This window comes from Brachybacterium sp. FME24, from assembly GCF_014897705.1.
In the GTDB taxonomy this organism is placed as follows: domain Bacteria; phylum Actinomycetota; class Actinomycetes; order Actinomycetales; family Dermabacteraceae; genus Brachybacterium.
Genome location: NZ_JABUXV010000006.1, coordinates 1 through 112,056 on the forward strand (window position 1 = coordinate 1; position 112,056 = coordinate 112,056).

Consider the following 112,056-nt stretch of genomic DNA (forward strand, 5'->3'; position numbering starts at 1 on the left):
CTCGTCAGAGACGATCACGGGGCCACCGCGCTACACCACTATGCGGGACTCAACTCGGCGGATACGTCCTCGGCCGAGGGAAGAAAGCACGACTCGCGACAATGATTCTCGGATACACCCTTGTGAAGCAGGGCGGGAAGCAGTTGAACTCCGCGAAGACGACCGTCCTGGAGTCGGACGAGGCCAAGACGTTCTTCGGGCAGCTCACGGGCGGAGTGACGGAGGCAGCCAAGGGTGCCGCCACGGCAGCCGCAGCCAAAGGCGTCAGCTCGGTGACCTCGAACCTGAAGGAGCGCACTGCACAGTTGCAGGGCGCGGCAGGTTCCGGCTCGGACGACGGCGATGAGGACGACACCACCGATTCCGAGGACACCACGGGCTCTGACGAGGCCACGGACGCCGAGGAAACCCCTGCGGAGACCAAGAGCTCCGAAGAGAAGACCGAGGAGACGCCGACGCGAACCTCATCCGGCAGCTCGACGCCCCGGACCGCACGGAAATCCCCGGCGACGTCCAGTTCTTCTTCAGCATCACGGAAGCCTGCCTCCACCGCGAAGACGATCAGAAGCAAGGCCAAGGATGGAGAGGGTGGTTCGAATGGTTGAGAACACCAGCGAAGACACCGCGACGGACACTGCGGAAGACACCAACGAACAGCCCTGGTGGAAGGCCGCATTGTCCAATCTCCCCCTCGGCGACCTGAAGTCCGAAGCCACCAACTATGCGAAGGCGTATGCCGAGAAGGGCGCCTCCTCATTGACCGACACGTTGAATGGTCTGACGGAGACATTCTCGCCGGACGGCGGCGGCGCATCGCAAGAAGGCCTCAAGAAGGGCGCGGAAAAGCTCGCGGAGGGCAAGAACCCCGCATCCGCAGGAGCATCTGCTCTCGCCGCCGGGGCCAAGGAGAAGCTGACCGGCGGGTCAACGAGCGGCGGATCCGGTGGGTCCGCCAACCTCAAGAAGTTCTCCAACATCGTCGGTTCGATCGACGTGGGAGTCCCGATCACGGTCGCCTACAACCAGTGGACGCAGTACGAGGACTGGCCCGACTTCATGAAGAAGGTCGAGAACGCCGAGCAGGAGGAGCCCGAGCAGGAGGAGAAGGCGGAGGTGGAGATCAAGGGCAAGGTCCTGTTCTCCCACCGCACCTGGACCTCCACCGTCATCCAGCAGGTCCCCGACGAGCAGATCATCTGGGAGTCGAAGGGCGAGAAGGGCCATCTCGACGGTGCGGTCACCTTCCACGAGCTCGGTCCACGCCTGACCCGGATCCTCGTCATCGTCAACTATTACCCGCAGGGCTTCGTCGAGAAGTTCGGGAACGCGTGGCGGCCCGTCGGTCGCCGCATCCATCTGAACATGAAGCAGTTCGCACGTCATGTCATGACCACGACCATCCTCGACGAGGATGCCGTCGAAGGCTGGCGCGGCGAAGTCCGCGATAAAGAGGTGGTTCGCACGCACGAGGAAGTCGTGGAGGCCGAGGCGGAGGAGCCGGAGGAGCCGGAGGAGCCGGAGGAGCCGGAGGAGCCGGAGGAGCCGGAGGAGCCGGAGGAGCCGGAGGAGCCGGAGGAGCCGGAGGAGTCAGCGTCGCAGGACGTCGCCTCCGGGGCCGACTCCCAGGACGATCCGGGCAGCGATGCCGAGGATGAGGCCTCGGTCGCCGACCCCGATGCCGAGCAGGACGACGACTCCGAGGACGATCCGAAGACCGCGGGCGAGGCGGAGTATGACGAGGAGAACCTCGAAGAGGACACCGAGCCCACGGGCGAGGACTCCGAGGAGGCCCCCGAGTCCACGGACGAGGGCGCCGTAGAAGACACCGAGCCCTCGGACGAGGACTCAGATGAACCTGAAGATGATGAGGACTTCGTGTACGTCGACGAAGATTCCGACACGACGAAAGGCACATCATGACCAGCACCGCTACGACCCAGCAGCGCTCACGGGGTGGATACGTCGATCGCCCCTCGTCCAGCTCATTGGCCGATGTCGTGGAGATCATCCTCGACAAGGGACTCGTCATCGATGCGTTCGTGCGCGTGTCTCTGGTCGGCATCGAGATCCTCACCATCGATGCCCGCATCGTGATCGCCAGCGTCGACACCTACCTGCGATTCGCTGAAGCCACCAATCGGCTCGACCTCGAGCAGAAGGGCGGCAAGGACCTCACCGAGGTGATCGGCGCAACTCAGGAACAAGGAGCCAAGGGGAAGGTCGGTGGCGCGCTCGAAGGCGCCAAAGCTGCTCTGAGCCCCGATGACGACGAGAAGTCCTCGACGAAGGCCGAGGCATCGAAGTCGTGATGAGGACCGACCATCCCGACCAAGGCGAATCCCCCACCGGGGCTGAGCTCTACCTGTACGGCGTCGTCCGTGCGGGAACCCAGCTCCCGGAGGGCCTCGTCGGGGTCGTGGCCACCATCCCCCATCTCCTCGAGGACGACGAGCTCGCAGCCGTCGTCTCCGAGCTGCCCGAGGACGCCGACTTCGGCACACCCCAGGATCTGGTCGCCCATTCGGCCGTTCTGGACACGATCGCGGCAGTCACCACGGTGCTTCCGATGCGCTTCGGGACGGTGCTGCCCTCGTGGCAGGATCTTCGCGAAGAGGTGCTCGCCGAGCCGGCAGGACTCACCGACGTGCTGTCGCAGCTGGACGGGGCCGTCCAATACACCGTGCGCGTGCAGTACGACCAGGACGTCGTCCTCCCGGAGATCCTCCGGGAAGACCCCCGGCTGATCGGCCTCCAGCAGGCAATCGCCGGCACCACCGAGGACGAGACTCGCACCGAGCGCATCGCCCTGGGCGAGGCCGTCGTCGCCGGGTTCGACTCCCTGCGTGGTCCCGACGCGCAGGAACTGCTCCAGACCCTCGACCCCTTCGTGCGCGACCTCGCCGTGCATGAGGGAGGTCAGGCCGACGATGTCCTGGACGTCGCCCTCCTCGTCGGCCGCCCCGAGACGGACCGTTTCGAGGAGGCCCTCGAGGCGGCCGCGAAACGCGATCACCCGAGGATGCGATACAAGCTCCTGGGCCCGCAGGCACCATACGACTTCGTCGGCGGGGGGCAATGATGGGAATCTTGAGCGGGCTCATCGGAATGCCGTTGGCCCCCCTGCGCGGCACAGTCTGGGTCGCCGAGCAGATCCGTGATGAGGCGGACAAACAGTTCCACGACCCCGCCGCCATCCGACGCCAGCTCGAGCAGATCGCCGACGCACGGCGCGCAGGCACGATCGACGAGGACGAAGCGGACAGCGCCGAGCGAGAGCTCGTGGCCAGACTTATCCGATCCGACCGGAACGAGGGAGCCTGACATGGCAGACAACGCCGACGAAAATGTCCCCGGCGACGATCACGAGCAGACCGACAGCGACCAGAGCAGCTCCCGCAGGACGACGAAGCGCAGGGTCCTCACCGCCAAGGGGGCGATCCGGCGCGCCACAGACCAGCTCGAGGAGCTGACAGGACGCACACCCGACAGCGTCATCGCGGTGGAGCGGCAGGAGGACGGGTGGAAGGTCTCGCTGGAGCTGGTCGAGTCCCGGCGCATTCCGGACACCACCGACATCCTCGCCGAGTACTCCGCGTACATCGACGACCGCGGGGAGCTCACCTCCTACCGTCGAGAGGCTCGCTACACGCGTGGCCGCGTCGATGGATGATGCCGGGATGAGTCCGCCAGCGAGGAGAGGAGCGCGACGAGATGACCGTTGTGCCGAGGTCCAATAACAAAGGGATGGAGCCCCGTCGCGAGAGCGAGGGCACCCTCATACACGTGGTCGAGACGCTTCTCGACAAGGGCCTGGTCCTGAACGCGGACATCATGGTCTCCGTCGCCGGCGTCGAACTGCTGGGGATCCGGCTCCGCGCCGCCCTGGCATCCTTCGAGACAGCGGCACGATACGGGCTCGAATTCCCCGCCGGCACCAATACCGAGACGGTCGCCTGGCGGGAGGCCATCGAGCAGAAGGAGACCTGTCCCCAGTGCGATAAACGAGTCCCGCTGGAGCAGCTCCTGAACGAGTACTGCCCGTGGTGCGGATGGCAGAGCGCCTACGCACTGCGGGAAGGCTCGGCCCAGACGACCGATGCCACTGATTCTGCCGGTGAGCTCTCCGGCGCCGACCAGCGCGACAAGGGCTCCCGCGCAGCGAGCGCGACCTCGCCCACCGGCAAGGGCGCTGCGCGTCCCTCCGCCGGGAGCACGCAATCCCGTGCGCGGCACGACCCGGAGCCGGCCGACGGATGACTGGTTCCTCCGTGGCCGCACCGGATGCGGAGGCGTCGGGTCGTACGGGACTCGAGCCGGTGCGCGATCCCCGGGTCACGCTGGTCGAGCTCGTCGACACGCTGCTGGATCGAGGGCTCTACCTCAACCTCGATGTCATCATCTCCGTCGCGGACATCCCCCTCATCGGCCTCAATCTCCGAGCGACGCTGGCGGGCATGGAGACCATGCTGGAGTACGGCATGATGCGCGACTGGGATCAGCGCACCCGGGCCTGGATCCAGCGGACCGCGACGAGGGACCTGCCGCTGGAGGACGACGAGGAACTGCTGGCGAAGATGGCGGGCGGCTACTTCTCCCAGGACGATTTCCACCGCGACTGGCGACCGGGGAGCGTCTACCTCACCACCGGTCGGCTCCTCGTCTTTCGCCGCGATCCGCGCGAGGTCCTGTGGGAGACCCCGCTCGAGGACATCCGATCTGTCGAGATCAGCCCGGAGACCACCATCGGCGGTGAGACCTTGGACCGTCTCAAGTTGCGCACCGCGCAGGGTGAGGAGGCGGTGCTGTCGGCCTCCGCACCGCAGCGTCTGCGCGAGATGGTGCTGCAGCAGGCACCGGCCGCTCGTCGCGAGGTAGGCGCCTCGGGCGATCGCCCGAGGCCCGCAGACGTCGAGAGCGACAATGCCTCACCGCAGGTGGAGGGGCATCTCTGGTATCAGGAGAGCCTGGCAGGTCGCTCCGAGTGGCGGGGCGGCACCGGGCGCCTCGACGAGCACGGATTCACGTGGAAGAGTGCGATGGACACGCGTCCGGCGATCCGACTTCGCCCCGGCGAGCTGCGCGACGTCCGCCTCGAGGATGGGCAGGTGCCCTCCGGGGAGAGCACCCTGATACGGCTGGCCACCAGTGCCGGCGAGTTCGTGCTCGCGGGTGACACCTCCCGATGGGGAGATCCCCTGCAGGATCTCGCCGGACGACATGACACCACCGACACTCACGGAAGGGAGGCCATCGATGGGCTTGGAGATCGATGAGAGCAGCCTCAAGCACGGGGTGCTGACCTTGGTGGTGACCCTCGTCGAAGTCATCCAGGAGGCGCTGGAGACCCAGGCGATGCGTCGTCTCGAGGGCGGCGACCTGACCGATGAGGAGCAGGAGCGACTCGGCGATGCCCTGCTCGAGCTCGACGAGGCGATGCGGGAGATCAAAGCCCAGAACGGGATCACCGGCTCCGTCTCCGACCTGCACCGCGGTCTCGACGATGTCGTCGACGACGTGGTCGACAAGCTGATCAACCCTCAGCGCTGGGCCGAGGAGAACCAGGACCGCACTACATGAGCGAGCAGGCACTGTACGTCTATGCGATCGCTCCCTCCGGGGAGATCAGGGATCCCGGGACCGGCATCGATGGGCAGGACGTCCTCGTGATCGACGGCGCGGACGGCGTCTGCGCACTGGCCCACCGGCAGGGCACCACCCCGTACGAGGGGCCGGACGATGACGTGCGCCGCTGGGTGCTCGAGCACAGTGGCGTCATCGACCGGGCATGGCAGGCAGCCGGCGCGGTGCTGCCGGTCTCGTTCAACGTGATCGTCGCTCCCGGCGAGCAGTCCCCCGCCGACGAGGCGCTGCAGGAGTGGCTCCACGACAATGCCGGAACAATCCGGGAGCGGCTCACGGCACTGACCGACCACGTCGAACTGCGCATCCAGATCGCGGTGGAGACGGACACCGTTGCGGCAGATGCCTCGGAGATCGCCCGCGTCACCGCGGAGATGGCCTCGAAGCCCGAAGGCGTCCAGCGTCTGTACCGGAAGAAGCTCGAGACGATGCGCCGCGACGTGAGCGAGCGGGTCGCGGACTCCCTGTATCCGGAGTTCCGGCGCCGAATCCTCCAGCACGCCGTCGACGTCGTGGAGAATCGCCAGTCGCGCACCGGCGAGGGGATGGTACCCATCCTCGACGTCGCCGTCCTGGTCGCGGAGACTGAGGTCGAACTGCTCGGCATCGAGCTGGCTGAGATCCGCGATTCACGACCGGGCCTGGAGATCCGCTTCCTGGGACCCTGGCCGCCGTATTCCTTCGCCGATCTGCCGGCGCTCACCCCGGGCGGACCTCCACAGGACGCCTGATCGCACCAGCCGGAGGACGCGGCTTCGCTGCTCCACACGACGCGTCGAGGGGGACAGAACCCCGATCCCGGTCAACCGGGTCAGGAGTCGGCCGAGCCCTCGTCGCGGATCCGCTCATGGTGGCGGATCACCTCAGTGACGATGAAGCGCATGAAGGCCTCGGCGAAGACGGGGTCCAGGCCCGCGTCGTCCGCGAGGGAGCGCAGGCGGTCGATCTGCTCGCGCTCGCGTGACGGGTCCGCGGGTGGCAGGCCGTGGGTGGCCTTGAGGACCCCGACGCGCTGGGTATGGGAGAAGCGCTCCGCGAGCAGATGCACGAGGGCAGCATCGATGTTGTCGATGCTGCGGCGCTCTTCGACGAGCACCTCACGGGCATGCGTGGCAGCGTCGGAGGTGACAGCGTCGGTCCCGGTGGCCGCCGTGGCCTTGGGAGCGTCGGCAGCGGGATGCTGCGGCATCAGGCGGACCGCTCCTCGCGCGACTGCTCGACCTCTCGGTCGCTGTCCTTGCCGGTGACCATCAGCGGCGCCCGGCCCTCGGTGATGACGCCTTCGGTGATGACCACCTTGGCGACATCGCTGCGTGAGGGCAGCTCGAACATGATGGCCTGCAGCGAGTCCTCGAGGATCGCACGCAGACCGCGCGCTCCGGTCCCGCGCTCGATCGCGCGATCGGCCACGGCCTCCAGGGCGCTGTGCTCGAAGTCCAGCTCGACGCCATCGAGGGCGAACATCTTCTGGAACTGTTTGACCAGCGCGTTGCGCGGCTCGGTGAGGATCTGGATGAGGGCCGCGCGATCGAGATTGGACACGCTCGTGATCACGGGCAGACGCCCGATGAACTCGGGGATCAGGCCGAACTTGAGCAGATCCTCCGGGGCCAGCTTGGCGTAGATCGCCTCCTGCTCGAGCGGAGTGTGCAGCTCGGCTCCGAAGCCGATGCCGCGCCTGCCGATGCGCGATCCGATGATGTCCTCGATGCCGGCGAAGGCACCGGCCACGATGAACAGCACGTTCGTGGTGTCGATCTGGATGAACTCCTGGTGCGGGTGCTTGCGCCCGCCCTGGGGCGGCACCGCGGCCACGGTTCCCTCGACGATCTTCAGCAGAGCCTGCTGCACGCCTTCGCCGGAGACATCGCGCGTGATCGAGGCGTTCTCCGACTTGCGACCGATCTTGTCGACCTCGTCGATGTAGATGATGCCGCGCTCGGCCTTGGCGACGTCGTAATCCGCGGCCTGCAGCAGCTTGAGCAGGATGTTCTCGACATCCTCGCCGACGTAGCCGGCTTCGGTGAGCGCGGTGGCATCGGCCATCGCGAACGGCACGTCGAGCATCCTCGCGAGGGTCTGGGCGAGATAGGTCTTGCCACAGCCCGTAGGGCCCACGAGCATCACGTTGGACTTCGCGACCTCGATCTCATCGCGTTCGCCGTCCGCCACCTCGGCCAGTGCAGCGGCGGCGCTCTTGGCCGTGGGTGCCGCGGACTCGGAGTCCTGGGCGCGCACACGCTTGTAATGGTTGTAGACGGCGACGGCGAGGGCACGCTTGGCCGGCTCCTGGCCGACCACGTAGTCCTCGAGGAAGGCGAAGATCTCCTGCGGAGTGGGCAGCGCGGCCTGCTCCTCGGAGACCGGCTGCGCCGCCTGGATCTCCTCGGCGATGATCTCGTTGCACAGCTCGATGCACTCTTCGCAGATGTACACCCCGGGCCCGGAGATCAGACGTTCGACCTGCTTCTGCGACTTCCCGCAGAACGAGCATTTGAACACGTCGGCCCCATCGCTCGTGCGCGCCATGTCCGTGTCCTTTCGTCGGGCCACCCTCAGTGCATTCGTCGTCGTCCGCAGGATCTCGACCCGAGATCCGCGAACCCGACCACGGTACCCCGCCGGCCCCACATGACGCGGGAGGCGGGCCGTCCGTGGTGCCAACCCCGGGGGGCGGCGGAACGCCGGTCGGCCCTGCACAGCGCTGGGCGCGTGCAAGGAGCCGACGGCGAAGGGCGGACGCCGCGACCGGGGACAGTACGTGCTCCCCGGACGCGGCGCACCGTCACTGCGAGATGGCCGTGCGGGGCACCTTGCGCGATTCCAGCACCTGGTCTACCAGACCGTAGTCCAGGGCACCCTGCGCGGTGAGGATCTTGTCGCGCTCGATGTCCTTGCTGACCTGCTCCTTGGTGCGGCCGGAGTGATCGGCGAGGGTCTGCTCGAGCCATTCGCGCATGCGCATGATCTCGTTGGCCTGGATCTCCAGGTCGGAGGCCTGTCCGCCGCCGCCTTCGCCGCCCATGGCGGGCTGGTGGATCATGATGCGGGCGTTGGGGAGCGCGAGGCGCTTGCCCGGGGTGCCCGCTGCCAGCAGTACCGCAGCGGCGGAGGCCGCCTGGCCGAGGCACACCGTGGTGATGTCCGGCTTGACATACAGCATCGTGTCGTAAATGGCGGTCAGTGCAGTGAACGAGCCGCCGGGGCTGTTGATGTACAGCGTGATGTCGCGGTCCGGGTCCTGGGACTCCAGGACCAGCAGCTGGGCCATGACGTCGTCGGCCGAGGCATCGTCGACCTGGACGCCCAGGAAGATGATGCGGTCCTCGAACAGCTTCGTGTACGGGTCCTGGCGCTTCATGCCGTAGGCAGTGCGCTCCTCGTACTGCGGGAGCACATAGCGCGAGGTGGGCATGCCACCGGCATGGGCGGTTGGCAGGGCACCGATGGTGCGGGGATCGAAGGTCACGGGGTCTCCTTGCTTCGAGGGTGTCTGTGAGGGACGGAAGGGGCGGTCAGTCGTCGGTGCCGCCGCCGCCCGTGACGTCACCTGCACCGGTGACGATCTTGTCGATGAAGCCGTACTCGAGCGCCTCGGAGGCCGTGAACCAATGGTCGCGGTCCCCATCAGCGATGACCTGCTCGACGCTCTTGCCGGTCTGCTCTGCAGTCAGCTCTGCCATCTGCTTCTTCATGGACAGGATGAGCTCGGCCTGGATCTTGATGTCGGTGGCGGTGCCCCCGAGCCCGCCCAGAGGCTGGTGCATGAGCACGCGCGTGTGCGCGGTCGCATAGCGCTTGCCCTGGGTGCCCGAGGAGAGCAGGAACTGTCCCATCGACGCCGCCATGCCCATGCCGATCGTCACGACGTCGGGCTGGACGTACTGCATCGTGTCGTAGATGGCCATGCCCGCGGTGATGGAGCCGCCGGGGCTGTTGATGTAGAGGTAGATGTCCTTGTCCGGGTCCTCTGCGGCCAGCAGCAGGATCTTCGCGCAGATCGCGTTGGCGTTCTCGTCGCGCACCTCGGAGCCGAGCCACACGATGCGATCGCGCAGCAGACGCTGGTAGACGCTGTCATCCAGGCCCATCGGAGCGTCACCGATCGCGTTGCGGGGCGGCGAGGACGGGGAGGTCTGAGTGCTCTGTGAAGTCACGGGGTCTCCTTCGTGGCGGGATTGTCGATGACTCGACTCTAGGCGCTGGGCGGGAGCGCGCGGTGCCCTGTTCGCCGCAGGCGCACTGGAGGGGACTCTGCGGGCGGGACCCAGCTCCGAGCGCCCCAGATCCTCCTGCGGATGTGGCTCAGGTCGCCCCGGAACGTCAAGTCGGGGCGGGTTCTGGTCACGATGACCCGTCAGCGTGCAAAAAGCGCGTCAATTCCCCTGCCCGGCTGTCTCAAGCCCACTGCGTGGCAGGGGGCGCCCTCCTACTGTGGTCGCATCGCCCCAGTCGATCGCCCCGAAGACGGTGATCACCGCACCCGCAGGTAGCACCCGGCCTGATGCCGGGACCGGAAGGAACGATCCGCACATCATGGCCAAGTACAACACTCACCGCACCCCCGGACGCGCCCACACCCCCGCCGGCAACACTGCCCGCGGCCTCGGTGGCGCCGCAGTCCTCGGGACCGTCCTCGTCGGCACCGCCTTCGCCGGCAGCTCCGCGCAGGCCGCCCCCGCGGCCCCCGCCGCTCCGGCAGCGCCCGCGGCCCAGACCGCTCCCGCCACCCCGGTGGCCACCGCGCCCACTGCCGCGCTGGACACCAGCCAGAAGCTGCGCTGGGGCTCGCGCGGCGACACCGTGCAGAACCTCCAGGCCACGCTCAACGAGAGCGGCGCCGGCATTTCCGAGGACGGCGTCTTCGGTCCCCGCACCCACTCCGCGGTCAAGGACTTCCAGTCCAGCAAGGGCCTCCAGGTGGACGGGGTCGTCGGCCCCAAGACCTTCGGCGCGCTGAACGGCTCCGCGACCGTCCCCTCCGGCGGCGCCTCGGCACCCGCCGCGTCCTCCTCGAGCGGCAGCAGCTCGATCGTCGACGCCGCCCGCTCCGCGATCGGCACCCCCTACTCGTGGGGCGGCGCCTCCATGGGCGGCATGGATTGCTCCGGCCTGGTGAACTTCGCCTACAAGGCGGCCGGCATCGACGTGCCGCGCACGTCCGGCCAGATCGCCAACGGCGGCCGCTGGATCTCGCAGTCCCAGGCCCAGCCCGGCGACATCGTGGCCTGGTCGGGCCACGTCGCGATCTACGCCGGCAACGGCAAGATCATCGACGCCTCCGGCTCCAAGCAGCAGGTCGTCGAGCGCAGCATCTGGGGCAACCCGATCGGGTTCGTCACCTACCGCTGATCCTCAGCACCTCGTCGAGGGCCTGGTCTCCACACGGGGACCAGGCCCTCGTGCGTGACAAGGGGCCCGGCGCGCGACGTCGCCCGTGCCCGGGCAGGAGCCGCGTCCCGCGTCAGGACCGGCGACGAGGCCGGAAGATCCACCCACGCTGCGACGAGGAATCGCCGAGGGTCTCCACCAGCTCCCACTGCACCAGGCGACCGCCCGGCACTGCGAAGATGCGTGTGCCGTCCCCGAGGAACACCGGCGCCACGAACATCTGCAGCTCGTCGATGAGGTCGTGCTCGAGCGCCTGACGGGCGATGTCCGCGCTGATGATCTGCACGTCCTTCTCCCCCGCGACCTCCTGTGCTCGGCGCACGGCCTCGCGCACATCGCAGTTCAGCGCCACGATGGCTGGATCCGCGTCGATCTCGTGGGGCCGGTGGGTGAGAACGAACTCGGTCCCCGACCACGCCCCGCCGTACGCCTGCGCGGTGAGCTCGCTGCGCTCCTGGGCCTGCGCCCGGGCGGCGTCGTAGCCCGCACGGCCCGAGATGATGACGCCGACGGGCGCCGCCATGGATTCCGTGACGTCGTCGACGGTGGGCTCCATCGCCTCCATCGCCTCGAGCCAACTCATATCGTGGCCGGGCCCGGCGATGAATCCGTCGAGCGAGGCGGTGAATCCCCAGGCCACTTTTCCCATGCTGCCTCCCAGGTCGATCGACCCGCTGCCGGTCGGTGCCCGGCAGCGCCCCGACGTTCGGGACCAGCAGGCTCGATCGCGGGGTGCACACGCTTCCACGCGAACCACGCCCGCACAAGAGCCGCCCTCCCGGAACGGCCGACGGGCCGCCGCCCCGCAAGGGGGCGACGGCCCGTCGGTCCTGTTCCAGCCGGATCAGCTGGCCCGGAGGTTCACTCCTTCGTGGCCGACTTCTTCGCGGCGGGTGCCTTCTTCGTCGGCGCGGCGGCCTCGTCGGCAGCGTCATCCGTCGACTCGGCCTCCGGGGCGGTCGCGTCCGACTCGGTGCCGCCCTCGGCAGCCTCGACCTCGGCGGCGTCGCTCTCGGCGGCGTCGTCCTCGGACGGGGTCGAGAGATCCAGCTCCAGCACCTCGCCGGCGGCGTTCTTCACGGTGACGTCCGCCAGGACGACCTCGAGGGCCTTGGAGCGCTGCACCTCGCCGAAGATCTGCTCGAGCTGACCGGACTGGGCGAGCATCTGCATGAGCTGGTTGGGCTCGATGCCGTACTGCGTCGACAGCTGGGTCATGTAGTTCATGAGGTCGTTCTGCTCGACGCTGACCTCACGGGTCGCGTTGATCTCGTCCAGCAGGAACTGGGCACGCACGGCCTTGGTGGTGTCCTCGCGGATCTCCTCACCGTGCGGGTCGCCGACCTCCTTGCCCTCGTTCTCGAGGTGGGCGTTGATCTCGTCCATCACCAGCTGCTCGGGAACCGGGATCTCGAGCTCCTCGAGGAGCTTCTCGAGGAGGGCGTTACGAGCCAGCGCCACCCGGTTGCCCTCGGCATCGGCCGACGCCTTGAGGCGCAGGTCGTCCTTGAGCTCGTCGATGGTGTCGAACTCGGAGGCCATCTCGGCGAACTCGTCGTCGGCCTCCGGCAGCTCGCGGACCTTGACGGACTGCGCGGTGATCTTGATCAGGGCCTCTTCACCGGCATGATCGCCACCGGCGAGCTTCGAGGTGAAGGTCGTGGTCTCCTCGGCGGAGAGGCCGATGAGTGCCTCGTCCAGACCCTCGAGCATGTTGCCCTCGCCGATCTGGTAGGACACGCCCTCGACGGTCTCGATCTCTTCCTCGTCGATGGTCGCGACGAGGTCCAACGACACGAAGTCGCGGTCCTCGGCGGGACGGTCGACGCCCACGAGAGTGCCGAAGCGCTCGCGCAGTTCGGTCAGGCGCACGTCGACGGCGTCGTCATCGACCGTGGGCTCCTCGATCTCGACCTCGAGGGTCGAGAAGTCGGGCAGGTCGAACTCGGGACGCACGTCCTGCTCGACGACGAAGACGAGGTTGCCCTCCTCGGAGCCGTCGAGGCCCGGGATCTCGCTGACCTCGACCTCGGGACGGCCGACGGGCTTGATCTCCGCCTCGGCTGCTGCCTGCTGGTAGAAGTCGGGCATCGCGTCGTTGACGGCTTCCTGCATGATCGCGGGGCGGCCGAAGCGCTGCTCGACGAGGCTGGAGGGGACCTTGCCCTTGCGGAAGCCGGGGATCTGCACCTGGTCGGCGATCTTCGTGGTGGCGGCCGCGACGGCCGGCTTGAGCTCGTCGAAAGGCACCTCGACGGTGAGCTTCACCCGGGTGGGGCTGAGCTTCTCGGACTCGGTCTTCACTGGTCAGGTCTCCCTGTGGATGGTCGGACTATGGTCTGTTCTCACGAACGCCTCGGAGCTCGCACGCGGCGGCGACCCGTAGGCGGAGTCGGGGTGACAGGATTTGAACCTGCGACTTCCCGCTCCCAAAGCGGGTGCTCTACCAAGCTGAGCTACACCCCGGAGGGCAACCCAGGAGATATTACCTGCTCCGCTGGGGGCGTGCCCGATTCTCCCGCGCGCGCTGTGAGCAGATGCATGTCGCTTCGCCCACTCCGGATGTGCCTCGGCGTCCCTGATCTGGTTAAATGAACGGGACATGCGGGCGTAGCTCAATGGTAGAGCCTCAGTCTTCCAAACTGATTACGCGGGTTCGATTCCCGTCGCCCGCTCCGCCGAGCACGAGCCGCAGTCCTGGTCACAGGGCTGCGGCTCGTGCTGGTTCCGCGGTGGCTCACCCGAGGACCCCCTCGCGCAGAGCCCGCAGCACCGCCTGGGTGCGGTCGCGTGAGCCGGTCTTCTGCAGGATCGCCGAGGCGTGATTCTTGACCGTCCCCTCCGCCAGATGCAGGAAGCCCGCGATCTCCCGATTGCTGTAGCCCTCCGCGATCAGACGCAGGACGTCCAGCTCCCGCTCGGTCAAGGGCTGCACCGGTGTCGCATGCCCGTCGGTGTTCGGCTCCCCTGCCCGGATCGCGCGCAGCAAGCGGTCGGTGAGGGACGGGGAGATCAGCGTGCCCCCGTCGGCGAGGGCGCGCACGGCCCGGGTCAGGCGCTCGAGGGTGACGTCCTTGAGCAGATAGCCGCGCGCGCCGGCACGCAGCGCGCCCAGCACCAGCTCGTCGTCGTCGAAGGTGGTCAGCACCAGCACCGGGGTCTCCTCACCACGGTCGCGCAGCTGCTCGAGGACCCAGATCCCGTCTCGGTGCGGCATCCGCAGGTCCAGCAGCACCACCTCCGGGCGGTGCTGCTGGATCTCCTCGATCGCCGCCTCGCCGTCGGACGCCTCGGCCACCACGTCGATCCCCGCCATCTGCAGCAGGGTGCGGATGCCTTCGCGCACCAGGGCCTGGTCGTCGACCACGATCACGCGGGTCATGTCGCCTCCAGATGTCCGGTCACGCGGAACCCTCTGCGCCCGTCGACCTCGACCCCTCCGCCGAGGCCCTCGAACCGCTCCTGCAGCCCGCGCAGCCCGTTGCCGAGCCGCACCTCGCGGGTCCCGACGCCGTCGTCGGCAGCACTGAGCTCGACGGAGCCGTCGCGGCGGGAGACATCGATGCTCAGGTGCTCCGCCTCGGCGTGCCGGATCGTGTTGGTCAGCGCCTCCTGTGCCAGTCGCACGAGGGCGAGGGTGCGCTCCTGATCGAGGTCGAGCCCCTCCTGGACCGTGATCTCGACCTCGAGCCCGGGCAGACCATCGACCATGCGGGTCAGTGCGGCCGCGAGATCCGGCCCCTCGTCGCGCAGGCTGCCGACGGTCGACCGCACGTCCCGCAGCAGCGAGCGCGCGACCTGATCGGCCCGCTCGATGTGCTCCCCACCCGCTCCCGCTCCGAGGTGCTTGGCAGCCTCGAGGCCGAGAGTGAGCACGGTCAGCTGGTGGCCGATGAGGTCATGCAGCTCGCGGGAGATGCGCAGGCGCTCGGCAGTACGAGCGGATTCCTCGAGCAGGATGCCCGCGGCCTGGAGGTCCACGTGCGCGCGGGCGAGCTCGGTGCGCATCTGCTTCTCCCGCAGCATGGTGGCGGTGCTGAAGACGGTGGCCAGTTGGATCAGCAGGTAGAAGCCGGTCAGGATCAGCGTCTCGGAGGTACCCCCCGCGACCAGGCTGTTGGCGATCAGCACCACGAGGGTGTTCATCCCGGTGATGGCGAGGCTTACCGGGAGCGGCACGACGTAGACGCTCACGGCGGCCGTGATCACCACCAGAACGTGCAGCAGGCCCATCGCGGGGACGGAGAGGACGAGGACCCAGACCGCGACCACGCCGGTCACGAGCACCGCGCGGGAGGCGCGGCGATGGTCGGACAGCACCCCCACTGCAGCGATGGCCGCGAGGGCCACCACCAGCACCAGCGCCCACAGGGGGCGGGGAATGCGCAGCGGGATGTCGCCGAGCAGGGCGGGGAGTGCCACGGCCACGGCGATGACCAGCATCACCACGCCCGCCCATCCCTCCATGCCCAGTCGTCGCATGAGGCCACCTTAGAGCTGGGACCCCTCCTGCACCCGTGCCGATGGTCATGGGTGGAACCGATGACCCTCGGCACTGCCCTCTCCCCCGCCCGGGTCCCTAGCGTCGAGGCATGAGCAGAGCACCAGCAGTCGAGGTCGAGCACCTCGCCAAGAGATTCGGGAACACGGTCGCCGTGGACGACGTCAGCCTGAGGATCCAGCAGGGCGAGACCCTCGGGATCCTCGGCATCAACGGGTCCGGGAAGTCCACCACCGTCGAGATGATCGCCGGCCTGCGACCCCCCGACAGCGGGCACGTGCGGGTGCTGGGCTTGGACCCGCGACGCGACCGGGGCGCCGTGCGGCAGGTCCTCGGGGTCCAGCTCCAGGACGCGGAGCTGCACAGCGCCCTGACCGTCGCGGAGCTCATCGGGCTGTACCGCAGCTTCTACCCCGATCCCCGATCCGCCCAGGAGCTGCTCGATCTGGTGGAGTTGGAAGACAAGCGAGATACCCGATTCGAGCGTCTGTCCGGCGGGCAGCAGCAGCGCCTCTCCGTCGCCCTCGCTCTGGCCGGCAAGCCCCGCGTCGTGATCCTCGATGAGCTCACCACGGGCCTCGACCCGGCGTCCCGACGCCGCATGTGGCGCACGCTGGATCGCCTGCGCGACGACGGCGTCACGATCATCCTCGTGAGCCACACGATGGAGGAGGTCGAGCGGCTGTGCGACCACATCGTGCTGCTCGAGGCGGGGAGAGTGCTGGCCTCCGCCACCCCCGCCGAGCTCGTCGCCCGGGCCGGCACCTCGACACTGGACGAGGCCTTCGTCCAACTCACCGGACACGATCTGGAGGTCGCGGAATGAACACCACCGATACCCCCGCACCCGTCTCGACCCGCATCCACCGACCCGGCCTGCGTTCCCTGGCCATTCTGGTCCTCTGCGAGACGAAGATGGTCATTCGCGATTCCGCCGGCCTGATCGTCCCGCTCGGCCTGCCGCTGCTGATCCTCCTGACCAGCGCCGGCTCCACCGCGGATCAGATGATCACGGCCGATCGCACCGCGCTGGACCTGTTCGTGCTCCCCCTGGTCATCACCATGGTCCTCACCATGGTGGGCGTGCTGAACATGCCCAGCTTCCTCGCCTACTACCGGCGCACCGGAATCCTGCGCCGACTGGCCGTCACCCCCGCCTCCCCGGTGATGGTGCTCTCGGCGCAGGTCATCGTGAGCATCCTGCAGTCCGCCCTCGGGATCATCCTCGCTCTCGTGGTCGCCATGACCGCCTTCGGTGCGAAACCGCCCGTGGACCTGATTCCCGCCTTCGGCGTGCTCGCACTGACCGCCACGGCCATGTGCGCGATGGGAATGATCGTGGCGGCGTCCGCCCCCACGCCGAACTCCGCGGTCGCGTTCGGATTGGTCGCCTTCCTGCTGCTCGGGGCGACCGGCGGCATGTTCGGAGGGACTCAATCGCTGCCGGAGCCGATCGCAGAGATCGGCGCTCACCTGCCCTTCGGCGCATCCGTCGAGGCGCTGGGCGCGGCCTGGGCGGGGCAGCCCATCGGTGCCGCGCCACTCCTCTCGCTCGCCGCAGCGATCGTGGTCGGGGTCGCGGTCGCCGCCTGGCTCTTCCGGTGGGAGTGAGCCGTACCGACGGGCCTGGAAGTGGCCCGTCGGGCGCGGATCAGGTCCCGCGGGGTCACCACCGGCGTCGTCCCGGGCCCCCTGCTATCGGTCGTCCGGCTCCCGGATCGCGTCAACGCCGGCGGCCGCCTGCCGGGCCGGGATCCGTACGATCACGGTCCCGCCGTCCTCCCCCTCCAGGATGTCCCCGGCTCCCAGAGCGCCGCCGTCTCCCGCGGCGGCGAGCGCGGCCTCGGCCTGGTCGTGGTGCATCTCGATGAGCATCACGCCGCCGGGGGCGAGCCATCTCGGCGCCTCCTGCAGCAATACCCTCACGTCGTCGAGCCCGTCCAGCCCGCCGACCAGCGCCCCCTCCGGCTCATGCTCTCGGGCCTCGCGCGGCATCAACCGCATCTCGCCCGCGGGGACGTAGGGCGGCACCGCCGCGAGCACGTCGACCTGACCGGTGAGATCCGGCGGCAGGGCGCTGAGGCCGGCACCGCGGTGCGTCGCCGCATCGCCCGGGAGGTTGCGCCGGGCGTGGACGAGCGCGCGCTCGTCACGGTCCGTCGCATGCAGCCGCGCGCCGAGGCCCTCGCGCCCGATCAATGCGGCGACGGGGGCGACTCCGCAGTACGCCTCGAGAACGACGGGTCGCTGCCGTACTCGACACTGGGCGATCGCCTCCTCGATCAGGAGAACGGTGCGCTGGCGCGGCACGAAGGTCCCCGGCTCCACGGAGAGGATCTCCCCACCGATCTCCACCGCGCCGACCAGGTGCTCGAGGAACTCCCCGGCCTCGCGACGCGCACACAGACGCTCCAGATCCGCCTCGTCGCCGGCTGATTCCTGAAGGATCCGGGCCTCGTCCTCGGCAAAGACGCAGCCGGATCGTCGCAGTCGTGCGACAAGCTCCGATGTCTCCATCCCGGCATTCTTCCCGGTGGCGGCGACCGGCACCAGGCGAAGCCGCGCCGGGCGAGAGGGCGCCGACGTCGACCCGCGGGGACCACGCTGTCCGAATCCCGCTGGTGCCGCAGGCCTAGGCGCGGTTCACTGGTGTCATGACCCCGACGACCGTGATGACCGATGACGAGCGATATGCGGCGATCCGCGCTCGGGACACCCGCTTCGACGGGATGTTCTTCACGTGCGTGCGGTCGACCGGCATCTTCTGCCGCCCCTCCTGCCCCGCCCGCACACCGCAGCGCTCCGGGGTGGAGTTCGTGCCCTCGGCCGCCGCGGCGGCCGGCAGCGGTTACCGCGCCTGCAAGCGCTGCGGGCCGACGGCCCCTCCCGGGAGCCCGGACGACGACCCGGTGGGCTCGCTCGCGGGGCGGGCGCTGCGCCTGATCGACGCGGGTGCGCTCGACGACGACGGCACGGTCCCCGATCTGGCCCGACGCCTCGCCGTGTCCGAGCGGACGCTGCACCGCGCCCTGGTGACCGCCACCGGGGCAGGCGCGCTCGCCCATGCTCGGATGCGACGCGCCCGTCGCGCCCATGAACTCGTCGCCGGCACCGAGCTGCCGCTCGCGCGGGTCGCGCACGCCGCCGGCTTCGGCAGCGAGCGCCAGTTCCACGACACCTTCTCGCAGATCTTCGGCCACGCCCCCTCGGTGGTGCGCGCACGCGCCCTGCCCGGCCGGCGGGCACGAGAGCGCAGTGCCGGCTCCCCGGACGCCGGGGCGCCCGGTGGCGCCGCCGTCACCGCGCAGCTCGCGGTGCGCCGCCCCTTCGACGGAGCGGGACTGGCCGCGTGGTTCGCCCATCGAGCGGTCCCCGGCGTCGAGGACGTCACCGAACTGCGGTGGACACGCGCGGTGAACCTGCCCCATGGCCCCGGTGTGCTGCAGGTCGATCTCGGTGCCGAGGGTGCACTGCCGGTGACGATGCGCCTGGCGGACCTGCGCGATCACGCCGCGGCGATCGCGCTGGCGCGCCGACTGCTGGACCTCGACGCGGACCCTGTCGGCATCGACCAGGGACTCGCCGCCGCGCCCAGCGCTCTTGCTCCTCTGCTCGCCGCGCGTCCCGGGGTGCGACTGCCCGGGACGCCGAGCATCCCCGAGGCGCTGCTGTGGGCGGTCACCGGCCAGCAGATCACGACTGCCCAGGCGCGTGAGCAGATCACCCGGGCCACCGACCTCTTCGGGGACGAGCTGCCCGAGGAGCTCCATCTGTCCGGAGTGCACCGGGCGCCGGTGGACCCTGTCATGGCCGGCGCCCACGCCGCGCAGTGGTTCCGGGGGCCCAGGGCCCGCCGGGACACCCTGAGCGCTGCGATCGAAGAAGCCGCCGACCTCGAGCTCTCCCTGCCCGTCGACGAACTGCATTCCCGGCTGTCCGCGATGCGCGGCATCGGACCCTGGACCGCCGCCTACGTGCTGCTGCGGGCGGTGCGCGCCATCGACATCGTCCCGGCACGGGACGTCGCCCTGCTCGGCGCGGCTCGCGACCTGGGCCTCGCCGAGGACCACGCCTCCCTGCAGCAGGCGCTCGTCGCCGCCTCCCCGTGGCGCTCGTACGCCGCGCTCCACCTGTGGCACCACCAGGCTGCACTGCGCTCCGCGGCGCCTGCCCCGACCACCCGGAACCCCTCGACCACCCGGGCCGTGCACCCCGCCTCGGCCCCCGAGTCCTCGGAAGGACCCCAGACATGACCGACTCCCGCACCACAGCAACGTCTTCACCGGCCCCTGCACCTGTCCGTGCCCCGGTCGAGGCACCGCCCCTCCCCCACCACCGCCGGGTCCTCACCTCACTCGGCACGTACCTGATCGCGGCCCAGGACGGCGCCCTCACCGGCGTCTGGCGCCAGGAGCAGTCCCGCTTTCCCGGGACGGAGCGGCTCGGCGCGACTGCTCCGCTCGAGGACCCCCTGCTCTGCGCCGCACAGGAGCAGCTACTGGCCTATCTCTCCGGCGACCGCGACGACTTCGACCTGCCCCTCGCGCCCCGCGGCACCGATTTCCAGCGCGCCGTCTGGAACCGGCTGCGGGAGATTCCTCGCGGCGCCACCACCACGTACGGGCAGATCGCGAGGGACCTGGATCGGCCCCGTGCTGCACAGGCCATCGGCGCCGCTGTCGGGTCCAATCCCCTCTCGATCGTGGTGCCGTGCCACCGGGTGCTCGGCGCACGCGGAGAGCTCACCGGGTACGCGGGTGGGATCGAGACGAAACAGGCACTGCTGGTGCTCGAGGGCGCCCTGCTCGCGTGACACGATGTGCGACATGGCCCGATCCGAGCACCACCCCTTCCGGTTCCCTGTCGCCGCCCGTTACGCGGGCATGGAGTCCTCACCGCTGAAGGACATCTTCGCCCTCGCAGCCCGCAAGGATGTGGTCTCCTTCGCCGGCGGCATCCCCGACCCGGAGCTGTTCGCCCTCGAGGACGTCGCCGCCTGCTACGAGTGGGTGCTGACCCACCAGGGTCACCGCGCACTGCAGTACGGCGTCAGCGAGGGTGAGGTCGAGCTGCGTGAGCAGGCCGCTCGCCGCCTGGCCCGCGATCTGCCCACCGATGCCTCCCAGATCCGGGTCACCTCCGGTTCCCAGGAGGGACTGTTCGTCGTCGCCCAGGCGCTGCTCGAACCCGGCGACGTGGTCCTGGTGGAGTCCCCCACGTACCTCGCCGCCGTGCAGGCCTTCGCCGTCCACGGGGCGCGCATGATCGGTGTGCAGACCGACGACCACGGCGTGGTGCCCGAGGCGCTCGACGAGGCGATCCGCACGCACCATCCTCGGATGGTCTATCTGATCCCCACCTTCCAGAATCCGACCGGTCGCACCATGCCCCTCGAGCGCCGCCAGGCCGTGGCCGACGTCCTTCAGCGCACGGATGTCCCCCTCATCGAGGATGATCCGTACGGTGCGCTGAGCTTCACCGGCAGCACGTGGGCACCGATCGCCTCTCTGCCGGGGATGAGCGAGCGCACCCTGCTGCTGAACTCGATGAGCAAACTGATGAGCCCCGGTGTGCGCATCGGCTGGATCCGCGCCGAGGGCCCGATCCTGGACACCCTGGCCGTGGCCAAGGCCGCGATCTCCATGCAGTCCTCCGTGGTGGATCAACTCACCGTGGCCCGCTACCTGGCCACGACGGATCTCGATGCCCATGTGGCACGGGTCAGCGCGGTCTATCGCGAGCGGCGCGACGCGATGGCCACCGCCCTCGCCCCGGTGCTGCCGGCAGGTGCCCACGTCACCCACCCCGACGGCGGAATGTTCCTGTGGGCAGCGCTCGGCGAAGGGTATGACGCGCAGGTCATGCTGGCCGACGCCGTCGCCGCCGGAGTCGCCTATCTCCCGGGGTGGTCGTTCTTCGCCGACCACGCGGACCGGTCCACGATGCGGCTCAGCTTCGTGACCCACGCCCCGGCCGTCATCGAGGAGGCCGTCGGCCACCTCGGTGGGGTCATCGAGAGGCACAGTCGGGCCTGACTGGCCCAGTCCACCCGCCCGACGCCGAGCTCGATGCCCTCGGGCGAGCGCTCAGCCGGTCTCCAGCACGGTTCCGGGCTTCTGCCAGCGCAGCGTCGCACGGAATCCTTCGCGTCGGCGGGTCACCGCACCGGGCAGGATGATCCCCGCCCGTTCGCGCAGCTCGGCGATCGACCAGTCCGGGTCCTGCACCGGGATCGGGACCTCGGCAGGGGTCTCCCGGACGGGGCGGGGGTGCTTGACGACGCCGATCAGCGGATTGGTCAGCGCGTTGGTCACGTCCCAGATCTGGTCGAGGGTGCTGACCGGATCCGTCAGGGTGACCACGAGCAGTCGTCCGCCAGGACGCAGCAGGGCCCGGGCGTCGGTGAGCGCCTCGTCCAGATCCATGTGGTGCAGGGAGGCGACCATCGTGATCGCGTCATAGGCGCCGAGAAGCTCCGGCTCGCCGACGTGCTCCGCGAGGCTGCGTCGCCACACCTGCACGCGAGGCTCCTCCCGGAAACGGGAGGCGGAGACGTAGGCCATCTCCTGGTCCGGGTCGATGCCGTCCACGCGGCCCGCGTGACCGGCCAGCGTCGCGATCAGGTCGCCCCGGCCGCAGCCCACGTCGAGCACGCGCCCGGCAGGGGTCGGCAGCGCGCGCAGGATCCACGGGTGGAAGTGGTGGTTATGGCTCCAGGGATGGCGTGCGTTGAGCTGCTCGAGCCGCCGGCCGATCCATCGGACCAGCGGGTTCGCAGTGGTACGGATATTCATCGAGGGCTTCCTTCCTGGGTCACGCCCGCAGGGCGCGCAGGCGCCCCCAGGTCATCAAGGTCATCAGGGCGGTCAGGGCGGCCGCCGCGGCGAACAGCCAGGCCGCGCCCAGCGGGGCGACGGCGAGCAGGAGCACCCCCGCGGCGAGGGCGAGCAGGAGGGCGTCGGATTGCCAGGCGAGCATCGCCACCACGGACGTGTCGCCCTGCGGGGTGGGCATCGGGGTGCTCAGTGCCAGCGGCATCGGTCCCTTCGCGGCGTCCCGGGCACGGCCGAGGATCAGCACCGGCGCGAGCGCAAGTGGCAGGAGCACCGCGTCAGCGGCCGAGGCTGCTCCCGCCGCTGCCGTGATCCAGGTCGCTGCGCCGCCGAATGCTCCGAGCACGCACAGCAGCAGCATCGGGGCGACCAGATGCAGGAGCACCTGCTTCCCGGCAGACTGTCCGAACAGTCGTGGGGCACCGAGCGTGTGCACCCCGTGCCGGATGCCGTCCACGAACGAGCCGCTGGCGGCCCACAGGGCGAGGCTTCCGACCAGTGCCACGAACCAGGCGAGCGGTCCCGTGAGCACGGTCGACCCGGCAAGTGCTGCTGCGGCGAGCAGTGCTCCGACCACCCCCAGCACCATCCGCTCCGGGCTGCGCAGCCAGGCGATCGCGTCCCGTCGGGCGTACAGGACCACGAGCGGGCCGGAGCCGATCGCACGCAGGGCGCGACCGGCGGTGGGTGGGGCGCGGAACATCCCACCGGCCCCGGCCAGGTCCATGGTGGTCGCCGCCACGGTGGCGGCCTCCCAGCGGGCCGCCTGGTCCTGGAGCACGGCGCCCCGCAATCGGTCCAGCAGCGGCACGCTCACCCCGACCGCGAGGAGCCCGGCGAGGAGCAGGCTGCCCGCCGAAAGGACCGGCAGAGTCACGCCGATCGGGTAGGCGCCGCCGATCCCGACACCGATGGGCAGCAACAGGGCGCCGAGGGCGAGGGCGGCGAGCACGGCAACGAGGGTCCGACGCGCGACGGCCCCGAGCAGCTGTCCAGCGAGCCAGGCGGCCCCGAGCAGCAGGCCGGCTCCGGCGGCGGCGAGCGCGAACCCGACGACACCGCCGGTGCTCGCGTGCCCGACGGTGGCCAGAGTGACGGAGACCAGCACGGCCGGGATCACCATCCCCAGCACCGGCACGAGCAGGGCGCGAGCGAAAGGGCGCCACAGCACGGCGCGGCGGCGGATCCCGCTCGCCGCGAGGGTCGCGGTGAAGAACGGGGAGAGCAGGGCGGGGCCGCGCACGGCGCCGAGGAGCACCAGCACTGCTCCTCCGGCGCAGGCGATGGCGGCGCTGACCTGCGGAGCTCGCTCCATGAGCAGCACCGGCAGCACGTCGGGCCGCGCCAGCGCACTCCCAGCCGTCTGCAGGGCAGGGATGCCGAAGATCAGCGCGCTGAGCACGACGACGTACACCAGATACAGCAGGTCGCCGCGGGTGCGTGCCTCCGAGCGCTGCGCCCAGACCTCCCGGACGGCGTCGAGCGAGCCGTTCACTCCTGTTCCTCGAGATGCAGGCGCGATCCGGCGAGCTCCTCGAGCAGGCGCGGGCTGTGGCTTGCGAGCACCACGGTGGCACCGGCCTCGGCCCGGGACCGGATCGCCTGGATCACCAGCCCCAGGCGGTCGGGGTCCAGGCGCTGCTCGGGCTCGTCCAGCAGCAGGACTCGGCTGGGGCGGGCGAGAGTGAGGGCGAGCGCGACCAGTTGGGACTGGCCGCTGGAGAGCTCATGGGGGAAACGACGGCCGAGGGAGTCGATCTGCAGCTCGGCGAGCCGCTCCTCGGCCCGAGCACGGGCAGACTTCGCACCGATCCCCCAGGTGGCGGCGATGAACTGAAGGTGCTCGACGATGGTGAGATCGCGGGCGGTCTGCGGCGGTCCGATGTGGGCGGCGAGCGCGGCACGGAAGACCGGGTCCCGGTCGTCCGGGGCTCTCCCGGAGATGCGGACGGTGCCTGCGGTGGGCTCGAGGAGACCGCCGAGCACGCGCAGCAGCGTGGTCTTGCCGGAGCCGTTGGCACCGGTGATCGCCAGGATCTCTCCGGCGCGCGCCTGCCCGGTGGCCTCCAGCAGCAGCACGCTGCCCTCGGAGACGACGCCGACTCCCGCGAACCGGACCGGGTATGGCGTCGTGGCACCGTCATCATCGGTGCGTGCTGGCCTGGTTCTCATGTCCCCATCTGACAGCACGGAGATGCTCGCGGACGACCGACTTCGGTCGGCTCCTGGGCGCCGGATGTCGCCGCCCTCGAGGGTGTGACACATCCGGAAACGTCACCCTCTGGATATCGTGTCAGAACCATGAGATCATGGGGAGGCGTTGTCGTAGGTGCCGCCACCCTGTTCCTGCAGGTCGAGCGGCGCTCGAGCCGCCTCGGAGAACACCGCTGCCGCGCCCTGACCGGGCACTGCGCAGTACCGGGAGTGGCCGCCATGATCCCCGTGGGTCGTCGGTACCGACGGTGCACAGGCCCACCGAGGAGGTATCCCCTTGTCCGTTGCCACTCCGTCCGTCGACGTCGCCGTCCCGAAGCCCGGCGACGTGCTCGCCCACCCGGTCCATGGACCGGTGCGCATCGTCTCCACCTGCACTCGCACCGTCCGCGGGACCGAGCGGGCCTACGTCGACCTCGAGGTCATCGGCGACGAGATGCGGATCTCCGTGCCGGCCGATGGCAGGGATGTCATCGGGCTGCGCGCCGTGCTCGAGGAGAAGGAGATCGCCGAGCTCATCGAGCAGCTCTCCCAGCCGATCGCACCTCCGGCGAAGAAGGCCTCCTGGGCCCACCGGATCAAGTCCCTGACGATGCAGCTGCAGTCCGGCCGACTGACCGATCGGATCGAGGTCATCCGCGGGATCCTGGGAGACTCCGGCGGAGCTCCGTCGAGCCTCGCGGAACGCAATCTGCTCAAGCAGGCCATCGCCCCGCTCGCGGCGGAGATCGCGATCGCCCGCACGATCTCCCGGGAGGATGCCGACGCACTGCTGCAGGACACCGCCGCCCGCGCGGTCGCAGAGGGCATCGCCAATCCTCCCGTCGAGGTCGATCCCGTCGAGGCCGCTCCGGCCGGCGCCGCCTGAGGCCACCTCGCGCGCCGCACGACCGCACGACCGCACGACCGCACGACGATCTGCCCTGCTTCATCCTCTCCGGGTCCCCCCGGAGGGCGTGACGCGGGGCAGAGCTCGTGCCAGCCACGCCCCGCCGGCGAGGCAGAGACCGCCGGTGACGGCGCCGGCCACGACGATCGGTGCCACCACGGTGATGCCGGTGACCATGAGCGGCGCCGCCAGACGGCCGGCGCCGAGCATGGTGTTCCACCAGGCCAGATACCGGGTGCGACCGTGCACCGGGGACACGTCGATCCCCAGCGTCATGACGATCCCCGAGCCCAGACCATTGCCGAGCGCGATGAGCACGCTGGGCACCAACAGGGCGACCAGGGCGAGTGCAGGTCCCTGCCCGGCCAGGGTGGTCCCGAGGAGTGCGAGCAGGAGGAACCCGGCGCCCAACAGGAGGGCGCAGGGCACTGCGACGGCGACGCGCCCGTAGCGGTCCATGAGCGTCCCGGCCGGGATCACCAGCAGGATCTCCACAGCGGCGCTGACGCCGAACACGATCGAGACCCACACGGAATCCAGCCCCAGCGAAGCCCCCAGCAGCGGAACGATCACCGGCCGGTTCACGCGGGCCATCATCACCGGCGTGATCCCGACCCCCACCATCACCATCCGGCTCAGGACGGCGCGGTTCAGGCGGAGGCGGGCCTGGCTGCGAGGGATGCTCGCCCGGCGAGCACCGGCCGGGACCCTCCCTGTCTCCCCCGGCGGCAGGAAGAGGGCGATCATCGCGGTGCCCGCCGCGGCGGTGACCGCGAACAGGATGAACACTCCGGCCTCCGAGCCCAGCACCATGACCACGGCGCCGAGCAGCGGCCCGATCACCTGTCCGAGTCGGATCACCCCGCCGAATATCGTCATGCCGCGGGCGCGCATCGTCGGCGGGAGCGCCGTGCCGAGGTAGGCCTGCCTGCCCAGCTGCCACACCTGCGTGCTGGCGGCCATCACCAGCAGCAGCGCCACCAGCGTCACCTGATGGACGGGTTCAGGATCGCCCTCGAGCGCCGGGGCGAGCATCCAGTAGGCGACCACGTTCGCGATCACCAGCAGGCAGCCGGTGACCACGAGGGAGAGCCGGGCCCCGAAGCGGGAGATGACGCGCCCCGCGGGAATCGGCCCCACGAATGACGCGAGGCCGAAGATCATGGTCAGTGCCGCGGACTGGGGCACGGTGAACCCGAGATCGAGCGCGAGCAGCGGGATCACCGGCATCAGGGCGGCGAGACCGGAGAACTCCAGCAGGCTCGGGGCGTAGACGGACGGCGTCAGGGACCACAGGACCTGCTTCGGGGTGCGCGACCCCCCGCTCGGGGAAGGCGGCGCAGGGGTGGTCACTGCGGGAGTCTTTCACCGGGTAGTGAGCCTGGGCAAACACTTCCAGCGGGCGGACGCGTTCGCCCCGTGCTCAGCCGCCCAAGATGCTCGTCGTCGCCTTCTCGCCCTGACGTGCGGTGGCCTCGTCGACCCCGGCGGCGACGGCCTGGGCTGCCCAGCGCACCGACCAGGCGCGCACGTGCTGCGCACCCTCCTGCGTGGCGAGCCAGCCGCTCGTCGGCACCGGGACGTCTCGCAGGCAGCTCGCCCGCCAGCCGTCGGTCGCCGCGGCGAGCGCGAGCAGGGCGATCTCCCAGTCGATCGCCCCGAGACCGGGGCCGGCGCGGTCGAACTCCTCCCGCTCGATCAGCGTGGTGTGTCGTAGGCGCAGTTCCGTGGTGCCGTCATCCTCCGGGTCCAGACGGATCAGCAACGGATCAGCGCGGCCGTGGCGATCCCAGGTCAGGGCGATCTTATGGGGCGCCTCCACCTGGAGCACACGGCCACTGGCCCCCTGGGGCGCCTCGAAGAGACCGCCCTCGCGCAGGTCGCCGGAGACCGGACCGAACCACCCTGCGAGCTGCGCGGGGCGCGTCAGCAACGGCCAGAGCTGGGCAGGAGAACGGGTGATATTGGTCGTGAGGGTCAGCACTGCGCGCACCTGGGTGCGTCCTTCGTGGAACTGCTCATCGATCTCGAGCTCGCGTCGCACCGCGTCGACCACGGGCAGCGACTCCGTGACAGCCATCTTCTCCTCGGCAGGGTCGAAACCGCTCCGCACCGGCGCCTCTGCGCGGGGACGGACCTTCGAAGGGTAGCGGACCCGCGCACGGCGCGCCACGACGCCGGCCACCGCTGTGAGCGAACGCCCGCAGCAGCCCGTCCCGAGGGGACCGGCCCGTAGCATGATCCGCGTGACTGACGAGGCAGCTTTCCGACCACACGATCTCACCGCGCATCTCTTCGACCTCGACGGCGTGATCACGCCGACGGCCGAGGCCCATATGCGGGCCTGGTCCCGCATGTTCAGCGAGTTCCTCGCACAGCGCGGGGTGCAGGAGCCGTACACCGACGAGGACTACTTCGCCCACGTCGACGGCCGCCCCCGCTACGACGGGGTGCGCACCTTCCTCACCTCGCGCGATCTCGAGCTGCCAGAGGGCGCCGAGGAGGACCCCGGCGACCAGCCCGTGGGCGAGGAGACCGTGCGCGGGCTCGGAAACCGCAAGAACGACCTGGTCCTCGCCCTGATCCGGGACGAGGGCGTCACCCCCTATCCCGGATCCATCGCCTATCTCGACGCTCTGCCCGAGCAGGCTCGACTCGCGATCGTCTCCTCCTCGCGCAACGCGGAGGAGGTGCTGCGCGGCGCGGGCCTCCTGGACCGCTTCGAGCACATCGTCGACGGGAACGTCGCCGCCCGCGAGGGCCTGCCCGGCAAGCCCGCACCGGACACCTTCGTGCACGCCGCTCGCCTTCTGGGCGTCGATCCCGCCGATGCTGTCGTCTACGAGGACGCGGTCTCCGGTGTGGCCGCCGGCGCCGAGGGGTCCTTCGGTGCCGTGATCGGCGTCGACCGGGGTGCCGGGGCCGCAGAACTGACCGCGGCCGGAGCCACTCTCGTCGTGAAGGATCTGGAGGAGATCGCGTGAGCCGTCTGCGTTCGGTGCCCTCTGATCCCGTCGACCGGACCCACCTGCCCGTGGACGAATGGAGACTCGTCGAGTCCCGCCCGGGAGGGGACCTCGGGCATCTGGAGACCCTATTCACCACCGCCAACGGCTACCTCGGGATGCGCGGGACCCCCTCGGAGGGACGTGACGTGGAGAGCCACGGCACCTTCCTCAACGGCTTCCACGAGACCTGGAGCATCAACCACGCCGAGTCCGCCTTCGGGTTCGCCCGGACCGGGCAGACCATGATCTCGGTGCCGGACTCCTCCGTGATGAAGCTGTACGTGGATGACGAACCGCTGCTGCTGTCCATCGCAGACCTCCCCGAGTACGAGCGCTGGATCGACTTCCGGGAAGGCGTGCTGCACCGTGAGCTGATCTGGCGCACTCCCTCCGGGAAGCGGGTGAAGGTCGCCACCAGTCGCATGGTCTCCTTCACCCAGCGGCACCTCGCCCTGATGACCCTTCAGGTCACGATGCTCGATGGCGCCGCACCGGTCGCCGTGTCCTCGCAGATCATCAATCGCCAGGACATCGCGGACGACTACGGCAAGGGGGTCGATGGCGGACCGGTCACCGAGAAGGACGACCCGCGCCGGACCACGGACTTCACCCACCGGGTGCTGGAGCCGCAGCAGGACTGGCACAGCGAGCGGCGCATGCTGCTGGGCTACCGCGTGGCCACCTCGGGCATGACCCTCGCCGTCGGCGCGGACCACACCATCGAGTCCGACGTCGAGGTCGAGCAGTTGGTGGACACCAGCGCGGATCGCGGCCGTCAAGTGGTCCGTGCCGATCTGGGCGAAGGCAACACCCTGACCGTGCGCAAGGCGGTCGCCTACCACTCGTCCCGCTCGGTCCCCCACCGCGAGCTGTTCGACCGCTGCCGGCGCACGCTGGACCGCGTGCGGGCCGACGGGTTCGCGCCGCAGTACCAGGACCAGCGGGACTATCTCGCCGACTTCTGGGAGCGTTCGGACGTGGAGGTGCCCGGCCGACCCGTCGAGCAGCAGGCCACCCGCTGGTGCCTGTTCCAGTTGGCGCAGGCCGCGGCCCGTTCCGATCAATGGGGCATCCCCGCCAAGGGCGTCACGGGATCCGGCTACGAGGGTCACTACTTCTGGGACACCGAGGTGTACGTCGTCCCGTTCCTGACGTTCACCGAACCTCGCTGGGCGCGCAACGCCCTCCGATTCCGCAGCAATCTGCTGCCCAAGGCCCGCGAGCGGGCCCGTGAGCTCAACCAGCGCGGAGCCCTGTTCCCCTGGCGCACCATCAACGGCGACGAAGCGTCTGCCTACTACGCGGCCGGCACGGCGCAGTACCACATCAATGCGGACGTGGCCTACGCGTTCTCGCAGTACGTGGACGTCACCGGCGATGTCGACTTCCAGCATCGGGACGGGGTGCGGGTGCTGGTCGAGACGGCACGCATGTGGGCCGACCTCGGCTTCTGGCGACGCACCGCCGACGGCGACGCGAGCTTCCACATCAACGGCGTGACCGGCCCCGATGAGTACACCACCGTGGTCAACAACAACATGTTCACCAATGTCATGGCCCGCCACAATCTGCGTCGCGCCGCCCGCGCCGTGCGCGAGCTGCGCGACGCCGACGACGCCGCGTACGAGACGCTGCGGGGCGATCTGGGCCTCGACGAGCTGGAGCTCGAGCAATGGGAGGCCTGCGCCGATGGCATGTTCGTCGCCAAGGACGACTCCCTCGGCATCCACCTGCAGGAGGATCGTTTCCTCGAGCGCGAGGTCTGGGATCTTTCCAGCACCCCGCCCGAGGCGTTCCCGCTGCTGCTGAACTTCCATCCCCTGGTGATCTATCGCTTCCAGGTGCTCAAGCAGGCCGATGTGGTGCTCGCCCTGTTCCTGCGCGGCAGCGAATTCACCGCCGAGGAGAAGCGCGCCGATTTCGAGTACTACGACCCGATCACCACCGGGGACTCCTCGTTGTCCGCCGTGGTGCAGTCGATCATGGCCGCTGAAGTGGGCCATCAGAAGGCTGCCCTCGACTACTTCCGTGACGGGCTGTTCGTGGACCTCGGAAACCTTCACGGCAACACAGCCGATGGCGCTCACATCGCCTCCGCGGGTGGCGTGTGGAACGCCCTGGTGCACGGTTTCGGCGGCATGCGTCAGGACGAGGGTCACCTCAGCTTCGATCCGCGCCTGCCGGCGGACTGGCCGGAACTGCGATTCCCCCTCACCGTGCGCGGGTCCCGTTTCCGCGTCCGCGTCCTGCGCGAGGAGATCTCCTTCACCCTCGAATCGGGCTCCGAGATCGACGTCACGGTGCGCGGGGTGCGCGTGCGTGTCACCACGGCGGGCACCTCCGTCCCGCTCGTCGATCAGGGTCCGCTCCTCGATGACTCCGTGCTGGCCTCCCCCGTCGGCCTGGGCGACCGCCGTGCGGACGGGTCGATCATGACCTCCTACGTACCCCAGGATCCCGAGGACCCGTGGCAGTACCCGGTCGCGACAGATCCTGACGACATCATCGAGGCGGGCTGATAGCGGCTGAGCCGGCTTCGGTGGCATAGGCTCCAGCCGCGCCCCTCGGGCGCTCCCCGTCCACTTCAGCCCGGAGCATGAGCACACGGTGACCGCATCCCGCCCCCGTCGACCCAGGCCCGTGGTCGAGTACGCCCGACCCCGGCTGAGCATCATGCATGTCCTGAACCGGGTGCGCATGCGCCTGCTGGACATCCAGGTGTGGGATGTGGCCGGCACGATGACGTTCTACACGCTGCTGTCGGTGTTCCCGGGAGCAGTCGCCGTGGTCTCGATGATGTCGCTGATCGGCATCGAGTACCAGACTCTCGAGGCCCTGTCCGGGATGTTCACCGAGATCTTCCCTACCTTGGATCCCGGGCCGTTCCTCACCGCGATCCAGGCGGTCTCCTCCACCAGCGGCGGCCTGCTGGGCCTGGCACTGGGCACCGTCGGCTCGCTGCTGTCGGCCTCCAACGGCGTCGCCGCATTCCATCGGGCCCTGCACCGCGTGTACGACACCCGCGAGGGACGACCCTTCCTGTGGTTCCGGACCATCGTCTTCGGTGAGACGCTGCTGCTGGTCTCCGTCGTGCTCCTGGCCATCGGCATGATCATCATCGGCGGAGAAGCCTCGCAGCGCATCGGTGATTTCATCGGCATCCCCCGTTTCGCCTTCCTCGCCTGGAACCTCGTGAAATGGCCGATCATTCTGGTCATCCTGATCATCGGGGTGTCCTTGGCCTATTTCCTCTTCCCCAACGTGCGCCTGCCGCGCTACCGCCTGATGAGCCTGGGCTCCACGGTGTCCGTGCTGGTGCTGTTCGGCGCCGCCCTCATCGCCGGGCAGCTGCTGGTCTATGCGACGCGCTTCGCGGAGGTGCTGACCGTTCTGAACGGCCTGATCGCGATCCTGCTGCTGCTGTGGCTGGCGAACATCGTGGTCGTCTCCGGCGCGGCCCTGGACGCCGAGTTCCTGCGGGCCCGGCAGATCGCGAGCGGTCTCGATGCGTGGGACCACATCGTGCTGGACTCCCATGCCACCCACACCATGGACTTCCTGGCCGCGGATGCCGCCGAGGCCGAGTCGATCGGCCGCGCCGTCGCGAAGGCCACGCGGACGGGCGCATCACTGCGCCGCGAGCGCGGTCCGTGGATCGTGGAGGCCCGCAATCTGCTGGCCGTGAACCCGCCGGCGCGCCACCCCGTCACGAGTGGCCCCAGCAATCCCCATGAATCCAACGAGCCCCATGAACCCAGGGATCACTCGAAGACAGGAGACCCCACCGCATGAGCGTCCGCCCGATCACGATCGTCGGCCACCGCGCTCTCGCGCAGCGCACCCGCCGGGTCCGCGAGGTCACCGATGACATCCGCACCCTGGTAGCAGACATGTTCGAGACCAACGAGGCCGCTCACGGCGCGGGACTCGCCGCCCCGCAGGTCGGCTCGCGCTGGCGCCTGTTCGTCTACTCGTGCGCCGATGCGAGCGGCACCATGCAGCGCGGAGTGGTCCTGAACCCCCGGCTCGAGCGTTTCGGGGGCATCGCCCTGGACGAGGAGACGCTCGAGGGCTGCCTCTCGGTCCCCGGCGAGGGCTTCCCGGCCGCTCGGCACCGGGGCGCGCGAGTCACCGGCACCGACCTCGAGGGCCAGGAGGTCACCGTGCAGGACGAGGGCGGCGTGCTGGCCCGCGCTCTGCAGCATGAGGTCGACCACCTCGACGGCACCCTGTACCTCGACCGCCTCACTCCTGCCCGCAAGCGCGAGGCGCTCGACGCGGTCACCGAGCGCGGCTGGCGCGCCGTGGGGATCCTCACCTGGGACCCTCTGGAGCTCGAGGCCGCCGACGTCTGACCTGAGGCCGACGACCACTCTCGACACGTCGGCGCCGGCGATCGTCGTCCGGAGGGTCACAGCGGCCCGTCATGCCTCAGCACCCTCAGCAAGGCTGGGTATCCTGGGGGGATGGAACGCCCGTGCCTCTCCCGTCGTCATGCCCTCCTGCTGCCCGCCTCTGCCGCGGGGGTCGGCGCTCTGGCCGCCTGCGCACCCGAGGACGAGGGCTTCGGCACCGCGGAACCGGTCCGTGCCGACGACGGCGCGATCCCCCTGGACGAGATCCCGGAGAATGCCAGCACGCTGGTCAACTTCGGCGGCGAGCAGCCCTTCGTGCTGCTGGTCCGTGGCACCGGCGACGAGATCGCCGCCTACTCCGGCTACTGCACCCACAATGGGTGTGCTCTGCGCCAGGAGACCGCCGAGCTCGAGTGCCCGTGCCATGGTTCCAAGTTCGACGCCGCCAGCGGCGAGGTGCTGGTCGGTCCTGCGACCCGGCATCTGCCCGAGGTGGACGTGGTGGTCACCGAGGGGCTCCTCCGCCGTGCGAGCTGACCGCAGCGGCGAGGACAAGGCGCCCCGCGAGATCGTCTCGTTCGTCCGTCGCGGCGAGCGCTTGACCCCGAGTCGCCAGAGCGCGTGGGACCGTCTGTCGGACCAGTACGTCCTGGATCCCCCGCGGGGATCGCGCGACACCGTCCCAGGAGCCGATGCGAGCCTCGATCTGCAGGAGGTCTTCGGGCGTCGCGCGGAGCTCGTCGTCGAGGTGGGCACCGGGCTGGGCGAGAACATCGTCGCCGCTGCGCAGTCGCATCCCCAGCGCGATCACCTCGCGGTCGAGGTGTACCGCCCCGGACTCGCCCAGACCTTGAACCGCATCGATCGCGCCGGGTGCCCCCGGAACCTCCGACTGCTGCCGCTGGATGCGCAGCGAAGTCTTCCCGCCCTGCTGCCGGAGGCGTCGATCTCCGAGCTGTGGGTGTACTTCGCCGATCCCTGGCCCAAGGCGCGCCACCACAAGCGGCGGCTGATCAACCCGCCGTTCCTGGATGCGGTGCTGCCGCTGCTGAGCGACCGCGCGACCTTCCGCCTCGCCACGGACTGGGCGCAGTACGCCCATCACATGCGTCGGCTTCTGGACGCGCGCGCCGAGCTCGAGCTGCTCCACCCCGCTGGACCGCGCCCTGAGGGCGTCACCAGCGACACGCTTCCCGTGGATCTCGCGCACACAGGTTGGGCACCACGATTCGAGGGTCGTGTGAAGACCAGCTTCGAGAACAAGGGCGGCGGTGCCGGACGTTTAGTATGGGATCTCGCGTACACCCGAGTGCCTCGGCCCTCGGTGGGCGACCCCCTCTGATTCCTCAGGACTCCTGTCGCACCCGCGACACCATGTGAGAGCGAGCCCGTATGAATGCCCCTGACGATGTCGATCTTCCCTCCGACTGGGAAGACGACGACCAGCCCGATCCCCAGCAGCGCCGCGGCCGACGGATCGCTCTGATCGGACTCGGCCTGGTGGCCGTCCTCGTGCTCGGTGTCGGACTGGTGGTCGCGAACTATCTGCGCGGGATCAACGACTCCTACGAGAAGCGCACGACCGTGCAGATCACCCGCGGCGCCTCCGACGGGGAGCGCCCCGAGGCGATCGACGGCGCCGGCCGCAACTTCCTGCTGCTGGGCTCGGACAAGCGCTCCGAGGAGGATGCCGCCTCCGAAGGGGTCAGCGGCCAGCGTTCGGATGTGATGATGCTGGTCCACGTCTCGGACGACAACCAGAACGTGTACATCATGTCCTTCCCGCGTGACCTCTACGTCGATATCCCCGGCTACGGCAAGGACCGCATCAATGCGGCGCTCGCCTTCGGCGGGGCCGGCCTCGCGGTGACGACCGTGGAGAACTACGTCGGAGTCCCGATCGACCACGTCGCGCTGATCGACTTCGACGGCATCGAAGGGCTCGTGGACTCGCTCGGCGGGATCGACGTGAAGATCCCGCAGGACTTCGAAGCCGGCGGCCATCAGTTCACCGAGGGCACCCAGACCCTGAACGGCGAGGAGGCCCTGACCTTCGTCCGCGAGCGCAAGCAGTTCTCCGACGGCGACTTCCAGCGCAACCGGAACCAGCAAGCAGTGCTCCAGGGCATCGCGAGCAAGCTGATCAGCGCCGACACCCTGAGCGACCCGGGCAAGCTGTCCACCACCATCGACTCCATCTCGCCCTTCCTGACGACGGACGCCGACCTCACAGCCAGCACGATGGTGGAGCTCGGGCTGTCTCTGCGCTCCGTGCGCACCGGAGACCTCCACTTCCTCTCGATCCCCTACGGAGACCCGTACACCACCAGCGGCGGCGCGAGCGTCGTCGCGACCGACGAAGAGACGATGGACGTGCTGCGCGATGCTCTGCGCGCCGACGACATGGGCACCTATTACGCTCAGCATGCCGGGACCTACTGATCCATCGGTCCTGACGTCACTGCCGCATCACCCACCGCTTGGAGGAAACCCGTGGCCAATCCGCTCGTGAAGATCGCTGTGCCGCTGGCCGGCGTCGCCGCCGCCGTCGTCGGCAACAAAGCCGCCCAGGCCGGGTGGGGTGCCGTGTTCGGAGAGGACGCGCCGACCGTGAAGGCCGCCAAGTCCTCCCGCAAGGAGACCCAGAAGAACCGCAAGCAGGCCAAGAAGGACGGCCTGACGAAGGCCGAGATCCAGGAGATCAAGGATCCGACGCAGGATCAGCCGATCTGGAAGGCGCTGCTGTGGACCCTGGTCTCCGGGGTGGTGCTGCAGGGCCTCAAGCTCGCCGCGCAGCGCGGGGCCCAGGCTGGCGTGGAGGGGCTGACCAGCCGCCGCCCGCGCGCCAACCGCGGCTGACTGCCTGACTGCCTGACTGCCTGTAGACGAAAGGCGCCCCACGGATACCGTGGGGCACCTTTGGTCTGCGAGACTAACGCTCAGAACTCGGAGACGTCCACGCTTTCGTGGAGGGTGTCGGCCGAATCACCGGTGACCAGGAAGCCGACTCGCCGCACGAGAGACACGGCGTGGTCACCGAGTCGCTCGTAGAAGCGGATCAGCAGCGTGAGGTCGACGATCTGGGCGTTGGTGTAGGCGTCACCGCGCGACATCTCGCGGGAGACCTCCAGCATCAGGGCGTCGATCTCGTCGTCCTCCGTCTCGACCTGAGCGGCCAGAGCCAAGTCGCGCTCGGCGATGACCTGGCCGGCCTCATGGAGCGCGGCGTGTGCGAGCGCGGACATCCGGGCGACCTGCTCGCGGTGCTGCTCGGGGACGGCGAGCGCCGGATGCGAACGGCGGGCCACCAGCGCCACATGGGCGCACAGATCGCCCATGCGCTCGAGCGTGGAGCTCATGCGCAGGGCCGCGACCAGCAGACGAAGGTCGGTGGCGACCGGGGATTGGCGAGCAAGCAGCTCGACAGCCTTGGAGTCCAGCTCGAGCTGCCGCTCATCGAGGTGCGGGTCGGCGGCGATCACGCGCTCCGCGAGGGCGAGATCCCCCTCGAGCAGGGACCTGGTCGCGCTCTCGAGGGCCGTCCCGACCAGGTCGACCATGTCGATCAGGTCGTCGACGATGTGCCGAAGATCGCTCTGGTACGCCTCGCGCATGGTGACTACTCCTCTGTGTGACGGGCCTTCGCCCCTCATTCTCGCAAGGGCGGATGAACAGATGTCACCGGTCGATGAACTCCGAGCGTAGTCCCCGTGAACTCCTGGTCTCCAGTGTCTCCCGACGCGCGGTGGAATACCAGGCAGGAGCGCCGGAGGCCTACCCTGTACATGTGCCCCTGACTGCCCTCCTCCTGCTCGCCGGAGCGATCGGTCTCGTGATCGGCTGCGCTGCGACGCTGGCCCTGCTGCGATCCGACCGTCGCGGCACGGCCGCGCCGTCAGCGCCGCATCCGGGCGTCCCGGAGGCCACTGCTGAGGTGCTGGCGATCCTGTCCTCGGCGTACGTCGTGCTCGACGCCAGCGGCGACGTGCTGCGAACCTCGCCACTGGCGTACTCCTACGGCATCGTGCGGGCCGCTGAGGGCGACTACCCCCGACTGGCGAATGCGGAGCTCATGGAGCTGGCGGCCGACGTCGGCCGCAATGGCGGGTTCCGCGACGAACGATTGACCCTGCGCCGATCCAGCCACCGCGACACCGACGCCGTGATCGATGTGCGGATCGGCTCGCTCGGCGAGCACGGCGCGCTGCTGCTGGCCGACGACCTCACCCGCGCTGTCCGGGTGGAGGAGACCCGCCGTGACTTCGTGGCCAACGTGTCGCACGAGTTGAAGACCCCGGTCGGCGCGATCACCCTGCTGGCCGAGACCATGGAGGACGCGGCGGAGGACCCGGACGCCGTACGACGCTTCGCCGAGCGCATGCAGGTCGAGTCCCGTCGCCTTGCGCACCTGGTGCAGGAGATCATCGAGCTCTCGCGGGTCCAGGGAAACTCCTCGTTGCCGGATGCCGAGCCGGTCGAGATCGACGACGTCGTCGACAAGGCCGTGGCCCTGAACCGCAACTTCGCGCTCGGGTCGACGATCGAGGTCGCCCTCGGTGCGGCGAGCGGGCTGCGCGTCTTCGGCTCCTCCTCCCTGCTGACCACGGCGCTGTCGAATCTGGTCTCCAATGCGATCGCGTACTCGGAACCGCACACCCAGGTGGGGGTGTCGGTGCGACGTGACGGCGGGATGATCGAACTGTCCGTCAAGGACCAGGGCATCGGGATCTCCAAGGAGAATCTGGAGCGGGTGTTCGAGCGGTTCTTCCGGGTCGATCGGGCCCGTTCACGCACCACCGGCGGCTCGGGTCTCGGGCTCGCCATCGTCAAGCACATCGCCACCGACCATGGTGGCGAGGTCACGGCCTGGTCCATGCCCGGCCAGGGCTCCACCTTCACGCTCCGCCTCCCGGAGATGGGGGACACCGAGACGCTCATCGCCGCGACCTCCCGCGCCTCGTCCCGCGCGGAGCCGACTGCACCTACCGGGACAGGCCGCGTCTCGACGGCCGCCGGCGACTCCGGGTCCGTCGGACCCGACAGCGATCGACGCGACGTGGCGAGTGACCACGCGCATGGAAAGGCAAGCTGATATGACGCGCATCCTGATCGTGGAGGACGAGGAGTCGTTCTCCGATCCCCTGTCCTATTCGCTCCGCAAGGAGGGCTACGAGGTCGCGGTCGCGGACACCGGCACCGACGGCCTGCGGATCTTCTCCGCCCACGGCGCCGACCTGGTGCTGCTGGACCTCATGCTGCCCGGGATGAGCGGCACCGAGGTGTGCCGGGAGATCCGACGCACCTCGAGCGTGCCGGTCATCATGCTCACGGCGAAGGACGATGAGTTCGACAAGGTCCTGGGCCTGGAACTGGGGGCCGACGACTACGTCACCAAGCCCTACTCCTCCCGCGAGCTGCTCGCCCGTATCAAGGCGGTGCTGCGTCGCGGCCAGGAATCGGCGGAGGCCGAGGAGGACACCACGCTGAGTGCCGGCACCATCATGATGGACGTCGAACGCCATGTGGTGCAGGTCCACGGCGACGAGGTCGCGCTGCCGCTCAAGGAGTTCGAACTGCTGGAGATGCTGCTGCGCAACGTCGATCGCGTGCTCACCCGCGGTCAGCTCATCGACAGGGTCTGGGGTGCCAATTACGTCGGCGACACCAAGACGCTGGACGTGCACGTGAAGCGACTCCGCGCCAAGATCGAAGATGACCCCAAGAATCCGGTGCATCTGGTGACGGTGCGAGGACTCGGCTACAAGTTCGAGTCCACCGGGAGCTGACCCGGCAGGAGGCCACCGACGGCTCAGCCCCCGCAGCGATGCTCACGGGGGCTGGGTCGGTACGGGTGCTTGTGCTCGGGCCGCGAACGGGAGGCGGTCTCAGGCCTGCGGGGCCGGGGTCTCGCCGTCGTCCTGCAGGTGCTCCAGGCTCTCGTCCGTGACCGGCATGCTGATGACAGCGCTCTCACCCTCCGCACTGACGGAGAGCTCCATGATCACGCCCGGATTCACGGTCACGTCGCCGATCGGAACCGACTGCTGCCCCTCGCCGGAGCCGAGTTCGACGGTCTCGTGAGCGGGGACGGCCACTCGGGTGGAGAACACGAGGCCCTCCTCCGTGGTGCCTTCGAGATCGACCGTGAGCTCCTGGTCCGTATAGTTCACGACGCTGCCGGCGACCTCGGCGGGCCCTTCGGGATCGATCACGACGATCATGTTGCGGACGCCGGCGGTCCACGTTCCGGCCTCTTCGAGAGTGCCGTTGGTGCCATCGGCGGCCTGATAGAAGTCGTGCGTCTGCACCGGGCTGAGGTACGTGCAGCCGGAGGCGGCGAGGGCCAGCCCCAGGGCAGCTGCGGAGAGCACGAGACGGCGGGGACGGCGCACAGAGGACTCCTGTTCGATGCCGCTGAGGACGGCAGGACATTCGGGGGACAGCACTGACAGGATACCGCACCGGGCACGTCGGACCGGCCCGCTCCGTCACCCCCGCACGCTGCGCGTCGCCCGAGGTCACGCCCTGGCCGCGGGGGCCCGCCCGGAGCGTCCAGAACCGACATGAACAGCGCGTTCACGCACAGCGCGCGGATCCTAGCACGATGCACCGATGCTAGACTGGTCTGCGGAAAGGGGACCCACCACATGAATTTTGCTGTCGGCGAGACCGTCGTCTACCCGCACCATGGTGCCGCGCTCATCGAAGAGGTCAAGACCCGCACCATCAAGGGCGAGGATCGCACCTACCTCAAGCTCAAGGTCGCCCAGGGTGACCTGACCATCGAGGTCCCCGCCGACAACGTCGACCTCGTCGGCGTTCGTGACGTGGTGGACAAGGAGGGCCTCGATGAGGTCTTCGAGGTGCTGCGTCAGCCCTACACCGAAGAGCCCACCAACTGGTCGCGTCGTTACAAGGCCAATGTCGAGAAGCTGGCCTCCGGTGACGTCAAGAAGGTCGCCGAGGTCGTGCGCGACCTGTGGCGCCGCGATCAGGATCGTGGCCTGTCCGCCGGCGAGAAGCGCATGCTCTCCAAGGCGCGCCAGATCCTGGTCTCCGAGCTCGCACTCGCGGAGAAGACCGACGAGGTCCATGCCGAGTCGATCCTGGACGAGGTCCTCGCCTCCTGAACCGGCTGCGCTCCATGTCCTCACCCTCGGCGAGTCCGACGACCACCGCAGTGCGGCCGGTCGTGCTCGCGCTCGCACCTCCCGCTCCGGGCGTCTCCCATGGGTCCACGACGCCCTGCCTGGAGATGCTCGGCGGGGCGCGGCTCATCGAACACCTGCTCGACACCCTCGCCGCCGCGGGCCTCCCCTCCCCCCTGGTCGTGTCGGGCCACGACTCCGTCCCTGCACTGCGCCGAGTGCTGCGCGAGCGCGCTCACGTGCTGGGGACCGACGGCGGTCGGCGCAACGCCCTGAGCGCTGCGGTGGCGGCGACCACGGAGGAAGCCCTCCTGGTGCACGATGCCGAGCGGGCGCTCACCCCGGTCTCGGTGGTCACCGAGGTGCTGGCCGCGCTCGATGTCGAAGCCGATGCAGCGCTCCCGGTCATCGCGCTGACCGACTCGGTCAAGGCGGTCCACGATCAGGGCCTGCGGAATATCGATCGCTCCACCGTGGTCGGCATGCAGAGCCCGCGGCTGCTGCGTCGGGCGACGCTGGAGGCCGCGCTGGCACAACCACGGACTGCCGGCATCGAGGCCGAGCGCGGCATGTCGAAGGCGGCTCTGACCGCTGACCGCCGCCTTCTCGCCGAGAACGCCCCGGAACGCTTCGACGAGATCCTCTCCGCGCTCAGCACCGGCGCGCAGGTGCGCACCGTGCACGGCTCGCATGCCGGGTTCGCGGTGCGCGACCGGCTCAGCCTCTGGCAGGCCCAGATCTCCCGGGGGCTTGCGCGGGATACGTCACACCGCCACGGGCTGTCCCGTCGTACCTGAGAGCCCGTGACCGGCACCGGGGCGACCTTCTGACGCAAGGCGTGCTGCGCAGTCAGCGACCTCGGCGGCTGCGCCAGACGGTCCGGAACTCGCCGACCATCCGCAGCGGCTTCGACAGCGTGCGCTGCGGGAGGGTCGTGGCGAGCTCACCGGGGTCCCTGCGCAGACGACGCATGAGGCGGCCTGGCTTGCTCGAGATCCGCTGGCGCAGGTCCGGGAGGTATTCCTCGGAGACGTCCAGGCGGGTGACCGCCCCGCATCCCGTGCACTGGATCTCGGACACGAAACGCCCCGCGTAGACGACGACGTGCTCCGCCTCCTGATCGCAGGCGGTGCAGCGCAGAAAGCTCTCCTCGACATTCATCCGTTCCTCCTCACCCGGTCCTCAGACCTAGCGCGGTCACCACGTCCTGGGCCAGGAGCAGATCCTGTGCGTACGTGATCTTGAAGTTGGTCTCCTCGCCGCGGACCCACGTCACCGGGATGTCCGTGTACTCCTCGGCGCAGGAGGCGGTGTCGGTGCCGACGAACCCATCGCGGGCGGCGGCCTCGTACGCGTCCAGGATGGTGCATGCCCGGAAGCCCTGTGGGGTCTGGACCCGCACCAGGTCGTCCGGGCGCAGCGCCCCCGAAGCGTCCAGCCGGTCCGCGTCGCCGGCGGGCGCGATGTCGGTGCCCGGGATCCCGGGCACCGCTCCCCCACTCTCCCGTGCGGCGTGCAGCACCGCAGCGGCCAACCCGTGGGAGACCAGGGGGCGGGCGGCGTCGTGGATGAGCACCGTGTCGATCACGCCGGTGTCGATGCGGTCCGCGAGATGGCGCAGGGCCAGCAGTTCGGATTCCTGACGGGTGTCGCCGCCGGTGATGATCTCCAGCGGGCGATCCGTCTCCCGGCCGGCGACGAAGCGCGCGTGCTCGAGGTCGTCGGGGCGGACCACGAACACCAGGATCCCGACCCCCTCGACCGCGCCGAGCGTGTTCAGACCCCAACTGGCGATGCTGCGGCCGGCGAGAGGGAGGAATGCCTTGTTGATCCCCGCTCCCACGCGGGTTCCGGAACCACCCGCCAGCACCACGCCCGCGGCGCGGCCGCGTCGGCGGGAAGAACGGTGTCGACGGGTCTGGCTCACGCTGGCATCGTAGACGCCCCCGGGGGCCTCGTGCACCGCACAGGTCACTCGTGACAGAATCGACCGTCGCCGGGGGCCGGAACGCCCCTGTGGACCTGCACGTCCAGGGGTCGTCGTCCGCTGCCCCATACTCGACCATCCCAGGAGATCGAATGCTCACCATTGCCATCGTGTGCGGCGCGGGGATTGCCACCTCCGCGCTGGTCGCGGAGCAGGTGCGTGATCACCTCGCGTCCCGCGGGCGCGACGCGCACGTCGTGCAGGCCACCGTGATGGACCTGCTCTCCGCCGACTTCCAGGCCGACATGGTGGTCAGCACCGTCGACCTTCCCGCGGCCCTCGGGATCCCGCAGGTCTCGGGAATGCCCCTGCTGCTGGGAACCAACCCTCAGGTCACCTACGACGACATCGATCGCCTGCTGGCGCGGATCGACGAGGAGGGGAAGGCTCGATGAGCCCCATCCCACCCCTACCCCGTGTGGGCATCGGGGTGGACGTCCATGCCTTCGCTCCCGTCGAGGCCGAGCGCGAGCTCTGGATCGCCGGACTGCACTGGACGGGCGAGCCCGGTCTGGCCGGGCACTCCGATGCGGACGTCGCCTGCCACGCCGCGTGCGACGCCCTGTTCTCCGCAGCGGGGATCGGTGACCTCGGGACGCATTTCGGGGTCGACCGTCCCGAGTGGGACGGCGCCTCGGGCGCGCGCCTGCTCGCGGAGGCGGCGCGGTCGGTCCGCGCAGCCGGTTTCCTGATCGGAAACATCTCAGTGCAGGTCATCGGCAATCGCCCGCGACTGTCCGGTCGGCGCGAGGAGGCCTGCGCCGCGATGAGCGCGGCCGCCGGCGCCCCGGTGTCGGTCTCGGGCAGCACGTCCGATTCGCTCGGCCTGACCGGCCGTGGCGAGGGCCTCGCGGCAATGGCGACCGCCCTGGTCGTCGCCGAGCAGGAGAACTGACCATGCCGACCGCCCCGAACGTTCCGACCACGCCACAGTCCTCGGATCGACCGCTGCCCGTGACCGCGGCGGACGTGGAAGCTGCTGCCGCGCGCCTGGAACCGGTGCTGCGGCGCACCCCTCTGCATCGCAGCGAGCGACTGAGCGCACTCGCCGGGGCCCCGGTGTGGCTCAAGCGGGAGGACCTGCAGTCGGTGCGCTCCTACAAGCTGCGCGGCGCACACCTGTTCCTGGACTCCCTGGGCCCCAAGGCCCGCGCAGCCGGCGTGGTGGCCGCGAGTGCGGGCAATCATGCCCAGGGCGTCGCCCAGGCCTGCCGCACCCTCGGTATCCGCGGACGCATCTACGTGCCCAGCACCACCCCGCGCCAGAAGCGCGAGCGGATCACCGCCATCGGCGGTGATCTCGTCGAGCTGGTGCTGTTCGGCGACACCTTCGACGATGCGGCAGGAGCTGCGGCAGACGACGCCGAGCGCACCGGCGCGACCCAGGTTCCCCCCTTCGACCACGCGATGATCATGGCAGGCCAGGGCACTGTGGCCCTCGAGGCCGTCGATCAGCTGCGCACCGAGCACGGCCGCGAAGTCGCGACCGTGGTGCTGCCGGTGGGCGGGGGTGGGCTCCTCGGCGGCAGCGGAGCCTGGTTGCGGGAGCGGACCCCGTCCGTGCGGATCATCGGGGTCGAACCCGCCGGTGCGGCCTCGATGGCAGCTGCGATGCAGGCCGGGTACCCCGTGAGCCTGCACGACATGGATCGCTTCGTCGACGGCGCCGCCGTGCGCCAGGTCGGCGCAGAGCCGCTGCGCATGGTGTCGTCGATCGATCCCGAGCTGGTCGCGGTCGACGAAGGCGCCGTCTGCACGGAGATGCTCGCGCTCTACCAGGTCGACGGCATCATCGCCGAGCCCGCCGGGGCCCTGGCCGCGACCGCCGTCGCCACCGGCAGGCTGGAACGCCCCGAACAGCCCGAACGCGCGGTCGCGGAGGCGTCGTCCGCGCAGGAGCAGACGCGCCCGGACGAGGATCGCGGCGACATCATCGTGGTCCTCTCGGGAGGCAACAACGATGTCTCGCGCTACCACGAGGTCATCGAGCGTTCCCTGGTGCACGAGGGCCTGAAGCACTACTTCCTGGTCACTTTTCCCCAGGAGCCCGGGGCGCTGCGTCGTTTCCTGGATCGCGTGCTCGGGCCCCACGACGACATCGTGCTGTTCGACTACATCAAGCGCAACAACCGCGAGGAGGGGCCCGCACTGGTGGGCCTCGAGATCGGCGAACACCGCGATCTCGAGCCGCTGATGGCTCGGATGGCAGCCTCGAACATGGAGATCGAGCGCGTCGATCCCCGCGACCCGATCTACCGCTACCTCACCTGAGCGATCAGAGGGGCCCTCGAGCGCGCGGCGCCGCCACGTTCTGCTGGGTCCGGTCCGTCTGCACCACGCCCTGCGGGGTCTGGTTCGGCTGGATCACGCCGTGCTGCGTCACGCCTCCCGCCGATCCACCAGGGAGTCGAGGAGGCGAGGTCAGGTCTCGGGGTAGGCCTCCACATCGGGGGCCACCGCCCTCGAGCGGGCCTCGACGGCTGAACGGACGATGTCGTCCAGGCTGTGCTCCGACTTCCAGCCGAGGTGCTGCGCGATGCGGTCCCCCGAGCAGATCAGACGAGCCGGGTCCCCGGCGCGACGTGCCCCGATCTCGGGCGTGATCTCGGTCCCCTGGGCACGTGCGATCGCGTCGATGACCTCGAGCACGCTCGAGCCCTCGCCGGTGCCGACGTTGAACACGCGGTGCGGCCGGTCCTCGCCGCGCAGGTAGTCGAGTGCCGCGATATGGGCATGGGCGAGGTCCAGGACATGCACGTAGTCCCGGATGCAGGTGCCGTCGGGAGTGTCGTAGTCGTCGCCGAACACGATCGGGGTCTTGCCCTGCTCGAGGCGATCCAGCACGATCGGCACCAGGTTCATCACCGCGGTGTCGGCGAGTTCGGGCCAGCCGGCTCCGGCGACATTGAAATACCGAAGAGCCACGGTGCGCATGTCGTGCGCGCGTTCGGCGTCGGCCAGCATCCATTCGCCGACATACTTGGTCGCTCCGTACGGGTTGATCGGCGCCGGGGTGAGGTCCTCGGTGACGAGGTCGACGTCCGGCACCCCGTACACGGCGGCGGAGGAGGAGAACACCACGTCGCGCACCTCGGCGCGCGCACAGGCGGCCAGGACGTTCGCGAGGCCACCGATGTTGTCGTGCCAGTACATCTCGGGCTTCTCGACGGATTCCCCCACCTGCTTGTGGGCGGCGAAGTGGATCACCGAATCCGCACCGGAGGCACGCATCTGGAAGGCGAGCTTCTCGCTCGCATCAGCGGCGGTGATGTCGAGCTCGATCAGCTCGGCACCCTTCGTACGCTCCTGGTTCCCGGTGGACAGGTTGTCGACGACGACCACCTGCACCCCGTTCTCCACGAGAAGTCGCACCACGTGCGACCCGATGTATCCAGCGCCACCGATCACGAGAGTTGTCATGGGGGAAAGCGTACCGGGCCTCAGCAGGCACACCCTGCAGAGACGGCGCGGCGACGGCGGAGATCCGGTGGCGCTCCGCCGTCGCCTCGGACCTGCGCTCAGCTCCAGGAGCTGGCGACCGGGCGGCCCTCGGCATACCCTGCAGCGCCCTGCAGACCGATCACTGCGCGCTCGCGGAACTCAGCGGTGCTGCCGGCGCCCGCGTAGGTGTAGGACGAGCGCACACCGGCGGTGATCTCGTCCAGCAGGTCCTCCACGCCGCCCGTGCCCTCGGCGAGGAACATGCGCGACGTGGAGATGCCCTCCTCGAACAATCCCTTGCGGGCGCGGGCGAAGGCATCCTCGTGCGCGGTGCGATGGGAGACGGCACGCTTGGAGGCCATGCCGAAGTTCTCCTTGTAGCGACGCCCCTGCTCATCCGTACGCATCTGTCCCGGGGACTCGTACGTGCCCGCGAACCAGGACCCGATCATGACGTTGGAGGCACCGGCGGCGAGCGCGAGCGCCACATCTCGGGGGTGACGGACGCCGCCGTCGGCCCATACGTGACCGCCGAGCCTGCGCGCCTCGGCGGCGCACTCGAGCACGGCGGAGAACTGGGGGCGGCCGACGCCGGTCATCATCCGCGTCGTGCACATGGCGCCGGGTCCCACGCCGACCTTGACGATGTCCGCGCCCGCTTCGATCAGCTCGCGGGTGCCCTCGGCGGTCACGATGTTCCCCGCGACCAGACGCACGGAGGTCGAGTCACGGTCATCGAGCACACTGCGCGCGGCGCGCAGGGCCTCGAGCATCCGATCCTGGTGACCGTGCGCGGTATCCAGCACGATGACATCGGCTCCGGCGTCGACCAGGTCACGCACCCGGGTCGCGACATCGGTATTGATCCCGACCGCGACCGCGATGCGCAGCTTCCCGGCCGCGTCGGTCGCGGGGCGGTAGATGGTCGAGCGCAGGACGCCATGGGCGGTGAGCACACCACGCAGGGCGCCGCCGTCCTGTTCGGAGTCCACGACGATGGCCGCGTCGTGGTGGGTGGCGGCGATCCGCGCGTGCAGCTCAGCAGGGGCGACGGTGAGATCGTCGGGGCGCAGGACGGGGACGTCCTCGCTGAGCACATCACCGACGACGGCGAAGGAATCGCGACCGGCGATCTCCTCGGCGGAGATCGTGCCCAACGGGCGACCCTGCTCGTCGATGACGACGACGATGCTGTGCGGGCGCTTCGGGAGCAGGTCGGCGGCTTGACCGAGGGTGCCGTCGACAGTCAGGGTCAACGGATGATCCACCAGCAGATCCCGTTGCTTCACGGACCGGATGATCGAGTCGATCCGCTCCGGGGAGAGGTCCTGGGGAAGCACGGCGAGGCCACCGCGGCGCGCCATGACCTCAGCCATCCGGCGGCCGGAGACAGCAGTCATGTTCGCGGCGATCAGCGGAGTCGTGGTGCCGGTGCCGTCGTCGCTGCTGAGATCGACGTCGAAGCGCGAGGTGATCGCGGAGCGGGCGGGCAGGAAGAAGCAGTCGTCGTAGGTGAGGTCCGTCGACGGGGTATGGATCAGGCGCATGGGGCCAGGATACGGATCTCGGGCGGTCATACGACCTCCACGAGGTTCTCACAGGCAGATGCGGGACGATTCGTCCTCGTGAATCTAGGATGTAGCGCATGACGGACCCTTCCTCAGCCTCTCGGCGCAGGCGCCGTCGGTCCGGCAGACACCAGGAGCCGGTTCGACGCGCGTCGTCGACGCCGCTTCCGCCCGACGAGGCTCGGAACAATCGGGACGCCGCTTTCGGCTCCCCCAACCCACGACGCACCTGGATCGGCGACTCCGCTGCATCCGCGTCGTCCGCAGATGGAGCGACGTCCGCCTCCTCAGCACCGTCCGCGTCGTCCGCTCCCTCCGCAGCGTCTGCGACCCCCGGCTCCTCCGACTCCTCCGACTCCTCGGCAGACTCCTCGGCAGACTCCTCGGCACCGTCGGCAGATGCCGCGCCCAGCCCCTCGGCGCCGCAGACCCCGGGATCACAACCAGCCGGCTCGCAGCCCACTGCGCAGACGACGGAATCACAGCCCTCCGCGCCGCAGCCCTCGACCGACGCGCCCCCGCGACGTCCCCGTGGCCGCCGCGCCGCCTTCCCCCTCACCGAGGACGCCGGAGCCGCCGCGAACGCGGGCACGGCCTCCGCTGCAGGCCCGGCCGCCGGCGCCAGGGCCTCATCCCCTGGCTCTCCGAGCGCCTGGACCCCGGCACGTGCCGGCTCCGATCCGCAGAGTCGCTCGGCGCCCGATCCGGACCCGCTGCATGACGCCTGGTCGAGCGATCACACGGCCACAGAGCACGATGCGTGGTCATCAGGGATCGCCCCGCAGTCCTCGACAGAACCCGCGGCGCCCGGCGAGGGCGCCCCCACTGCTGTCACCGGGACCCCCGGCGCACAGTCCCCCGCGCCGGCGCCGGCGAGCGCCCCGGAGGTCGGTGCCGCTGGAGCTGGATCTGGTGACGGGACCGCAGGATCTGGTGGCGGTGCCGCAGGATCTGGTGACGATGCCGCAGGATCTGGTGACGATGCCGCAGGATCTGGTGGCGGGACCGCAGGAACGCCCGCCGCAGCGACCGGTTCACTCCGCAAGGTCGCCTTCTGGACCGTCCTGACGTCCTTCCTCCCCGGCTCCGGACTGGTCACCACACGTCTGCGCCGGTTCGGCTGGGTGCTGCTGGCGATCCTGGTCCTGACCATTGTCGCGCTGGCCGCCTTCCTGGCGCTCGGCGATCCGCTGCGCAACGGCATGATGCTGCTGACCAACCGATCCGTCCTGCTCGGGCTCATGGTCATGGCGGGAGTCGTCGGTCTCATCTGGGCGCTGCAGATCGTGCTGGCGAATCTCGCCCACTCGACCCGGCAGCGCCTCCAGGGCTCGAAACGCTATGTGGCCCTGGGCCTGGCTGCGCTGATGGTGGTCGGTGTCGCCCTTCCCTTCGGTCGCGGCCTGCAGTCGCTCTGGGCGACGCAGAGACTGCTCGGCTCGGAGACCGTCTTCGGGGGCTTCGGCGGCGAGGACCACCCGCTCGCCGAAGGGAAGGACCCCTGGGCGAACACGGAACGGGTGAACATCCTGCTGCTGGGGCAGGATGCGGGAGACGACCGCACCGGTACCCGTCCAGACACGATCATGGTGGCCTCGGTCGACACCGACACCGGGCAGACCGCCCTGTTCTCGATCCCTCGCAACCTCGAGAAGGTCGAGTTCCCGAAGGGGACCACGGCAGCGAAGGCCTTCCCGGACGGATTCGACTACTTCGGCCCGAACCAGGACCTCATCAACGCGGTCTGGACCTGGGCCGAGGACCGACCCGACCTCTTCCCGGACGACCCCAACCCCGGGCTGACGGCGACACGCCTGGCGGTCGAGGAGACGCTGGGGCTGGAGACCGACTTCTACGCGATGGTGAACCTCCAGGGCTTCGAGGACCTCGTCAACGCGATCGGCGGGGTGGACATGGTCGTCGAGCGTCGAATCCCCATCGGCGGCGGCGCGAGCTCGATCGACGGGTACATCGAACCCGGCCAGCAGAAGCTCGACGGCTTCCACGCCCTGTGGTACGCCCGCTCCCGCGAGGGCTCCAATGACTTCAACCGCAACTGCCGCCAACAGCGGATCGTGCGGAGGGTGGCGGAGGAGGCGGATCCGGCGACCCTGGCCCTCTCGGTCCCCAAACTGGTCTCCGCCACCGAGGCCAACATCCAGACGGACATCCCCGTCTCCAACCTGGACGCCTTCGTCGACCTCGCCCTGCGGATCAAGGACGGCGGGTTCACCTCCTACCCGATCACGCCGGACGTGACCCCGTCGTCCAACCCGGACTTCGAGTACCTCGAATCCTGGGTGGACGCCTCGATCGAGGACTCCATGAAGAAGGACCCGCCGGAGTCCGTACAAGGGGAGACCGAGCCTGGTTCGAGCGATCCCGCCGATACCGGAGCTGCGCCCGAGGAGGAGAGCAGTTCCGAGGATTCCGCGGACGCCACCTCCGAGGAGGAGACGACGGAGGAGCCGACGGAGGAGACCTCCTCCTCGGAGGGGGAGACCACCGAGGCGACGGAGACCGAGGCCCCGGTGATCGATCAGGATCCGCTGAAGTCCTGCCTCCCCGGCGCCGAGCAGGGCTGACTGCACGGCAGGAGCTCAGCGGATCAGCGCCGCCGAGCGACGCGCTCCACCGCTCCCGCCCCCACCGGCACAGGTCGCAACGTTGTGCTGATCAGTCCAGCAGCTGCAGCAGGGCGTTCTCGATCAGCTCGGGCATGGCCGGGTGGATCCAGTACTGGGTGGTGGCGATGTCGCGGGCGGTCTGTCCGGTGCTCATCGCCTGGATCAGCAGCTGGATCAGGGTGGTGGCCTCGGGGCCGATGATGTGCGCACCGAGGATCTCGGTGGTCTCGGCGTCGGCGATGATCTTCGCGAAGCCGGTGGTGTCCTCCATCGCCCAGCCGTAGGCGATGGAGGCGTACTCCTGGACCCCGACCCTGACCGCGCGGCCGCTGCGCCGGGCCGTCTCCTCGTCGAGCCCCACCCATGCCACCTGCGGGTGCGTGAAGACACCGCTGGGGATCGGCATCGTGTCGGAGCGGCGCAGCTGTTCGGGGTGCAGGATGTTGTGCCGCACGATGCGCTGCTCGTGGTTGGCGACGTGCTTCAGCTGATGCGCGCTCGAGAGGTCGCCGAGCGCCCAGAGGCCCTCCAGGACGCCGCCGCCGCCGAGTACCCGTTGGAACTCGTCGACCTCCACGCGGCCGTCGTCCGCGATGTCGATCCCGGCGGCCGGTGCCTCCAGCAGATCGGAGTTGGGGCGGCGTCCGACCGCCACCAGCAGCTCTTCGGCGTGCAGCACGACCTCCGTGCCATCGCGCTCGCCCCGCAGCTGGACCCCGGCGTCGGTGCGGTGCACGGACGTGGTCGACAGCCGGGTCTCCAGATGCAGACGCTCGCCGAGGATCTCGGTCAGTCGTGCCGAGACATCGGTGTCGGCCGCGCTCAGCACCCGCTCGGAGCGAGCGATGAGCGTGACCTCGACACCGAGGGAGGCGAACACGTGCGCCATCTCCACGGCGATCACTCCGGAGCCGAGGATCGCCAGGGAGGCGGGCAGCTGCGCGATCCGCATGATCGTGTCCGAGGTGTGCGGGGAGGCGTCGGCGAGACCGTCGATCGGAGGCAGCACTGGCCGGGAGCCGGCGCCCAGCACGATCGTGTCGGCGGTGATCGTCCGTTCCCCGCCGTCGGGGGTGTGCACACGCAGCGACTTCGCCCCGGTGAAGGTCGCGGTACCACGCAGCAGGGTGAGGTTGGCGTTGTCCTCGTGGGCGCGGCGGTATTCCTCCCCACCCGCGATGATCGGGTCGATGCGCCCGAAGATGCGGTCGCGGATCGCCGGCCAGTCCACATGGCGCAGCTGCTCGGTGAGGCCGAAGCGGGCGGACTCCGCGGGGGTGGCAGCGAGGTTCGCGGTGTGCACGAACATCTTGGTGGGGATGCACCCGAGGTTCAGGCAGGTCCCTCCGAAGACGTGGTCCGGGCCTACGCCGCGGTCGATCTGGACGATGCTGCGGTCGATGAACTCGGGGCCCGGGAACGAGTTCGCGGAGCCGGAGCCGATCAGGGCGATGTCATAATGGGTCACGTCGGTCACCGCCCCAGAGTAGTCGTCCCGACGCCGAGATAGGCGGTCAGCTCTGCGGACGCCGCCAGCAGCGCGAGGCCCCGCCCGGTCACCCGATCCCGCGAGACGGCCAGGGCGGAGCGGACCGAGGAGTTCTCCCCATGCCGCGGACCTCGCCGAGCACCAGCGCGATGTCCACCAGCGGGTGTCCGCCACGACGCAGGAGGTGGACCAGCTCGGCATCGTGCACCTCCTGAGGTGGGTACAGGCGCTGACCGCTGCCCTGCTCGCGCTGCGGAGTGATCAGGTTCAGGCTCTCCCAGTGCCGCAGCGTGGCGGGAGAGATCCGGAGCCGACCGGCGAGCTCCCCGATCCGCAGCACCCGGGTCGCCCTGGCCCGATACCGGTGCGGGTCCTCGCCGAGCTCCTCCACGGTGCGCTCCAGGACGGCGAGGGTGGCGCGATCTCGCAGCAGCTGCTCATGCGCACGATCCAGCAGCGTGAGCGCCCCCTCGAGGTCATCGCGGTGCAGGGAGGTCATGATCTCCAGCGCGGAGCGGTGGCCGATCGCGCGGACCAGCGCGAGGAAGGCGCGCAGCGCCGCCGCGTGATGGGCGGTGTACATGCGGTGCCCGGACGCGGTGCGCTCGGTGCCCGGCAGGGCGCCCGCCTCTTCGTAGTTCCGCACTGCCTGGGTCGACAGACCATGCTCTCGGGCGAGATCGACCGGTCGCATCTCGACCTCCTTTGAGGTTCTGTGGCGATTCTTCTCCTGTTCGGGCACGACAGGCCGATCCAGGTCTACACGGGAATCTCAAGGATACGATCGAGCGTGGCGGGAACTGCTCCGGCCGCCTGCTCCCGACGCCCTGGAGGATTGATGACCGCCCCCGCACCCAGCTCCCGACCCGCCGATGCCCACGACGTGATCCGAGTGCGTGGTGCCCGCGAGAACAATCTCCAGGACATCTCCCTGGACCTTCCCAAGCGCCGGCTGACGGTGTTCACCGGGGTCTCGGGCTCCGGGAAGAGCTCGCTGGTGTTCGGCACCATCGCGGCGGAGTCCCAGCGGATGATCAACGAGACCTACAGCTCGTTCATCCAGGGCTTCATGGCTTCGCTCGCCCGCCCCGACGTCGACGAGCTGCAGGGGCTGACCACCGCGATCATCGTCGACCAGGAGCGGATGGGGGCGAACGTGCGCTCCACCGTCGGCACCGTCACCGATGCGAGCGCCTACCTGCGCACTCTGTTCTCCAAGCTCGCCGAGCCCCACGTCGGCGGGCCCGGCGCCTACTCCTTCAACGTGCCCAGCGTGACCGCCTCGGGCGCGATGACCGTGCAGAAGGGCGCGAAGACCATCGCGGAGAAGACGACTTTCTCCCGGGTGGGCGGCATGTGCCCGCGCTGCGAGGGCATGGGTGAGACCTCCGACGTGGACCTCGCCGAGCTGTACGACGAGAACCTCTCGCTGGACGAGGGGCCCTTCACGATCCCGAACTACTCCGCCGGCGGCTGGTACGTGAAGATCTTCGCCTCCTCGGGCTTCTTCCCGTCCGATAAGCCGATCGCCTCCTTCACCACCCGCCAGCTCCACGACTTCCTCTACAAGGAGCCGACGAAGGTGAAGATCGACGGCATCAACATGACGTATGAGGGTCTGATCCCGAAGATCCAGAAGTCACTGCTGTCCAAGGACCGCGAGTCCATGCAGCCGCATGTGCGGGCCTTCGTGGATCGCGCGGTCAGATTCATCACCTGCCCCGAGTGCGAGGGCACGCGCCTGGCGGAGCACGCCCGCACCTCGAACATCGACGGGGTGTCGATCGCCACCGCCACCGCTCTGCAGATCACAGATCTCGCCGACTGGGTCGAGGGACTGCGCGCGCGGCACACGGGGCCGGCGGTCGCGCCGCTGCTGTCGAACCTGTCGGCCCTGCTGGACTCCTTCGTGAAGATCGGCCTGGGGTATCTGGCCCTTGACCGTCCCTCCGGGACACTGTCCGGCGGCGAGTCCCAGCGCACGAAGATGATCCGCCACCTCGGTTCGGCTCTGACGGACATCACCTACGTGTTCGACGAGCCCACCATCGGCCTGCACCCGCACGACATCGCCACCATGAACCAGCTGCTGCTCGCGCTGCGTGACAAGGGCAACACCGTCCTCGTCGTCGAGCACAAGCCCGAGGCCATCGCCATCGCCGATCACGTGGTCGATCTCGGCCCGCACGCCGGCGCGCACGGCGGGCGGCTGCAGTACGAGGGCGACATCGCCGGGCTGCGCGCGTCCGACACGCTCACCGGGCGTCACCTCGATCGCCGGGCGAGCCTCAAGGAGCAGGTGCGCGAGGCGACCGGGTCCCTCGAGATCCGTGGCGCGGACCAGCACAACCTCCGCGATGTCGACGTCGACATCCCGCTCGGGGTGCTCACCGTGATCACGGGCGTCGCGGGCTCGGGCAAGAGCTCGCTCGTGCACGGCTCCCTGCCCCGCGACGCCGACGTCACCGTGGTCGGCCAGGGGGCGATCCGCGGCTCCCGCCGCTCCAACCCCGCCACCTACACGGGCCTGCTGGAACCGATCCGCAAGGCTTTCGCCAAGGCCAACGGCGTCAAGCCCGCCCTGTTCTCGAACAACTCCGAGGGCGCCTGCCCGGTGTGCAAGGGCGCCGGGGTCATCTTCACCGAGCTCGGATTCATGGAGACGGTCTCGACCCCCTGCGAGGAGTGCGAGGGCCGACGTTTCCAGGCCGCCGTGCTCGACTACACCCTCGGAGCCTCGAATATCGCCGATGTGCTGGAGATGTCCGTGGACCAGGCCCACGAGTTCTTCTCCTCCCCGGAGGCGAAGGTGCCGGCGGCAGCGAAACTGCTGGGTCATATGAGCGAGGTGGGACTGGGCTACCTGACCATCGGGCAGCCGCTGACCACGCTGTCCGGCGGTGAGCGCCAGCGGCTCAAGCTGGCCACCCACATGGGCGACAAGGGCGGCATCTTCGTGCTCGACGAGCCCACCACGGGCCTGCATCTGGCGGACGTCGGCAACCTGCTGACCCTGCTGGACCGGCTCGTGGACTCCGGGAAGACGGTGATCGTCATCGAGCACCATCAGGCGGTCATGGCCCACGCCGACTGGATCATCGATCTCGGCCCCGGTGCCGGCGTCGAGGGTGGCGCCGTCGTGTTCGAAGGCCCCCCGGCGCAGCTCGTCGCTGACGCCTCGACGCTCACCGGCACCCATCTGAAGGAGTACGTGAGCGGCTGACACCACGCAGGGGTCAGGCGGGACGTCGATGCCCCGATATCCTGTCGAGGTGCCCGCCACCGCTCCCGCCGCCCTGACCGGGCTCCTCGATATCCTGCGCTGCCCCTCCTGCGGGGCTTCTCTGCAGGAGTCCGAGCGCGCTCTGCGCTGCGCGAATCGCCACACCTTCGACCTCGCGCGCGCCGGCTACGTCTCGCTGCTCGCCGGGAGCGGTGCCATCAGCGGCGACGACGACGAGATGGCCCGTGCCCGTGAACGGTTCCTGACCACCGGCGCCTACTCCCCTCTGCTGGAGGCGATCGGGGATCTCGCCGCCGGGACCGTCCCCCAGCTGGCCGCGCAGTCTCCGGTCGCGGCCGGAGGAGCGCCGCGGACGAGCGCGCCGACGATCCTCGATGCGGGCTGCGGCCCGGGCTACTACCTCGCCGGTCTCCTGGATCGTTTCCCTGCCGCCCGCGGCCTCGGCTTCGACACCTCCGCCCGGTCCTTGCGTTTCGCCGCCAGGGCCCATGCGCGGGCCGCGGTGTACAGCGGCGACGTGTTCGCGCCGTTCCCGCTGGTCGACAGCAGCGTGGACCTGCTGCTCGATGTGTTCGCCCCGCGCCAACCCGAAGAATTCGCCCGGGTGCTGCGCCCGAGCGGACGGCTCGTCGTGGTGCGCCCGGCCGGTGAGCACCTCGCCGAGCTGCGTGACCTCATCCCCGCGATGGTGTCGGTGGACCCGCACAAGGAGGAGCGCCTGCACACGGCGCTCGACCCGTTCTTCGACGTCCTGGAGCAGCGCGTCGTGCGCTACCAGCTGCCCCTGGACCCGCAGCGGATCCGGGACCTGGTCGCCATGACGCCGAGCGCGCGGCACGTCGAGGTGGCCGATCTCGATCACCTGCTCGCCCGAGCCCCGCAGGACGATTCCGGCTCCTCGCAGCTCGCCGGCGGCTCCGCACCGGTGCCGTTCCATGTCACCGTCTCGGTGCTGATCAGCGCGCACCGTCCTCGCTGAGCGGACCCGATCGCTCTGCGGGGCCGTGACAGGTCCCGCACACCGCACCGCTGCCAGATGGCCGCTGCCCCGGCGCCGCGACATACTGGGGCGGCGGCAGGCGCGGGCCCGTCGCATCTGACCAGGCACGGAGAACCCATGACCCCACAGCACTGCGTGTTCATCGACTTCGACGGCACCTTCGCCGATCACGGCGTGGCCCCCGCTGCCCACGCCCGAGCCGTCGCCGCCGCCCGCGGGAACGGGCACGCGGTGCTGCTGTGCACCGGACGTCCCGCCTCGATCGTGGCCCCGGAGGTCGCCGCACTGTTCGACGGCGTGGTCTCTTCCGCCGGTGGTCACCTGCGGATCGGCGACCAGGTTCTCCACGATGAACGCTTCCCCGCCGCCCTGGGTCGCCGCGCCGTCGAGGTGCTGCTGGGCCACGACGTGACGTTCGCTCTCGAGGCCCCCGAGGCGCTGTGGTGCTCCCCCGCCTCCGCGGAGCGGCTCCGCGCACGGATGCGGCCGTCCGACTCGGAGGATGCCACGGGAATCGGCAACGGGTCTCGCGACATCCTCGACGCCATGCGAATCCGCGAGGACCTCGCCTCCTGCTCCTTCGCGAAGATCTCCCTGTGGGGCTCGCAGGTGCCGATCGAGCAGCTGGCCGCCGAGATCGGCCCCGAGGTCGGGGCGCTGCCCAGTTCGATCACGACCGAGGACACGAGCTCCGGGGAGCTGCACCTGCTGGCCGTCGACAAGGCCGACGGGCTGCGCCGGGTGTCGGAGCACCTCGGCGTCGAGCTCGCCATGACGGTGGCGATCGGGGACGGTATGAACGATCTGGGGATGCTGCGGGCTGCCGGGACCGCCATCGCGATCGCGGGATCCGGTGCGGAGATCCGCGCGGCCGCGGACTTCGCGGTGCCCGGGCCGGCGGCACTGGGGATCGTCACGGCCTTCGAACGGCTCGACCTGATCTGACCGATCCGTCCATCCGGCGAGGCCGGGCGTCGATCCGGCGAGGCCGGGCGGGCCCGCGGGTACCCGGGCTGCGCGTCACGTGCGGCGGTGCAGACCCACCAGCACCAGACCGACGGCGGCGAACAGGGCGCCCACGCCGAGCAGGATCACGCCCTGGGGCATCAGGTCCGCTGCGAAACGACCTTCGAAGGCCTGCACGATCGGGCCGAGGAACAGCGCCTGGTCGACCCGATCTGGCACGAGGTCCCCGATGTTCTGAGCGAGCACCCAGGTGGCAGCGCCCGCGATCATCGTGCCGATGCCGGCCACGGTCAGCATCATGCGACGGTGCGCGGCGATCAGGAGGGCCGCCGCCGCCAGGATCAGCGCGGCCGGGCCCGCCCGGTGAGCCCAGGGATCCAGCACAGTGGCCTGGGTCAGGAAGGGCACGTCGGGGATCGTGACGAGGGTGATGGTGGCATCCTGCGGTCGCGGGATCTCAAGGACCGGCACCTGCCCCTCCACGGCGCCCAGCACGGTCTCGATCACCGGTGCGAGGTCGACGTCGAGGTCGGAGGCGCCTGGGGCGAACAGTGCGCCATGGAGCTCGACCATGGTGGCCCCCCAGAGGGTCTCGTACGCCGCGGTCTCGGTGGCCTTGCCGGCCTGCTCCTGCGCGAGCGGTTCCACGCGATCGGCGATCCATCCCGGCACGGTCTCGTTGTCCAGGATCTTCTCGACCGCGCCATCGGTCATCGCACGGTGGAACGAAGGGTCATCCGCGAGGGGCTGGGTGATCGCGAGGAACCCCTCCTGCTCCACGACATGGTCGTCGAACCAGACGGCGGGCAGCCACAGGGCACCCAGCAGCGTGGCGACGGCCAGCAGGACGACGGCGAGGAGATCACGAGCAGCGGACACCCTGCCACGGTACCGGCACTGCGCTGAATCCGGCGCTCACCGAGTCCGACGTCGTGCGCGCTCAGGAGGTCGTGCGCGCTCGGGAATGGGAGCGGCCCCGCACCACAGAAGTGGTACGGGGCCGTGATCAGCGCTGGGTGCGTCAGCCGACGCGGACGAAGGTCCAGCTGCCGGAGTAGATGTTGCGCTCGGTGGTGTCCACGCGCGGGTTGCCCGCGTCGACGAACTGGTTGCCGCCGGCGTAGATGCCGATGTGGCCCGGCTTGTAGACCAGGTCACCGGGGCGGGCCTCGGAGCGCGGGATGACGGTGCCGGAAGCCCCCTGAGCGTTCGCGCCACGGGGGAGGTCGATGCCGTGCTGGCCGTAGACCCACTGGACGAAGCCGGAGCAGTCCCAACCCGAGGTCGAGGTACCGCCGAAGACGTAGGGGGTTCCGATGCCGGAACGGGCAGTGGCGAGGATCGAGCCACCCTTGGCGGCGGACGGAGCCGGCGCGGACTCCTTCGTGGAGGATTCCTCGGAGTCGGTGGACCCCTCGGACTCATTGTTCTGGGAGCTGTCGGAGTCGTCACGGCTGGAGCGCTCGTTCGAGCGGCTGGCGCTGTCGTCCTCGCGAGTCTCGCTCTGCTCTTCGCTCTCGGAATCCTGCTCTTCCGCGGCGGCAGCTTCCTCCGCGGCGGCGGCCTCCTCAGCGGCAGCTTCCTCCTCGGCAGCGGCCTCTTCAGCGGCGGCAGCCTCCTCGGCAGCGATCTCCTCTGCCGTGGGGCCGACCTCGACCGAGATGGAGGTGCTGACCGGAGCGAAGGCGGGCTCGGCGCTTTCGGCGCCGGACTCGGCAGCGGGGATGCCGACGGCGGGAGCGGCCACGGGGGCCATCACGACGGCATCGGCCTGGGGTGCGGCCGGAGCGTCGGCCTGCGGCTCAGCGGTCGCAGCAGAGGCACCACCGAACAGCATGGCGGCAGCCATCGCCGCTCCTGCAGTGGCGCGCCCGGCGCGGACGGCGGGGGTCACCGTGCGCATGGCGCGGCGGTGGGTGTGGTTCGCAATCTTCGACACGTTGTGGCTCCCAGCCCCCGGGCGTCAGCCCCCGCGCTCTGCAGCTTCTCCCACTCCGTACCTGGTGCGCGGTGGGGCTCTCCAGGCGGAATGCCGCGGCTCGGACGCCTCGGCACGACTACGACCATAGGGGCAGCACGGCACCGACGTCAGGTCGACAGAAAGCTCTGGGGCAGAGCTTGACGGAGCCTTTACCCGGCGGAGATCGCAGTGACATGCAGCTGGCCCGCCACGAGCTCCGAGACTGCGACCTCACCGCCGGAAGGCCCCGCGAGGACGACGGTCCCCGCAACTCTCTCAGCCTGGATCTCGACGCCAGGAAAGATGCCCTGACGTGCGAGTTCGCCGAGGAGCTCGACGTCGCTCTGGACTCGCTCACCGATCCGTCGCAGACACACGCGCACGGTCTCGCCGTCGGCGACGGACTCGATCAGCTCACGGGTCGGATTGGCGGAGTCTTTACCGTCGGCCGTGGGCTGGATCTCCGTGATTCCGAGTGCGGCGAGACCCGGGATCGGGTTTCCGTAGGGATCGACGAAAGGAGGCTCGAGACGCTCGGCGAGACGACGCTCGACCTCGAGGCTCATGACGTGCTCCCAGCGGCAGGCCTCCTCATGGACCAGGGCGTAGTCCAGCCCGATCACATCGAGCAGATGGCGCTCGGCCAGGCGATGCTTGCGCATGACATCGGTGGCGACCGCGGTGCCCTCCTGAGTGAGGCGGATCCGTCGCTGGTCGTCGAGGTGCAGCAATCCATCACGTTCCATCCGAGCGACCGTCTGGGAGACGGTGGGGCCGGAGTGGCCCAGGCGCTCCGCGATCCGGGCGCGCATCGGGGCGATCCCCGCCTCATGGAGTTCGAACACCGTCTTCAAGTACATCTCGGTGGTATCGATGAGATCTCCGCTCACGGGTCCCCTCCTAGGTCGGCGCTCGGCTGGCTCAGGACAGCTTAGTCGGCGGCGCGGACGTTCCGTCCCGGTTCAGGTCAGCACATCCAGCAGGTGGAGGATGACGACGAGCCCATTGAGCAGGACATGGGCCAGGACACAGGCCCAGAGCCGCCGCCAACGGGCCCAGATCACCCCGAGAGCGATCCCCGTGGTGCCCTGCAACGCTATCGCCTGCAGACCGTCAGCCCACAGCGGGCCCTCACCATGGGAGAAGGCGTGCATGAGACCGAAGAGGAGCGACGCCGCCAGGATGCCGGTCCACGGGCCGGTGAGACCCTCCAGGCGAGTCTGCAGCAACCTGCGGTAGAGAACCTCCTCGCCGACCCCCGCCGTGATCGCCGTCGCGGTCGCAGCGATGACCAGCACCGCGAGGTGCGGCCACGAGCTGGGCATGCCCGAGGCGAACGGTCCCACGCTCGAGAGCACCCCGAGCACGAGCACCGGTCCGAGCATGATCCAGGGCGCCACCTGCGACCGCTCGATGCGCAGGGAGTGACCGCGCCGCCGGCCCAGCACGCCCAGCACGACCACCGGCACCACCAGGAACAGCGCGGCCTTGAGCAGTATGTAGTCCTCGGGCAGAGGAAGCACCGGGACCAGGAGCGTGAACCCGAGGGCCAGGGCGATCAGTCCCCAGGCCTCCCCGAGGGCGCTGCGCCGGCGGCGCACGGCGACCGTGCTGCCTCCCCGTTCCGTCGGCAGCAGCAGAGTCACCACGATCGCGAAAGCGGCAGGGGCCAGCAGCAGCGGGAGCGCCACCGGTGCGTACCCGGGGTCTGCGGAGACGACGACACCCTGGGGGTTGCGGAGCATCGTCACAGCGATCGCGAGCGCGAAGAGCCCGATCAGGGTGCCCAGGATCACCGGACGGTCGGCGCGGGCACGGGTCACCGACTGCGGCGTGCCCGCGGCGCGCGGCGGGCAAGAATCGATCATGGGGACATCGTGAGCGGAACACGCAGGCGGCGCCTCCGCCATGCGGAGGAGATCCTGTGGTCGCGATCGCCGCTGGCCGTGGAACGCACAGTGCCCCGGATCCTGGAGGATCCGGGGCACTGTGGTCGGACGATGCAGCCTCAGCCGATCTCGCCCTGGGTGCTGTCCATCAGGCCAGAGACGTGACGATCTCGCGCATCAGGTCGGCGGTCTCGGTCGGCGTCTTGCCGACCTTGACGCCGGCGGCCTCGAGGGCCTCCTTCTTCGCCTGGGCGGTGCCCGCGGAGCCGGAGACGATGGCCCCGGCGTGACCCATGGTCTTGCCCTCCGGGGCGGTGAAGCCCGCGACGTAGCCGACGACCGGCTTGGTCATGTTGTCCTTGATGTATGCGGCAGCGCGCTCCTCGGCGTCGCCGCCGATCTCACCGATCATCACGACGCCGACGGTGTCGGGATCGTTCTCGAACGCCTCGAGGGCGTCGATGTGGGTGGTGCCGATGACCGGGTCGCCGCCGATGCCGATGGCGGTGGTGAAGCCGATGTCCGCCAGCTCGTACATCATCTGGTAGGTCAGCGTGCCGGACTTGGAGACCAGGCCCAGCTTGCCCGTGCCGGTGATGTTCGACGGGGTGATTCCCGCGTTGGACACGCCGGGGGTGATGACGCCCGGGCAGTTGGGACCGATGATGCGGGTGGTCCCCTTGCCCTGGGCGTAGTTGAAGAACTCGGCGGAGTCCTTGACCGGGATGCCCTCGGTGATGATCACCAGGAGCTCGATACCGGCGTCGATGGCCTCGATCGCGGCGCCCTTGGCGAACTTCGGCGGCACGAAGACCACCGAGACGTTCGCGCCGGTAGCCTCCATGGCCTCCGCGACGGAACCGAAGACGGGCACCTCGGTGCCGCCCTCGAAGCTGACGGACTGGCCGGCCTTGCGGGGGTTCACGCCGCCCACGATGTCCGTGCCGGAGTCGAGCATGCGCTGGGAGTGCTTCATGCCCTCCGAGCCCGTCATGCCCTGGACGATGACCTTGCTGTTCTCATCGAGAAAGATAGACATGTCGGGTGCTGCTCACTTTCCTGCGGCGGCGAGCTCGGCAACCTTCGCGGCGCCGCCGTCCATGGTGTCGGCCTGGGTGACGAGGGGGTGGGCGAAATCGGAGAGGATCTTGCGTCCCTCCTCGACGTTGTTGCCGTCGAGTCGGACGACGATCTGCTTCTGCACGGCGTCGCCCTCCTTCTTCAGCGCGCCCACGATGCCGTTTGCGACCGCGTCGCAGGCGGTGATGCCGCCGAAGACGTTGACGAACACCGCCGTGACCTGCTCGTCGTTCAGGATGACGTCGAGACCGTTGGCCATCACCTCGGCGGACGCGCCGCCGCCGATGTCGAGGAAGTTGGCGGGCTTGACCCCATGCTCCTCACCGGCGTACGCGACGACGTCCAGCGTGGACATGACCAGTCCCGCGCCGTTGCCGATGATGCCGACCTCGCCGTCGAGCTTCACGTAGTTGAGGTCCAGGGCCTTGGCCTTGGTCTCCAGCGGGTCCTCGGAGCTGGTGTCGACGAGAGCGGCGTGGTCCTCGTGACGGAACTCGGCGTTCTCGTCGATCGTGATCTTGCCGTCCAGGGCGATGATCTCCCCGTCGCCGGTCTTGACCAGCGGGTTGACCTCGACCAGCGAGGCGTCCTCCTCGCGGTAGACGTCCCACAGCTTCTGCAGCACCGGGGCGACCTTCGCACCGGTCTCGGCGTCGAACTTCGCAGCCTCGACGATCTCCTTCGCCTTGGCCTCGTCGATGCCGACGTTGGGATCCACGGCGACGCGGGCGAGTGCCTCGGGGCGCTCGACGGCGAGCTGCTCGATCTCCACGCCGCCCTCGACGGAGCACATGGCGAGATAGTTGCGGTTGGCCCGGTCCAGCAGCAGCGAGAAGTAGTACTCCTCGGCGATGTCGGCTCCGGCGGCGATCATGACGCGATGCACGGTGTGGCCCTTGATGTCCATGCCGAGGATCTCGGAGGCCTTCTGCTCCGCCTCCTCGGGGGACTTGGCGATCTTCACGCCACCGGCCTTGCCGCGACCACCGGTCTTCACCTGGGCCTTGACGACGACGACCGGGGTGCCGAGCTGTTCGGCGCCGGCCTTTGCAGTGGCAGGATCCTCCGCGACTACTCCTCCGAGCACGGGGACGCCGTGCTTCTCGAAGAGATCGCGGGCCTGGTACTCATACAGGTCCACGGGGTTGCATTCCTCTCGATATCGGCAGAGGGCGGCTGGCCGTTGCGGCCACGATGCCACCCCTGGGAACGCGTTCAGGGTATCGCTTCCGCCACCGCTCACGGGCCGCAGGAGCCAGGGTGCGCGCTGTCTCACGTCGACGACGCGCGAAAGCGTCCACGCCATCTGTTGTTCAGGTGCCACGGATACGATGGTCGGATGAGCCGACGATCCCGCAGTCTCGCCCAGCGTGTGCAAGAGCACCTCGGCTTCAGCGTCATCGCCATCGGGGTGCTCTTCATCGTGCTGCGCCTGCTCGGGGTGCGCTCCACCTTCGCGGGATTCGCGTTATCCGTGGGGATCACCCTGGCCCTGAACGTCGGGCTCTCCTATTACAACGACCGCCGCGCCCGGAATCCGCGACCGCAGGTCGAAGGCCGAGGTGGAGGCGACATCCGCTGGCGTGAGGACGATCGTCCGCGCGACGACCGCTGAGGCGAGGAGACGCCATGGCCGATTGGAAGACCTACGCGAAGGCCGCACGCAACACTGCCCGCAAGCAGGCGCCCGGCGCTCGTGACGCCGCGAAGCGGGCCACGTCGCGCGCCGGCGACTACGCCCGGGCAGCAGGTCGGGCAGTCGACGAGGGCCGAAGTGGCGACGATGCATCGCGCGGGGATGACCGATCCTCCCCTGACGGTGCGCGCCCCCCGCGCACCGACAGCCCGACCGCGGGCACCCGTGCTCCGCGCCCCGATGCCCGCCGCGAGGGAGCCGGCCGATCCGATACCCCCCGAACGGCCACCCAGCAGCGCCCGGCGGTCGATACCGACAAGCTCCGCAAGGACGCTGTGGCGTACTACACCGTGGCCGAACGCCGGATGCGCTCCGCTCAGATCGTTCCGCGCGTCCTGCGTGCCCTGCGCGACGCCCTGCTCATCGGGCTCTCCCTGTTCGTGATCTGGTTGGTGCTCGCGGCCGCGGGCCTCCAGATTCCGTTCACGACGGTGCTGATCGTGGTCCTGGTGATCGTCGCCCTGAGTTTCGCCGGGGGCGTGTACTCCCGTTTCCGGCAGCGCGGCAGGGGTGCCGAAGACGGTGAAACCCCCGACGACTGAAGGCATCCACGGCCCCGCCGGTGAGCACGAGGTGCCGAGGCCAGCAGAAGGGGCCCAGGCGACTCGAGGGGCCGCGGCCAGCACCAGGGGCCGGAGCCAGCACGCGGGCCCGGCGGCGGCACGCGGGGCCGGAGCCGGCACCCGGGGCCAAGGTCGAAATGTCCCCTGAGGACCGATAGTCGTGACAGCACCGGTCCTCAGGGGACATTCTCCGGTCCGTCCCGACCTCTCCCGGTGGAGGATCCTCGAGGGTCCGCGCCGTAGACTCTCGGCATGAATCGTGACCATGAGCTGGGGTCCCGCTCGTCGCGCGCCGGGCTGCACCACCTGGAGCTGTGGACCGCCGACCTCGCCGTGACCGAGCCCGGCTGGCACTGGCTGCTGACCACGCTCGGCTGGATCCCCGAGCCCGTCGAGGGGTGGGCCACAGGCCGGATCTGGCGACATGGCGACGGCTCGTACATCGTCCTCGAACAGTCCGAGGCGGTGATCGGTGAGCGCTCCGAGCGCCGCGCTCCGGGAATGAACCACATCGCCCTCACCGCACCGGACCGATACCACCTGGACGCGATTCGCGCCGCGGCGCCGGCTCACGGCTGGGGTGAGCTGTTCGCCGCGACATATCCGCACGCCGGCGGCCCGGACCACATCGCCTGGTACGGCGAGGACCCGGAGGGCATCGAGGTCGAAGTGGTGGCGCCGGGTTCTACAGCTTCGTGAGCGGGGCGTAGCGCAGCAGCAGGCGCTTCGTGCCATGCGGTGCCTTGAACTGCACCTCGACCTGGGTCTTCTCACCTTGACCGGCGATCTCGGTCACCGAGCCCATCCCGAAGGAATCGTGCGTCACGCGATCGCCCACGGAGAGCTGAGGCATGTTCGCCGCTGACGTGGGCTGGCGACCGGACCCGAAGCTCGGCCGCTTCACATCGCTGCGCCCGCCGCCGATACCGCCGCTGAACGACGGTCCACGCTGGCCATCGGACCGATTGCTGCCGCCGTACCCGCCGGAACGAGAGCCGGACCCCTGGCCGTACCCGCCGAAGCCCGACCCGCCGAGGGTGGAACCTGCACGCGCCACGTCCAGCACGCTCTCGGGGATCTCGTCGAGGAACCGACTTCCCGGCATGAACTGCGACTGGCCCCACATGGCTCGCATCTGGGCGCGGGTCAGATAGAGCCGCTCGCGAGCACGGGTGATGCCCACGTAGGCAAGTCGTCGCTCTTCCTGAAGCTCATCGGGGTCCCCCAGGGTGCGGTTGTGGGGGAAGGTGCCGTCCTCCATGCCGGTGAGGAAGACGACCGGGAATTCCAGTCCTTTGGCGGTATGGAGGGTCATCAGCGTGACGAACTGGTCCTCCGAGCCCGGGATCTGGTCGGCGTCGGCCACCAGGGCGACCTTCTCCAGGAAGCGGTCCACGAGAGTCGCTTCCGGGTCATCCGGGGCATTCAGTGCCGCATCGGGGGCGACGTCGGACCCTGCAGGCGTCGGCGCCGAGGCGGCTCCCCGAGCCTCGGGGCCATCGGGATGCGATCCCTCGGCGGCGTCTGTTTCTGCTTCTGCCGACGAGCCCGCCGCGCCACCTGAAACCGAGTCAGCGCCCGAATCCGTGTCGGCTCCTGCGTCTGGGTCGACCTCGGCATTCTCCTCGTCGAGCTCCTCGAACTCGCTGGCGGCGGCGTCGGCAGCTTCGGTCTGGGCCTCGAACTCCGCGGCGACGCTGATCAGCTCGGCGAGGTTCTCGAGCCGGGACTCGTCCTGCGGGTCATCGCTGTCCTGCAGCTCGGCGTAGTAGCCCGAGCGCTGCAGGATCGCTTCGACCAGCTCCGCGGGGCCGTCGCCGCGAGCAGCCATCTCCTGGAGGTCCTCGAGCATTGCCACGAAGGTGCGCACCGCGTTCAGCGAGCGCGTCGCGATGCCGGGCGCGTCGTCGGCCCGCCGCAGAGCTTCGCCGAAGCTGATCCGGTCCCGCTCGGCGAGCATCGCGATCGCGGCCTCGGCCCGGTCGCCGATGCCGCGCTTGGGGACGTTGAGGATGCGACGCAGGTTGATCTCATCGGCAGGATTCGCGAGAACCCGCAGATAGGCCATCGCGTCCTTGATCTCGCGCCGCTCGTAGAAGCGGGTGCCTCCGACCACCCGATAGGGCAGCCCCACGCGGATCAACTGATCCTCCAGCGCGCGGGACTGCGCATTGGCCCGGTAGAAGATCGCGATGTCCCCGGCGCTGCGACCGTCGTCGACCAGGGCGTCGATCTGTCGGCCGATGTAGCGGGCCTCGGCCTGCTCGTCGTCGGCGACATACAGGGTGATCTGCTCGCCCTCGCCCTGGTCGGTCCACAGGTCCTTCTTGCGCCGCCCTTCGTTCTCCTCGATCACGGCGTTCGCGGCGGTGAGGATGTTCTGGGTGGAGCGGTAGTTCTGCTCGAGCACGATGGTGCGCGCCGAGGGGAAGTCCTTCTCGAACTCGATGATGTTACGGATCGTGGCGCCCCGGAAGGCGTAGATCGACTGGTCGGAGTCGCCCACCACCGTGAGGTCCGCGCGCGGGTCCTCCCCCACCAGCTCCCGCACTAGCTGGTACTGGGCGGTGTTGGTGTCCTGGTACTCGTCGACCAGGAGGTGGCGGAAGCGGCGTCGGTAGCCCTCGCGGATCGCGGGGTTCTCACGCAGCAGCGTGACGGTCAGGCCGATGAGGTCGTCGAAGTCCACGGCGTTGGCCTGCCGCAGGCGCTCGGTGTAGTTCGTGTAGATCCGCGCGAGGGTCTTCTCGAAGGGGTTCTTCGAGCTCTCGGCCTGGTCGGCGAAGTCGATCGGATCGGTGAGGTCGTTCTTCAGCGAGGAGATCCGTGAGGCCAGGCCCCGCGGCGCATGCTTCTTGGTGTCGAGCTCGAGATCCTTGGCGATCGTGGTGATCAGCCGCAGCGAGTCGGCGCTGTCATAGATGGTGAACGAGCTCTTGAGCCCCGCGGCCTGGGCGTCCCGGCGCAGGATCCGCACGCAGGCGCTGTGGAAGGTGGAGACCCACATGCTGCGCGCGACCGTCCCAACGAGCTCCTCGACGCGCTCGCGCATCTCGGCGGCCGCCTTGTTGGTGAAGGTGATCGCGAGGATCTCTCCGGGCAGCGCCTCTCCGGAGCGCAGCAAATGGCCGATGCGACGCGTCAGGACCCGGGTCTTGCCGGAGCCGGCGCCCGCGACGATCAGCAGTGGGCTGCCCCGGTGCTCGACGGCCTCACGCTGGGCAGGATTCAGGCCGTCCGTGAGCTCGGTGAGCACGGCAGGATCGGAGGGCCCCCAGGGCCTGGCGCGGCTCGGAGCGCCCTCCGGGCCTCCACGCTCGGCGGGATGCGGCGCGAGCTCGTGCTCGGCCGGGGGCTGCGGCGTCGGCCGATCGTCCTCGACCGGCGGCGCCTCGTCGTACGGAGGCTCGTCGTACGGGGCCTCTTCCTCGGAGGGCGGTTCGTCCTGCGGCGGCGGCTCCTGCTCGAAGGGAGGTCGCGCCCCGCCCTCCTGCGGTGGCGCCGGCTCGGCCGACGGCGTGACCGTCACACCGTCGAGGCGGCGGAAGGCGTCGGGCAGCGAGAGATCGTCGAAGAGTGAGCTCATGAGGCTCCCAGGATAGGCGCGGGACCCGACAGCGCGGACGCTGTCGGGTCCCGTGTGGACAGAGGAAAACAATGGGGAGGATCTCCGGGGAGCGCCCGGTTGCTGACCCCGTACCGCTCGTCGTACCGCTCGCGCCGCAGGGCGTCGCTCAGACGAAGACCGCGACGACGATGTTCACGATGATGGCCAGCGGGATGCCGAACCAGACCGCAGAGGGCGTCTCGGGGCCCTTCTTGGCCGCCATGTAGGCCAGCACGGTCGCGACGACGGCGAACACCAGCTTGATCCCGAGCTTCATATGGTTCGGGTCACCGACGATGGAGACCAGCGCGGCCAGCACGATGCCGAGCACCAACGCACCGGCCACGGCATGTGCCATACCGGGGTTGGGGACACGGGTGCGAGCGGACGCCACCCAGGTGCCGAGCGCCACGGCCCAGCAGATCATGTGGAGCACGACGAGGAGTGAGATCACGAAGGACATGCCTCCACGATAGCCCGCGCGGCCTGGGAGCCCTCCCCGTGCGACGTGCGAGAATCGCCGCATGTCACCGGCTTCCGACGGCTCCCCCGACACCCCGGATCCGGCATCCGACCCCGCATCCGACCCCCGCCCCGCTGCGCACCCCGGCCCCGCCGTGGGCCCGGACTGGCTGCCCGAGGAACTGGACATCGAGCAGCCGCCCCGGATCAGTGCCGGGAAGGTCGTCACCGGTGCTCTCTCCGTTCTGCTGGTCGCCGCGGTGCTGGCCTGGATCCTGCCGTGGGCCACCGGTGCGCAGTGGCCCCAGATCATCGACACCCTCCTGCAGGCTCCGGCCTGGGCGCTGCCCGCAGTGGCCCTGCTGGGCGCAGGTGCCCTCGCCCTCGAGGGCCTCACCGTGCGCACAGCGGTGACCGGTTCGCACTACTCCTCGGCCCTGCTCGGCCATACCGCCTCGACCGGGGTGGGTCTCGCCCTGCCGGGAGGCTCCGTGGTGGGTCTCGCGCTGATGGGCTGGATCCTGCGTCGGGCCGGCCCGGCCGTGCCTGTGATCATCACCGGGATCATCGCGGCATCCCTGGTGGAGATGGTGATCACCTCGGTTCTGATCCCTCTGCTGGGGCTCGCCTCCTACGCCGCCGGTTCGCTGCTGGCCCCCACCGGGATCGCACTGCCCGGCGCGATCTGGGCCGCCCTGCTCGCCGTGCTCGGCGCCATGATCGCCCTGGCCCTGACGACGGTGCTGCTGCGGCGGGCCGTGCTGACGTCGATCCTCGACCGGCTCGGGGACATGATCCCGTCGCACCTCACCCCGATGGTCCTCACCCAGCGTGACGCCCTGGTGGCGATACTGCGACGTCGGACGGTGCCGCTGGTGCTGCCGACGTTCGCGGCGCGGGTGCTGCAGTGGGCGGCGCTGCTGGTGGCGATCAACGCGGTCGGCGCCGACGTGCCGCTGCTGCTGACGGTGGCGATCTTCGCCCTGGGCCGGGTGCTCTCCTTGGTGCCTGTGACCCCGGGCGGCGCCGGTATCACCGAGACGGTGGGAGCGGCGGCGCTGGTCGCGCTGGGGGTCGGTGCTGCCGACGCTGCAGCGGCGATGCTCCTGCTGCTGATCACGACGCTGGTGGTGCCCCTGGCCGCCGGGGCGATGGCCGTGACGGTGTCCTTCGTGCGCGCACCTGCTCGGCGCCGCAGGGCGTGAAGAGCGAGGCCTGCGGGGCCACTGGCACCCATCGCTCGTCCCGTCAGTCCTTCTCCGCTCAGTCCTCCTCGGCGTAGTCCGGCGTATCGATGCCGAGGGTGTGGGAGGGGTGTGCCAGAAAGCCGTCCTCCGCGAGCGGCACCAGAGGGTAGCCGCCGATGCTGGCCCCCTGGGCGGTGCCCACGAACTCCGCGACCTCGACCACGTGGCGGTGGGCGTCATCACCGCGGCCCAGGAAGCCGGCCCCCGAATAGCCGCCGAGTCGTCGGCCGGCGGTGCGCTCGCGCGCGGTCGCGACCTCGTCGAGCCGCCGGGCGCTGGCGCGCAGGCCCGCTGCGATCCGCCCCAGCTCGGTGTACTCCTGGGCGGTCCAGTGCTCGTGGATCCGATCGCCGATGCGCCGAGCCCCGCGATCCTCGGACCGGGTGACGTCGACGATGGCATTGGAGAGTCGGAGGCGGAGCAGGGTGAGCCGATCGGCGCCTCGTCGGAGGGCACCTGCGTGCCCACGCAGCTGACGCAGGTCCGAGGTCATCCAGCTGCTCCTTCCCGCTGCTCACGATGCCGCTCGCGTGGACGGTACAACGCGGTCGGGCGCTCTCATCGTAGGGGGTCAGGCCTCGAGCGTCTCCAGCCAACGGTCCAGGACCCCGATCGCCCGCGTCCGGGCGTCCGTGTCGGAGAGGAAGACGTCGTGCCGCGCTCCGGGGATCGCTTCGACCTGCACCTGGGGGCCCAGGCGCCGGGCCGCGGCGGCGAGGGCACGAACATCCAGCACCGAGTCGGAGCGGCGCATGTCCTCGAGGAACCACGCCCCGATCCGGCTCTGGGCCGAGTGCAGGACGAGCACCGGGATCGTCAACGGTCCCGCCGCGCGCAGTCGCTTCTGCCCGTCGAGCACCGCCGCGAGGGTATCGGCGGGGAAAGGGTGGCCGCCGGGCGGTTTGAGCGCCAGATCGTAGTCGTACATTCCGCCGAAGTCCCGGTGTGTGGTCCGGGCGAGGTGCGAGGAACCGCTCGGCAGGATGGGACGCTGATGCAGTCTCTGGGCCAGGAGCCGCACCGGAGTCTCCGCGAGGGTCCGCGCTCCCGGCCCCAGATGCATCTCGAGCCACGGCGAGTTCAGCGCGACGGCACGGACCGTTCCCGGGCGGCGCTGCGCCCACAGCGCGGCGGTGAGACCTCCGGTGGAGTGGGCCAGAAGGATCGGCGGGCGGTCCCTGCCGATGATCCGCAGCGCCTCGTCGATCTCCTGGTCGTACCGGCTGAGGTGGTCGACCGAGGTGGCCGTCTGACCTGGCAGCAGGCTGCGCCCATGTTTGCGCAGGTCAAGACCCCACACGTCGTATCCGCCACGGCCGAGGTGCTCGAGGAGATCCCGATCGAAGACATAGTCCGACCACCCGTGCAGCACGAGGATCGCCGGCTGGACCCGACCCTTCCCGGCGTCGCGCCCGGTGATTCCGCTGCCGCGTTCGCGGTGGATCAGGGTCGCGATGACCGGCCCTTCGGCGTCGGATCCCAGCTCGAGTCGTCGAGTCGAGTACCCGTCACCGAGGACCGGGTCCGAGCTCACGAGCTCTCAGTGCTGTCCCGCAGCAGGTCGACGACTTCGTCGCGCCGGTACCGGCGGTGGCCGCCCAGAGTCCGCATGTAACTGAGCTTGCCGGCCTGCGCCCAACGGGTGACGGTCTTGGGATCGACGTGGAACATCTTGGCCACCTGGGCAGGGGTCAGCAGCTCAGCGGCGTGATCGTCGCTCTCATGCGGTTGATCCGAGGATCCATTCATCAGGCAGGGACCTTTCAGCGGTGCAAAGGGAAGTCGGCGCCGTCGACTCCAGGTCGGCCTCGTCCGCGACCCGGAGGTCGCCACGAGGAGCCTCGACGCGGTGCCCCGGAGGCTCGGGGACGCCAGCTTAGACGCTCGGGTTCCGCAGCAGGTAAACACTCTGTCCGCGTCGGGCCAAGTTCCCGGGCGTCTTGCCGCCTGCCCCGGCACGCCTGGAAGGGACGTCGGGCACGTCTGCGGGCCTGAGGTTCGCCGGATCCGAGGGCATGCATGTACTCTTGGGTTCCGTATCAATGCCATCTTCCGGGTCGACAAGAACGCCCGGCAGCCGACGCACAGGGGGTCAGATCCATGGGTCGCGGCCGACAGAAAGCCAAGCACACCAAGGTGGCACGGGACCTCAAGTACTTCAGCCCGCCGACAGACCTGACGGCACTGCAGCGCGAGCTGCAGTCCGAGCGGAGCGAGACTTCCGCGAACGGCGAAGAGCGGGCCGAGGACAGCGACGAGTGGGCCGACGAGGACGCACCGTCCGTACGTCGACGCTGAGAACTGCCCGACGACTCGAGAGCCTGCAGTATCCGGCGAGTATCGTGCCGGTAGCGGGAAGTTCTCTGTCGAGCAGGCTCAGGACCGACCGGCGCATGCAGGAACCGTGACCATGCACGAGGGCCGACCCACCGGGTCGGCCCTCGTTCGTGCAGGAGGGCTCGTGCCTGAGGGCAGGGCGCTCAGGCCCACCCCGGATGCTGGCCCGCGAGCAGAACGGCTCCGCCCTCGACCCCCTTGGCGCCGGCGACGACCCGCTCCAGCGGCGCTCCGGGCTCCGGCAGGGAGTCCTCACCGACGACCTCGCCGATCACCCGTGCTCCCAGCCCCCTCTCGGTCAGCACCGCGAGAGTCGCATCCGCCTGGTCGGCGCCGACCAGGGCGACCATGCCGATGCCCATGTTCACGGTGCCCTCGAGATCGAGCTGCGGCACCGAGCCCCAGCGGGCGATCTGCGCGAACACCGGCCCCGGTTCCCAGGAGGCGCGGTCCAGACGCGCAGCCAGACCGCTGGGCATGACTCGGGCCAGATTGGCGGCGAGCCCGCCGCCGGTGACATGGCTGAGCGCGTGGACGGCACCCGCGGTCCGAGGATCGGCGAGGACGGCGAGGACGTCCGTGGCGTAGATGCGGGTGGGCTCGAGGATCTCCTCGCCGAGAGTGCGTCCGAAGTCGTCGATGTGCGCATCCAGGGCAAGGCCCTGGGCGGCGATCACGGCGCGCACCAGGGAGTATCCGTTGGAGTGGAGACCGGAGGCATCCATGCCGATCACCACATCGCCACGGCGCACACTGTCCGGGCCCAGCAGGGCGTCGGCCTCGACGACGCCGACCGCGGCGCCCGCCACGTCATAGTCCTCCGGGGCCATCAACCCGGGATGCTCGGCGGTCTCGCCGCCGACCAGCGCGCACCCGGCGATCTGGCAGCCCTCGGCGATGCCGCGCACGATGTCGGCGATCCGCTCGGGCACGACCTTGCCGCAGGCGATGTAGTCGGTCATGGCCAACGGGGTGGCCCCGACCACCACGATGTCATCGACGACCATGCCCACGAGGTCGCGGCCGATGGTGTCGTGCACGTCGAGCTCGCGGGCGATGGCGATCTTCGTGCCGACCCCGTCGGTGGAGGAGGCCAGCAGCGGGCGGCGGTAGTCCTTCAGTGCGCTGACGTCGACCAGGCCGGCGAAGGCACCGATCCCGCCGAGCACCTGGGGCCCGTGGGTCGCAGCCACGGCCTCCTTCATCAGCTCGACGGCGCGGTCACCCGCGGCGGTGTCGACGCCGGAATCGGCGTAGGTGATCGCAGGGCCTGCGGAGTTCGTGGAGTTCATGCGTCCTTCCCGACGGCGGTGATGTCGTGCTCACCCGAGGTGAGGATTCCCTGTGCACGAGCTACGGGCTCGGGCAGTGCCACCGGGTAGGTCCCGGAGAAGCAGGCGGTGCACAGCGCTTCGGCGGGCTGGTCGGTGGCGGCGATCATCCCCTCCTCGGAGATGTAGCCGAGCGAGTCCGCGCCGAGGGAACGAGCGATCTCGGCGATCCCCAGACCGTTGGCGATCAGCTCGGCCCGGGAGGCGAAGTCGATGCCGTAGAAGCAGGGCCAGCGCACGGGCGGCGAGGAGATCCGGACATGGACCTCGGCGGCGCCGGCCTCACGCAGCATGCGCACCACGGCGCGCTGGGTGTTGCCGCGCACCACCGAATCGTCGACGACGACCAGTCGTTTGCCGGCGATGACCTCGCGCAGCGGGTTCAGCTTGAGACGGATGCCGAGCTGGCGGATGGTCTGGCTGGGTTGGATGAAGGTGCGGCCGACGTAGGCGTTCTTCACCATGCCCTGGCCGTAGGGGATGCCCGACTCCTGCGCGTAGCCGATCGCCGCGGGGGTGCCGGATTCCGGGGTGGGGATCACGAGATCCGCGTCCACGGGGTACTCCCGGGCGAGCTGGCGGCCCATCTCCGCGCGGGCCTCGTTGACGCTCTTCCCGGCGATCCGGGTATCCGGACGGGCGAGGTAGACGTACTCGAACACGCAGCCCTTGGGCTCGGGATCCATGACCTGTTCGCTGCGCAGTCCCTGTTCGTCGATCACGATCATCTCGCCGGGAGCGACCTCGCGCACGAAGCTCGCGCCGCAGATGTCCAGGGCCGCGGTCTCGGAGGCGACCACCCAGCCGCGCTCGAGGCGTCCCAGCACGAGGGGGCGGATCCCCTGCGGGTCGCGCGCGGCGTACAGGGTGCCCTCGTTCATCAGGGTGAAGCAGTAGGCGCCGACCAGGCGCGGCAGGATCTCGCGCAGCGCATCCTCGAGGCTGCCCTCGGTGTCCAGCAGCGCGGTCACCACGGCGGTGTCGGTGGTGTTGCCGCGGGCGAGCTCTCCGGTGCGGGGCTTTCCCTGGCGCTCCTCGACGAGCTCCAGCAGTTCCTCGGTGTTCACGAGGTTGCCGTTGTGGGCGAGGGCCACCGTGCCGTCAGGTCGCGGGCCGAGGGTGGGCTGGGCATTGGACCAGATCGATCCGCCGGTCGTCGAATACCGGGTGTGCCCGATCGCGATGTGCCCCTGGAGCGCCTCGAGGGAGGCCTCGTCGAACACCTGCGAGACCAGGCCCATGTCCTTGTAGACGAGGATCTGCGAACCGTCGCTGGCAGCGATGCCCGCTGATTCCTGCCCGCGGTGCTGCAGAGCGTAGAGACCGTAGTAGGTCAGTTTGGAGACGTCCTCTCCGGGGGCGAAGACGCCGAAGACGCCACAGGCATCCTGTGGGCCCTTCTCCCCGGGGAGCAGGTCATGGGAAAGGTTTCCGTCGCCGCGTGCCACCGCACCATGATGCCACAGCCCGCGCCGATCCGGCGGCGCGGTCCGGGGCCGTGCCTCAGCGGCTGCGACGCCCTGAGGAGCGATGGACGAAGGCGTCGATCCCGGCCGCGACTGCCGCCAGCGGCACACCGACGAAGACCGCGGTGAGCAGGACGAAGTTGACGACGCCGCCGAGATCGACGAAGTCCAAGAACGGCGAGATGACCAGCGCGACGACGGCGGGCACCACGATCACGAGAGCCACCCAGAACCCCAGGGTCGGGGTGCGGCTGCGGCGCACGTAGACGCTGGTGTCCGTGGCGCCCTCGGGGCGATCCTCGGGGCCCTCCGGTTCCACGGAGTCCAGTTCCACGGGGTCGTTCACAGTTTCCACGGGGTCCGGTTCCACGGGGTCCGGTTCCACGGGGTCGTTCACAGGTTCTTCGGGGTTGTTCACAGCACTCCAGCAGCATCGACCGCGGCGGCCACGATCGCCGGGTCCGTCTCGGTATCGGGGGCGCCCGGTTCGACCGGAGCGCCCGGGCGGCGGCGGGCGGACAGGTGCACGTCGGTGACCCCGCTGCGATGGGCGAGATCGGCGAGGTCAGCAGGGCGGACCCCTCCTCCGGCGCACACGTCGAGAAAGCCTTCGGCGGCATCGACCATGGCTCCGAGGTCGTCGGTTCCGTCGAGCGCTCGCGCAGCCCCGCCGGAGCTGAGCACCCGGTGGAAGCCGAGGCCGAGCAGGGTTCGCATGGCCTCCGCGCGCTCCTCGCGACCGGCCAGGGCGTCGACGGCGCGATGACAGGTCAGGGTGATGCCTCGCAGCGCGGTCTGCGCGGACCGCAGGGCGGAGTCCCGGATGGTCTCGATGGCGGGGATGTCGAGGGAGCCGGCCGGGGTGAGGGCGCCGATCACGACGCCGGCGGCTCCGGCGGCGACGGTGTCGCCGGCCTGGCGGGCCATCAGCTCGATCTCCTCGGGCAGGTAGGCGAACTCCTCCGGCCGGTCCAGGAAGTCACCGTCCCCGGCCCGTGAGCGGATCAGCACGTGCACATCGAAATGCGGTTTCGCGTCGCGGGCGGCGACCAGGGTCGCGGCCCGCTGCACGCACTGCTCGACCAGGTCCACGGGAGGGGTCACTCCCCCACGGGCGAGATCGACGCACAGCTCCACGCGGTCGGCGCCGCCGAGCGCGGCGGCCTCGAGACCGGCGAGGTCCTGGACGGCGATCTCCACGGCGAGACTCATCGGGTCCCCTCCTCGGTCGGGTTCTCGGTCACGATCTCGGTCGTGCTCGCACGGGCGGTGCGCACGGTGCGGCGCGCCCCCGGCAGGGGCAGCAGCTCGGTGAGGTCGCTGCGCTCCCCGCTCGCACGGACGCGGCCGTCGGTGAGGGCGTCGGCCCAGGCCAGGTCGCCGCTCACGAGGGAGAGCCAGGTGAGCGCGTCGGTCTCCACCACGGCGGGCGGGGTCCCGCGGGTGTGCCGGCTCCCGGTGATCGCCTGGACGGCGGCATGCGGGGGAACGCGCAGCTCGACCGCTCCGCCCGGGTACTCCTGGGCGAAGGTCTCCAGCGTGTGGCGAACGGCGGGGGCGAGCACGGAGCGCGTGGCGGTCTCCGGAGCAGTGGCCCACGTGGCCAGGGCACTGCGCCCTGCCTCAGGATCGGTACGGCGGGTCACCACGTCAGCTGGTCGCCTCCGGCAGGAGGTCGTGGACGGCGATGGTGGCGGCACGATCGGGGCCCACGCCGATGGCGCTGATGCGGCAGCCGGCGAGCTCCTCGAGCCGCTGCACGTAGGCACGGGCGTTGTCGGGGAGATCGGCGAAGGTGCGGCACTCGGAGAGGTCCTCGGTCCAGCCGGGAAGGGTCTCGTAGACCGGTACCGCATGGTGGAACTCGGTCTGGGTCATCGGCATCTCGCGATGGATCACGCCGTCGACGTCGTACGCGGTGCAGATCGGGACCTCGTCGATGCCGGTGAGCACATCGAGCTTGGTCAGCACGATGTCAGTGAAGCCGTTGATGCGCACCGCGTGGCGGATCATCAGGGCGTCGTACCAGCCGCAGCGGCGGGGGCGCCCGGTGTTGACCCCGACCTCGCCGCCGACCCTCTGCAGGAACTCGCCCCACTCGTCCTCGAGCTCGGTGGGGAACGGCCCGGCGCCCACGCGCGTCGTGTATGCCTTCACGATCCCGATCACCCGGTCGATGCGGGTGGGACCGATGCCGGTGCCGATGCAGGCGCCGCCCGCGGTCGGGTTGGAACTGGTCACGAAGGGGTAGGTGCCGTGGTCGACGTCCAGATACGTGGCCTGGCCGCCCTCCATCAGCACGACCTCGTCGCGGTCGAGCGCGGAGTTCAGCAGCTCGGTGGTGTCCACGACCATCGGGAGCAGGCGCTCGGCATAGGAGAGCAGTTCCTGCGTGATCCCCTCGACCTCGACGGCCCGACGGTTGTACAGCTTGACCAGCAGCTCGTTCTTCTGACGCAGGGCGCCTTCGATCTTCTGGCGCAGGATCGACTCGTCGTACAGGTCCTGCACCCGGATGCCGAGGCGGCCGATCTTGTCCATGTACGCCGGCCCGATGCCGCGCCCGGTGGTGCCGATGGCGCGCTTGCCGAGGAAGCGCTCGGTGACCTTGTCGAGGGTCTGGTGATACGGGGCCACGATGTGGGCATTGGCACTGATGCGCAGACGCGACGTATCCACGCCGCGCGCGTTCAGCATGCCGATCTCCTCGAAGAGTGCCTCGAGGTTGACCACCACTCCATTGCCGATCACGGGGGTGACCTGCGGGGACAGGATGCCTGCGGGAAGGAGCTTGAGCTCGAACTTCTCGCCGTCGACGACCACGGTATGGCCGGCATTATTGCCACCATTGGGCTTGACGACGTAGTCGACCCTCTCACCGAGGAGATCGGTGGCCTTGCCCTTCCCCTCGTCACCCCACTGGGCTCCGACGATCACGACGGCGGGCATAGCAACTCCTGGATGAGCGGAAGGGAACCCGGGGATCGTACCAAGCACCGTCCGCACGCCGCCTGGACGGGGCGCGGACGGTGAGGTGCGCCATGCCGACGCGCTGGACGCATCCGGGCCCAGCAGGAAGGGACGGGTCTCAGCCCAGCAGGGTGGGATCCGCCTCGCGCAGGAACTCGGTCACACGATCCGCTTCGGCCTGGTCGCCCAGACGGCGGGAGGTCTCCCCCAGCATCGCCAAGGCCCTCAGGAATCCGCGGTTGGGCGCATGGGAGGCAGGGATCGGCCCCTGACCTCGCCAACCGGCCTTGCGCAGCGCATCGAGACCGCGGTGGTACCCGGTGCGGGCGAAGGCGTAGGCGGAGACTTCGTCGCCGTCGGTGAGCGCATCTTGGGCGAGAGCCGCCCAGACCATCGGGGACTCCGGGTGCCGGGCGGCGATCTCGCGCGGCTCCCCGTCGGCGAGCTCGGAGGTCACCTGGACATCGATGAAATCGTCGGGAAGTCGGGTCTCCGGAATGCCCAGGAGGTTCCCGCTGGTGAGGTTATCGGTACGATCAGCCATGCACGCATCGTAGGCGTTGGCGCCTGATGACCCCCGGACCAGTGAGAAACCATCCATGTCACACACGCAGGACGGCTCGGAGCTGCTCACCGGCCCCGGCGCAGGAGGCCTGCTCCGCTCCGCCGTCGGCAACTCCGGCGGCGTGCTGCACAGCTGGCAGCTGGATCACGTCGATCATCGGCCCGGTCGCAGCACGAAAGCGCTCTACCGCACCATGGTCTCGTGGCCCGAGCTCGATGGTCCGCAGGCCCCGGCGCGCGAGGAGCTCTTCGGCGCGAGCGCCCATATCGGCGAGCGCGAGAAGAACCTCTACGTCGCCGAGCAGACCCTGGTCATGACCGACGGCGACATCAACGTGCGCGTGTGGCGCTACCCCCACGACCCCTGGCTGCCGATGCTTCCGCTGGTCTGCTATCCGGACGTCGTCGGCCGCACCCTGCAGGACCTGGGTGTTTCCCTGGCACCGACGGACCCCGCGGAGCCGATCGCGATCGACGTCGTCTCCTACCGGCCCGGTCGCCGCGCGGTGCTGCGGGCGAGCCAGGGCGATCGAGCTGTGTACCTCAAGGTCATGCAGCCTCATCGCAGCACGGAGATCGTCGAGCGTCATCAGCGTCTCCTGGCGGCCGGGGTCCCGGTCCCTGCGGTCAAGGCGCATCACAACGGGCTGGTGGTGCTCGAGGAGCTGCCGGGCCGCCCGCTGGCCCGCGCGGTCATCGACGAGGGAGTCGCGGCCTGCACCGCCGAGGACCTGGTGGCGCTGCTGGACCGCCTGCCCGCCTCCATGTACACCCTGCCGCTGCGCCCGCCGTGGACCGACTCCGTGGAGTTCTACGCCGGGATCGTGAGCTCCTCGGTGCCCGCGCTGGGTCCCCGACTGGACGCGCTCGTGCGCACCATCCGTGACGGTCTGGCTGCCCTCGAGCAACGTATGGACATGCGTGCCCATGACGTGGTCCACGGCGACTTCTACGAGGCCCAGGTCTTCGTCCAGCACGGCAAGGTGGTGGGCCTGCTCGATATCGACACGGTGGGCCCGGGCCGCAGGGCCGACGACCTCGCCTGCCTGCTCGCCCATCTCAGCGTGCTCGCCGACTACGGCAACGCCGGGCGCATCGACCGCGCCATGCAGGTGCGCGTCGAGGAGGCGATCCATACCTGGCACACGACGTTCGCGGACCGGGTCGACCCCACCGAGCTCGCCCTGCGTTCCGCGGGTGTGGTGCTCTCCCTCGCCACCGGCCCCCATCGCCAGCAGGAGGCGTCCTGGGAGGCGGCCACCGAGGCGATCGTGCGCGTCGCCGAGGAGTGGGTCTCCCGAGCTCGCCAGGCCGAGTCCCGCCGCCTCGCCGGCGCGACGTCGTCGACCCAGGAGGCACCGGGGCAGCAGGCTCCCCCTCAGCAGTCCGCACCCGTTCCGCCCTCCCCGCCCGTCCCCGCGCCCGCTCAGCAGTCCGCACCTGCTCAGTACTCCGCACCGCTCCAGCCGCCGACTCCCCAGTTCGCGTCTCCTGAGCCCTCCACCACCCCACGGCAGTCGCCGCCGGCGACTGAATCGGCCCCGCTCCCAGGGCGGTCCAACGGTGCCGAAGACGTCCACAGCGGCGACGACTCCCCCACCCAGGAACGACGGATCGACTCGATCCTGCCCAGCTGACCGTCGCCACCGACTCCGGTCCCCGTCGCCCCCTGTGCCACCATCGGGGCATGCGAGCAGTGCTGCAGAAGGTCGACGGCGCCCAGGTCGAGGTCGACGGCGAGATGATCGGTGCGGTCGAGGGCGAAGGGCTCCTGGCGCTGGTCGGGGTCACCCACGGCGACGGGCCGGAGCAGGTCGCCACGATTGCTCGCAAGATCTGTGAACTGCGGATCCTCGACGCAGAGCGCTCGGCGCTCGATGTCGGCGCCCAGGTCCTGGTCGTCTCCCAGTTCACGCTGTACGCCGATGTCCGCAAGGGACGCAGACCCTCCTGGAGCTCCGCAGCCCCGGCCGCGGTCGCCGAGCCGCTCGTGGAGCAGGTCGTGGTGGCGATCCGCGAGCGCGGCGTGCACGTCGCCACCGGCAGCTTCGGAGCACACATGCGCGTGGGGCTGGTCAACGACGGACCAGTCACGATCCTCCTCGAAGCCTGATCAGCCCAGCAGCATCTCCGTGAGCTCCTGGACCGTGCGCGCGAGCGGCAGACCGGATTCGCTCTCGACCTCCCCGCCGTAGCCCCAGCCCACCAGCACGGCCGGCAGACCGTGCTCCGCGGCGCCCGCGGCGTCGTGCAGGCGGTCCCCGACCATCACCGCGGGCGGTGCGCCCGCGGTATCGTCCGCGTCCACGCCCACGCCCAGTCGCTCCAGAACACTCCCGATGACCGCCGCCTTGTCCTCACGGCCGATGGCCCGATCCGTGCCGCCGATCAGGGCGAATTCACGGTCCAGGCCCTGATGGGAGAGCAGTCGGCGAGCGCTCGACTCGGGCTTGTTCGTCGCGACCGCGACGGTGCGGCCCGCTGAGGTCAGCGCGCTGACCAGGGACGGGATCCCCGCGTAGGGAGCTGCGGAGAGCAGGCCGTGCTGCTGGTAGTGCGCGGTGTATGCCAGACGCAGCTCCTCGGACCGCTCCGGGCTCAACCCCAGCGTGCCCTGGAACGAATCCGCCAGCGGTGGGCCGATGAAGGTGCGCAGCACAGAAGCAGGAGGGAGCGGCTCGCCGCACCGGGCGAACGCGTGCGCCAGGCCGTCGAGGATCCCCGGCCCGGAATCGACGATCGTGCCGTCCAGGTCCAGGAGAACGACGGGGATGTCGGTGAGGCGGGCGCCGTCGTGTGCGGTCATGGGCCAGACAATATCGGCGCGTCCATCGAGTCTGCGCCATCGCCCGCGAGCGCCTGCCGGATGGGCACGACATGCGCGTCCCAGCGGCCCCGCGTACGCTTGCCCCATGACGTACACACTCGTGCTGCTCCGCCATGGCGAGAGCGATTGGAATGCAAAGAACCTGTTCACCGGCTGGGTCGACGTGGCCCTGACCGAGAAGGGCCGCCAGGAAGCCCTCGAAGGAGGCGACCTCCTGAAGGAGGCCGGCATCCTTCCCGATGTCGTGCACACCTCCCTCCAGCGTCGCGCGATCATGACGGCGAACCTCTCCCTGGACACCGCGGATCGCCACTGGATCCCCGTCAAGCGCGACTGGCGCCTGAATGAGCGCCACTACGGCGCCCTGCAGGGAATGAACAAGTCCGAGATCCGTGAGAAGTACGGCGAGGAGAAGTTCATGGCGTGGCGCCGCTCCTACGACACCCCTCCGCCGGAGATCGAGTTCGGGACCGAGTTCAGCCAGGACCAGGACCCGCAGTACGCGGACCTCGGCGAGCAGCTGCCCAAGGCCGAGTGCCTCAAGGACGTCGTCGAGCGCTTCCTGCCGTACTGGGAGAAGGGCATCAAGCCCGACCTCGCCGACGGCAAGGTCGTCCTGGTCGCCGCCCACGGCAACTCGCTGCGCGCGCTGGTGAAGTACCTCGACGGCATCTCCGATGACGCGATCTCCGGGCTGAACATCCCCACCGGCCAGCCGCTGGTGTACGAGCTGGACGAGAGCTTCCAGCCCGTCGAGAAGGGTGGCCGCTACCTCGACCCGGTCGCCGCGAAGGCGGCCGCCGAAGCCGTCGCCAATCAGGGCAAGAAGTGATCTGAACTCCCGCGATCAAGTTCACGATAGGAAGGCCCGCGACCAAATAGCTCGCGGGCCTTTTCGCACCCCAAAGAGAATCTTCCTCGCACAACGCCGAGCGCCCATCTCAGGACACCCGACACACCGGGCTCGATCCACACGCACCGTATTCAGGCGATACTAAGCGCAAGCCCCGCAACGACACAGCGACCGGTCGCCCTACACCATGAAACCGGCACAACCTTGAGGAGACCCCATGCTCGTGGAACTCAATTTAGGCAACCTTGCCGCATATGACTCCGCAGCGCGCATAGCTGACCTTGCTATCATAAACTTCATTTTTGGATCAAACGGCTCCGGAAAGACGTCAATCACTAAAGCAATTGACACTTCCGACGACCAATTGGGGTCAACACTGAAATGGCTTGACCCTGCAGACACTTTTGAAGCATGCATCTATAATCGCGAATACGTCACAAGCATACTGCACTCCTCGACCACTATTCCTGGAGTGTTCGCCCTCGGCGGCGACTCTGCGCGCGCACTTGAACGGATTGATCAGCTCTCTTCAGAAAATGGCGAGATTGCGAAAGCAGAAAAGAAGGTCGAAGGCTTAAGGGGATCCCTTTCAGGAACCGACAAGAAACCCGGTCCAGAGACCCGGCTAAACGCCGCCCGCACAACCTTCGACGAGGATGCATGGAAGGTTCGGCAGTCACTATCGCCACAGATCACGGGTCTATTAACAGGGAGTGTCGGAACGAAAAAGCTTTTCGCCGAAAGGGCGATACGCGAACTCTCAAGGATTAACCCATCCCCAAAGAGCTCCAGCAAGGTAGACGAAGGCCATCCGTCGAACACCGGCGAGGGTTCCTTCAGAACTTCCCTTCAAGCGTTAAGTCAAGCAGTTGATGAGCTCGAAAACGATGACACCTCATTGTCCGATGTTGTACCGAGCATTGATTCATGCAAGCTCGAAGATCACCCCTCCAGAGGGCTAGTCTCGACTCCAATTGTCTCAACGGCGGACACTCCACTGGCGCGCGGACTCCGATCAAATGGGAGTATCGATTGGGCAGTCCAAGGCGTCGACTATTTAACCGAACACAACGAGTGTCCGATGTGTCTTCGCGAACTCTCCGACCCCCTTCGAGATGCAATACTGGGCCTATCAGATGCTCAATATAGTTCCGAACTCGAGCAGTTATCCTCTTTTGAAGAGTTTGCAACTAGAAAGCTCGTCGGTCTCGAGCTGCAAATCCAATCAAGCCGTGCAATATTACCAGAAACCGTTCAATCATTGGCCGCATTTGAAGCCGTTGAGCGATCTGCCACCGCAATTCGAGAGAAGATTTCAGAGAAACTTCACGCCCCTGCGGCAGCTGTGGACTTGCCAAATATCGATACAGCAATATCTGCACTCAATGAGATCGTCCGCACGGAGAATAATGCCCGCAATGAGCTTCGCACCAAGCGGGAGTCACACAAGGAGACTCGCAGGAAGTACGCTAACGAAGCTTGGGAGCTAATATCTCACGCACTTGCAGGACAAGCGCAGGCCTTTAGTGCTTTGGAAACTGAACTCGAACAGCAAATCAGCGAACAGCAAGGGCGGATCAATGAAGCGTTGGACTCTGTCGTCGCACTAAAACAAGAACTCTCCGATGCAACAAGCAGTATACGAACTCATCGACCATGGATGGATACTGTCAATGAACTTCTTGAGAACGTCGGCTTCAGAACTTTCCGTTTCGACGAATCTGACGTCGTTGAAGGTGCTTACACAATCGTTCGAGCCGACGGTTCGGCCGCGAACAATACTTTGAGCGAAGGGGAGCGGACCTTTGTGAGCTTCATGTACTACGTGAGTTCGCTGAGTTCCGTCAGAGAGGGCGGTGAGGGTCGGAAGCAGATCGCCATAATCGACGACCCCATCGCAAGTCTCGATAGCGATGTCATGTTTGTAGTTTCGGCACTTATTAAGAGGCTGATGTTAGATATCCACAAGAGTCGCGTTAATGTGGGTCAGCTATTACTCCTCACCCATAATATACACTTCCTAAAAGAGGTCTCGTACGCCCGACGCGGTGAAGAGTCTGCCGAGCGAGCTTTCTACGTTCTCAATAAGACTTCCACAGGAACCAAGGTGTCCGCGCGCGGACATTCCAATCCGGTAGAGGTGGAGTACGTTCGTCTCTGGAGGCAAATTGGCAACTGGCGTGACTCACACGACTCTAATACCGGATTGCAGAATGCAATGCGCCGCGTTATCGAATTCTACTTTCAGACCATCGGCAGGGTTGATGAGAGGTCGCTCCTTGCGGGATTCTCGGGCGATGAAGCAATCGTCGCCAAGTCCTTTTTTAGCTGGATAAACGAGGGTTCCCATTCGCTTTTCGATGGCCTGCATTTCGCCCCGACTTCAGCAACTCCGGACCAGTACTTCAAGGTGTTCGAAGAAGTCTTTGACAAATCCGGACACAGGGGACACTTCGCAATGATGTCTGCGGATTGGAGCTGATATTTCTCGTCACTCTCAGCCCGATCTACACAACAGTACGTTCATCATTTGAATGCTTGCATTAACCCTTCAGTGGTGTCTAAAATTTCCCATAGGGTTATTGTTGGCCCCACCGGCCAGCCGCTGGCGTACGAGCCGGACGAGGACTTCCAGCCCGTCGAGAAGGGTGGCCGCTGCCTCGACCCGGTCGCTGCGAAGGCCGCCGCCGAGGCCGTCGCGAACCAGGGCAAGAAGTAATCCTCCCCGTTCTCAAGAACCGGTGACCCTACGGGCTCACGATCTCAGCAGATCGTGGGCCCGTCGTCCGTCTCCTGTGCGCCGGCCGATGCACACCGGGACGGGTCCGGACGGTTACGGTCGCAGCCAGGCGGTCCAAGCGGTCCAGGCAGTCCGTGTGGAGGCGGGCCAGGTGACCGATCGGTCTTCCCTTCCGGGCCGCCGTCTCATAGCGTCGTGGTGCCGGTCACATCCGGCAGATCCGCAGCACGACGCACCGTGACGACGCACAGGGAAAGGGCTACCAATGACCATCTCCGCACCTGACCGCCGAACTTTCTTCCGCGCTCTCGGGCTCACCGCAGCCGCCGGGCTCGGCACAGCCGCGCTCGCCCCCGCCGCTACAGCCGCGGGTGAGAAGGTGCTGCCGACGACCTACCGGGAGCAGCCGAACTTCTTCTACTGCGGGCCCACCGCTGTCTCCATCGCCCTGAGCGCGAAGGTGACGCCGCCGAGCTTGGACACGCTCGCCGCGGAGCTCGGCACCACTGACAACGGCACGAACTTCGGCGCCGTCTCCCCCGTGCTCACGAACCGCCTGGCCGGGGCCACCTATCGCGATCAGTGGATGGATGCCTCCACGGCGAGCACCACCGATGCGGACCTCCTGTGGGATCGCGCCACCACCAATGTCGACGACGGCTTCGCCACGGTGTGCAACTGGTGGGTGGTCGCCGGGGAGTACCCGAACTGGGGCGGGAACACGTCGGACATCTACCATTTCGTGACGATCGACGGGTACGACGCCGACGCCCGCACCCTGCGCGTGGCGGATCCGGCCGGATCGACCCTCACCGCGTCCCTCCCGTCCCATCACTGGCTCTCGCCGAAGCAGGTCGCGACGTACTGCGCGGGACGCGGCTACTTCTGGTGAGCCTCAGCGGCGGCGCTTCGTGCCGAACAGGCCGCGGGTGATCTCGCGCCCCAGCACCGTGCCGGCGGAGCGGATGAACGACTTCACCGCAGGATTGCCGAACAGCCCTGAATCCTTCGCCTCCGAGCGAGAGGACTTCTTCGTCCCCGAGGACTTCGACGCGGCGGGTGCGTCGGCCGCGCTCCCCTCGGCCTCATCGGCCGCCGCCGCCTCCTTCTCGGCCCGGGCGGCGAGGATCTCGTAGGCGGACTCGCGATCCACCGGAGTCCCGTACCGCTCGGTCAGCGGTGACGTCTCCACCGCGGCGGAGATGATCTCTGTCCCGGCCGGGTCCATGGAGGATTCCGGAGCCCGCACCGCGGTGATCGCGACCGGTGTGGGCGCGCCGTTCTCGCTCATGACGGTCACGATCGCCTCGCCGGTGCCGAGCGCCGGGATCACCTCGACCAGATCGTGCTCGCTGGTCGGGAAGGTGGAGGCGGTGGCCTTGAGCGCCTTCGCATCATCGGGGGTGAAGGCGCGCAGCGCATGCTGGACCCGGTTGCCGAGCTGGGCGAGCACGTCGCCGGGGATGTCCTTCGGGGTCTGGGTGATGAAGAAGATGCCCACGCCCTTGGAGCGGATCAGGCGGACGGTCTGGACCACCTGGTCCAGGAACGCCTTGGAGGCGTCCTTGAACAGCAGGTGCGCCTCGTCGAGGAAGAACACCAGCTTCGGGACCTCGGCGTCGCCGACCTCCGGGAGATCCTGGTACAGCTCGGCGAGCATCCACATCATGAAGGTGGAGAACAGTGCGGGCCGCGAGGCGACTCCCGGCAGTTCGAGGCAGGAGATGATCCCGGTGCCGTCCTCGGCTTTGCGCAGCAGCTGCTCGGTATCGAAGGCCGGTTCCCCGAAGAAGACGTCCGCCCCGGAGGCCTCGAACGAGGACAGGCTGCGAAGGATGACGCCCGCGGTGGAGGTGGAGATGCCGCCGATTCCCTTGAGCTCGTCCTTGCCCTCGTCGGAGGTGAGGAACTGGATCAGCGCACGCAGATCCTTGAGGTCCAGCAGTCCGAGGCCCTGGGTGTCGGCGTAGTGGAAGATCAGGCCCAGCGAGCTCTCCTGGGTCTCGTTGAGCTCGAGCACCTTGGCCATCAGCACCGGCCCGAAGTCACTGACCGTGGTCCGGATCGGCACGCCCTCGCCCTGCCCGCCGAGGGTGAAGAACTCGGTGGGGGCTGCGCGCGAGACCCACTCCTGGCCGCGAGCTGCGGCGCGCGTGGTCAGCTTCTCCGATTCGGCGCCCGGCACGGCGATCCCGGAGAGGTCCCCCTTCATATCGGCGACGAACACGGAGGCCCCGGCGTGCGCCGCCTGCTCAGCGATGACCTGCAGGGTGCGGGTCTTGCCGGTGCCGGTGGCACCGGCGATCAGGCCGTGCCGATTCAGCATGCCGACCGCCAGGTTCACGGCGACAGCGGCGTTGGGCTCCTCGCCCTCGAGCAGGGCTCCGAGGTGGATGCGCTGGCCGTCGAAGGCGTAGGCCTCACGCACCGCGAGAGCCGACTCGCTCAGTTCCGTAGGCGTCACGGTCTCCTGCTCGCTCGCGGCCGGGGCGGGACTCTGCTCGTGATCCTGGGTGCTCATCCTGATGCTCCTCCTGCGTCGGCACGGGCCGACGGGTTCGTGGTCTCGACCCTGAGATCGTAGCGGTCCAGATCACAGTCGGTGCGCGCTCAGCGGTACTGTGTCTGCCCATGACCGATCGCCGTGATGCGCGCCCCCAGTTCCTCGGCGATCCGCCGACCTCCGTCCTCGCCTCCGATGACCTCTCGGTCGATGCGGTCGCCGCGATGCTGACCGCGCCGTCGGCCGCGGGCCTGCTCGAGAAGCTGGGGATCAGCGGGCAGGACCAGGAGGATCTCGCTCCCCTGCTGCCGCAGGCGGCGTCGGATCCGGAGATCCTCGCGGAGGTCACCCGCACCGCGAACCTGCTGCGCGCAGGCGCCGGTCTCGAGGTCCCCACCGTGGAACTCGAATCTCTCACCTCGCAGCACGCGGCCCTTGCGCAACGGCTCGCCCCGGGCGAGGGACTGATCGCGATCCTCGCGCTCGTCGTGAGCACGAGCACGGTGCGCGCCTGGCACGAGGCCCGCGGGCTGAGCGTCGAGCAGTCCTGGGAGGTCCTGGCCGATCTCGGCCAGCAGATGCGGGTGCACCGACTCAGCTCCGGGCGCCTGGGCCTGCACCAGCTGGGCTGGATGGCGTTGAACTGGTGCGGCCGGTTGGTGCACCTGGGGCGCCTGCAGTTCGACCTGCATCGCACCGGCACCGGGACCGGCCAGGAGCGTTGGGTGGTCGGGACCCACATCCCCGCCCGCGGCCCGCTGACGCCGACGGCGGTCGAGGACTCCTTCGTCCGTGCCACCGAGTACTTCACCACGCACTTCGCGGACCTCGATGCAGATCGTCCGGAGGGGGCGGCCCGCTTCGGTCACGAGTTCCTCTGCGACTCCTGGCTCATGAATCCCGTGCTCGTCCAGGAGCTCGGCGCAGGCTCCAACATCGGAGCCTTCGTGGACCGCTGGGAGATCTTGTCGACCACTCCCGGAGCGGATGGGGCAGCTTTCTTCGTCTTCCACCGCAGACCGCCGTACGACGCCGCGGCGCTGCCGCGCACCACCCGTCTGGAGCGCACGGTCGCCGAGCGACTGGCCGACGGACGTGGCTGGGAGAACGGCCTCGGTCGCCTGGTGCGGTGAAGCACCTCCGACGTCCCGTTCAGGCCTCGATGAGACCCGAGTCGTAGAGGTCGACGACCTCGTCGAAGGCGGTGATCAGATCGATCCCCTCCGACATCGACAGGGCGAAGGCGCTGCGGGTGAGGGCGAACCCGACCTGCACCGCGATGACCGCGAGGGTCCCGGCCTGCTCCCCCTCCAGATGCTCGGCGAGGACCTCGACCATCTCGGTCTGGACCTCGATGAGCTTCCCGGAGGAGATCGAGTGCAGCCGCGGCTCCTTGGCCATCACCTGCTTCTTGAGCTCACGCAGGTCGGAATCCGACGGGATCGCGGTCAGAGCTTCGCGCAGCACGGTGCGCATCGCTTCCCGCGGGGAGCTGACCTCGAGCTGGATGCGCAGCGACTCGGAGATCTCGAACGATTCGCCCATGATGATCCCGAGGACCGCGGCGTCCTTCGTGCTCCAGTGGTTGAAGAACGTCCGGGTCGAGACGCCCGCGCGCCGGGCGATCATCTCCACCGTCACGTGGACGAAGCCGTGCTCGGCGACCAGCTCGAGCGCGGCCCGATGCATGGCGATCCGGGTCTGACGCTTCTTCTGCTCGCGCAAACCCAGCCCGTCGTCGCAGGCGCCACCGGCGGCGGCAGAATCCGGGTCCGGGCCCGCGGCGGAGATCTGTGTGTCAGTCACAGGCTCCATGCTAGGTCCGCGAGATCACAGAATCTGCACTCGATGCAATAGTGCAGTCAATGCAACAGTTGGCTAGGATAGTCAGGTCGAGGCTCAACGAGGCGCTGCGGCCGTCGGACGAGTTCTTCCCGCCCGAGAACCTCCGTCATCCGCCCCCATCCTCCCCGAGGAGCTCCATGAGCACGTCATCGACTACTGCGGCAGCAACCGGCTCCGCTGCTGCCACACCCGCCTCCGCCTCCGACCCTCAGGCGTTCACCGGCTTGGACCGCCAGGGCAAGCTCGTCTTCGTCGGCCTCATGCTCGGCATGTTCGTCGCCTCGATGTCGCAGACCATCGTCGGCCCCGCCATGCCGCGCATCGTGGCCGAGCTCGGCGGCGTCGAGCACTACAGCTGGATCGCGACCGCGGCGATGCTGGTCTCCGCCGTCGCGGTGCCCATCGTCGGCAAGCTCTCCGATCTCTACGGACGTCGCTGGTTCTACCTGGGCGGCCTCGCTGTCTTCATGATCGGCTCGATCCTGGCCGGGATGGCGCAGGGCTTCTGGTTCCTGGTGTTCGCACGCGCCGTCCAGGGCCTGGGAATGGGCACCCTGATGCCGCTGAGCCAGACGATCATCGGCGACATCATCCCGCCCCGTCAGCGCGGCAAGTACCAGGGCATGATGGGCGCCGTCTTCGGCGTGAGCTCGGTGGTCGGTCCCCTCCTGGGCGGCACCATCACCGACAACTTCGGCTGGCGCTGGCTGTTCTACCTGATGCTCCCCGTGGGCGTCGTCGCCTTCGCCTTCATCCTGCGGTTCCTGCACCTGAGCACCGAGAACCAGCACGGCAAGGTCGATATCCTCGGCATGCTCACCCTGACCCCGGGCATGGTCATCGCGCTGCTCGCCACGACGTGGGGCGGCGGCGACTACGCGTGGTCCTCCCCCGTCATCATCGGGATGTACGCGGTCGCTGCCCTGTTCCTCACCGCTTTCGTGATCATCGAGACCAAGGTCGCCGAGCCGCTGCTGCCGATGCACCTGCTGCTGCGCCCGATCGTGGCGCTGTCGGTGGCCGCCTCCTTCGCGATCGCCGTCGCCATGTTCGGTGCGATCATCTACATCCCCGTCTACGCCCAGGGCGTCATGGGCGTCTCCGCCACGAACTCCGGTGCGATCCTGATCCCGCTGTCGGTGGCGATGATCGCCACCTCGATCCTGGTGGGCCTGCTCATCTCGAAGACCGGGCATTACAAGGGGTTCCTGGTGCTGGGCGGCGTCGTGCTGGTGGCCGGATACTGGCTGCTCTCGCGCATGCAGTACGGCGACTCCCAGCTGGAGCTCACCGTGGCGATGATCGTCATCGGGTTGGGAATCGGACTGTCGATGCAGGTGTACACGCTGGTGGTCCAGAACGTCGTCGCACAGCGCGAACTGGGTGTGGCGACCGCCGCCATCCAGTTCTTCCGCAACATCGGCTCGACCATCGGCACCGCCGTTCTCGGCACCGTCATGACCTCGCAGATGGGCACGGCTATCGCAGCCCAGATCGAGTCGCTGCCGGCCGAGCAGCTGGCGGCGCTCCAGCAGCCCGGTGGGGACCTCGACTCCTCGGGGCTCGAGGCCGCAGTGCTCGACCCGGCCGCGCTCGAGCAGCTCCCCTCCTTCCTCGTGGCCCCGATCCGCATGGGCATGGGTGAGGCGATGCACGTGGTGTTCCTGACCGCGGTGCCGTTCGTGCTCATCGCCCTGGTGCTCTCACTGTTCATCAAGCAGGTGCCCCTGCGCGAGACCCTGCACACGGCCGACGAGGCTGCTGCGCAGCCCAGCGCGGAGGCTTCCGCAGAGCTCGGGGGCACCGGCGAGGGCGAGGCGATCGACCGCGCGGAGGACAGGTCAGGAACGGAGTCCGACGGGGATCTCGTGCGGTCCGCGGACCGCTGATTCGCCACTGCTTCCCATCTCTCTTTTCTCGCACTGCCCGGTTCTTCTCCCCTACCGCGTGGCACCATGATCGGGTGCTTCTCATCGATCACTTCCCGCCCACGATCCCCGTGACCCTGGTCGGCCACCTGACCACCCGGTTGCCTGTGGAGTCCGACGTCGAGCCTCTTGCCGCGCTGATCACCGCGGACATCCGGCGGCATACTGCGGACGGGGTGGCAGATGTCGCCGGGCTGCGCTCGCGCATGGTGGGTCTGAAGTCCTGGTCGCGCCGCCAGGTGGTGGTCGTTCCGGCCGCCCCCGATGGTTCCCCCACCCTCGACCGGGCTCCGGTCGCCTGGACGGCGCTGGAGGATCGCGCCGCAGGCCGCACCAACGTGCAGTTCGTCGTCGGCCAGGAGGTCCCGGAGCGCGATGCCCTCGTCGCCTCGCTGCTGGACTGGGCCGTCGAGGTCGCCGGGTCCTTCGCCCGCCACCGCGGCCTGGGGAGCACGCAGCTCTCCGCAGATGCCCACGAGCTGGACACCGACCGCGGGCTCCTGCTCGGCGCCGCGGGGTACGACATGGTGCGCACCTGGCTGCACATGCGCCGCCCAGTCACCGTCGAGGAGGCGACCTCGACCCCCGCGCCGCGCGAGGGAACGCGGGTGCGCCCCGTGCACCGGCACGAGTCGGGCCTCCCGGTCGCGCAGGACGTCCGCACCGTGCACCGGATGCTCGAGGAGTCCTTCGCCGACCACTTCAACTCCTACCGGGAATCCTTCGCCGAGTTCGTCCAGCGCCTCATCGAGAGCCCGGACGAGGCCGCGTGGGATCATTGGTGGATCGCCGAGATCAAGCATGGGGACAGGTGGCTTCCCGCCGGCGGGCTGGTCGCGGCCAGGATGCCGGCCACGCCCACCCTCGGGGAGGGCACGTATCTCGAGTATCTGGGTGTGCACCGCGCCGCGCGTGGGCACGGCATCGCGAAGTCCCTGCTGCGTGCCGCGACCCGAGACGCCGCCGAGCGTGGCCGCACCCACGTGGACCTCGAGGTGGACGCCGACTCCCCCACCGGCGCCGACGGTCTGTACGGCTCGATGGGCTGGGAGGCCTACGAGCGCACCCAGTCCTGGCACTCCTTCGCCCCCGCGCACCCCTCACGACTCCTCGAGCCCCCACCGGCCTGACGCTGCCGCTCCGCGCCCCGCGGTCCCGCGCCCGGCGCCTCGCGCCGAGCGCCCGGCACCCGCACCCGCGCCCGCGCCCGCGCCCGCGCCCGGCACCCGCAGAAATGTGAGCTGGGGACCGATGTTTCGCAGAACATCGGTCCCCAGCTCACAAAAGCATGACGTGCCCCGCCGTCACACCCGCTCGATCATTCCCACTCGATGGTCCCCGGCGGCTTGCTCGTGATGTCGAGGGTCACGCGATTGATCTCGTTGACCTCGTTGGTGATGCGGGTCGAGATGCGGCTGAGCACGTCGTAGGGCACCTTGGCCCAGTCGGCGGTCATGGCGTCGTCGCTGGTGACGGGGCGCAGCACGACGGGGTGGCCGTAGGTGCGGCCGTCTCCCTGCACTCCCACCGAGCGCACCTCGGCCAGCAGCACGACCGGGCACTGCCAGATGTCGCGGTCCAGGCCTGCCGCGGTCAGCTCGGCGCGCGCGATCGCATCAGCCTGTCGCAGGAGATCCAACCGTTCCTTGGTGACCTCGCCGATGATGCGGATGCCGAGGCCGGGGCCCGGGAAGGGCTGACGCCAGACGATCTCGTCCGGCAGGCCGAGCTCGGAGCCGACGGCCCGGACCTCATCCTTGAACAGGGCACGCAGCGGCTCGACCAGCTCGAAGGAGAGATCCTCGGGCAGCCCGCCCACGTTGTGGTGGCTCTTGATATTGGCCGCGCCCTCGCCGCCGCCGGACTCGACCACGTCCGGGTACAGAGTGCCCTGGACGAGGAACGTGCTGGAGGCAGTGGCCGATCCGTCGCCCGCGATGACGCCCTGCTCGCGCAGGATGTCCTCCTGCGCCTTCTCGAAGGTGCGGATGAACTCGCGACCGATGATCTTGCGCTTCTGCTCGGGATCGGCGACACCGGCGAGCGCGGTGAGGAACTGCTCCTCGGCGTCGACGACGATCAGCTTCGCCCCACCGGTGGATTCGCCGAAGGTCTTCTCGATCTGCGCGGACTCGTCCTGGCGCATGAGTCCGTGATCGACGTAGACGCAGGTGAGCCGGTCACCGATGGCCCGCTGCACGATCGCCGCCGCGACGGCGGAATCGACGCCGCCGCTCAGGGCGCAGATCGCGGTGCCCTCGCCCACCTGGGCACGGATCCGCTCGACCTGCTCCTCGATGACGCTGCCGGTGGTCCAGGAGGGCTCGATGCCGGCGCCCCGGTGCAGGAAGTTCTCGAGCACCTCCTGGCCGCGGTCGGAGTGGCCCACCTCGGGGTGCCACTGCACACCGTAGAGCTGCTTCTCGACGTTCTCGAACGCGGCGACCGGGCTCGCGGCAGAGGTCGCGATGGTCTCGAAGCCCTCGGGGGCGGCCGTCACGGAGTCACCGTGGCTCATCCACACGTTCTGGTCGACGTCCTGAGCACTCAGCAGCTGCGAGGAGGCATCCAGTGCTTCGAGACGGGTGGCGCCGTACTCGCGCACGCCCGTCGGGGCGACGGTGCCGTTCAGGGCCGCGGCCATCGACTGGAAGCCGTAGCAGAGCCCGAGCACGGGGATCCCGGCCTGGAGCATCGCCGGGTCAAGGCGTGGCGCACCCTCGGCGTAGACGGAGCTGGGCCCCCCGGAGAGGATGATCGCGCGCGGCTTCTTGGCAAGGATCTTCTCCACCGACATCGTGTGGGGCACGACCTCGGAGTAGACCCGTGCCTCGCGGACACGTCGAGCGATGAGCTGGGCGTATTGCGCTCCGAAGTCGACGACGAGGACTGGGCGCTGGTCGGTGTCGGTCACCTGGCCGAGTCTACGGGCGCGCGCCGCCCGACGGCGTCACCGTCCGGCCGATAGCGGCGCAATCCTCATCACGCCCGAGGGGCACGACCGCGCTCCGAGACGTCCGTCTGCGCCGCGGCGCCGCAACCCCGGCTCCGCTCCCGCGCCGAGGTCACTCCCCGCGGTCTGACCCGGCCTTGTCCTGCAGCGTCGGCCGACGCTGCAGATCCGATTCCACCGACTGATGGGTCCACCGCTCGCCGAAGAAGGAGAGGACGGGGATCACGCCGAAGAACATGAGCAGCACCATGCGAGGCAGGCCCCACCGCATCTTCACCCACAGGTCGAAGCCGAGGATCACGTAGATCATGTAGATCAGGCCGTGGATCGGGGACCAGATCTCGGAGATCTGGGTCCACGTCTCGGAGGTGGTGGTGAAGAGCGCATCGCCGCCGAACACCACGTACCGCATGACCATGATCGCGACCAGCACGAGCAGGGCGATGCCCTCCACGATGGAGGCCACACGGAAGCGGGCGAAGGACGTCCTGATGGCGACTTCGTCCAGGGGGCGAGGGGTGGGCACGGGTCACACGTCCTTTTCGGGGGTCGAACCGGCCTGCACGGAAGCCGGGGAGGAAGAAGCGGCGACGGCCGTCAGGCCGGAATCGTCGGCAGGATGCACAGTATCGTCGTCAGGTCGGGCAGTGCCCTCGGCGGGTCCGGGCCCCTCCAGGGACTCCTGCATCGCCTCGCGGCGCTCTGCGAGCTCGTCGAGATGGGCGGTGCGCACGGAGCGCCACCACAGGTAGAGGAAGAAGCCGCCGAACAGCACCCACTGCAGGGAGTAGCCGATGTTCTGCCAGTCCAGGCCCTTGGAGAATTCTGACTGCGCCTCCGGCATCGGCTCCAATGCGCCGGTCGGATCGACCTGGGCGAGATAGCCGGAGTACATCGGCGAGCCCCACACGTTGACCAGCAGAGTGGTGGCGATCTCGCCGGCGATGCCGCCATCGATGCCGCCGGCGGCGGACTCGCTCGCCTCCAAGCGACCGGAGACCTCGACCTCGCCGCTCGGCAGCGGTGGGGCGAGCGCGGGGTCGAGCTCGCCGTCGGGTCCGGTGATCTCGTCGGCCGGAACCCAGCCGCGCGCCACCGGCAAACGGGCCTCGGTGCCGTCCTCGAGATCGAGGTGCAGGGAGGCCACGATGATCACTGCCTCCTCGCCGTCGATCAACCGTCCCGGGACGATGATCTGCTCGTCCGCGGCGTACTGTCCTGTCGCGGTCACGATGTCGCCGACGACCGCGTTCGTGACAGGGTCACCGATGCCGACCACGTCCCGGATGTCGCCGAGCTGCTCCGCCCCCGCGGCCTTGTCGGCGAGCGCGTGGTGCGCACGCTCCCACTGCCAGGTGGCGAGCAATCCGCACACGATCGTCGCCACGACCATCAGGGCGAGCAGCCCGAGGAAGTGGGGACGGAGTGCGACGCGGAGCATAGGACCCATCGTACGAGTCCCACCTGGGACCACCCGATGAGCGACGTGTCACCCGAGGCGCCCCACCTCTATGCTGAGGGACGTGACTCAGAGTGTGTATATCGCCAGTCCGGAGGGAATGACCGGGAAGTCCATGGTGGCTTTCGGTCTGCTCGAAGCCCTCGCCTCCCGATCCGACCGCGTCGGGGTCTACCGCCCCGTCGTCAAGGCAGATCACGCCCGCGACTACGCGGTCGATCTGCTCACCAGCCACCCCGCCGTCGACCAGGACTACGACGATGCCATCGGGGTCGATCACCAACTGCTGCTGTCGGACCCGGATACCGCTCATGAGCGCATCCTCAGCCGCCACCGCGACCTCGCCGAGCGCTACTCGATGCTCGTCGTGCTCGGCAGCGACTACGACGACCTCGCCAACCCGACGGAGATGGCGTTCAACGCCGAGGTCGCCGCGAACATGGGCGCCCCGGTCGTCCTCGTCCTGTCGGGTCTTGACCGCAGCCCGGACCAGATCGCGGCCCTCGCCGCGGTGTCCGTCAGCGAGTTCAGCGCCCACCACGCCGCCCCGATCGCAGTCGTCGTCAACCGCGCCGAGATCGAGTCCCTCGACGCGATCGAGGCCGCCGTCGCCCCGAGGGCCCCCGGGGTGCTGGTCGCCGTGATCCCGGAGAACCCCGTGATCATGGCACCCACCGTGCAGGAGGTGAAGGACGCGGTGGACGGCAGCCTGCTGCAGGGCAACCCGGAGTGGATGGACCGCGTCTCCATCGGCACCGTCATCGCCGCGATGAGCCTGCCCAACGTGCTCAGCCGGCTCACCGAGAACTGCACCGTGATCGCCCCCGGCGACCGGTACGACCTGCTGCCGGGGCTGATCATGGCCCAGCAGTCGGGCACCTTCCCGTCGCTGTCCTCGATCGTGCTGACCGGCGGCTACGACGTCCCCGAGGAGGTTCTTCGCCTCATCACCGGTGTCCAGCAGGACCTCCCGATCATCGCCTCCGATCTGTCGACCTTCGACACCGCCGTGAGGGTCGACCGCACTCGGGGCCGTCTCCGAGCCGGCAGCGGCCAGAAGATGGATGCCGCTCGTCGTGCGGTCGCCGAGCACCTGCCCACCTCCGAGGTGCTCGCCGCGCTCGAGGTCAGCCGCAGCGAGGTCGTCACCCCGATGATGTTCGAGTTCGAACTGCTCGCCCGCGCTCGCGGCGAGAAGAAGACCATCGTGCTGCCCGAGGGAGATGAGCCCCGCATCCTCGCGGCAGCAGAAGCGATCCTCGCGCGCGGCGTCGCGGACCTGATCCTGCTGGGCGAGGAGAACCAGATCCGTGCCAAGGCCTCGCAGCTCGGCCACGACATCTCCGAGGCAAGGATCGTCTCCCCGCAGGACCCCGAGCACCTGGAGCGGTACGCCACGGAGTACGCCCGGCTGCGCGCGAAGAAGGGGGTCACCCTCGACCAGGCGCGCGCCACCATCCAGGACGTCTCCTACTTCGGCACCATGATGGTGCAGATGGGCGAGGCCGACGGGATGGTCTCCGGGGCGGCCCATTCCACGGCCCACACGATCCGGCCGTCCTTCGAGATCATCAAGACGAAGCCCGGCGCCCAGATCGTCTCCTCGGTGTTCCTGATGGCGCTGGAGGATCGGGTGCTGGTCTACGGCGACTGCGCTGTGAATCCCGATCCCACGGCCGTGCAACTGGCCGACATCGCCGCGCAGTCCGCCGCGACGGCCGAGCAGTTCGGCATCGCCCCGCGGATCGCGATGCTGTCCTACTCGACCGGCACCTCGGGCACCGGGGCCGACGTCGACAAGGTCCGCGAAGCCACCGAGATCGTCCGCTCCGCGAATCCTGGGCTCGACGTCGAGGGCCCGATCCAGTACGACGCGGCGGTGGACGCCTCGGTGGCCAAGACCAAGCTCCCGGATTCCTCGGTCGCCGGCCGCGCCACCGTGTTCGTGTTCCCGGACCTCAACACCGGCAACAACACGTACAAGGCGGTGCAGCGCTCGGCCGGGGCGATCGCCATCGGCCCGGTGCTTCAGGGTCTGAACAAGCCCGTCAACGATCTCTCCCGCGGCGCCCTCGTGGACGACATCATCAACACCGTCGTCATCACGGCGATCCAGGCCCAAGCAGAATCGGCGCGCCTCGCCGACTCCGCTGCCGAGAACTGACCTCGAGAACTCACCTCGAGAACTGACAGAACCGTCCAGGAGCTGATCCACCTCATGACCGATATCGCCTCGGACGCCCGCGTCCTCGTCATCAACTCGGGATCCTCGTCGCTGAAGTTCCAGCTCGTGGTCCCCTCCGACGGCACCGTCGATGCCGTCGGCATCGTCGAGCGGGTCGGCCAGGACCAGGGCACCGCGACGATCAGCGCGGGCGAGAAGGAGTCCTCCTTCGAGGGGTCGGTCCCCGACCACGGCGCCGCGATGAAGATCGTGGAGAAGCTGTTCGGCGAGGTCGATCTCTCCTTGGCCGACGACCGGATCCGCGCCGTCGGACACCGCGTGGTGCAGGGCGGGGCTCGCTACTCCGAGCCCGTCCTCATCGACGAGCAGGTGCGTTGGGACATCCAGGACCTCGGCAAGCTCGCCCCGCTGCACAACTATGCCGCCGTCGACGGGATCGACGGGGCGAAGGCACTGCTGCCCGACGTTCCGCACGTCGCGGTCTTCGACACCGCCTTCTTCACAGGCCTGCCCGAAGCCGCTGCGAACTACGCGCTGAACCGGGAGATCGCCAAGGAGTACAAGGTGCGTCGCTACGGCGCCCACGGCACCAGCCACCAGTACGTCTCCCGCACGGTCTCGGAGCTGCTGGCTGCGCAGGGCAAGGACGTGGCGGACCTGCGCCAGATCGTCATGCATCTGGGCAACGGCGCCTCCGCCTCAGCGGTGCGCGGCGAGCTCGCGGTGGAGACCTCCATGGGGCTGACCCCGCTGGAGGGGCTGGTGATGGGCACCCGCACCGGTGACATCGACCCGACGATCTATCTGCATCTCCACCGACGAGCGGGCTTCGGCCCCGAGGAGATCGACGACATCCTCAACAAGCGCTCGGGCATGCAGGGCATGTGCGGGATGAGCGATTTCCGCGACATCACGGCGGCCGTCGAGGCGGGCGACGAGGCGGCGACGCTCGCGACGGACGTGTACGTGCACCGGCTGCGCAAGTACCTCGGCTCCTACACCTTCGTCCTCGGCGGGCTGGATGTCCTCACCTTCACCGCCGGCATCGGCGAGAACGTGCCGATGGTGCGCGAGCGGCTGCTCAGCGGCCTCGAGGAGCTGGGCATCGAGTTGGACCTCGAGGCGAACGCGGCCCGCAGCAAGGAGGCCCGCGTGATCTCGACGCCCGCTTCGAGGACCCTGGTGATGATCGTGCCGACGAACGAGGAACTCTCGATCGCGCAGCAGGCCGCCGAGGTAGCACGCACCGCAGCCTGACCCCGGTTCCCTGGCCCCGACCCGCGCTTCGCCGCGCCGGGAGGGACATTCAGCGGTGGAGTGCCGTCCCATGGGCAGTCCTCCCCATGGGACATCGGTCCTGGTCGCCGTACTCTGCTGGGGACAAGTTGTTGCATTTTCAGGGGGAACACATGAATTACCAGACGTCCTACGGGTACCTGCCGCCGCCGCGCAAGCGCCGCGGGATCAAGCGTCTCGTCTTCGGGATCCTGGGCATCATCGCGAACGCCATCGGACTGTTCGTCATGCCGCTGGTCGCGGGGTTCATCGCCCTGATGATCGCCGGGGTCGGTTCCATGGAACTGACACCTCTGGACCCCGACCAGGCACGCTTCGAAGGTTCCGCGATGAAGGCCTATTCCATCGCCGTGCCCCAGGAGGACCTCGAGACAGTGACCTGCGAGATCGACGGCACGAGCATCAGCGTCGAGCCGGGTGATTCGGAAGTCGCGTCCGGACAGGTCGACGGAGTCGACTACTACGACGTCTACGAGATCACCGTCAACAGCAACCAGGAGGTCACGGTCGACTGCGAGGGAGCGAGCGCGGTCGCTCTCTGGGAGATGGGCATGGGGGGAACCCTCATCAGTCTCGGCATCGGCATCGTCCTGCCGCTGGCCCTAGGGCTCGTGGCCCTCGCGCTGACGATCTGGGGCACCATCGCCCTGATCCGCTCCTCCTGACGCGCAGACTCCCACCGGGAGCATCCCGGGGAGGCCGAACTGTTCGGTTCCCCTCGCTCACGTCCGCCGTCGCGTCCCGGGACGTTCGGGTAGCGTGATCGTCGCCTGCGGCAGAATCCCCGAGGCCGGGGAACCGACCTCAGGCGGTGGTGACGACCTCGACCCGCTGGAACTCCTTGAGGTCCAGGTATCCGGTGGTCGCCATGGCATGGCGCAGCGCTCCGACCAGGTTGGTGGTGCCGTCGGCCGCGAGCGACGGGCCGAACAGGATCTGCTCGAGAGGCGCGACCGTGCTGACGTCCACGCGGTGGCCCCGGGTGAGAGTCTGGTGATGGGCCTCACTGCCCCAGTGATGTCCATGGCCCGGCGCTTCCTCGGCGCGGGCGAGGGCCGCCCCCACCATCAGCCCGTCAGCACCGCAGGCGATCGCCTTGACCAGGTCGCCGGAGCGGCCGAGGCCGCCGTCGGCGATGACGTGGACGTAGCGGCCGCCGGATTCGTCCATGTAGTCGCGACGGGCGGCGGCCACGTCGGCCACCGCGCTCGCGAGCGGCACGGAGATGCCGAGCGTCTCCCTGGTGGTCTGCGAAGCACCGCCGCCGAAGCCGACCAGTACGCCCGCGGCGCCGGTGCGCATGAGGTGCAGGGCCGCGGTGTACGTCGCGCAGCCGCCGACGATGACGGGGACGTCCAGCTCGTAGATGAACCTCTTGAGGTTCAACGGCTCACGACCGGTCGAGACGTGCTCGGCGGAGACGGTGGTGCCGCGGATGAAGAACAGGTCCACGCCCGCATCCACCACGGTCTTCCAGTGCTCCTGCGTGCGCTGCGGGGACAGTGATCCGGCCGCGGTGACGCCGGCGTCGCGCAACTGCTGGATCCGGTCGCGGATCAGCTCGGGCTTGACCGGCTCCTCGTAGATCTCGCGCATGACCTGGACGACCTGGTCGTCTGAGGCGCCCGCGACCTGGTCGAACTGCGGCGTCGGGTCCTCGTAGCGGGTCCACAGCCCCTCGAGATCGAGCACGCCGAGCCCCCCGAGCTGACCGAGCTGGATCGCGGTCTCCGGGGACATCAGGGAGTCCATGGGAGCGGCGAAGATCGGGATCTCGAAGCGGTAGGCGTCCACCTGCCAGGCGGTGGAGACATCTTCGGGGTCACGCGTACGACGGGACGGCACCACCGCCACGTCGTCGAAGCTGTAGCTGCGGCGTCCCCGCTTGTTGCGGCCTATCTCGATCTCGCTCATCACAGGGGGAGTCTACCGTCGGGTTCCCGGTGCGCGGCCCGGGCTACCGTGAGTCGATGAGCTCCGATCGCGACACCGGTGCCGCACCCGATTCGACGCCGGGGACGGATGGTCCTCCCCCGCTCGATTCCGGCCCGACCCTGCTCTGGCCCTGCATCGTCGCAGCTGCCGGCCTGGTGCTGACGATCCTCGAGGTGGGACGCCTGGTGCAGCTCGCCCCCGCCGACGGCCAGGCCAGGCCCCTGAACGGCCTGATCCTCGCCGCGGCCCTCGCATGCGGCGGATTCTCGATGACGCGGCTGCTGCAGCTGATGGTCTTCGCCGGCTCCCGACGCACCCGGCACACCGCAGGCGTCGGAGCTCCGCGCCGCGAGGTCCCCTGGCAGCTGACCGACGTCCACTCCCTGCACGCTGTGTGGGTGATCGGGGTGGGCGCCTCGATCGCGCTCATGGGGCTGCTCGGGCTGTGGTCCCTCCTCGGCGGGCTCCCCTCGGGGCTCGAGCCCGGCTGGCCCTCGCTGCTGATCGGCGCCCTGGTGGCGCTCCTCGCACGCCTGGCCTGGCAGCGCACGACGGCGCGGTGGACGGCCTCGGGCGACGGGATCTGAGCAGACCCGATCGGAACCCCTCAGAGCGGCCAGGTGGTGGAGACGTCCGGCGTCTTGCCCTTCTTCTTCAGGAATTCGTTGAAGTTCTCCGCCCAGCTCCGGTGCCATCCGATCTGTTCGCGGTGAAGGTCCTCCAGCGAGGACGCGCCCACCTGCGGATGCGCGGCGACGATGGCACGCAGCACATCCAGGGTCGCGGAGACGTCGACGTCGGCCGTGTGCAGGCGCCCGTCCTGCTCGATCCCGTAGTGGGCGAGCATGTCCGTCAGGGTCCGCTTGCCCTTGCGGAAACGGTCCACACCACGGTCCACGACCAGCGGGTCGATCACGGGGGCGACGTCGTGACCGAGGCGCGAGGTGAGCGTGGGCAGACCCAGCCGGGTCAGTTCGTTCTCGAGGATAGCCAGGTCGAAGCTGCCGTTGAAGGCGACCAGCGGCACATCCTTGCCCAGGGACTCGGCGATCATCGAGGCGACCTCCTCGAGCGCGTCGGCAGCTTTCAGACCGTGGGCGCGGGCGTGGTCGGTGCTGATCCCGTGGACGCGCTGGGCGGGCTCGGGGATGTCCATCTCGGGATCGATCAGCCAGGTCGCGACGGTCTCGTGGTCGCGACCCGGGCCCACGGAGTGCACGAGGGCCACCGTCACGATCCGGTCGGTGGCCACGTTGGTGCCGGTGGTCTCGGTATCGAAGCCGAGCAGGGGTGCGTCGAGCCAGGTGCTGGTCATGCCCTCAGCGTATCGGCCGGGCCCGACGATCGTTCCTCCCCAGAGCACCCGCCGTGCTCCCGCGACCAGTCCCCCACCCGATCACCGCAGGGCGAGGACCAGTGCGACCTTGGGCACGGAATGAACGCGTCAAGACCTGCGCAAAGTCACACGAGAAGCGAGGAGCCGGTCGCCACCGCGGAAGGTCGTGCCAGCCTCCACCGTGCGAGGTGGCGCCGGCGGCCCCGGCCCGCGATGGCGCCGAGCGCCTCAGTGCGAGGTGTAGTTCGGGGCTTCCATGATCGCCGCCATGTCATGGGGGTGGGACTCCTTGAGCCCTGCCGGGGTGATCCGTACGAACTGTCCGCGCTCCTTGAGCTCGGGCACGGTGTTCGCACCGACGTAGAACATCGTCTGGTGCAGGCCGCCCACGAGCTGGTGGATGACGGTGCCGAGCTGGCCCTTGTACGAGACCCGGCCTTCGATGCCTTCGGGCACGATCTTGTCGTCGCTGGCGACGTCGGCCTGGAAATAGCGATCCTTGGAGAAGGACTGCTTGCCGCGGGAGGCCATCGCGCCGAGCGAGCCCATGCCGCGATACGCCTTGAACTGCTTGCCGCCCACCAGCACGACCTCACCGGGGGACTCCTCGGTGCCGGCCAGCAGGGAGCCGACCATGACGGTGTCCGCGCCCGCGACGAGGGCCTTGGCGATGTCTCCGGAGTACTGCAGACCGCCGTCACCGATCAGCGGGACACCCGCCGGCCCGCAGGCCTTGGAGGCCTCATGGATCGCCGTGATCTGCGGGACGCCGACGCCGGCGACCACGCGGGTGGTGCAGATGGACCCCGGCCCGATACCGACCTTCACGGCGTCGGCCCCGGCGTCGACCAGGGCCTGCGCCCCGGCCTGGGTCGCGACGTTGCCGCCGATCACCTGGACGTCCGCGAAGTACGGGTCCTGCTTGATCCGGCTGATCATCTCGAGGGCGAGACGAGCGTGACCGTTGGCGGTGTCGACGACCAGCACGTCGACCCCGGCCTCACGCAGGGCGCCCGCGCGCTCGAGGGAGTCTCCGAAGAAGCCGACGCCGGCCCCGACCAGGAGGCGGCCATGGCGGTCCTTGGAGGCGTCGGGGAACTGCTCGGACTTCACGAAGTCCTTGACGGTGATCAGGCCGCGCAGCACGCCGTCGGCGTCGACCAGCGGGAGCCGCTCGCGCTTGTTCTTGCGCAGCAGCGCAGTGGCCTGCTCGGGGGTGACGTCAACCGGAGCCGTGAACAGCTCGGTGGTCATGACGTCGCCGACCTTGGTGGTGGCCCACTCGGCGACGGGGATGAAACGCAGGTCGCGATTGGTGCAGACGCCCAGCAGGCGGTCGCTCTCGTCCACGACCGGCAGGCCGGAGACGCGGTACTGGCCGCAGACCGCGTCGAAGCTCTCGAGCGTCGCCCCGGAGCCGATCGTCACGGGGTTGGTGATGCGGCCGGTCTGGGTGCGCTTGACGAGGTCGACCTGGTGGGCCTGGTCCTCGATGGAGAGGTTGCGGTGGAGGATGCCGATGCCGCCGTGGCGGGCCATGGCGATGGCCATCCGGGATTCAGTGACCGTGTCCATCGCAGCGCTCGCGAGTGGCAGGTTCAGGGTGATGTCCCGGGTGAGCCGACTGGACGTGTCCGCCTCCGAGGGGATCACGTCGGTCTCCCCGGGCAGAAGCAGGACGTCGTCGTAGGTGAGTCCGATGAAACCGAAGGGATCCGCGCTCGTCATGTATCGATGGTACCGGCGTCGGCGCACCGTGTGCAGTCCTGCCTCCCGCCCTACTCTCCTCGCTCCACCATGTGACCTGCAGTGATGTCGCGGGTGGGAGGCATCACCCCGGATTGCGGCGCGCGTTGGGAGTCGGATCCGTCACGGCGGGGCATCGAGGGGGCCCGCTGAGAGGGTCGATCGTGGCCTAGAGTGGCGTCGCCCCGGAGGCGGGGCATGCAGACGATCCACGAGACTGTCCACCTTCTTCCCGGGAGCTCGACCATGTCCCCCACGAGCGTTCAGACCGATTCCGCCCTCCCCGGCTCGACCGGAGCCGGAAGCAACCGGAACTGGCACCTCAGCTTCGGCCTCCTCACGGCTGCCACGTTCATCTCCCTCACCATCTGGTCGTTCTCCCACACCGACGCCTCGGTGAGCCCGGCGCTGCTGATCATCGCGATCATGTTCGGCCTGTTCATGGCGTTCAACATCGGCGGCAACGATGTCGCCAACTCCTTCGGCACGAGCGTCGGAGCCGGGACCCTCACGATGAAGCAGGCGCTCATGGTGGCCGCCGTCTTCGAGGTCTCCGGCGCGATCCTCGCCGGTGGTTCGGTCACCGAGACCGTCCGCAGCGGCATCGTCGACCTCGACAGCATGCACGTGGACCCCCAGGATTTCGTCTACATCATGATGTCGGCCCTGCTGGGCGCAGCGGTCTGGCTGCTGCTGGCGACCAAGATGGGTTGGCCGGTCTCCACCACCCACGCGATCATCGGCGGCATCGTCGGGGCCGCGCTCACCACCGGAGTGGTCACCGGCACCGGCGGGCTGGACATGGTCCAGTGGGGCGAGATCGGGCAGATCGCGATCTCCTGGGTCCTCTCCCCCCTCCTGGGCGGCGCCGCCTCCTTCATCCTGTTCGGTCTCATCAAGAGGCATATCCTCACGCCGGCGGCCCGTGCCGTCGCCCTGGGCTCGCACGGCTTCGACGACGAGGAGGACGACCTCGACGACGATGACGATGACGACGACGAGGACCAGGAACGGCGCCACGTCCCGGGCTACGAGCGCGTCTCCGAGCTCCAGCAGGCTGCGTTCGCCGAATCGGCCGCGCTCGACCTCAGGCCCGGTGGACCGGGGGCGCAGCTCGCCGAAGCCGCCGCGCTGCTGTCCAAGAAGGAACGCAAGGCCGCCCGCAAGATCGAGCGCAAGGCCGCGTACCACGCCCTGGAGCGGCGGGTCCCGCCGCTGGCCGCGGGAGGCGCCGTGATCATCGCGGCGATGCTCGTGTTCAAGGGCCTGCGCAATCTCGAGCTGGGCATCTCCCTCGGAGGCGGTCTGCTGCTGCTGCTCATGGTCGGGGTCGCCGTGTGGATGGGCGTGACGCTGTTCGCACGTGCCCTGAAGAAGCAGTCGATCAACCGGGCCACGTTCATCATGTTCAGCTGGATGCAGGTGTTCACGGCCTGCGCCTTCGCGTTCAGCCACGGTGCCAACGACATCGCCAACGCGATCGGCCCGTTCGCAGCCGTGCTCGACGTGCTGCGCACCGGCGCCATCTCGGAGGAGGCCACGGTCCCCACCGCCGTGCTCGTCGCCTTCGGCATCGCCCTCGTCTCCGGCCTGTGGTTCATCGGCCGACGGGTGATCGCCACCGTCGGCACCGGCCTGACGTCGATGCACCCGTCCTCCGGCTTCGCCGCTGAGCTCTCGGCCGCCGCGGTGGTGCTGGCCGCCTCCGTCATGGGCCTCCCGGTGTCCTCGACCCACATCCTCATCGGCGCGGTTCTCGGCGTGGGCATGGTGAACCGCTCGGCGAACTGGAGGCTGATGCGGCCGATCTTCCTCGCGTGGCTCATCACGCTGCCGGCGGCCGCCGGCATCGGCGCCCTCGGGGTCCTGGTTCTGCGCGCCGTCTTCTGAGGGGCACCGCTCCCCGCTGCTGCGGCTCGAGGGCCTAGGGCTTCGGGTCGCCCGGTCGAGCAGGCTCCTGGCCTCCGAGGACTCTGCGCACCCGGTCGAACTCGGTCCGGAAGGCCACGGCGTCGTCCTCGTAGCAGGGATGCCAGGGCATTCCGAGGCGCGCGGCGAGCTCCCGGTCGCGAGCCACGCGACGCCGACTGCGGGCGAGATCGACGAGCACCGCACGCGAGGGCGCGGGGCGCAGTCCGGCGACGCCCTGCAGGACACGCAGCCCGTCGAAGGACGCGGAATCCCAGCCGATCTCCGGGATCACCCACTGGTGGGACGTGCCACCGGCCTGCTGCAGCCCGATGAGTGCCAGGCTCCCTCGTTCGGCCTCCCCCACCGCATAGTCCACCTCCGCGACCCGGGCGCGATCGACCACCCGCAGCCCGCGCCGCAGCCCGAGGGTGCCGTCGGCCTCGTCCAGGAGCGCGACGCGATGGGTGACGAGCACCGGGATGAGTCCCCACAGGGCGAACAGCGCCCACAGCAGCGCAGCGCCGACCAGCAGCTGCGTCCAGGCCGGCGCGAGGAGCTGTTCGAGCAGACCGTCGTGCCCGTCGCCGAGCCGGCCACGACGCCATTGCTGCAAGCCGGCCCCGGCGAACGGACTGAGCAGGACGGAGACGAGGGGCAGACCGATCAGGGCACCGGGCCGGTACCGCCCTGCGATGCTGGGGCCGATGATCACGGCGCCACTGCGTGTGCGTCGCGGCTGCGGGGCATCATCGCGGGATGGCTGCTCCCCGGGCCCCTCGGTGCTGCTTGCCTTCACGGCCACAGCCTACGTACTCCGGGCCCTGGTCATGGACGCGGGATGCTGACGGGAGACGAATCGCCGCTGCGCCCCGCTGAAGGGGTCGGTGAAGGAGAGAGTGCGGGCCAGCAGCTGGAGCGGCATCGCGGGTGCGGCGCGCGGGGCGGGGTACAGATCTTCCCCGAGGATCGGGGCGCCACGGCTCGAGAGCTGGAGGCGCAGCTGGTGGGTGCGGCCGGTGCGGGGCCGCAGCCGCAGCAGCGCGGTACCGTCGCCGGCCACCTCGAGGACCGTGAGGTCTGTGACGGCGTTCGGCTCCCCCGCCAGCACCCGGGCGGTGAGCTCGCCGCGGAGTTTGACGAGATGGTCGCGCAGGATCGCCTCCTCGCCCTCCTGCAGGGCCAGGACGCACTCGGGGGCAGGGACCACGCGGGCCTCGTACACCTTGGCGACCTCGGACCGGGCGAACAGCTGCTGGTAGGCCGAGCGCTCCTGTGGACGGATACCGAAGGCGAGCACCCCGGCGGTGCGGCGATCGAGACGATGCAGCGGCACCAGGGTCTCGATCCCGGTGGCCCGGCGCAGCCTCACCAGGGCGCTGGAGAGCACATGCGCTCCCCGCGGCATGGTCGCCATGTCGTGGGGCTTGTCGAGCACCAGCAGGTGCTCGTCGCGGTGCAGGATCGACAGGTCGATCTCCGGCACGTCCTCGGCGCGCAGCTGCCGGTGGAACCACAGTTCGGCCCCGGGGCCGACAGAATCCGCTGCCGCCCAGGGCCGGCCGTCGGCACCGACGATCTCGCCGCACGCGAAGCGCTCGCCCAACGGTTTCGCCTGCGGATCCGCCAGGGCCGGGAACCGCTCGAGCAGAGACTCGAGAGCGGGCCGGGACTCTGGTGCCTCCCGTGGGACCGACCAGCGGACGGCATCGAGGCCGTCACGCTGCGGCAACGGCGGGGGCTGCCTGCGCGCACGCCGTCGGGCCGCGCGGCCCGGTCGCTCGCTCACAGACCCCACACGGCGAAGGTCAGCACGTTGTGGAAGACGTAGAACGCCGCGAGGGCGAGCAGCAGCAGATTCGGGTGGCGGTCCACGACGCTCAGTGCCTGCGGCGCCTGGGCGAGAAGGTCCGCCGTGGTGATCGCGTCGATATGGTCGATCCTCACGCCGGCCTCTCGGGCCCGATGCAGCGTCATCTCCTGCGCCCGCGGGCCGAAGAAGCGGCTGGAGACGGCGAGCACTCGTCGGCCGGAGGAGTCCATCACGTAGACGCCGTCATACGCGGTCTCGGTGGCGTCCAGCATCTCCGCGGGGGTGGCGCCGCGATCGATGTCGCGCACGGCGATGACCCGGCCCACCTCGTCCCAGCGGGCCCTGCGGGTGCGTCGGGCCAGGCTGCGCAGTTCGAAGCCTTCGGCATCGATCTGCAACCAGGCGGTGAGGGTCCGCAGACAGACGATCGCGGCGAGCGTCGCGACCAGGACCCAGATCAGCAGGGGCGCCGTGAACACGACATCGCGCAGCATGTCGGGATGGTTCCACAGCCGCTGGCCGACGAAGCTGATGAGCACGAGGAACTCGAGCACGACGACGAAGACGAACCCTGCCACCAGGGTGCCGATCACGACGCCGGCGGGCGGCCCGAAGGTACGGGTGGGCAGATCGCCGTCGTCCACGGGGTGGATGGCATCCGGACTGCTGATCACCACTTCTCCTCCGACCGTCGGCACTCATGGACTTGTTGGACGTGCCCATCTTAATCCGCGCAGTTCGTTCTCAGGAGTGCTTCACCGCACGTGGGACTCCGCGTCGCGGAACCCGCACGACCAGCGAGGACACCGGCTCCCGACCATCTGGTCGCCGACATGAGGAACGGGCGGGCAGCACGGGTCTCCCCGTACTGCCCGCCCGTCTGACGACCGTGAGCGACCCTCAGGTCAGCTCACATCTCGGCTCACGCCTCGTCGTCGTCCTGCTTCTCGATCACGAGGGTCTCGGTGGTCAGGACCATCCCAGCGATCGACGCTGCATTGCGCAGCGCGGACCGGGTGACCTTGACCGGATCGATGATGCCCTCTGCCACGAGGTCGACGTACTCGCCGGTCGCGGCGTCCAGGCCGTAACCGACCTGAGCCTCCTTGACCTTCTCGACCACGACGTAGCCCTCGAGGCCGGCGTTCTCGGCGATCCAGCGCAGCGGCTCGACGACCGCACGGGCCACGGCGCGCACGCCGACTGCCTCGTCGCCGGAGAGCGAGAGATCGCCCTCGAGCACGGAGGAGGCCTGGACGATGGCGCTTCCGCCGCCGGCCACGATGCCCTCTTCGATGGCAGCGCGGGTCGCGGAGACCGCGTCCTCGATGCGCATCTTCTTCTCCTTGAGCTCCACCTCGGTGTGAGCTCCGACCTTGATGACGGACACGCCACCGGCCAGCTTCGCGAGGCGCTCCTGGAGCTTCTCGCGATCCCAGTCGGAATCGGTGTTGTCGATCTCGCCGCGGATCTGCGAGACGCGGTCGTTGACCGCCTGCTCGTCACCGGCGCCACCGACGATCGTGGTGGAGTCCTTGGTGATGACGACGCGGCCGGCCTGGCCGAGCACCTCGGGGCCGACGGTCTTGAGATCAAGACCGAGGTCGGAGGTGATGACCTGGGCGCCGGTGAGCACCGCGATGTCCTGCAGCATCGCCTTGCGGCGATCGCCGAACGCGGGAGCCTTGACGGCCGCACCCTTGAAGGTGCCACGGATCTTGTTGACGACGAGCGTGGACAGTGCCTCGCCATCGACGTCCTCAGCGATCACGAACAGCGGCTTGCCGCCTTCGACGACCTGCTCCAGCAGGGGCAGGATGTCGGCCACGGCCGAGATCTTGCCCTGGTGCAGCAGCACGTGGGCGTCCTCGAGGACGACCTCCTGGCGCTCTGCGTCGGTGACGAAGTGCGGGGAGATGTAGCCCTTGTCGAACTGCATGCCCTCGGTGAAGTCCAGCTCCATCGCCGTGGTGGAGGATTCCTCCACGGTGATGACGCCGTCCTTGCCGACCTTGTCGAACGCCTCGGCCAGCAGCTGGCCGATCTCGCGGTCCTGGCTGGAGACAGACGCGATGGACGCGATCTGCTCCTTGCCGTCGACCGGGGTGGCGATCTCGCCGAGCTTCTTGGAGAGCGCATCGACAGCCTGCTCGATGCCGCGCTTCAGGGCCGACGGAGCGGCGCCCGAGGTGACGTTGCGAAGGCCTTCGTGCACGATGGCCTGGGCGAGGACGGTGGCGGTGGTGGTGCCGTCGCCGGCCACGTCGTTGGTCTTGGTCGCGACCTCCTTCGTGAGCTGAGCGCCGAGGTTCTCGTACGGATCCTCGAGCTCGATCTCACGAGCAATGGTCACGCCGTCGTTCGTGATGGTGGGGGCGCCCCACTTCTTGTCCAGGACGACGTTGCGGCCCTTGGGGCCGAGCGTCACCTTGACGGTGTTGGCGAGCTTGTCGACGCCACGCTCGAGGGCGCGTCGCGCGTCCTCGTTGTAGATGATCTCCTTGGCCATAGGGTTCAGGCCTCGATGATCGCGAGGATGTCGCGGGCGCCCAGGACGAGGAACTCGTCGCTGCCGTACTTCAGCTCGGTGCCGCCGTACTTGGAGAAGACGACCTTGTCACCGACCTGGACGTCCATGGGGACGCGCTGGCCCTTGTCGTCGAAACGGCCGGCGCCGACGGCGACGACCTCGCCCTCCTGGGGCTTCTCCTTCGCGGTGTCCGGGATGACCAGGCCGGAGGCCGTGGTCTGCTCGGCCTCGAGCGGCTTGACGACGACGCGATCCTCGAGGGGCTTGATGGAGACCGACATGCGGCTCACTCCTTCATGAAGAGATGACTCTGTATGAGTAGGGGGTCAGGGATCCCGATCCCGATCGTCGTCGCGGTGCCGATCGAGGAGGATCCCTCTGCAGCAGCTTCTGGCACTCTCGGCCGTCGACTGCCAACGACCCCAACTCTAGGACCGCTTTGGCACTCGTGCAAGGCGAGTGCTAATTCCGGATCTCCTGACCGCCTGCCACGGCACGCCCCCACACCCTCGAGCACCACCTGCGCGGCAGGTCACATACTTATTGTGAACTCGGCAACCAGGCGGGCTCCGGCTCTGGAAGTCGCGGCCCGACCGGGGTAGAACGGACGCTGTCGAACGTACCGCAGCACCTGCGATCCAGGGCTCGGCCATCCATGTCGCACCGAACCACAGGGGACACTCCGCCATGACCTTCCTCCGCAAGCTCAGCACCGCTCTGAGCCGCAAGTCCGACCGCCTGCATGCCCAGGACATCGTCGAGGCCGGCGCCGCCGGTCGTCGCGAAGCCGATGCCTCCACCGCCACGATGAGGTCACATGGCACGCAGGGCATCCGCCCGTACGGCTTCGGATACTGAGCACAGCTGCTGTCGATCCGCGATGCCCCTGCAGATCTCTGCAGGGGCTTCTTCGTGCCCGGAATCGGCCGGGACGCTCAGCGTCCCGCCGCCTCCACGATCGCGGCGACCTGCTCCGGGCCGAAGTCGTAGACCGGGAGCTCGAGGTCTTCGAAGGTGTCCCCGGCGTTGGCGAACACCGAGGTGACCACTCGGGGTGCCCCGTTGCCGAGCTCGACGATGCTGGCTCCGGACTGTGCTCGTGACTGTTCGTGATCGCCTGCCGTGACGGGGTCGACCACGTTGGTGATGCCCGGGACCACGTGCACCGGAATCCCGGCGATCGCGCCGGTCATCTCGTGGTGGTAGTGGCCCGAGAGCACGATCTGCACGTCCGATCCCTCGAGCACCGCGGCGAGTGCGTCCAGGCCGTCGAGGTCCAGCCCGCGCAGCAGCGTCGTTGCGCCGACCAGAGGCGGGTGGTGGATGGCGAGCACGGTCCCGGCCGGTGCCGGCTCGGCGAGGATGCCGCGCAGCCATTCCAGCTGTTCGGGGTCGAGATGTCCGTAGCCGGCACCCGGAACACTCGAGTCGAGCACGACGAGGCGCCCGCCGTCGGCGAGCGTGACGACGCGGTCCTGGACCGCGGTCCCGCGATCGCCGAGCGAGATCGTCTCGCCATAGACGGCGGAGACATCGTGATTGCCCATCACCACGACCAGCGGCGCCTCCTTCGAGGCCGCGAACGGCTCGAGGATCTCGTGCAGCAGGCGGTAGCTTTCGGCGGTGCCGTCCTCGGAGGCATCCCCGGTGTGGATAATCGCGTCGAGACCGGTGACCGCGTCCAGCCGCGCGAGCAGTCCGCGCAACGCGGCGGTGGTGTCGATGCGGTCGTAGTGCCGGGCCGACGGGTCACCGTAGAGATGGGTGTCGCTGAGGTGGAGGATGCGCATGGGGTCACGGTAACCACTGCAGGTAACGTGCAGGTGGCGTACAGATCTCCGGGCAGTTCCGGGCGCAGCCACGGCGTCGCTACCCCAGGGCGCCCACCCATTCGGTCTCCCCGTCGTCGAACACCTGGTGCTTCCAGATCGGGAGGCGCTGCTTGACCGTGTCGACGAGGTCGTCGCAGGCCACGAACGCCTGCTTCCGATGGGGTGCGGCCACCGCGCAGGTGAGCGCACTGTCCCCGATCTCGAGGTCGCCGTACCGGTGGGCGAGGGCCACCAGGGTGTCCGGGTAGCGCTCGGCGATCTCGCGGGCGACCTCGCCGATCACGTCCCCGGCGCCGGGGTGCGCGGAGTACGCGAGGCGCTCGACGCCGCGACCGCCGTCGTGGTCCCGGACCACGCCGTCGAAGGTGACGATCGCGCCGCAGCGAGGGTCGGTCACCGCGTCGACCATCCGCGCGACCGTCACCTCGCCCTCGCACACCTCGGCGAGGCGCACGCGGTCGATGCCCTGCCCCATCTCAGGGTCCTCGGGGATCTGCAGCTGGGCGCCACCGGCCCCGAAGGGGGTCGCTCCCCGCGCGGGGTCCTCGCCGGCGTTGTGAGCGGAGACTGTCCCGTCGGCGCGTCCAGCCTGCTGACCGCCGTCGAACTCGTGCCCGCCGCCGTCTCGCTGGTCCAGCAGGTGGTCCAGGATCGGGTCGAGCACGGCGATCCCGTCGCGGACTCCCCCGCGCGAACCGGGCAGATTCACCACGAAACTGTTGCCTGCCATCCCCGCGAGCCCTCGACTGAGCAGAGACGTCGGGGACTTCTGGGCGCCGAGACGGCGCACCGCCTCGAGCACGCCGGGCATCTCCCGGGTCAGGAGCGGGGCAGTCTGTTCCGGGGTGACGTCGGTGGGGCTGATCCCCGTGCCGCCGGAGGTGAGGACGACGT

112 protein-coding genes, 2 tRNA genes and 1 pseudogene (1 of these 115 only partly in view) are annotated in these 112,056 nt (G+C 69.1%); 58 read left to right on the forward strand and 57 right to left on the reverse strand.

Features of this window, described 5'->3' with window-relative positions; all coding sequences use genetic code 11:
* The first annotated feature begins 101 nt into the window (after positions 1–101).
* Genes INT51_RS07890 through INT51_RS07935 form a run of 10 tightly spaced genes read left to right on the forward strand, consistent with a single transcriptional unit; the run spans position 102 to position 6,371 of the window.
* On the forward strand, positions 102–605 hold the full coding sequence (locus tag INT51_RS07890; protein ID WP_193104755.1) for a hypothetical protein: 504 nt from the start codon (positions 102–104) through the stop codon (positions 603–605).
* A complete protein-coding gene (locus INT51_RS07895) occupies positions 598–1,920 on the forward strand; it encodes an SRPBCC family protein (RefSeq protein WP_193104756.1) in 1,323 nt (440 codons plus the stop codon). The genes INT51_RS07890 and INT51_RS07895 overlap by 8 nt, the downstream gene beginning before the upstream one ends.
* Positions 1,917–2,309, forward strand: a complete 393-nt coding sequence (gene gvpJ / locus INT51_RS07900) for a gas vesicle protein GvpJ (RefSeq protein ID WP_193104757.1) — start codon at positions 1,917–1,919, stop codon at positions 2,307–2,309. The genes INT51_RS07895 and gvpJ overlap by 4 nt, the downstream gene beginning before the upstream one ends.
* Positions 2,309–3,079, forward strand: a complete 771-nt coding sequence (locus INT51_RS07905) for a GvpL/GvpF family gas vesicle protein (RefSeq protein ID WP_193104758.1) — start codon at positions 2,309–2,311, stop codon at positions 3,077–3,079. Before gvpJ ends, INT51_RS07905 begins: the two co-directional genes overlap by 1 nt.
* The gene (locus INT51_RS07910; protein ID WP_193104759.1) at positions 3,079–3,321 is read left to right on the forward strand and encodes a gas vesicle protein GvpG; all 243 of its coding nucleotides are present in this window, start codon (positions 3,079–3,081) and stop codon (positions 3,319–3,321) included. Before INT51_RS07905 ends, INT51_RS07910 begins: the two co-directional genes overlap by 1 nt.
* 1 nt (position 3,322) lies before the next feature.
* A complete protein-coding gene (locus tag INT51_RS07915) occupies positions 3,323–3,670 on the forward strand; it encodes a gas vesicle protein (protein WP_193104760.1) in 348 nt (115 codons plus the stop codon).
* A gap of 41 nt (positions 3,671–3,711) precedes the next feature.
* On the forward strand, positions 3,712–4,257 hold the full coding sequence (locus tag INT51_RS22650; protein WP_304502114.1) for a gas vesicle protein: 546 nt from the start codon (positions 3,712–3,714) through the stop codon (positions 4,255–4,257).
* Entirely contained in the window at positions 4,254–5,273 is a 1,020-nt protein-coding gene (locus INT51_RS07925) for a gas vesicle protein (RefSeq protein ID WP_193104761.1), read from the forward strand. Before INT51_RS22650 ends, INT51_RS07925 begins: the two co-directional genes overlap by 4 nt.
* Entirely contained in the window at positions 5,254–5,577 is a 324-nt protein-coding gene (locus INT51_RS07930) for a gas vesicle protein K (RefSeq protein ID WP_193104762.1), read from the forward strand. The genes INT51_RS07925 and INT51_RS07930 overlap by 20 nt, the downstream gene beginning before the upstream one ends.
* Positions 5,574–6,371 (forward strand): GvpL/GvpF family gas vesicle protein, encoded by a 798-nt coding sequence (locus tag INT51_RS07935; protein WP_193104763.1) that lies wholly within the window; start codon positions 5,574–5,576, stop codon positions 6,369–6,371. The genes INT51_RS07930 and INT51_RS07935 overlap by 4 nt, the downstream gene beginning before the upstream one ends.
* Positions 6,372–6,451: 80 nt before the next feature.
* On the opposite strand, the gene INT51_RS07940 is transcribed toward INT51_RS07935, so the two are convergent.
* The 4 genes from INT51_RS07940 to INT51_RS07955 all read right to left on the reverse strand — a co-directional run bounded on the left by INT51_RS07940 (position 6,452) and on the right by INT51_RS07955 (position 9,797).
* Positions 6,452–6,829, reverse strand: a complete 378-nt coding sequence (locus INT51_RS07940; protein ID WP_193104764.1) for a chorismate mutase — start codon at positions 6,827–6,829, stop codon at positions 6,452–6,454.
* The gene (gene clpX / locus INT51_RS07945) at positions 6,829–8,169 is read right to left on the reverse strand and encodes an ATP-dependent Clp protease ATP-binding subunit ClpX (RefSeq protein ID WP_193104765.1); all 1,341 of its coding nucleotides are present in this window, start codon (positions 8,167–8,169) and stop codon (positions 6,829–6,831) included. Before clpX ends, INT51_RS07940 begins: the two co-directional genes overlap by 1 nt.
* A gap of 256 nt (positions 8,170–8,425) precedes the next feature.
* Positions 8,426–9,055, reverse strand: coding sequence for an ATP-dependent Clp protease proteolytic subunit (locus INT51_RS07950; protein WP_193104989.1), 630 nt, complete (start codon positions 9,053–9,055; stop codon positions 8,426–8,428).
* Between the two features lie 100 nt (positions 9,056–9,155).
* On the reverse strand, positions 9,156–9,797 hold the full coding sequence (locus INT51_RS07955; protein WP_193104766.1) for an ATP-dependent Clp protease proteolytic subunit: 642 nt from the start codon (positions 9,795–9,797) through the stop codon (positions 9,156–9,158).
* Positions 9,798–10,176: 379 nt separating this feature from the next.
* Between INT51_RS07955 and INT51_RS07960 the strand changes: the two genes are divergently transcribed.
* The gene (locus INT51_RS07960) at positions 10,177–10,992 is read left to right on the forward strand and encodes a C40 family peptidase (RefSeq protein WP_193104767.1); all 816 of its coding nucleotides are present in this window, start codon (positions 10,177–10,179) and stop codon (positions 10,990–10,992) included.
* 112 nt (positions 10,993–11,104) lie between these two features.
* Here the strand turns inward: INT51_RS07960 and INT51_RS07965 are convergent, their stop codons facing one another.
* The 3 genes from INT51_RS07965 to INT51_RS07975 form a co-directional block, all read right to left on the reverse strand.
* Positions 11,105–11,680 carry a dihydrofolate reductase family protein gene (locus INT51_RS07965; RefSeq protein ID WP_193104768.1) on the reverse strand — a complete coding sequence of 192 codons (576 nt, stop codon included), beginning with the start codon at positions 11,678–11,680 and terminating at the stop codon, positions 11,105–11,107.
* Positions 11,681–11,892: 212 nt separating this feature from the next.
* Positions 11,893–13,335 (reverse strand): trigger factor, encoded by a 1,443-nt coding sequence (gene tig / locus INT51_RS07970; protein WP_193104769.1) that lies wholly within the window; start codon positions 13,333–13,335, stop codon positions 11,893–11,895.
* Positions 13,336–13,423: 88 nt separating this feature from the next.
* Positions 13,424–13,497 (reverse strand) — tRNA-Pro (locus INT51_RS07975).
* A 138-nt stretch (positions 13,498–13,635) separates the two neighbouring features.
* Between INT51_RS07975 and INT51_RS07980 the strand changes: the two genes are divergently transcribed.
* Positions 13,636–13,706, forward strand: a tRNA-Gly gene (locus tag INT51_RS07980).
* A gap of 62 nt (positions 13,707–13,768) precedes the next feature.
* On the opposite strand, the gene INT51_RS07985 is transcribed toward INT51_RS07980, so the two are convergent.
* Both INT51_RS07985 and INT51_RS07990 read right to left on the reverse strand, forming a co-directional pair.
* Entirely contained in the window at positions 13,769–14,413 is a 645-nt protein-coding gene (locus tag INT51_RS07985) for a response regulator transcription factor (RefSeq protein WP_193104770.1), read from the reverse strand.
* Positions 14,410–15,513: a sensor histidine kinase gene (locus INT51_RS07990; protein ID WP_226832124.1), complete on the reverse strand. Its 1,104-nt coding sequence runs from the start codon at positions 15,511–15,513 to the stop codon at positions 14,410–14,412. The genes INT51_RS07985 and INT51_RS07990 overlap by 4 nt, the downstream gene beginning before the upstream one ends.
* 110 nt (positions 15,514–15,623) lie before the next feature.
* On the opposite strand from INT51_RS07990, the gene INT51_RS07995 reads away from it, so the two are divergent.
* Together INT51_RS07995 and INT51_RS08000 are read left to right on the forward strand one after the other, a co-directional pair.
* Positions 15,624–16,358 (forward strand): ABC transporter ATP-binding protein, encoded by a 735-nt coding sequence (locus INT51_RS07995; protein WP_193104771.1) that lies wholly within the window; start codon positions 15,624–15,626, stop codon positions 16,356–16,358.
* Positions 16,355–17,143, forward strand: coding sequence for an ABC transporter permease (locus INT51_RS08000; RefSeq protein ID WP_193104772.1), 789 nt, complete (start codon positions 16,355–16,357; stop codon positions 17,141–17,143). The genes INT51_RS07995 and INT51_RS08000 overlap by 4 nt, the downstream gene beginning before the upstream one ends.
* 84 nt (positions 17,144–17,227) lie before the next feature.
* Here INT51_RS08000 and INT51_RS08005 read toward each other — a convergent pair whose 3' ends face one another.
* A complete protein-coding gene (locus INT51_RS08005) occupies positions 17,228–18,049 on the reverse strand; it encodes an SAM-dependent methyltransferase (protein ID WP_193104773.1) in 822 nt (273 codons plus the stop codon).
* Between the two features lie 137 nt (positions 18,050–18,186).
* Between INT51_RS08005 and INT51_RS08010 the strand changes: the two genes are divergently transcribed.
* Genes INT51_RS08010 through INT51_RS08020 form a run of 3 tightly spaced genes read left to right on the forward strand, consistent with a single transcriptional unit; the run spans position 18,187 to position 21,567 of the window.
* A complete protein-coding gene (locus INT51_RS08010; RefSeq protein ID WP_193104774.1) occupies positions 18,187–19,785 on the forward strand; it encodes a DNA-3-methyladenine glycosylase 2 in 1,599 nt (532 codons plus the stop codon).
* Positions 19,782–20,345, forward strand: coding sequence for a methylated-DNA--[protein]-cysteine S-methyltransferase (locus tag INT51_RS08015; RefSeq protein WP_193104775.1), 564 nt, complete (start codon positions 19,782–19,784; stop codon positions 20,343–20,345). The genes INT51_RS08010 and INT51_RS08015 overlap by 4 nt, the downstream gene beginning before the upstream one ends.
* A gap of 13 nt (positions 20,346–20,358) precedes the next feature.
* Positions 20,359–21,567: a PLP-dependent aminotransferase family protein gene (locus INT51_RS08020; RefSeq protein ID WP_193104776.1), complete on the forward strand. Its 1,209-nt coding sequence runs from the start codon at positions 20,359–20,361 to the stop codon at positions 21,565–21,567.
* A 51-nt stretch (positions 21,568–21,618) separates the two neighbouring features.
* Here the strand turns inward: INT51_RS08020 and INT51_RS08025 are convergent, their stop codons facing one another.
* The 3 genes from INT51_RS08025 to INT51_RS08035 are packed head-to-tail and all read right to left on the reverse strand — an operon-like array spanning position 21,619 to position 24,537.
* A complete protein-coding gene (locus INT51_RS08025) occupies positions 21,619–22,326 on the reverse strand; it encodes a bifunctional 2-polyprenyl-6-hydroxyphenol methylase/3-demethylubiquinol 3-O-methyltransferase UbiG (protein ID WP_193104777.1) in 708 nt (235 codons plus the stop codon).
* A gap of 19 nt (positions 22,327–22,345) precedes the next feature.
* A complete protein-coding gene (locus INT51_RS08030) occupies positions 22,346–23,860 on the reverse strand; it encodes a hypothetical protein (RefSeq protein ID WP_193104778.1) in 1,515 nt (504 codons plus the stop codon).
* Positions 23,857–24,537, reverse strand: coding sequence for an ABC transporter ATP-binding protein (locus tag INT51_RS08035; RefSeq protein WP_193104779.1), 681 nt, complete (start codon positions 24,535–24,537; stop codon positions 23,857–23,859). The genes INT51_RS08030 and INT51_RS08035 overlap by 4 nt, the downstream gene beginning before the upstream one ends.
* A 319-nt stretch (positions 24,538–24,856) precedes the next feature.
* Between INT51_RS08035 and INT51_RS08040 the strand changes: the two genes are divergently transcribed.
* Positions 24,857–25,447, forward strand: coding sequence for a CarD family transcriptional regulator (locus tag INT51_RS08040; protein ID WP_193104780.1), 591 nt, complete (start codon positions 24,857–24,859; stop codon positions 25,445–25,447).
* Between the two features lie 60 nt (positions 25,448–25,507).
* Here INT51_RS08040 and INT51_RS08045 read toward each other — a convergent pair whose 3' ends face one another.
* Together INT51_RS08045 and INT51_RS08050 are read right to left on the reverse strand one after the other, a co-directional pair.
* Positions 25,508–26,821, reverse strand: coding sequence for an MFS transporter (locus INT51_RS08045; protein WP_193104781.1), 1,314 nt, complete (start codon positions 26,819–26,821; stop codon positions 25,508–25,510).
* Positions 26,822–26,891: 70 nt separating this feature from the next.
* On the reverse strand, positions 26,892–27,548 hold the full coding sequence (locus tag INT51_RS08050) for an SRPBCC domain-containing protein (protein ID WP_193104782.1): 657 nt from the start codon (positions 27,546–27,548) through the stop codon (positions 26,892–26,894).
* 157 nt (positions 27,549–27,705) lie between these two features.
* Between INT51_RS08050 and INT51_RS08055 the strand changes: the two genes are divergently transcribed.
* The 8 genes from INT51_RS08055 to INT51_RS08090 all read left to right on the forward strand — a co-directional run bounded on the left by INT51_RS08055 (position 27,706) and on the right by INT51_RS08090 (position 35,690).
* Positions 27,706–28,452 (forward strand): HAD family phosphatase, encoded by a 747-nt coding sequence (locus INT51_RS08055; RefSeq protein WP_193104783.1) that lies wholly within the window; start codon positions 27,706–27,708, stop codon positions 28,450–28,452.
* On the forward strand, positions 28,449–30,995 hold the full coding sequence (locus INT51_RS08060; RefSeq protein ID WP_193104784.1) for a glycoside hydrolase family 65 protein: 2,547 nt from the start codon (positions 28,449–28,451) through the stop codon (positions 30,993–30,995). The genes INT51_RS08055 and INT51_RS08060 overlap by 4 nt, the downstream gene beginning before the upstream one ends.
* An 88-nt stretch (positions 30,996–31,083) precedes the next feature.
* Entirely contained in the window at positions 31,084–32,268 is a 1,185-nt protein-coding gene (locus INT51_RS08065) for a YihY/virulence factor BrkB family protein (protein ID WP_304502115.1), read from the forward strand.
* Positions 32,265–32,831: a peptide deformylase gene (def, locus tag INT51_RS08070; RefSeq protein ID WP_193104785.1), complete on the forward strand. Its 567-nt coding sequence runs from the start codon at positions 32,265–32,267 to the stop codon at positions 32,829–32,831. The genes INT51_RS08065 and def overlap by 4 nt, the downstream gene beginning before the upstream one ends.
* A 111-nt stretch (positions 32,832–32,942) precedes the next feature.
* Complete coding sequence (locus tag INT51_RS08075) at positions 32,943–33,368, forward strand: Rieske (2Fe-2S) protein (RefSeq protein WP_193104786.1); 426 nt, start codon at positions 32,943–32,945, stop codon at positions 33,366–33,368.
* Positions 33,358–34,173, forward strand: coding sequence for a tRNA (guanosine(46)-N7)-methyltransferase TrmB (gene trmB, locus INT51_RS08080; RefSeq protein WP_304502116.1), 816 nt, complete (start codon positions 33,358–33,360; stop codon positions 34,171–34,173). The genes INT51_RS08075 and trmB overlap by 11 nt, the downstream gene beginning before the upstream one ends.
* Positions 34,174–34,223: 50 nt before the next feature.
* Positions 34,224–35,273, forward strand: a complete 1,050-nt coding sequence (locus INT51_RS08085; protein WP_193104788.1) for an LCP family protein — start codon at positions 34,224–34,226, stop codon at positions 35,271–35,273.
* A 51-nt stretch (positions 35,274–35,324) separates the two neighbouring features.
* A complete protein-coding gene (locus tag INT51_RS08090) occupies positions 35,325–35,690 on the forward strand; it encodes a DUF4235 domain-containing protein (protein ID WP_193104789.1) in 366 nt (121 codons plus the stop codon).
* Between the two features lie 80 nt (positions 35,691–35,770).
* Here INT51_RS08090 and phoU read toward each other — a convergent pair whose 3' ends face one another.
* Entirely contained in the window at positions 35,771–36,445 is a 675-nt protein-coding gene (phoU, locus tag INT51_RS08095; protein WP_193104790.1) for a phosphate signaling complex protein PhoU, read from the reverse strand.
* Between the two features lie 173 nt (positions 36,446–36,618).
* Between phoU and INT51_RS08100 the strand changes: the two genes are divergently transcribed.
* Together INT51_RS08100 and INT51_RS08105 are read left to right on the forward strand one after the other, a co-directional pair.
* A complete protein-coding gene (locus INT51_RS08100; protein WP_193104791.1) occupies positions 36,619–37,923 on the forward strand; it encodes a cell wall metabolism sensor histidine kinase WalK in 1,305 nt (434 codons plus the stop codon).
* A 1-nt stretch (position 37,924) separates the two neighbouring features.
* On the forward strand, positions 37,925–38,617 hold the full coding sequence (locus INT51_RS08105) for a response regulator transcription factor (protein ID WP_193104792.1): 693 nt from the start codon (positions 37,925–37,927) through the stop codon (positions 38,615–38,617).
* A gap of 99 nt (positions 38,618–38,716) precedes the next feature.
* Here INT51_RS08105 and INT51_RS08110 read toward each other — a convergent pair whose 3' ends face one another.
* Complete coding sequence (locus INT51_RS08110; protein WP_193104793.1) at positions 38,717–39,223, reverse strand: hypothetical protein; 507 nt, start codon at positions 39,221–39,223, stop codon at positions 38,717–38,719.
* Between the two features lie 255 nt (positions 39,224–39,478).
* Between INT51_RS08110 and INT51_RS08115 the strand changes: the two genes are divergently transcribed.
* Positions 39,479–39,961, forward strand: coding sequence for a CarD family transcriptional regulator (locus INT51_RS08115; RefSeq protein ID WP_193104794.1), 483 nt, complete (start codon positions 39,479–39,481; stop codon positions 39,959–39,961).
* 14 nt (positions 39,962–39,975) lie between these two features.
* On the forward strand, positions 39,976–40,776 hold the full coding sequence (locus INT51_RS08120; protein WP_193104795.1) for a 2-C-methyl-D-erythritol 4-phosphate cytidylyltransferase: 801 nt from the start codon (positions 39,976–39,978) through the stop codon (positions 40,774–40,776).
* Between the two features lie 52 nt (positions 40,777–40,828).
* Here INT51_RS08120 and INT51_RS08125 read toward each other — a convergent pair whose 3' ends face one another.
* Both INT51_RS08125 and INT51_RS08130 read right to left on the reverse strand, forming a co-directional pair.
* Positions 40,829–41,140, reverse strand: coding sequence for a hypothetical protein (locus tag INT51_RS08125; protein WP_193104796.1), 312 nt, complete (start codon positions 41,138–41,140; stop codon positions 40,829–40,831).
* A 10-nt stretch (positions 41,141–41,150) separates the two neighbouring features.
* Positions 41,151–41,906: a 2-C-methyl-D-erythritol 4-phosphate cytidylyltransferase gene (locus INT51_RS08130; protein WP_304502117.1), complete on the reverse strand. Its 756-nt coding sequence runs from the start codon at positions 41,904–41,906 to the stop codon at positions 41,151–41,153.
* A 152-nt stretch (positions 41,907–42,058) separates the two neighbouring features.
* Here INT51_RS08130 and INT51_RS08135 point away from each other — a divergent pair, with 152 nt between their 5' ends.
* Genes INT51_RS08135 through ilvA form a run of 3 tightly spaced genes read left to right on the forward strand, consistent with a single transcriptional unit; the run spans position 42,059 to position 44,237 of the window.
* Positions 42,059–42,361 (forward strand): PTS sugar transporter subunit IIB, encoded by a 303-nt coding sequence (locus tag INT51_RS08135; protein ID WP_193104798.1) that lies wholly within the window; start codon positions 42,059–42,061, stop codon positions 42,359–42,361.
* Positions 42,358–42,861, forward strand: coding sequence for a 2-C-methyl-D-erythritol 2,4-cyclodiphosphate synthase (ispF, locus tag INT51_RS08140; protein ID WP_193104799.1), 504 nt, complete (start codon positions 42,358–42,360; stop codon positions 42,859–42,861). Before INT51_RS08135 ends, ispF begins: the two co-directional genes overlap by 4 nt.
* Before the next feature lie 2 nt (positions 42,862–42,863).
* Entirely contained in the window at positions 42,864–44,237 is a 1,374-nt protein-coding gene (ilvA, locus tag INT51_RS08145; protein WP_193104800.1) for a threonine ammonia-lyase IlvA, read from the forward strand.
* A 150-nt stretch (positions 44,238–44,387) separates the two neighbouring features.
* Here ilvA and galE read toward each other — a convergent pair whose 3' ends face one another.
* Both galE and INT51_RS08155 read right to left on the reverse strand, forming a co-directional pair.
* Entirely contained in the window at positions 44,388–45,386 is a 999-nt protein-coding gene (galE, locus tag INT51_RS08150) for a UDP-glucose 4-epimerase GalE (RefSeq protein ID WP_193104801.1), read from the reverse strand.
* 98 nt (positions 45,387–45,484) lie between these two features.
* Positions 45,485–46,954, reverse strand: a complete 1,470-nt coding sequence (locus tag INT51_RS08155) for a GuaB1 family IMP dehydrogenase-related protein (RefSeq protein ID WP_193104802.1) — start codon at positions 46,952–46,954, stop codon at positions 45,485–45,487.
* A 912-nt stretch (positions 46,955–47,866) separates the two neighbouring features.
* Between INT51_RS08155 and INT51_RS22165 the strand changes: the two genes are divergently transcribed.
* Positions 47,867–48,043: a hypothetical protein gene (locus tag INT51_RS22165; protein WP_226832125.1), complete on the forward strand. Its 177-nt coding sequence runs from the start codon at positions 47,867–47,869 to the stop codon at positions 48,041–48,043.
* 56 nt (positions 48,044–48,099) lie between these two features.
* Complete coding sequence (locus INT51_RS22170) at positions 48,100–49,560, forward strand: LCP family protein (RefSeq protein WP_304502118.1); 1,461 nt, start codon at positions 48,100–48,102, stop codon at positions 49,558–49,560.
* A 91-nt stretch (positions 49,561–49,651) separates the two neighbouring features.
* Here INT51_RS22170 and INT51_RS08165 read toward each other — a convergent pair whose 3' ends face one another.
* Complete coding sequence (locus tag INT51_RS08165; RefSeq protein WP_304502119.1) at positions 49,652–51,079, reverse strand: mycothione reductase; 1,428 nt, start codon at positions 51,077–51,079, stop codon at positions 49,652–49,654.
* A 79-nt stretch (positions 51,080–51,158) separates the two neighbouring features.
* A complete protein-coding gene (locus tag INT51_RS08170) occupies positions 51,159–51,785 on the reverse strand; it encodes a MerR family transcriptional regulator (RefSeq protein ID WP_226832126.1) in 627 nt (208 codons plus the stop codon).
* Between the two features lie 144 nt (positions 51,786–51,929).
* Between INT51_RS08170 and INT51_RS08175 the strand changes: the two genes are divergently transcribed.
* From INT51_RS08175 to INT51_RS08185, 3 genes are all read left to right on the forward strand, one after another.
* Positions 51,930–54,314, forward strand: coding sequence for an excinuclease ABC subunit UvrA (locus INT51_RS08175; RefSeq protein ID WP_193104804.1), 2,385 nt, complete (start codon positions 51,930–51,932; stop codon positions 54,312–54,314).
* Between the two features lie 49 nt (positions 54,315–54,363).
* A complete protein-coding gene (locus INT51_RS08180; RefSeq protein WP_304502120.1) occupies positions 54,364–55,314 on the forward strand; it encodes a putative RNA methyltransferase in 951 nt (316 codons plus the stop codon).
* 138 nt (positions 55,315–55,452) lie between these two features.
* Positions 55,453–56,280 carry an HAD hydrolase family protein gene (locus INT51_RS08185; RefSeq protein WP_193104806.1) on the forward strand — a complete coding sequence of 276 codons (828 nt, stop codon included), beginning with the start codon at positions 55,453–55,455 and terminating at the stop codon, positions 56,278–56,280.
* A gap of 75 nt (positions 56,281–56,355) precedes the next feature.
* Here the strand turns inward: INT51_RS08185 and INT51_RS08190 are convergent, their stop codons facing one another.
* The 6 genes from INT51_RS08190 to sucC all read right to left on the reverse strand — a co-directional run bounded on the left by INT51_RS08190 (position 56,356) and on the right by sucC (position 62,371).
* Complete coding sequence (locus INT51_RS08190) at positions 56,356–57,180, reverse strand: hypothetical protein (protein WP_193104807.1); 825 nt, start codon at positions 57,178–57,180, stop codon at positions 56,356–56,358.
* 142 nt (positions 57,181–57,322) lie between these two features.
* Positions 57,323–58,240 carry a C40 family peptidase gene (locus INT51_RS08195; protein WP_193104808.1) on the reverse strand — a complete coding sequence of 306 codons (918 nt, stop codon included), beginning with the start codon at positions 58,238–58,240 and terminating at the stop codon, positions 57,323–57,325.
* Between the two features lie 191 nt (positions 58,241–58,431).
* Complete coding sequence (locus INT51_RS08200; protein ID WP_193104809.1) at positions 58,432–59,151, reverse strand: metal-dependent transcriptional regulator; 720 nt, start codon at positions 59,149–59,151, stop codon at positions 58,432–58,434.
* A 72-nt stretch (positions 59,152–59,223) separates the two neighbouring features.
* Positions 59,224–60,129, reverse strand: a complete 906-nt coding sequence (locus INT51_RS08205; RefSeq protein ID WP_193104810.1) for a CPBP family intramembrane glutamic endopeptidase — start codon at positions 60,127–60,129, stop codon at positions 59,224–59,226.
* A gap of 169 nt (positions 60,130–60,298) precedes the next feature.
* Positions 60,299–61,189: a succinate--CoA ligase subunit alpha gene (gene sucD, locus INT51_RS08210; protein ID WP_193104811.1), complete on the reverse strand. Its 891-nt coding sequence runs from the start codon at positions 61,187–61,189 to the stop codon at positions 60,299–60,301.
* A 12-nt stretch (positions 61,190–61,201) separates the two neighbouring features.
* Positions 61,202–62,371 (reverse strand): ADP-forming succinate--CoA ligase subunit beta, encoded by a 1,170-nt coding sequence (gene sucC, locus INT51_RS08215; RefSeq protein WP_193104812.1) that lies wholly within the window; start codon positions 62,369–62,371, stop codon positions 61,202–61,204.
* A 198-nt stretch (positions 62,372–62,569) separates the two neighbouring features.
* Here sucC and INT51_RS08220 point away from each other — a divergent pair, with 198 nt between their 5' ends.
* The 3 genes from INT51_RS08220 (at position 62,570) to INT51_RS08230 (ending at position 64,188) form a co-directional block, all read left to right on the forward strand.
* Positions 62,570–62,845, forward strand: a complete 276-nt coding sequence (locus tag INT51_RS08220) for a hypothetical protein (RefSeq protein WP_193104813.1) — start codon at positions 62,570–62,572, stop codon at positions 62,843–62,845.
* Between the two features lie 14 nt (positions 62,846–62,859).
* Positions 62,860–63,468 (forward strand): hypothetical protein, encoded by a 609-nt coding sequence (locus tag INT51_RS08225; protein WP_193104814.1) that lies wholly within the window; start codon positions 62,860–62,862, stop codon positions 63,466–63,468.
* Between the two features lie 273 nt (positions 63,469–63,741).
* Positions 63,742–64,188, forward strand: coding sequence for a VOC family protein (locus INT51_RS08230; protein ID WP_193104815.1), 447 nt, complete (start codon positions 63,742–63,744; stop codon positions 64,186–64,188).
* Here the strand turns inward: INT51_RS08230 and INT51_RS08235 are convergent.
* Both INT51_RS08235 and INT51_RS08240 read right to left on the reverse strand, forming a co-directional pair.
* Complete coding sequence (locus tag INT51_RS08235; RefSeq protein WP_193104816.1) at positions 64,175–67,075, reverse strand: UvrD-helicase domain-containing protein; 2,901 nt, start codon at positions 67,073–67,075, stop codon at positions 64,175–64,177. The two genes, INT51_RS08230 and INT51_RS08235, sit on opposite strands and share 14 nt — an antisense overlap.
* A 148-nt stretch (positions 67,076–67,223) precedes the next feature.
* A complete protein-coding gene (locus tag INT51_RS08240) occupies positions 67,224–67,559 on the reverse strand; it encodes a hypothetical protein (protein ID WP_193104817.1) in 336 nt (111 codons plus the stop codon).
* 61 nt (positions 67,560–67,620) lie between these two features.
* On the opposite strand from INT51_RS08240, the gene INT51_RS08245 reads away from it, so the two are divergent.
* Positions 67,621–68,763, forward strand: coding sequence for a lysylphosphatidylglycerol synthase domain-containing protein (locus tag INT51_RS08245; RefSeq protein WP_193104818.1), 1,143 nt, complete (start codon positions 67,621–67,623; stop codon positions 68,761–68,763).
* Positions 68,764–68,821: 58 nt separating this feature from the next.
* Here INT51_RS08245 and INT51_RS08250 read toward each other — a convergent pair whose 3' ends face one another.
* The 3 genes from INT51_RS08250 to INT51_RS08260 form a co-directional block, all read right to left on the reverse strand.
* Positions 68,822–69,298, reverse strand: coding sequence for a hypothetical protein (locus INT51_RS08250; RefSeq protein ID WP_193104819.1), 477 nt, complete (start codon positions 69,296–69,298; stop codon positions 68,822–68,824).
* A gap of 78 nt (positions 69,299–69,376) precedes the next feature.
* Complete coding sequence (locus INT51_RS08255; RefSeq protein WP_193104820.1) at positions 69,377–70,339, reverse strand: alpha/beta hydrolase; 963 nt, start codon at positions 70,337–70,339, stop codon at positions 69,377–69,379.
* Positions 70,336–70,554, reverse strand: coding sequence for a BldC family transcriptional regulator (locus INT51_RS08260; protein ID WP_193104821.1), 219 nt, complete (start codon positions 70,552–70,554; stop codon positions 70,336–70,338). The genes INT51_RS08255 and INT51_RS08260 overlap by 4 nt, the downstream gene beginning before the upstream one ends.
* 351 nt (positions 70,555–70,905) lie before the next feature.
* Between INT51_RS08260 and INT51_RS08265 the strand changes: the two genes are divergently transcribed.
* Positions 70,906–71,103: a DUF3073 domain-containing protein gene (locus INT51_RS08265; RefSeq protein ID WP_193104822.1), complete on the forward strand. Its 198-nt coding sequence runs from the start codon at positions 70,906–70,908 to the stop codon at positions 71,101–71,103.
* 182 nt (positions 71,104–71,285) lie between these two features.
* Here the strand turns inward: INT51_RS08265 and purM are convergent, their stop codons facing one another.
* From purM to INT51_RS08300, 7 genes are all read right to left on the reverse strand, one after another.
* Positions 71,286–72,434 carry a phosphoribosylformylglycinamidine cyclo-ligase gene (gene purM, locus INT51_RS08270; protein WP_193104823.1) on the reverse strand — a complete coding sequence of 383 codons (1,149 nt, stop codon included), beginning with the start codon at positions 72,432–72,434 and terminating at the stop codon, positions 71,286–71,288.
* Entirely contained in the window at positions 72,431–73,921 is a 1,491-nt protein-coding gene (gene purF / locus INT51_RS08275) for an amidophosphoribosyltransferase (RefSeq protein WP_193104824.1), read from the reverse strand. Before purF ends, purM begins: the two co-directional genes overlap by 4 nt.
* A gap of 55 nt (positions 73,922–73,976) precedes the next feature.
* On the reverse strand, positions 73,977–74,357 hold the full coding sequence (locus INT51_RS08280) for a hypothetical protein (RefSeq protein WP_193104825.1): 381 nt from the start codon (positions 74,355–74,357) through the stop codon (positions 73,977–73,979).
* Complete coding sequence (locus INT51_RS08285) at positions 74,354–75,151, reverse strand: copper homeostasis protein CutC (protein WP_193104826.1); 798 nt, start codon at positions 75,149–75,151, stop codon at positions 74,354–74,356. The genes INT51_RS08280 and INT51_RS08285 overlap by 4 nt, the downstream gene beginning before the upstream one ends.
* A complete protein-coding gene (locus INT51_RS08290; protein WP_370540791.1) occupies positions 75,148–75,585 on the reverse strand; it encodes a sterol carrier family protein in 438 nt (145 codons plus the stop codon). Before INT51_RS08290 ends, INT51_RS08285 begins: the two co-directional genes overlap by 4 nt.
* A 4-nt stretch (positions 75,586–75,589) precedes the next feature.
* Entirely contained in the window at positions 75,590–76,888 is a 1,299-nt protein-coding gene (locus tag INT51_RS08295) for an adenylosuccinate synthase (RefSeq protein WP_193104828.1), read from the reverse strand.
* A gap of 139 nt (positions 76,889–77,027) precedes the next feature.
* Complete coding sequence (locus tag INT51_RS08300; protein WP_193104829.1) at positions 77,028–77,453, reverse strand: DUF3151 domain-containing protein; 426 nt, start codon at positions 77,451–77,453, stop codon at positions 77,028–77,030.
* A 55-nt stretch (positions 77,454–77,508) separates the two neighbouring features.
* Here INT51_RS08300 and INT51_RS08305 point away from each other — a divergent pair, with 55 nt between their 5' ends.
* Both INT51_RS08305 and dtd read left to right on the forward strand, forming a co-directional pair.
* Positions 77,509–79,110, forward strand: a complete 1,602-nt coding sequence (locus tag INT51_RS08305) for a phosphotransferase (RefSeq protein WP_193104830.1) — start codon at positions 77,509–77,511, stop codon at positions 79,108–79,110.
* A gap of 50 nt (positions 79,111–79,160) precedes the next feature.
* Positions 79,161–79,586: a D-aminoacyl-tRNA deacylase gene (dtd, locus tag INT51_RS08310; protein ID WP_193104831.1), complete on the forward strand. Its 426-nt coding sequence runs from the start codon at positions 79,161–79,163 to the stop codon at positions 79,584–79,586.
* Here the strand turns inward: dtd and INT51_RS08315 are convergent, their stop codons facing one another.
* Positions 79,587–80,279, reverse strand: a complete 693-nt coding sequence (locus tag INT51_RS08315; RefSeq protein ID WP_193104832.1) for an HAD hydrolase-like protein — start codon at positions 80,277–80,279, stop codon at positions 79,587–79,589.
* A 106-nt stretch (positions 80,280–80,385) separates the two neighbouring features.
* On the opposite strand from INT51_RS08315, the gene INT51_RS08320 reads away from it, so the two are divergent.
* The 4 genes and pseudogenes from INT51_RS08320 (at position 80,386) to INT51_RS08335 (ending at position 84,785) form a co-directional block, all read left to right on the forward strand.
* Positions 80,386–81,132: a phosphoglyceromutase gene (locus INT51_RS08320; RefSeq protein WP_193104833.1), complete on the forward strand. Its 747-nt coding sequence runs from the start codon at positions 80,386–80,388 to the stop codon at positions 81,130–81,132.
* Positions 81,133–81,370: 238 nt separating this feature from the next.
* Positions 81,371–83,635 carry an AAA family ATPase gene (locus tag INT51_RS08325; RefSeq protein ID WP_193104834.1) on the forward strand — a complete coding sequence of 755 codons (2,265 nt, stop codon included), beginning with the start codon at positions 81,371–81,373 and terminating at the stop codon, positions 83,633–83,635.
* A gap of 108 nt (positions 83,636–83,743) precedes the next feature.
* A pseudogene (locus INT51_RS08330) lies at positions 83,744–83,872 on the forward strand (phosphoglyceromutase); the annotation flags it as partial.
* A 286-nt stretch (positions 83,873–84,158) separates the two neighbouring features.
* A complete protein-coding gene (locus INT51_RS08335; RefSeq protein ID WP_193104835.1) occupies positions 84,159–84,785 on the forward strand; it encodes a C39 family peptidase in 627 nt (208 codons plus the stop codon).
* Positions 84,786–84,788: 3 nt separating this feature from the next.
* Here INT51_RS08335 and INT51_RS08340 read toward each other — a convergent pair whose 3' ends face one another.
* Positions 84,789–86,414, reverse strand: a complete 1,626-nt coding sequence (locus tag INT51_RS08340) for a helicase HerA-like domain-containing protein (RefSeq protein WP_193104836.1) — start codon at positions 86,412–86,414, stop codon at positions 84,789–84,791.
* A gap of 110 nt (positions 86,415–86,524) precedes the next feature.
* Between INT51_RS08340 and INT51_RS08345 the strand changes: the two genes are divergently transcribed.
* The gene (locus INT51_RS08345; RefSeq protein WP_193104837.1) at positions 86,525–87,529 is read left to right on the forward strand and encodes an acyltransferase domain-containing protein; all 1,005 of its coding nucleotides are present in this window, start codon (positions 86,525–86,527) and stop codon (positions 87,527–87,529) included.
* 19 nt (positions 87,530–87,548) lie between these two features.
* Here the strand turns inward: INT51_RS08345 and INT51_RS08350 are convergent, their stop codons facing one another.
* Positions 87,549–88,202 (reverse strand): TetR/AcrR family transcriptional regulator, encoded by a 654-nt coding sequence (locus tag INT51_RS08350; RefSeq protein WP_304502121.1) that lies wholly within the window; start codon positions 88,200–88,202, stop codon positions 87,549–87,551.
* 176 nt (positions 88,203–88,378) lie between these two features.
* Between INT51_RS08350 and INT51_RS08355 the strand changes: the two genes are divergently transcribed.
* Positions 88,379–90,130 (forward strand): MDR family MFS transporter, encoded by a 1,752-nt coding sequence (locus INT51_RS08355; RefSeq protein WP_193104839.1) that lies wholly within the window; start codon positions 88,379–88,381, stop codon positions 90,128–90,130.
* A gap of 74 nt (positions 90,131–90,204) precedes the next feature.
* Positions 90,205–91,299 (forward strand): GNAT family N-acetyltransferase, encoded by a 1,095-nt coding sequence (locus tag INT51_RS08360; protein WP_193104840.1) that lies wholly within the window; start codon positions 90,205–90,207, stop codon positions 91,297–91,299.
* Positions 91,300–91,487: 188 nt separating this feature from the next.
* On the opposite strand, the gene guaA is transcribed toward INT51_RS08360, so the two are convergent.
* The 3 genes from guaA to INT51_RS08375 form a co-directional block, all read right to left on the reverse strand.
* On the reverse strand, positions 91,488–93,083 hold the full coding sequence (gene guaA, locus INT51_RS08365; protein ID WP_193104841.1) for a glutamine-hydrolyzing GMP synthase: 1,596 nt from the start codon (positions 93,081–93,083) through the stop codon (positions 91,488–91,490).
* A gap of 151 nt (positions 93,084–93,234) precedes the next feature.
* Positions 93,235–93,648 (reverse strand): DUF3817 domain-containing protein, encoded by a 414-nt coding sequence (locus tag INT51_RS08370; RefSeq protein ID WP_193104842.1) that lies wholly within the window; start codon positions 93,646–93,648, stop codon positions 93,235–93,237.
* A gap of 3 nt (positions 93,649–93,651) precedes the next feature.
* Positions 93,652–94,563 carry an SURF1 family protein gene (locus tag INT51_RS08375; RefSeq protein ID WP_193104843.1) on the reverse strand — a complete coding sequence of 304 codons (912 nt, stop codon included), beginning with the start codon at positions 94,561–94,563 and terminating at the stop codon, positions 93,652–93,654.
* A 70-nt stretch (positions 94,564–94,633) separates the two neighbouring features.
* On the opposite strand from INT51_RS08375, the gene pta reads away from it, so the two are divergent.
* The 3 genes from pta to INT51_RS08390 all read left to right on the forward strand — a co-directional run bounded on the left by pta (position 94,634) and on the right by INT51_RS08390 (position 98,727).
* Positions 94,634–96,745, forward strand: coding sequence for a phosphate acetyltransferase (gene pta / locus INT51_RS08380; RefSeq protein WP_193104844.1), 2,112 nt, complete (start codon positions 94,634–94,636; stop codon positions 96,743–96,745).
* Positions 96,746–96,799: 54 nt separating this feature from the next.
* Positions 96,800–98,023: an acetate kinase gene (locus tag INT51_RS08385; protein ID WP_193104845.1), complete on the forward strand. Its 1,224-nt coding sequence runs from the start codon at positions 96,800–96,802 to the stop codon at positions 98,021–98,023.
* 152 nt (positions 98,024–98,175) lie between these two features.
* Complete coding sequence (locus INT51_RS08390) at positions 98,176–98,727, forward strand: hypothetical protein (protein WP_193104846.1); 552 nt, start codon at positions 98,176–98,178, stop codon at positions 98,725–98,727.
* Between the two features lie 139 nt (positions 98,728–98,866).
* Here the strand turns inward: INT51_RS08390 and INT51_RS08395 are convergent, their stop codons facing one another.
* Complete coding sequence (locus INT51_RS08395; protein WP_193104847.1) at positions 98,867–99,976, reverse strand: GuaB3 family IMP dehydrogenase-related protein; 1,110 nt, start codon at positions 99,974–99,976, stop codon at positions 98,867–98,869.
* A 56-nt stretch (positions 99,977–100,032) separates the two neighbouring features.
* Between INT51_RS08395 and INT51_RS08400 the strand changes: the two genes are divergently transcribed.
* Complete coding sequence (locus tag INT51_RS08400; RefSeq protein WP_193104848.1) at positions 100,033–100,584, forward strand: hypothetical protein; 552 nt, start codon at positions 100,033–100,035, stop codon at positions 100,582–100,584.
* Positions 100,585–100,604: 20 nt separating this feature from the next.
* On the opposite strand, the gene INT51_RS08405 is transcribed toward INT51_RS08400, so the two are convergent.
* Positions 100,605–101,312 carry an exonuclease domain-containing protein gene (locus tag INT51_RS08405; RefSeq protein ID WP_193104849.1) on the reverse strand — a complete coding sequence of 236 codons (708 nt, stop codon included), beginning with the start codon at positions 101,310–101,312 and terminating at the stop codon, positions 100,605–100,607.
* A 249-nt stretch (positions 101,313–101,561) separates the two neighbouring features.
* Entirely contained in the window at positions 101,562–103,061 is a 1,500-nt protein-coding gene (gene guaB / locus INT51_RS08410) for an IMP dehydrogenase (protein WP_193104850.1), read from the reverse strand.
* Between the two features lie 264 nt (positions 103,062–103,325).
* Here guaB and INT51_RS08415 point away from each other — a divergent pair, with 264 nt between their 5' ends.
* Entirely contained in the window at positions 103,326–104,969 is a 1,644-nt protein-coding gene (locus tag INT51_RS08415; protein ID WP_193104851.1) for an inorganic phosphate transporter, read from the forward strand.
* 34 nt (positions 104,970–105,003) lie between these two features.
* On the opposite strand, the gene INT51_RS08420 is transcribed toward INT51_RS08415, so the two are convergent.
* The 5 genes from INT51_RS08420 to groES all read right to left on the reverse strand — a co-directional run bounded on the left by INT51_RS08420 (position 105,004) and on the right by groES (position 109,611).
* On the reverse strand, positions 105,004–105,786 hold the full coding sequence (locus INT51_RS08420; protein ID WP_193104852.1) for a hypothetical protein: 783 nt from the start codon (positions 105,784–105,786) through the stop codon (positions 105,004–105,006).
* Between the two features lie 9 nt (positions 105,787–105,795).
* A complete protein-coding gene (locus tag INT51_RS08425; protein ID WP_226832127.1) occupies positions 105,796–106,719 on the reverse strand; it encodes a pseudouridine synthase in 924 nt (307 codons plus the stop codon).
* 53 nt (positions 106,720–106,772) lie between these two features.
* Complete coding sequence (locus INT51_RS08430) at positions 106,773–107,474, reverse strand: hypothetical protein (RefSeq protein ID WP_193104854.1); 702 nt, start codon at positions 107,472–107,474, stop codon at positions 106,773–106,775.
* Between the two features lie 248 nt (positions 107,475–107,722).
* A complete protein-coding gene (gene groL, locus INT51_RS08435) occupies positions 107,723–109,309 on the reverse strand; it encodes a chaperonin GroEL (RefSeq protein ID WP_193104855.1) in 1,587 nt (528 codons plus the stop codon).
* A gap of 5 nt (positions 109,310–109,314) precedes the next feature.
* The gene (gene groES / locus INT51_RS08440; protein WP_193104856.1) at positions 109,315–109,611 is read right to left on the reverse strand and encodes a co-chaperone GroES; all 297 of its coding nucleotides are present in this window, start codon (positions 109,609–109,611) and stop codon (positions 109,315–109,317) included.
* Positions 109,612–110,017: 406 nt separating this feature from the next.
* On the opposite strand from groES, the gene INT51_RS08445 reads away from it, so the two are divergent.
* Entirely contained in the window at positions 110,018–110,188 is a 171-nt protein-coding gene (locus tag INT51_RS08445) for a hypothetical protein (RefSeq protein ID WP_193104857.1), read from the forward strand.
* A 77-nt stretch (positions 110,189–110,265) separates the two neighbouring features.
* On the opposite strand, the gene INT51_RS08450 is transcribed toward INT51_RS08445, so the two are convergent.
* Positions 110,266–111,120 (reverse strand): metallophosphoesterase, encoded by an 855-nt coding sequence (locus INT51_RS08450; protein ID WP_193104858.1) that lies wholly within the window; start codon positions 111,118–111,120, stop codon positions 110,266–110,268.
* A gap of 79 nt (positions 111,121–111,199) precedes the next feature.
* Positions 111,200–112,056, reverse strand: partial view of a molybdenum cofactor biosynthesis protein MoaE gene (locus INT51_RS08455; protein WP_193104859.1) — the 3' portion only. 259 nt of this gene lie beyond the right edge of the window; 857 of the gene's 1,116 nt are visible here — the last part of the coding sequence; its start codon lies off the right edge, out of view; it ends in the stop codon at positions 111,200–111,202.

Excerpts from the sequence above, each read along its gene's own strand:
- INT51_RS07935 (WP_193104763.1), top strand. The coding sequence starts at position 5,574 with ATGAGCGAGCAGGCACTGTACGTCTATGCGATCGCTCCCTCCGGGGAG.
- INT51_RS08115 (WP_193104794.1), top strand. The coding sequence starts at position 39,479 with ATGAATTTTGCTGTCGGCGAGACCGTCGTCTACCCGCACCATGGTGCC.
- INT51_RS08240 (WP_193104817.1), bottom strand. The coding sequence starts at position 67,559 with ATGTCCTTCGTGATCTCACTCCTCGTCGTGCTCCACATGATCTGCTGG.
- INT51_RS08005 (WP_193104773.1), bottom strand. The coding sequence starts at position 18,049 with ATGGAGACATCGGAGCTTGTCGCACGACTGCGACGATCCGGCTGCGTC.
- INT51_RS08305 (WP_193104830.1), top strand. The coding sequence starts at position 77,509 with ATGTCACACACGCAGGACGGCTCGGAGCTGCTCACCGGCCCCGGCGCA.
- INT51_RS08025 (WP_193104777.1), bottom strand. The coding sequence starts at position 22,326 with ATGAATATCCGTACCACTGCGAACCCGCTGGTCCGATGGATCGGCCGG.
- pta (WP_193104844.1), top strand. The coding sequence starts at position 94,634 with ATGCTGAGGGACGTGACTCAGAGTGTGTATATCGCCAGTCCGGAGGGA.
- INT51_RS08320 (WP_193104833.1), top strand. The coding sequence starts at position 80,386 with ATGACGTACACACTCGTGCTGCTCCGCCATGGCGAGAGCGATTGGAAT.
- INT51_RS08265 (WP_193104822.1), top strand. The coding sequence starts at position 70,906 with ATGGGTCGCGGCCGACAGAAAGCCAAGCACACCAAGGTGGCACGGGAC.
- INT51_RS08035 (WP_193104779.1), bottom strand. The coding sequence starts at position 24,537 with ATGAGAACCAGGCCAGCACGCACCGATGATGACGGTGCCACGACGCCA.
- groES (WP_193104856.1), bottom strand. The coding sequence starts at position 109,611 with ATGTCGGTCTCCATCAAGCCCCTCGAGGATCGCGTCGTCGTCAAGCCG.
- INT51_RS08185 (WP_193104806.1), top strand. The coding sequence starts at position 55,453 with ATGACCCCACAGCACTGCGTGTTCATCGACTTCGACGGCACCTTCGCC.
- INT51_RS08260 (WP_193104821.1), bottom strand. The coding sequence starts at position 70,554 with ATGAATGGATCCTCGGATCAACCGCATGAGAGCGACGATCACGCCGCT.
- INT51_RS08075 (WP_193104786.1), top strand. The coding sequence starts at position 32,943 with ATGGAACGCCCGTGCCTCTCCCGTCGTCATGCCCTCCTGCTGCCCGCC.
- INT51_RS07990 (WP_226832124.1), bottom strand. The coding sequence starts at position 15,513 with ATGCGACGACTGGGCATGGAGGGATGGGCGGGCGTGGTGATGCTGGTC.
- sucD (WP_193104811.1), bottom strand. The coding sequence starts at position 61,189 with ATGTCTATCTTTCTCGATGAGAACAGCAAGGTCATCGTCCAGGGCATG.
- dtd (WP_193104831.1), top strand. The coding sequence starts at position 79,161 with ATGCGAGCAGTGCTGCAGAAGGTCGACGGCGCCCAGGTCGAGGTCGAC.
- INT51_RS08050 (WP_193104782.1), bottom strand. The coding sequence starts at position 27,548 with ATGGCTGTCACGGAGTCGCTGCCCGTGGTCGACGCGGTGCGACGCGAG.
- INT51_RS08020 (WP_193104776.1), top strand. The coding sequence starts at position 20,359 with ATGGCCCGATCCGAGCACCACCCCTTCCGGTTCCCTGTCGCCGCCCGT.
- INT51_RS08355 (WP_193104839.1), top strand. The coding sequence starts at position 88,379 with ATGAGCACGTCATCGACTACTGCGGCAGCAACCGGCTCCGCTGCTGCC.
- INT51_RS08230 (WP_193104815.1), top strand. The coding sequence starts at position 63,742 with ATGAATCGTGACCATGAGCTGGGGTCCCGCTCGTCGCGCGCCGGGCTG.
- INT51_RS08405 (WP_193104849.1), bottom strand. The coding sequence starts at position 101,312 with ATGACCAGCACCTGGCTCGACGCACCCCTGCTCGGCTTCGATACCGAG.
- INT51_RS07965 (WP_193104768.1), bottom strand. The coding sequence starts at position 11,680 with ATGGGAAAAGTGGCCTGGGGATTCACCGCCTCGCTCGACGGATTCATC.
- guaB (WP_193104850.1), bottom strand. The coding sequence starts at position 103,061 with ATGACGAGCGCGGATCCCTTCGGTTTCATCGGACTCACCTACGACGAC.
- INT51_RS08285 (WP_193104826.1), bottom strand. The coding sequence starts at position 75,151 with ATGAGTCTCGCCGTGGAGATCGCCGTCCAGGACCTCGCCGGTCTCGAG.
- INT51_RS08000 (WP_193104772.1), top strand. The coding sequence starts at position 16,355 with ATGAACACCACCGATACCCCCGCACCCGTCTCGACCCGCATCCACCGA.
- INT51_RS08245 (WP_193104818.1), top strand. The coding sequence starts at position 67,621 with ATGTCACCGGCTTCCGACGGCTCCCCCGACACCCCGGATCCGGCATCC.
- INT51_RS07985 (WP_193104770.1), bottom strand. The coding sequence starts at position 14,413 with ATGACCCGCGTGATCGTGGTCGACGACCAGGCCCTGGTGCGCGAAGGC.
- INT51_RS08120 (WP_193104795.1), top strand. The coding sequence starts at position 39,976 with ATGTCCTCACCCTCGGCGAGTCCGACGACCACCGCAGTGCGGCCGGTC.
- INT51_RS07905 (WP_193104758.1), top strand. The coding sequence starts at position 2,309 with ATGAGGACCGACCATCCCGACCAAGGCGAATCCCCCACCGGGGCTGAG.
- INT51_RS08295 (WP_193104828.1), bottom strand. The coding sequence starts at position 76,888 with ATGCCCGCCGTCGTGATCGTCGGAGCCCAGTGGGGTGACGAGGGGAAG.
- INT51_RS08085 (WP_193104788.1), top strand. The coding sequence starts at position 34,224 with ATGAATGCCCCTGACGATGTCGATCTTCCCTCCGACTGGGAAGACGAC.
- INT51_RS22650 (WP_304502114.1), top strand. The coding sequence starts at position 3,712 with ATGACCGTTGTGCCGAGGTCCAATAACAAAGGGATGGAGCCCCGTCGC.
- INT51_RS08220 (WP_193104813.1), top strand. The coding sequence starts at position 62,570 with ATGAGCCGACGATCCCGCAGTCTCGCCCAGCGTGTGCAAGAGCACCTC.
- groL (WP_193104855.1), bottom strand. The coding sequence starts at position 109,309 with ATGGCCAAGGAGATCATCTACAACGAGGACGCGCGACGCGCCCTCGAG.
- galE (WP_193104801.1), bottom strand. The coding sequence starts at position 45,386 with ATGACAACTCTCGTGATCGGTGGCGCTGGATACATCGGGTCGCACGTG.
- INT51_RS08010 (WP_193104774.1), top strand. The coding sequence starts at position 18,187 with ATGACCCCGACGACCGTGATGACCGATGACGAGCGATATGCGGCGATC.
- INT51_RS08385 (WP_193104845.1), top strand. The coding sequence starts at position 96,800 with ATGACCGATATCGCCTCGGACGCCCGCGTCCTCGTCATCAACTCGGGA.
- INT51_RS08175 (WP_193104804.1), top strand. The coding sequence starts at position 51,930 with ATGACCGCCCCCGCACCCAGCTCCCGACCCGCCGATGCCCACGACGTG.
- ilvA (WP_193104800.1), top strand. The coding sequence starts at position 42,864 with ATGCCGACCGCCCCGAACGTTCCGACCACGCCACAGTCCTCGGATCGA.
- INT51_RS07940 (WP_193104764.1), bottom strand. The coding sequence starts at position 6,829 with ATGCCGCAGCATCCCGCTGCCGACGCTCCCAAGGCCACGGCGGCCACC.
- INT51_RS07960 (WP_193104767.1), top strand. The coding sequence starts at position 10,177 with ATGGCCAAGTACAACACTCACCGCACCCCCGGACGCGCCCACACCCCC.
- INT51_RS08155 (WP_193104802.1), bottom strand. The coding sequence starts at position 46,954 with ATGCGCCTGATCCATACCCCGTCGACGGACCTCACCTACGACGACTGC.
- INT51_RS08235 (WP_193104816.1), bottom strand. The coding sequence starts at position 67,075 with ATGAGCTCACTCTTCGACGATCTCTCGCTGCCCGACGCCTTCCGCCGC.
- INT51_RS08135 (WP_193104798.1), top strand. The coding sequence starts at position 42,059 with ATGCTCACCATTGCCATCGTGTGCGGCGCGGGGATTGCCACCTCCGCG.
- gvpJ (WP_193104757.1), top strand. The coding sequence starts at position 1,917 with ATGACCAGCACCGCTACGACCCAGCAGCGCTCACGGGGTGGATACGTC.
- clpX (WP_193104765.1), bottom strand. The coding sequence starts at position 8,169 with ATGGCGCGCACGAGCGATGGGGCCGACGTGTTCAAATGCTCGTTCTGC.
- INT51_RS08335 (WP_193104835.1), top strand. The coding sequence starts at position 84,159 with ATGACCATCTCCGCACCTGACCGCCGAACTTTCTTCCGCGCTCTCGGG.
- INT51_RS08315 (WP_193104832.1), bottom strand. The coding sequence starts at position 80,279 with ATGACCGCACACGACGGCGCCCGCCTCACCGACATCCCCGTCGTTCTC.
- INT51_RS08325 (WP_193104834.1), top strand. The coding sequence starts at position 81,371 with ATGCTCGTGGAACTCAATTTAGGCAACCTTGCCGCATATGACTCCGCA.
- INT51_RS08375 (WP_193104843.1), bottom strand. The coding sequence starts at position 94,563 with ATGCTCCGCGTCGCACTCCGTCCCCACTTCCTCGGGCTGCTCGCCCTG.
- INT51_RS08340 (WP_193104836.1), bottom strand. The coding sequence starts at position 86,414 with ATGAGCACCCAGGATCACGAGCAGAGTCCCGCCCCGGCCGCGAGCGAG.
- def (WP_193104785.1), top strand. The coding sequence starts at position 32,265 with ATGAGCGTCCGCCCGATCACGATCGTCGGCCACCGCGCTCTCGCGCAG.
- INT51_RS08015 (WP_193104775.1), top strand. The coding sequence starts at position 19,782 with ATGACCGACTCCCGCACCACAGCAACGTCTTCACCGGCCCCTGCACCT.
- ispF (WP_193104799.1), top strand. The coding sequence starts at position 42,358 with ATGAGCCCCATCCCACCCCTACCCCGTGTGGGCATCGGGGTGGACGTC.
- INT51_RS07915 (WP_193104760.1), top strand. The coding sequence starts at position 3,323 with ATGGCAGACAACGCCGACGAAAATGTCCCCGGCGACGATCACGAGCAG.
- INT51_RS07890 (WP_193104755.1), top strand. The coding sequence starts at position 102 with ATGATTCTCGGATACACCCTTGTGAAGCAGGGCGGGAAGCAGTTGAAC.
- INT51_RS07895 (WP_193104756.1), top strand. The coding sequence starts at position 598 with ATGGTTGAGAACACCAGCGAAGACACCGCGACGGACACTGCGGAAGAC.
- INT51_RS08205 (WP_193104810.1), bottom strand. The coding sequence starts at position 60,129 with ATGATCGATTCTTGCCCGCCGCGCGCCGCGGGCACGCCGCAGTCGGTG.
- INT51_RS08225 (WP_193104814.1), top strand. The coding sequence starts at position 62,860 with ATGGCCGATTGGAAGACCTACGCGAAGGCCGCACGCAACACTGCCCGC.
- INT51_RS08415 (WP_193104851.1), top strand. The coding sequence starts at position 103,326 with ATGTCCCCCACGAGCGTTCAGACCGATTCCGCCCTCCCCGGCTCGACC.
- INT51_RS07995 (WP_193104771.1), top strand. The coding sequence starts at position 15,624 with ATGAGCAGAGCACCAGCAGTCGAGGTCGAGCACCTCGCCAAGAGATTC.
- INT51_RS08390 (WP_193104846.1), top strand. The coding sequence starts at position 98,176 with ATGAATTACCAGACGTCCTACGGGTACCTGCCGCCGCCGCGCAAGCGC.
- INT51_RS07930 (WP_193104762.1), top strand. The coding sequence starts at position 5,254 with ATGGGCTTGGAGATCGATGAGAGCAGCCTCAAGCACGGGGTGCTGACC.
- INT51_RS08395 (WP_193104847.1), bottom strand. The coding sequence starts at position 99,976 with ATGAGCGAGATCGAGATAGGCCGCAACAAGCGGGGACGCCGCAGCTAC.
- INT51_RS07950 (WP_193104989.1), bottom strand. The coding sequence starts at position 9,055 with ATGCCCACCTCGCGCTATGTGCTCCCGCAGTACGAGGAGCGCACTGCC.
- INT51_RS07910 (WP_193104759.1), top strand. The coding sequence starts at position 3,079 with ATGGGAATCTTGAGCGGGCTCATCGGAATGCCGTTGGCCCCCCTGCGC.
- INT51_RS08450 (WP_193104858.1), bottom strand. The coding sequence starts at position 111,120 with ATGCGCATCCTCCACCTCAGCGACACCCATCTCTACGGTGACCCGTCG.
- INT51_RS08445 (WP_193104857.1), top strand. The coding sequence starts at position 110,018 with ATGACCTTCCTCCGCAAGCTCAGCACCGCTCTGAGCCGCAAGTCCGAC.
- INT51_RS08125 (WP_193104796.1), bottom strand. The coding sequence starts at position 41,140 with ATGAATGTCGAGGAGAGCTTTCTGCGCTGCACCGCCTGCGATCAGGAG.
- purM (WP_193104823.1), bottom strand. The coding sequence starts at position 72,434 with ATGAACTCCACGAACTCCGCAGGCCCTGCGATCACCTACGCCGATTCC.
- INT51_RS07925 (WP_193104761.1), top strand. The coding sequence starts at position 4,254 with ATGACTGGTTCCTCCGTGGCCGCACCGGATGCGGAGGCGTCGGGTCGT.
- phoU (WP_193104790.1), bottom strand. The coding sequence starts at position 36,445 with ATGCGCGAGGCGTACCAGAGCGATCTTCGGCACATCGTCGACGACCTG.
- INT51_RS08105 (WP_193104792.1), top strand. The coding sequence starts at position 37,925 with ATGACGCGCATCCTGATCGTGGAGGACGAGGAGTCGTTCTCCGATCCC.
- INT51_RS08170 (WP_226832126.1), bottom strand. The coding sequence starts at position 51,785 with ATGCGACCGGTCGATCTCGCCCGAGAGCATGGTCTGTCGACCCAGGCA.
- INT51_RS08400 (WP_193104848.1), top strand. The coding sequence starts at position 100,033 with ATGAGCTCCGATCGCGACACCGGTGCCGCACCCGATTCGACGCCGGGG.
- INT51_RS08250 (WP_193104819.1), bottom strand. The coding sequence starts at position 69,298 with ATGACCTCGGACCTGCGTCAGCTGCGTGGGCACGCAGGTGCCCTCCGA.
- INT51_RS08300 (WP_193104829.1), bottom strand. The coding sequence starts at position 77,453 with ATGGCTGATCGTACCGATAACCTCACCAGCGGGAACCTCCTGGGCATT.
- INT51_RS08055 (WP_193104783.1), top strand. The coding sequence starts at position 27,706 with ATGATCCGCGTGACTGACGAGGCAGCTTTCCGACCACACGATCTCACC.
- INT51_RS08345 (WP_193104837.1), top strand. The coding sequence starts at position 86,525 with ATGACCGATCGCCGTGATGCGCGCCCCCAGTTCCTCGGCGATCCGCCG.